This is a genomic window from Enterobacter sichuanensis, from assembly GCF_009036245.1.
Taxonomy (GTDB): Bacteria; Pseudomonadota; Gammaproteobacteria; order Enterobacterales; family Enterobacteriaceae; genus Enterobacter; species Enterobacter sichuanensis.
Map to the genome: position 1 here is coordinate 3,657,567 of NZ_CP027986.1, position 115,343 is coordinate 3,772,909.

The window sequence follows — 115,343 nt, forward strand, 5'->3', positions numbered from 1 at the left end:
AGCGACGTCTCGCGCGCCTCGCTTCAGGCACTTTTTAATGCGGTTAGCTGTCTTTGAAGTAGTCGCTGGGTGAAATGCCCATCACCCGGCGGAACATGGCCGTAAAGGCGCTGTGACTGCCGTACCCCAGCTCCAGCGCCACCCGAAGCACCGGCTGGCCCTGCGCCAGCCGTACCAGCGCCTCCAGCAGGCGCGCCCGTCTCAGCCACTCACCGTAGCTTAATCCCGTCTGCTGCTGAAAATGGCGGTTCATTGTGCGCTCGCTCATGCCTAGCAGGCCCGCGGCTTGTGCACTGCTCCAGCTCTCCCCGGCGGTCTGGCGGATCTGCTGGCAAAGACGGCGTAGCGGTTCACTTTCCGGCTCCGGGAGATGAAACGGCAGTACCGGCATAAGGCGGATTTCATCCAGAATCAGCTCATACACGCGTTCGTCTCGGCTCCCCGGTGCGTAAGACTCGGGAAGCGAGAGCGCAGCGAGGATCAGTTCCCGCAGCAGCGGGGAGATCTGCACGATCTGGCAGGTGGCCGGGAGATCGGCCCGCGCCAGCGGATCGATAAACAGCGTGCGCGCCGCCACATCGCCGGTAATACGCAGCGAGTGACGGGTACCCGCCGGTAGCCAGACGCCGCGGCCCGGAGGGACAACCCAGCAGCCGGATGCGGTATCTACCCGTACCACGCCGCTCAGGGTATGCAGCAGTTGGGCGCAGTCATGCTCATGCCACGGCTCGCTGTCACCATGAACGTAATCATGGGCAAACGGCACAAGGGGACGATGGGTAAAGGAGAAGGTTAAGGTTGTGGTCATGCGATTAAACCACCCTCACCCTACCCTCTCCCGATGGGAGAGGGAAAAGGTGCACTAGATGTGCAATTCCTGCAGTTTTTCTTTTGGCAGGGCCAGCTCTTCGTTGCTGTTTACGCGAACATCACGTTCGATGATGTGACGCGCGATGTCCTGCGCTTCTTCCAGAGAGTGCATCTGGTAAGTCCCACACTGGTAAACGTTCAGCTCAGGGATCTGGCTCTGCTCTTTTACCTTCAGCACGTCCTGCATGGCCGCTTTCCAGGCATCTGCCACACGTTTCTCTTCAGGCTGGCCAATCAGGCTCATGTAGAAGCCGGTACGGCAACCCATCGGAGAGATATCGATGATCTCAACGCCGTTGCCGTTCAGGTGGTCACGCATGAAGCCAGCGAACAGGTGTTCCAGCGTATGAATGCCTTTCTCCGGCATCACTTCTTTGTTTGGCACGCAGAAACGCAGATCGAAGACGGTGATCGTGTCGCCGTGCGGGGTGTGCATGGTCTTCGCCACGCGGACTGCAGGTGCTTCCATACGGGTATGGTCGACAGTAAAGCTATCTAATAACGGCATACGTCACCTCCGGTAGTGATTTTTTTTAAAATAAACTGAACTCTTCTACAGAATGCGCGTCTGAGTATATGAAAGACGCGCATTTGTTATCATCATCCCTGAATTCAGAGATGTATATTTTGGCCACAGCGATGTGGCCTTTTTCTTTTCTGCTTAAGCCTGCTTCGCCAGAAACGCCTCAAACGACTCCGTATCCGCCGCTTCAACCTCTTTCTGACGCACCACGGACGCATCGCGTTCCGCAACGAAATCCGCTTCGCTCAGGACTTCTAATGGCTCTTGCAACAGCATCTCACGGTATTCCGCCGCAAGCGAACGCCCGGTACCGCCAATGCCCTGATCAATCATAGAACGCAGAATGCGTGCTGAGAACGTCAGCTCCGGGTTATCAAAGCATTCCACCAGCTGGTCGCAAATCTGTTGATACGCGTCGCCGCCCTCCATGCTGTCCATCGTCCGGGCAACACGCTTCAGGTCACGGAACAGATCTTTACCGACCTTAGTCAGCGGGAACTGCGCGGTTTCACAGCCGATACCCAGCGTCAGACCCGGTTTACGCCCTTCCAGAATCACGCGGTTCCAGTTTGTACGGGTACAGAGCAGTTCGTCTGAACTCATTTCCGGCGCATCCGCCAGCACGCACCAGACCATAAACAGGTCCAGGAAGCGAACCTGCTGTTCATCAACACCAATCGGTGAGAACGGGTTGATATCCAGCGAGCGCACTTCAATATATTCAATCCCACCGCGCTGCAGCGCATCCGACGGGGTTTCACCGCTGCGCGTCACGCGCTTAGGACGAATTGGCGCATACAGCTCGTTTTCAATCTGCAGGACGTTGCTGTTGATCTGCAGGCGCTTACCGTCTTTTTCGAGGCCGATTTTCTCGTACTCTTCCGACGGGGTTTTGATCGCCCGCTTCAATCCTGCCACATATTCGTGCAATTCGTTAAACGTAATACCGAGATTGCTTTGCGATTTATTGGTATAACCCAGATCGCTCAGGCGCAGAGAAGTGGCATACGGGAGATAGTACATTCCACACTCGGTCTTCTCGAACGGCAGCGTCGTCGGTTTCCCCTGCAGGAACGATGAGCAGATGGCTGGCGACGCCCCGAACAGATAAGGAATAACCCAGCCGAAGCGGTAATAGTTGCGGATCAGGCGGAAATAGCCCGCAGAGATCGCGTCCTTATCCGTTTCACCGCATTTCGCCTGCCAGAAAGCCATTGGCAGCGAGAAATTGTAGTGCACGCCCGAAATTGTCTGCATCAACGCGCCGTAGCGGTTTTTGAGCCCTTCACGGTAGAGCGTTTTCAGCCGGCCGATATTCGATGTGCCGTACTGTGCCAGCTCAATCTCCTGGCCCTGCTCGATATAACACGGCATGCTGAGAGGCCACATACGCTCGTCGCCCAGACTGCGCGCCGTGTAGCGATGGATATCGCGCATGATCGTCAGCATATGATCAATATCGCCTTCTACCGGGGTGATAAACTCCAGTAGTGCTTCAGCGAAATCGGTTGTGATCCATTTATGTGTCAGCGCCGAGCCTAACGCCTTCGGGTGACCCGTCGTCGCTAAACTACCGTCCGCGTTAACGCGCAGCGTTTCACGCTCAAGACCACGCTGAATACCCTTCAATGCCTGAGGGTGGTTTTCCAGCCAGGCCAGCGCCTGAGATACGTCCGGGATCAAATTGACCTCCCGCCTGTCAAAGTAATGTTACTCAGCATAATTGTAATGGTTGACGATTGAAGGTCGCGTATTCATTCCACCAATTAGTGCCACCACGTCATACCCTGCAGCGTTGCCCATGCCACAAGGACATAACGCACCGCTTTGCCAAGGCACAAAAAAAAGAGCACTGGTCCCCAGGAGATGCGCATCCATCCCGCCAGCAGACACAGTAAATCGCCTATTACAGGCATCCAGCTTAATAACAGCGTGGCAGCGCCATAGCGTTTTAGCCAGCCGACTGCCTTTTCCTGCCAGCGCGATGTCTCACGCAGCGGAAAGAAACGCCCAAGAATAACGTTAGTCAGCCCTCCAAGGCTATTACCCATTGTTGCTATTAACACCAGCAGCCAGGGCTGACTCACGCCGGACAACAGCATCGCCACCAGCACCACTTCCGAATTGCCCGGTAACAGCGTGGCGCTTAAGAAACTGCTGGCGAATAATGAGGCAAGTGACAGTGCGTCACTCACAGTAAGCGCACATCCACCGCGGCCATGCCGGCATCACGCGCGGCCTGAATACCGAAATCGGCATCTTCAAACACGACGCATTTTGCCGCCGGGACGCCCATTAATTCTGCGCAAAGCAGGAAGGTGTCCGGTGCGGGCTTGTGGTGTTTAACCTGATCGGCGGCGACCACGGCAGAAAAATAGTGGCGCAGGCCAAGATGATTGAGTAAGGCTTCTGCAATCGCGCTTTCGCTGCCCGTGCCGACCGACATTGGGCGACGTCCGTGCCACGCTTTTACCACGTCAACCAGCGGCAACGGGCGGACAGTATCTAAAAGCATGGCTTTTACCGCATCGGTTTTTTCGCGCGCGAGCAGGTGCGGGTCGAGATCGGCCTGATTCAGTTCAATCACGGCCTGCGCAATACGCCAGGTGGGCGATCCGTTAAGGGCAATCATCGCCTGAAGATCGAAACGCATGCCGTAGCGGCCCAGGACGTCAGTCCAGGCTTGACGATGCGTAGGTTCGGTATCCAGGAGAGTGCCATCCATATCGAAGATCAAACCGTCATACTGTGCGTACATCGTGCTCTCGCTAAACGATTAACAAAGCATTACTTTATCGTAAAAGGTGTTTTTTGTCGCTGACTGAGAGTGTGATTGCTGACGGAACGTCGAAGGAATAAACAAAGAAGGAGAAGATGGTGCATCCGGGAGGATTCGAACCTCCGACCGCTCGGTTCGTAGCCGAGTACTCTATCCAGCTGAGCTACGGATGCATCGGGAAATGCTTTTAGAAACAGTAAATGGTGCATCCGGGAGGATTACTCGGCTGCGCCTCGCCCTTCGGGCCGTTGCTAAAGCAACGTTATCCTCCCTGGTGCTTGCGATTAACTCGCAGACCTTGAAACAACAGCGTGGCTATTATCTCGGAGAATATGGTGCATCCGGGAGGATTCGAACCTCCGACCGCTCGGTTCGTAGCCGAGTACTCTATCCAGCTGAGCTACGGATGCATCAGGGTACTGCTTTCAGAAATAGTAAATGGTGCATCCGGGAGGATTCGAACCTCCGACCGCTCGGTTCGTAGCCGAGTACTCTATCCAGCTGAGCTACGGATGCATCGGGATTTACTACTGTACTGCTCGATATTCATATCACTTCTAAAGCAATATGAAGTAATAGATGGTGCATCCGGGAGGATTCGAACCTCCGACCGCTCGGTTCGTAGCCGAGTACTCTATCCAGCTGAGCTACGGATGCAAAATGGCGGTGAGGCGGGGATTCGAACCCCGGATGCAGCTTTTGACCGCATACTCCCTTAGCAGGGGAGCGCCTTCAGCCTCTCGGCCACCTCACCACACAACGCCTCTTTCGAGTGCTTCGAGTGACTCGTTAAGAGCTTCTCGTCGCTGCGTGGCGCATATATTACTTTCTGGGACTTATAAGTCAAACAATTTTCCAAAAGCTTTTATCGTTTGCACAAATCACACGCAATTCGCATGTAAAAGCCGCAAAGAGGGTGTTTTATAAGCGGATTTTGCAGGCATCTTCACATAAAACTGTGGCAGAAAAGGCAGTGCAGAGACGAGTAAAGGGTAACGGAGTGGTTAAAAAGAGAGCGATTGAAATTAAACGGTAACTTTGAGCAGGAAAAATGACAGGAGGGTTGCGTCTCGCCCGACAGCGAGACGCGACAATATCAGTAACTGGACTGCTGGGATTTTTCAGCCTGGATACGCTGGTAGATCTCTTCACGGTGGACAGATACTTCTTTAGGAGCGTTAACACCAATACGTACCTGGTTACCCTTTACCCCTAAAACTGTCACGGTGACCTCATCCCCAATCATGAGGGTCTCACCAACTCGACGAGTCAGAATCAGCATTCTTTGCTCCTTGAAAGATTAAAAGAGTCGGGTCTCTTGTATCCCGGCATTATCCATCATATAACGCCAAAAAGTAAGCGATGACAAACACGTAAAGTGTAAGCAGTCACGGCATCACATTCTGTTAAACGTAAGTTTAGCCGATATACACAAACTCAACCTGACTTTATCGTTATCGATAGCACAGTGAACAAGACGCCATAACGTTACCGCTATGGCGTCTGCTTGTGCTTTGTAGTTATTACAGTTTCGCGCTTACCCAGCTTTCAACGCTGGCCAAAGCTTGCGGAAGTGCCGCCGCATCCGTACCACCGGCTTGCGCCATGTCCGGACGACCGCCACCTTTGCCGCCCACCTGCTGAGCGACCATACCAATCAGCTCCCCTGCTTTTACGCGGTCGGTCACATCCTTAGAGACGCCCGCAATCAGAGAAACCTTACCTTCTGCCACTGTCGCCAGCACGATAACGGTGGAACCAAGCTGGTTCTTGAGATCGTCGACCATAGTACGCAGCATCTTAGGCTCAACCCCCGCCAGATCGCTGACCAGCAGTTTAACGCCCTTAATGTCTACAGCCTTGCTGGAGAGGTTTGCACTCTCCTGCGCCGCAGCCTGCTCTTTCAGCTGCTGCAGCTCTTTTTCCAGCTGACGCGTGCGATCCAGTGCAACGCGCACTTTCTCGCCCAGGTTCTGGCTATCGCCTTTCAGCAGCTGCGCGATGTCGTGCAGCTGATCGCTCTGCGCATGCAGGCTGGCAATTGCCCCTTCACCGGTCACCGCTTCAATACGACGCACACCTGCCGCCGTCCCCGACTCGGAAACAATGCGGAACAGGCCAATGTCACCGGTGCGGGAGGCGTGAGTACCACCGCACAGCTCGGTAGAGAAGTCGCCCATGCTCAACACGCGAACACGGTCGTCATATTTCTCACCAAACAGCGCCATCGCGCCTTTTTTCTTCGCCGCCTCGAGATCCATGATATGGGTTTCGATAGGCAGGTTACGACGGATCTGCGCGTTCACCAGATCTTCCACCGCACGGATTTCAGACGGTTTCATCGCTTCAAAATGCGAGAAGTCGAAACGCAGCACTTTGTCGTTAACCAGAGAACCTTTTTGTGCAACGTGGGTACCCAGCACCTCGCGCAGTGCAGCGTGCATCAGGTGGGTGGCAGAGTGGTTGAGACGAATGCGCGCGCGGCGAGCTTCATCAACGTTAGCCTGGACGCCCTCGCCCACTTTCAGAGAACCGGAAACCAGTTTGCCCTGGTGACCAATCGCCTGACCGTATTTCTGGGTGTCGCTCACGCTGAAGCTGAAACCGTTGCCTTTCAGTTCGCCTTTATCGCCAACCTGACCGCCGGATTCCGCATAGAACGGGGTTTTGTCCAGAATGACAACCGCATCCTGACCTGCGCTGATGCTGTCTACGGCTTTGCCGTCAACAAACAGGGCGGTCACTTTACCGGTCAGTTCCAGCGCGTCGTAACCTTTGAATTCAGACGCGCTATCAACGCGGATCATTGCGTTGTAGTCTGCACCGAAACCGCTGGACTCACGCGCGCGACGACGCTGCTCTTCCATCGCCGCTTCGAAGCCCGCTTCGTCAACTTTGATGTTGCGCTCGCGGCAAACATCTGCCGTCAGGTCAACCGGGAAGCCATAGGTGTCGTACAGACGGAAAGCGGTTTCGCCATCCAGCGTGTCGCCTTTCAGTTTCGCCAGCTCGTCGTCCAGCAGCGCCAGACCGCGCTCCAGTGTACGCGCAAACTGCTCTTCTTCGGTTTTCAGAACCTGCTCTACCTGTGCCTGCTGGCGTTTCAGCTCATCACCGGCAGCACCCATCACGCCAATCAGTGGCCCAACGAGTTTATAGAAGAAGGTGTCCTTCGCGCCCAGCATGTTGCCGTGACGGATGGCGCGACGAATGATACGACGCAGCACGTAGCCACGGTTTTCATTCGACGGGATAACACCGTCGGCGATCAGGAACGCACAGGAACGGATATGGTCGGCGATAACGCGCAGCGATTTGTTGTTCAGATCGGTCGCGCCGGTGACGTCCGCAACGGCTTTGATCAGAGTGCTGAACAGGTCAATCTCGTAGTTGGAGTTAACGTGCTGCAGAACCGCGGCAATACGCTCCAGGCCCATACCGGTATCAACGGAAGGCTTCGGCAGCGGCTCCATGGTACCGTCGGCCTGACGGTTGAACTGCATGAAGACGATGTTCCAGATCTCAATGTAGCGATCGCCGTCTTCTTCCGGGCTGCCAGGAGGCCCGCCCCAAATGTGGTCGCCGTGATCGTAGAAGATCTCGGTGCACGGACCGCAAGGACCGGTATCACCCATCTGCCAGAAGTTGTCCGACGCGTATGGCGCGCCTTTGTTATCACCAATGCGAATAATACGCTCGCGCGGGATCCCGACTTCTTTTTCCCAGATTTCGTAGGCTTCGTCATCGGTTTCATAGACGGTAACCCACAGACGCTCTTTCGGCAGGTTGAACCAGTTTTCACCGGTCAGCAGTTCCCACGCGTATTGAATGGCATCGTGTTTGAAGTAGTCGCCGAAGCTGAAGTTACCCAGCATTTCGAAGAACGTGTGGTGACGCGCGGTGTAACCGACGTTTTCCAGGTCGTTGTGTTTACCGCCCGCACGCACGCAACGCTGTGAGGTTGTGGCGCGGGAATAATTACGCTTGTCGAGACCAAGGAACACATCCTTGAACTGGTTCATCCCGGCGTTGGTAAACAGCAGAGTCGGATCGTTGTTCGGTACCAGGGAGCTGCTGGCAACAACCTGGTGTCCCTTACTATGGAAAAAATCGAGAAACGCCTGACGGATCTCAGCGGTGCTCTTGCTCATAATTATCCTGAAATCAAGCTAACGAAATGTCGTAGCAGGTCTGTATCGGTAAACCCCTGGACAGGCCAGCTACTGGAAAAAGTGGGAATAAGATAAGTTTTCTTTAGTGGGAAGTAAAATCCCGCATGCGTTCAATCGGCAAAATTACGCCAGATATCCTGAATATCTTCCATCAGGAAGCCGCGGTAGAGCAAAAAGCGCTGGATTTTAACTTTTTCTGAAAATCCGTGCGGCAGGGGTTCACCGTACTTGCGGATCGCCTGCTCTTTTGCCAGCGCACACCAGTCGGTGTCGCATTCACGCATCGCTTTTTCAATGGACTCACGGGAAACGCCTTTCTGGTTTAGCTCCTGGCGAATGCGCGCCGGTCCATATCCTTTGCGGCCTCGGCTGGCGAGAAACCGGGAAGCGAAACGATCATCATCCAGATAATGGTGCTCGTAACACCAGGCAATCACCCGATCATAATCTTCCGCGGTGGCATCAATCTCTTCCGGCCCGTTTTTACCCATCACCGGCGCCGACAGTTTTCGGCGCAGCTCCTGTTCACTGTGGTCACGGACAGCAAGAATGCGTACCGCACGGTCCAGTAAGCGTGTATATGCGGGTCGGCGGGTCGTCGGTTCACTCATAAAAAACCTGCTGATTCAGAAATGCAAAAAGGGCCGCATCAGCAGCCCTTCATTGTTAAACGAAAAAATTAAAAGTCTTCGTTGGTTTCTTCAGCATCCGCGCTATCTACCGCGAAGTCTGGAGTAGCATCCTGATTATTCAGCAGAAGCTCACGCACTTTCTTCTCAATCTCTTTCGCCGCAGCCGGGTTCTCTTTCAGCCAGGCGATCGCATTCGCTTTACCCTGACCAATTTTGTCACCGTTGTAGCTGTACCAGGCACCCGCTTTTTCGATCAGCTTCTCTTTCACACCCAAGTCAACCAGCTCGCCGAAGAAGTTAATCCCTTCGCCGTAGAGGATCTGGAATTCAGCCTGTTTGAACGGCGCTGCAATTTTGTTCTTCACAACCTTCACGCGGGTTTCGCTCCCGACCACGTTCTCGCCCTCTTTCACCGCACCGATACGGCGGATATCCAGACGGACAGAGGCGTAGAATTTCAGGGCGTTACCACCGGTGGTGGTTTCCGGGTTACCGAACATCACACCAATTTTCATACGGATCTGGTTGATGAAGATCAGCAGCGTATTGGACTGCTTCAGGTTACCGGCCAGCTTACGCATCGCCTGGCTCATCATACGTGCCGCGAGGCCCATATGAGAGTCGCCGATTTCGCCTTCGATTTCCGCTTTTGGCGTCAGTGCTGCCACGGAGTCGACCACGATAACGTCAACCGCACCGGAGCGCGCCAGCGCGTCACAAATTTCCAGCGCCTGTTCACCGGTGTCCGGCTGAGAACAGAGCAGGTTGTCGATATCCACGCCCAGCTTACGTGCATAAACCGGATCCAGCGCGTGCTCGGCATCGATGAACGCACAGGTTTTACCTTCGCGCTGAGCGGCGGCAATGACCTGCAGCGTCAGGGTGGTTTTACCGGAGGATTCTGGCCCGTAGATTTCTACGATACGGCCCATTGGCAGGCCGCCCGCGCCCAGCGCGATATCCAGAGAAAGCGAACCGGTGGAGATCGTTTCCACATCCATGGTACGGTCTTCACCCAGGCGCATGATGGAGCCTTTACCGAATTGCTTTTCGATCTGGCCCAGTGCTGCCGCCAACGCTTTCTGTTTGTTTTCGTCGATAGCCATTATTACTCCTGTCATGCCGGGAGAAGCGACTGTGCTTCACCGTGGATTTCTGTTCTGTTGGTGCAATTATACTGTATGGTCATACAGTATCAAGTATTTTGTAGAAATTGTTGCCAGAGCGTTTTTAACGCATAAACGGTGGCCTGACGACGCACGCTTTCGCGATCGCCGCTAAAGCACTCCCGGCGGGTGATCCCTTCGCCTTTGCTGCTGGCAAACCCAAACCAAACGGTGCCGACAGGCTTCACGTCACTGCCGCCGTCCGGACCCGCGATGCCGCTAATGGAGATTGCGTAATCGGCCCGTGCTTCTTTGAGCGCGCCAATGGCCATCTCGATCACCACTGGTTCGCTGACCGCGCCATGCTGTTCAAGGGTGGATTCCCGCACGCCAATCATCTGTGCTTTTGCTTCGTTACTGTAGGTCACAAAGCCACGTTCAAACCAGGCGGAACTGCCGGCAATATCGGTAATCGCTTTGGCAACCCAGCCGCCCGTACAGGACTCAGCGGTGGTGACGGTCGCCCCACGTTGCTTAAGCGCCAGGCCCACTATCTCGCTCAGCTGCATCAATTCATGGTCAGTCATTCTCGCTCCAGGCATCAGAAAAACGTGCTGCACAAGATAGCACTTTCTCGTCAGATATGGGGATGCACTTCCGGTTTTACGAGGGGGCTTCAGAAAATAGCCGGTGCGGGCGCACCGGCAAGCGAAAGATTATTTCATGCTGTTGGCGAGGATATTCACATTGTGGCGAAACGCCTTAACGTAGGTATCCGCCACGCCGCCTTTGGAGGACAGCGCTTCCGGGTAAAGTTCGCCCCCCGGCTGTGCCCCTGTCGCCGATGCAATCTGCTTCACCAGCCGCGGGTCAAGCTGGTTTTCCATAAACCAGGTCTTAACCCCGTCGGCTTTGATCTGGTTGATAATTTCCGCAACCTGCGCCGCGCTCGCTTCACTCTCAGAAGAGAGCCCCTGCGGTGCCATAAACGTCACGCCGTAGGCGCGGCCAAAATAGCCAAAAGCGTCGTGGCTGGTCAGCACCTTACGCTTCGCCTGTGGGATCTGGCTGAACTGCGCTTTGGCCCAGCTGTCCAGCTGGTTAAGCTGCGCGATATACCTTTTTCCGGACGCTTCCAGCGCGGCTTTGTCTTGCGGATCGGCGTTTACCAGCCCGTTCAGAATATTTTGCGCATACAGTGCGCCATTCGCCGCGCTGTTCCACGCATGCGGATCGGTCACGGTTTTGCCCTCTTCTTCCAGGGTGTGTGTTTTGACACCTGCTGACGCCACCACCAGTTGGCCCTTAAATCCGGAGGCCTTCACCAGACGGTCAATCCAGCCCTCCAGACCCAGACCGTTCACCACCACCACATCCGCCTTGCTCAGCGCCGCGCTGTCTTTCGGTGAGGGTTCGAAGGTATGCGGATCGCCGTCCGGCCCAACCAGCGTGGTCACATTCACCCGATCGCCGCCCACCTCCTGCGTGATATCCCCCAGTATCGAAAGGCTGGCGACTACATTCAGGGTTTTCGCCATCACCCCCTGCGACATCATCCCCAGCGCGAGCGCCACCATTAGTCCTGTACGTTTCATCATTTCCCCTTGCGTTAAAAAAGCGTACGCAGGCTGCCCGCGAGCCTGCTTCGCGTACCAAATAAGACAGAAACCAGGAACAGTGCGCTGGCCGTCAGCACGATGGACGGCCCGGCGGGCAGACTCACCGCCCAGGAGAGGCTTAGCCCCAGCCACGCGCAAAAAATGCCGCTAATGCCCGCCATCAGGAGTAGCCCTGGCAACGTGCGCACCCAGCAGCGCGCCGCCACCGCCGGCAGCATCATCAGCCCGACAGCCATCAGCGTGCCAAGCACCTGAAATCCGGCCACCAGGTTAAGCACCAGCAGTGCCAGAAACAGTCCGTGCAGCAGGCCTGGCAGCCAGCGGGCGTTCACCTGCAGCCAGGCGGTATCAAACGCCTCGGACACCAGCCCGCGATAGAAAACCGCCAGCGCCAGCAGCGTGAACATGCAAACGCCTGCCACAAACAGCGCAGCGTCGTTATCCACCGCCAGAATGGAGCCAAACAGCAGGTGCAGCAGATCGACATTCGAGCCTCGCAGCGATACCAACGTCACGCCCAGTGCCAGCGAGCCAAGATAGAACCCGGCAAAGCTGGCATCCTCTTTAAGCGGCGTACGACGGCTGACCAGCCCGGCCACCAGCGCGACGGCAATCCCGGCAATAAATCCGCCGATACTCATTGCCAGCAGTGACATGCCGTTCAGCAGATAGCCCACGGCAACGCCGGGCAATATGGCGTGTGAAAGGGCATCGCCCATCAGGCTCATCCGGCGCAGCTGCAGAAACACGCCGAGCGCGGTGGTACTGACAGAAAGCGCCAGACAAACCACCAGCGCGCGACGCATAAAGCCGTACTCGATAAACGGCTGAAAAAAAAGATGCCAGATCATGCCACCCTCACCCGCTCGGTCTTCCATTGGGGAATGTCAGCGTCCAGCCTTAACGTCTGCGGGAAGTGGCGCGACACGCGCTCGCTGTCGTGCAGTACCGCAAGCAGCGTTTGACCCTGCATATACATCTCCAGCATCAGATCCATCAGTACATTGCAGGTGGCTTCATCGACCCCGGTAAAGGGCTCATCGAGCATCACCAGCGGTGCCTGCTGTACCAGGATGCGGGCAAACAGCATGCGCTGAAACTGACCGCCGGAGAGCTCATCGATAGTGGATAACGCCATGGATTCGAGCCCCACGCGTTCCAGCGCGCGGGCAATACGCAAGCGTTTTTCCCGACGGAGAGCGGAAAATAGCGAAATACCCGGCCAGCAGCCCATGCTGACGACATCCTGTACGGTCACGGGAAATTGCGCCTCCAGCGCGTGACGCTGCGCCAGCCAGCCAATGACCGGGCGCTTTCCCTGCCAGCGGAAGCTGCCGTTTACGGGGGGAATAAACCCGGCGAGCGTTTTCAGCAGCGTGGATTTCCCGCAGCCGTTAGCGCCGATAATGGCGGTCATGCTTCCCCGCTCAATCAAGCCGGAGAGCGCACGCGTGACGGGTATACGATCATAACCCGCAATCAGTTCATCCATCACAATCATGGCAATGCCACCGCCCAGCGCACAGCCAGGCCGATAAAGAGAACAAGCACCAGCGCCAGCAAAAGCCGAACGGGCGCAGAGAGAGAAAAAAGGGACGTTGACATCTCGATACCACAATTAATGTTATAACATAACAATAATCAAAGGTAACTGAGATGTAAATGGCGCGTTTGAAACGGGAGTGTGGCGAAATGTTTCTGCAAAATGCCCCTCTCCCGTGGGAGAGGGTCAGGGTGAGGGCATCAGGTCCCACCGTGCGCGCAACCATGCCGGGTAGCGGCGTTGCCTTACCCGGCCTACCCGTCAGAACGATCTACTGACTAAACGGCGACGCTGCCGGCACGCGGGCCTGCGATACCGCCAGACCCAGCTGCCATACGGCCATCGCATAATGGGTGCTGTGGTTATAACGGGTAATGGTGTAGAAGTTCGGCATGCCGTACCAGTACTGATAGCCCGTTCCCACATCCAGGCGCAGCAGACTCACCTGATCAACATTGCCCAGCGGCTGCGTTGGCGTTAAGCCCGCCGCCGCCAGCTGTGCGACGCTGTATTTGGTTTTGAAGCCGTTTTCCAGACCAAACGCCTCGCCGTTTGCCTGTACGGCAACCTGACCACCCGGCGTCCAGCCATGCGCTTTGAAGTAATTCGCCACGCTGCCGATGGCATCTACCGGATCCCACAGGTTGATATGACCATCCCCGTTAAAGTCGACGGCATACTGTTTATAGGAGGACGGCATAAACTGGCCGTAGCCCATCGCACCGGCAAACGATCCTTTCAGTTCGAGCGGGTCGTCCTGTTCGTTACGCGCCATCAGCAGGAAGGTTTCCAGCTCGGAAGAGAAATACTCCGCACGGCGCGGATAGTTAAAGGAGAGCGTCGCCAGCGCATCCAGAATGCGTGTTTTCCCCATCACGCGACCCCAGCGGGTTTCCACGCCGATAATCCCGACGATGATTTCAGGCGGTACGCCGTACACCTGCCAGGCGCGGTTGAGCGCATCTTCATACTGATTCCAGAACACCACGCCGTTTTGCACGTTGTCCGGGGTAATAAACTGTTTGCGATAGCGCAGCCACGCACCGTTTGGCCCGCTCGGCACCTGGGCCGTCGGCGCCTGCCTGTCCATCAGGCGCAGCACGTAGTCCAGACGCTTGGCCTGCGACAAAATTTCGTGCAGCTGCTGTCTGTCAAAGCCGTGTTTGCTCACCATTTTATCGATGAACTGCTCGGCCGCCGGGTTGTTCGCGAAGTCGCCGCCCATCTGCATCATATTGTGCTGCGGCTCCAGCAGGAATCCTCCGGAAGGCGCGCCCGCCGTTTGCTGAACGGCTTCGGTCTTAGGTTTGCTACTACAGGCAGACAGCAGAATAAGCGCAGGCAACAGCGCTGCATAACGACGCTTGAACATGAGACATCCATTTAACGGGTTCGATAAGAACCCAGTATGGTAAAGCATCCGCAACACCTCAAGGAAGCAGTACACACCTCCCCCACGCAAATCCGCCCTTTTTTCCACCGAAAATCCCTCCCCTCATCGATTAACTTTCAAAATAATCCATTTTTCTTTCATTGTGAGATCTGATTAACACTTTAAAACCTTTCAAAGTGATTATTATTAGTCGCGGTAATACAAAAACAAAAACCCAGAGGAGAGAAGAATGATAGAAACCATCACCCACGGCGCCGAGTGGTTCATCGGGCTGTTTCAGAAAGGCGGAGAAGTGTTCACCGGCATGGTGACCGGGATCCTGCCCCTGCTGATCAGCCTGCTGGTGATCATGAACGCGCTGATAAACTTTATCGGCCAGCAGCGCATTGAACGTTTCGCCCAGCGCTGCGCCGGGAACCCGCTGTCCCGCTACCTGGTGTTACCTTTCATCGGCACTTTCGTGTTCTGCAACCCGATGACCTTAAGCCTCGGTCGCTTTATGCCAGAAAAGTACAAGCCGAGTTATTACGCTGCCGCTTCCTACAGCTGCCATTCCATGAACGGCCTGTTCCCGCACATCAACCCCGGCGAGCTTTTTGTTTATCTCGGGATCGCCAGCGGTCTCACCACCCTTGGCCTGCCGCTCGGCCCGCTGGCGGTGAGCTATCTGCTGGTTGGTCTGGTGACCAACTTCTTCCGCGGCTGGGTGACGGACCTCACCACCGCCATTTTCGAGAAAAAAATGGGCATCCAGCTTGAACAGAAAGTCCAGCTTTCAGGAGCCACAGCATGAACCGGATCCGCATTGAGAAAGGCACAGGCGGCTGGGGCGGCCCGCTGGAGTTCGACGCCACCGAAGGCAAAAAAATCGTCTACATCACCGCGGGCACGCGCCCGGCGATCGTCGACAAGCTGCATGAACTGACCGGCTGGGAAGCGGTCGATGGCTTCAAAGAGGGCGAACCGCCGGAAGCGGAAATCGGCGTGGCGGTGATCGACTGCGGCGGCACGCTGCGCTGCGGCATCTATCCGAAGCGTCGCATTCCAACGGTGAACATTCACTCCACCGGAAAATCAGGCCCACTGGCGCAGTACATCCTTGAAGACATTTATGTGTCGGGTGTGAAGGAGGACAACATCACTCTGGTGAATGGCACTCCCGCGCCGCAAAAAGCGGCCCCGCGCGATTACGACACCAGCAAGAAGATCACCGAGCAGAGCGATGGCCTGCTGGCAAAGGTCGGGATGGGCATGGGGTCCGCCGTGGCGGTGCTGTTCCAGTCCGGGCGCGACACCATCGACACGGTGCTGAAAACCATCCTGCCGTTTATGGCATTCGTCTCGGCGCTGATCGGCATCATCATGGCGTCTGGTCTGGGTGACTGGATTGCCCACGGCCTTGCCCCGCTCGCCAGCCATCCGCTCGGGCTGGTCACGCTGGCGCTGATCTGCTCCTTCCCGCTGCTGTCGCCGTTCCTCGGCCCGGGCGCGGTGATTGCCCAGGTCATCGGCGTGCTGATTGGCGTGCAGATTGGCCTGGGCAATATTCCCCCGCACCTCGCCCTGCCCGCCCTGTTTGCCATTAACGCTCAGGCGGCGTGCGACTTCATCCCCGTTGGGCTGTCGCTGGCCGAAGCGCGCCAGGACACCGTGCGCGTGGGCGTGCCGTCCGTGCTGGTCAGCCGCTTCCTGACGGGCGCTCCGACGGTGCTGATTGCCTGGTTTGTCTCTGGCTTTATTTATCAATAAGAGGTTTTTGCAATGACCGTGATTTACCAGACCACCATTACCCGCATCGGCCAGAGCGCAGCCGATGCATTAAGCGACCAGATGCTGATCACCTTCCGCGAAGGCGCGCCTGCGGATATCGAAGAGTTTTGTTTTATTCACTGCCACGGCGAGCTGAAGGGCGAGCTGAAGGCCGGTAGCCAGCTGGAGCTGGGCGAGGCGCGCTATGCCGTGACCGCCGTCGGCGACGTGGCTGAGCAAAACCTGCGCGAGCTGGGCCACATCACCCTGCGCTTTGATGGTCAGCCGCAGGCGGAATATCCCGGCACGGTTCACGTCGATGGTCCGGTTCCGCAGGCTGTCACCCCAGGCTGCACGTTAAAATTTGTTGCGTAATTAAGGAGATAGACATGAGTCAGGTTGCCGTTGTCATTGGTGGGGGACAAACCTTAGGCGAGTTCCTCTGCCGTGGGCTTGCCGCAGAAGGTTACCGCGTGGCGGTAGTGGACATTCAGAGTGAAAAAGCCGCCCGCGTGGCGGATAGCATCAATACCGAGTTTGGCGAAGGAATGGCGTACGGCTTTGGTGCCGACGCCACCAGCGAGCAGAGCGTGATGGCGCTGGCCCGCGGCGTGGATGAAATTTTTGGTCGTACCGACCTGCTGGTCTACAGCGCGGGAATCGCAAAAGCCGCGTTTATCAGCGATTTCGAACTGGGGGATTTTGACCGCTCGCTGCAGGTCAATCTGGTGGGCTATTTCCTCTGCGCCCGCGAGTTTTCCCGTCTGATGATCCGCGACGGCATTCAGGGGCGCATCATTCAGATCAACTCAAAATCAGGGAAAGTGGGCAGCAAGCACAACTCCGGCTACAGCGCGGCGAAGTTTGGCGGCGTGGGGCTGACGCAGTCCCTGGCGCTGGATCTGGCCGAATACGGGATCACCGTTCACTCACTGATGCTGGGCAACCTGCTTAAATCGCCGATGTTCCAGTCCCTGCTGCCGCAGTACGCCACCAAGCTTGGCATCAAAGAGGAAGAGGTGGAGCAGTATTACATCGATAAAGTGCCGCTGAAGCGCGGGTGCGATTATCAGGACGTGCTGAACATGCTGCTGTTTTACGCCAGCCCGAAAGCCTCGTACTGCACCGGGCAGTCTATTAACGTCACCGGCGGACAGGTGATGTTCTGATCGAGCGGGCGGAAGCCCTCACCCTAACCCTCTCCCACAGGGAGAGGGAATACAACAAGGAGCCGATATGGTCACCGCACTCATTACCGTCGCCGCCCTCGCCTGGATCTGCCAGATGGCGTTTGGCGGCTGGCAAATCCACCAGTTTAACCGCGCGTTTGACGCCCTGTGCCAGAAAGGTCGCGTGGGCGTCGGGCGGTCCGGCGGACGTTTCAAACCGCGGGTCGTCGTCGCGGTTGCGCTGGATGAAAACAATAACGTCTGCGATTCCCTGATCATGCGCGGGATGACCGTCTTCGCGCGGCCGGTGAAAATCCAGGCAATCAACGGCATTTCGTTGCAGGAATTGCGGCCTGATGTGATCTTTCCCCATGATCCACTCTGTCAGAATGCACTATCATTAGCGCTTAATCTGAAACATGGATAATTTCGTTGTGAAAGCTATAGCCTTGCGAAATTATCATTTCGCAACCTAAGGAACGAAGCGCCTATGAAACCTCGTCAGCGGCAGGCGGCCATTCTCGAGTATCTGCAAAAGCAGGGAAAATGCTCGGTAGACGATCTGGCCCACTACTTTGACACCACCGGCACGACAATACGCAAAGACCTGGTATTGCTCGAAAATTCTGGCGCCGTCATTCGAACCTACGGCGGCGTGGTGCTCAATAAAGACGAAGCCGACCCGCCCATCGATCACAAAACGCTGATCAACACCCACCAGAAGGCGCTGATTGCCGAAGCGGCGGTGAAATTTATCCACGATGGCGACTCCATTATCCTCGACGCCGGCAGCACCGTGCTGCAGATGATCCCCCTGCTCAGCCGCTTTAATAACATCACCGTGATGACTAACAGTCTGCACATCGTCAACGCCCTGTCAGAGTTTGACAGCGAGCAGACCATCCTGATGCCCGGTGGCACCTTCCGTAAAAAATCCGCGTCGTTTCACGGGCAACTGGCCGAGAACGCCTTCGACCACTTCAGCTTCGATAAACTGTTTATGGGGACCGACGGCATCGACCTGAACGCGGGCGTCACCACCTTTAACGAGGTGTTCAACGTCAGCAAAGCGATGTGCAACGCAGCGCGGGAAGTGATTTTAATGGCGGACTCGTCGAAGTTTGGCCGTAAAAGCCCCAACATTGTGTGCAGCCTGGAAAGCGTCGACAAACTGATTACCGACGCAGGTATCGACCCGGCGTTCAAAAAAGCGCTGGAAGAGAAAGGCATCGACGTGATCGTAACCGGAGAGAAAGATGAGTGATTTTCTGTTAAACGCAGGCCGCCAGACCCTGATGCTGGAACTGCAGGAAGCCAGCCGCCTGCCGGAGCGTCTGGGCGAGGAGTTTGTGCGCGCGGCCAACACCATTATCCAGTGCGAAGGAAAGGTGATTGTCTCCGGGATCGGTAAATCCGGCCATATCGGCAAGAAAATTGCCGCGACCCTGGCCAGCACCGGGACACCGGCGTTCTTCGTGCATCCGGCAGAAGCGCTGCACGGCGATCTGGGGATGATCGAAAGCCGCGACGTGATGCTGTTTATCTCCTACTCCGGTTCAGCCAAAGAGCTGGATCTCATCATTCCGCGCCTGCAGGAAAAGGCGGTCGCTCTGCTGGCGATGACCGGAAAATCCCGCTCGCCACTGGCGCTGGCCGCCAAAGCGACGCTGGATATTTCCGTGGAGCGCGAAGCCTGTCCGATGCATCTCGCCCCCACCTCCAGCACCGTTAACACGCTGATGATGGGCGACGCGCTGGCCATGGCGGTAATGCAGGCGCGCGGCTTTAACGAAGAAGATTTTGCCCGTTCGCATCCGGCGGGCGCGCTCGGCGCACGACTGCTCAATAAAGTGCACCATCTGATGCGCACCGACGATGCCATTCCGCAGGTTAAGCTCGATACCAGCGTCATGGACGCGATGCTGGAACTCAGCCGCACCGGCCTGGGCCTGGTGGCGGTGTGTGACAACGAGGACTTTGTGAAGGGCGTCTTTACCGACGGCGACCTTAGGCGCTGGCTGGTGGGTGGCGGCAAGCTGGAATCGCAGGTGTCAGAAGCGATGACCCAGGGCGGGCTAACGCTGAACGCTGAGAGCCGCGCTATTGAGGCCAAAGAGAGCCTGATGAAACGCAAAATCACCGCCGCGCCGGTGGTGGATGACGCCGGCAAACTGTGCGGCGCCATCAACCTGCAGGATTTCTACCAGGCCGGGATCATCTAACGCTTCAGTCCGAGGCGCTTCGCCAGCCGGTGTCGGCTGGCGACGTCCATCTCAGGAGCCCGCTTTCTTTTACGCATTTTATTCATGAAGTAAATACATATTAGGTAAATCATTATTAATCCCTTATTTATTCTGTCCATAACGGTTTAAATGCGGAACAGGTGTAAAACATCAACCTGTTTTATTCCCTGATTCCGGCTTAGTCTGATTATTAATTACTCAGCCGGAGACCTCCCATGGCGACTTTCACTAAAGAACTACACTATCTTTCAACCTATTTTAAGCAGGTTAAAAAATCAGAGCATATATTGTTTCGCTGGCTCTACCTGAGCCCGGAGGCGCGCATTGAGCGTCTGCGCGAACTGATGATGCCCGTGAGCGCCCCTAAAAAATGAGTGCGCCCAAAGCTTACAGGCCGGGTATGCCCAGCGCAACCCGGCAAAAAGCGGAACAAATAATTCAATTCATCATTGTTTATTTAAATATAAATTAACTGAACAAATATAATTAAATTAATTTATGCTGCATCACAATTTCATCCATTCTGCTTCCGCATTAAAATAAAAACTGTTATTTTTCGGTGTGAATTAAGTTTTACTGGAACCCACTCTCATGAATGCATTTAGTTATTTACAGCGTCTGGGTAAAGCCCTGATGTTGCCCATCGCCACGCTGCCTGTGGCGGCGATCTTATTACGTCTCGGTCAGCCCGATGTTTTTAATATTCCCTTTATTGCCAGTGCGGGGGGCGGTATTTTCGACAGCTTACCGCTACTTTTTGCCCTTGGCATCGCCATTGGTCTGGCTAAAGACAACGCGGGCGCGGCCGCCCTTGCCGGTGCCGTCGGCTTCCTGGTGCTGACCAAAGCCACGGCGGTCATTAACGCATCCATTAACATGTCCTTTTTCGCAGGGATTATTGCTGGCGTGGTCGCAGGCCACTGCTATAACCGCTTCTCGAATACCAAACTGCCGGACTTCCTCGCCTTCTTTGCGGGCAAGCGGCTGGTCCCGATCGTGACCGGGCTTATCTGCCTGTTCATCGCCTGGGTGTGCGGCTACGTCTGGCCTTCCGTGCAGCACGGGATTGATACCTTCAGCCTGCTCGTTTCCCGCAGCGGCGAACCGGGCTGGTTTATCTATGGGGTGCTCAACCGCGCGTTGATTCCGTTTGGCCTGCACTACATTCTGCACTCCGTCTTCTGGTTTAGCCTCGGCGACTGTCTGAAGGTCACCTATGACGCCGCGAGTGCGGTACATAACATCTGTCTCGCACCGGATGTGGTGAAAGGTCTGGTGGTCGGCGGTGCCGTACCGGGCATCGAGGGGTCCTCTGTCACCCAGATTGCCACCGACCTGACCCGTGGCGACCTTAACCGCTTCTTCGCAGGTGACCCGCATGCCGGCGTTTACATGGCCTGGGCATATCCGATCTTTATGGGCGGTCTGCCGGGTGCTGCGCTGGCGATGTATTTTGCCGCGCCGAAAGCCCGCCGTTCAGCCGTAGGCGGGATGCTGCTCTCTGTGGCGCTGACGGCTTTCCTGACCGGCATCACTGAACCGATTGAGTTCTCCTTCCTGTTCCTCGCACCGGCCCTGTATGCCCTGCATGCAGTCCTTGCGGGTGTCAGCATGGTGGTCGCCAACAGCCTCGGCGTGCTGCATGGCTTTGGTTTCTCAGCCGGGTTGATCGACTTTGTGCTTAACTGGGGACTTGCCACGAAGCCGTGGATCTTAATCCCGCTGATTGTGCTGTTCTTCGCGATCTATTTTGTGGTGTTCACCTTCGCGATCCGCGTCTTTAAGCTGAAAACGCCGGGACGCGAGGAGGAGGACACCATCACGGGTGGGTCTGACGATCAAAGCGAGGCCATTGCCCGGTACATCGTGGCGTTGGGTGGTAAAGAAAACCTGAAGAGTGTCGACGCCTGCATTACCCGCTTACGCCTGACGCTGGTGGATAACAGCGTGCTGGATGAACCGGCGCTGAAAGCGCTGGGTGCCAAAGGTATTCTGAAAATGGGTACCCAGAATGCGCAGGTCATACTCGGCCCTCAGGCTGAAAGCATTGCTCTGAAGATTCGGGCACAGACAGAAGCCTGACGCTGAGCGTTCCTGTTCCCTCTCCACACAGGAGAGGGAATAAAACCGGAACACTTCATCTATCCAGACCTTATTTATTCCGCAAAACACCCTACACTCTCAACATCCCTTATCGTCACCGGAATGTCGCTATGCGCCAGCTTCAGAAAATCCGTCAGTATCAACGGCTTTATCAGCATTATGGTGCTGCGCCAAAGCCGACCACCATCGCGGAAGTGGCGGAGGTGGCAGTGTGCAGCGAACGCCACGCGCGCACCCTGCTGCGCCAGCTCGCGCAGAGCGGCTGGCTAAGCTGGAACGCCCAGCCGGGACGCGGGCATCGGGCCATCCTGCATTGCCTGACGACCACCAGCGAACTGAGTGCGCCGCTGATGCACGCCTGTCTGGAGAAAGGGGATTACCAGAGCGCGCTGCAGCTGGCAGACGGTGATCCGGCCAGCCTGCATCACATCATCACCCCGTTTTTAGGCGGAAAATGGCTAAAACATCAGCCGACGCTGCGCATACCCTGGTACCGCGCCCTCACGTCGCTTGATCCGTCTCTTCAGCGCCGCCGTGCTGAACAGCATATTATCTGCGCGGTTCACGCGGGGCTGACGCGCTACGCGCCCGGCCACCCGCAGCCGGTAGCGGATTTAGCCCACCACTGGGAAATTGATGATGACAAACTGCGCTGGCGCTTCTACCTGCGCAGCGGCGCGCACTGGCATAACGGGCAGGCCATCAGTGATGAAGATATTCTCAGCGCACTGCACCAGCTGCTGGCCGACCCGGCCCGCAGCGCAGGGCTCGCGCACGTTACTCAGGTATCGCTTGTCGCCCCCTGGTGTCTGGAGATCGCACTCACCGCACCCGATGCCTTGCTGGCCCATCGTCTGGCGCATCACGCCTGTCGCCTGCCGCATCCGCAACAGCCGGGTATTGGCGCAGGTCCCTTTGCTATCGCCCATCATCATTCGCACTACCTGCGCCTTGAGCGCCAGCCGTGGTACTTTGCGGCGCACCCGCTGCTGCATGCGATCGAGTTCTGGCGAACCCGCAGCGAGACGGAAAAAACTGCCTGGATCACCGTAGGGAAAGGCGAAAACGCCCGGGAGTCTGTCACCTCCATCAGCAGTGGCTTTGCCTGGCTGATGCTCAACGTCGGGTTGCCGCAGCCGCTGGCGGCCTGGCTGCGTCAGGAAATTCAGCAGATTAATCAGCAGAACATCCACCGGGATGATGTCGACACCCGCACTGAAATTCTTCCCGGCATCACGACCCCCGTATTTCCGGAAGCGTCCGACGTGACGCTTCCCGCCACCCTGTCGCTGGTTTGCTATCACACGCCTGAGCTGTGCGAGCTTGCCAGTATGCTGCAAACACGCCTGAAAAAGCGCGGCTGCGAGCTGATCATCCACAGGAAAGATCGTGAGGCGTGGCATGTCCCCGACGCGCTGACGAAGGCGGATATCTTACTGGGGGATTATCTGGCGGGGGAATTGCCGGTCTTTGCGCTGGCAGAGTGGTTTACTGAAGAGCCTGCCTGGGCCACCGCCCTGGGGCAGGGTCCGTGGCAAAAAGCGAAGCAGACCCTGATGCGCTATTGCGAAAGCGAGGAGAGCCTGCAAACAGCGCTGCCGTCTTTCTTCCAGTCCTTACTTGAAAGCGGCGCCTGCACGCCGCTGTTCCACTACCGCTATCGTCTTAATACCCTGGAAAACGTGCAGGACATTGTGCTGACCGCCAGCGGCTGGCTCGATTTTACCCGCGCCTGGCTGCCGCCAGCTCAGGAACGTACCACCAGCGCGTCGTAGCCGCGCCAGCGGTAGTTGACCATCGAGATCAGCCAGCAGGCGACAAACAACCCGACGACCACAAACCCGGCGTTGCCCAGGTTATCGTTCACCGCGCCAATCACATCCCAGACGCCGCCGCTGAGGGCGAATTTGTCCATCAGCAGACCCAGCGCTTCCAGCCCGCCGATAAACAGCGCCACCACCACGGAGGTGCCGGTGATGGTCATGTTGTAGTAAAGCTTGCGCTGTGGCTTGTTAAACGCCCAGCCGTAAGCCCCCACCATCAGCAAATTGTCGAGAGTATCCACCAGCGCCATGCCGCTGGCGAAGAGTGCCGGGAAGACCATGATGGACCACACCGACATGCCGTTTGAGGCGCTGGCGGCAGAAATACCCAGCACGCCAATCTCGGTGGCGGTATCAAACCCCAGGCCAAACAGAAAACCGACCAGGTACATCTGCCAGCTTTTGTTGACCAGGCGGAACGTCGCGCCGAACAGCCAGTTCATCACCCCGCCCTGCGCCGGAAGCGCAATCTCCCCCTGCACAGGCTTGCCGTTTTTCAGCGCCTGGAAACTGCGCCACACGCCGCGCAGGATCACCATATTCACCAGCGCCATTGCCAGCAGGAAGGTCGCCGACACCGCCGTGCCAATCAGGCTGCCGGTCTCGTGAAACCACGCCATATTCTTCTGAAACGCCGTGGCGGTCGCGGCAATGGCAATCGAGGCCAGCACCACAATGGTAGAGTGCCCCAGCGAGAACCAGGCCCCGACGCCGGACGGGCGTTTCCCCTGCTGCATCATCTTACGCGTCACGGTATCGATGGCCGCAATGTGGTCGGCATCCACCGCATGACGCAGTCCGTAGCACCAGGCCAGCAGGCTTGCCGCCATCAGCGCCGTGCTGTCGCTAAAGGTGTGCCATGCCCATCCCCAGGCCATCAGGTTTGCCATTACCAGAGCCAGCAGCAGAAGCGCGGCGCGAGGTTCATTGCGTAAGAGTCGTAACATTTTAAATCCTTTGTGAACATGACCGGGCAGCGGCGACCACCGCCTGCCCGAAGGAGATCGCTCCGTCACCTGCGGGCAGGCGCGAAGGAAAAAGAAGCGTAAAGTCAGAAAGATAATGACGCAGGCGCGCGCGCAGCAGACGGTTATGCAACACGCCGCCGCTGAAACACACCGTGGTCAGCGACAAGCGTCGGGCATGAAACGCGGCGAGCTCCGCCAGCCCTTTTGCCAGCGCGTCGTGAAACGCCCAGGCGCGCGCGCTGGGTTCCGCCTGCCACGCCAGCCATTGCTGCCAGAAGAGGGAAAGATTATCCACCGATAGCGTAACCGGATGCACAGCGCCTTCGCACTGCGACGCCAGGGCTTCGAGCCGACAGGCGGCTTCCCCTTCCCAGGATTGGGTTTCGATACCCAGCGCACAGGCGATGGCATCAAACAGGCGACCGCACGACGACGCCCGCGGCGCATTGATGCCACGCTGGATAGCCTTCGCCAGCAACGGCCAGTTCTGGCGTTGCACCGCACGCGTTTCCGGGTAGTGCTGCCAGTCAGGGACAAACGCCAGACAGTGGGCGAGGAGATTTCGCCACGGCTGCCGGGCTGCGAGATCGCCCCCCGGTAGCGCCACAGCAGGCAGCCCCCCCAGACGTTCGCAGGTAAGATAGTTCACCCGCAGGCACTCTCCGCCCCACAGCTCACCGTTTTCACCCATGCCGATCCCGTCCAGCGTCAGGGCGATAGCGTCTCCGCCATCGAGCGGCCAGTCGTTTTCGGCCAGGCACGCCGCCGCGTGGGCGTGATGGTGATGCACATTTTCAAGAGGCAATGCCTGCGCTTGCGCCCACTGGCGAGCGCGGTATCCCGGATGGGCATCGCACACGACGCGCTCCGGCTGAAAGGCGTAAATGCCCTGCATCACCGACAGCGCTGAACGCCATTGCGCTTCCACACCGTCGTCACTGAGATCGCCAAAATGCTGACTCAGCACCGCCTGGTTTCCGCGCACCAGGCAGAAGGTGTTTTTCATATCCGCCCCGGTGCATATCATGGCGGGAATATTTTCGAACCCGGCAGGTAGCGTGATGGCATCCGGCACAAAACCACGCGCGCGGCGCAGCATCACACCGTCCCGATCCATCACTGAATCGTCCATCCGTTGCAGGATGTCACGGTTATGCAGCAGGAAGCCGTCCGCGATGTCGCTGAGCTCATCCAGTGCCTGCTGGTTGGTGAGGGCAGGCGGTCTGCCGCTGAGATTGCCGGAGGTCATCACCAGCGGGCGCTGGCAGTCCATCATCAGAAGATGCTGCAGCGGGTTCGCAGGAAGCATGATGCCCACGGTGTCCAGACCCGGCGCGATACCTTCCGGGAAGGCGGGCAGCCATGCTGTTGGCGTGAGCACGATGGGTGCGGCGGGCGAACATAACAACGTCTGAACCGGCTCAGGTAACCCATCCGCGTTCGGGATCATCACTGCCAGCGGTTTTGCTGGCCGCTGTTTGCGTGCCCGCAGCCTCGCCACCGCCCGCGGGTTGAGTGCATCACAGGCGAGGTGAAAGCCCCCCAGACCTTTGATGGCGACAATACCGCCATTTTTCAGCATCTGCACCGCCGCGCGCAGCGCAGCCTCACGGGCAGCAGTAACGTCGCCTGCCCGCCACTCAAGCGCGGGACCACAGTCCGGGCAGGCGACCGGCTGGGCGTGAAAACGTCGGTCCGCGGGATGGCGATACTCCGCCTCACACGGCGGGCAGAGCGGGAATGGCGCCATTGCCGTGGCCGGACGGTCATAGGGCATGGCGCGAATAATGGTGAAACGCGGGCCGCAGTGGGTACAGTTGATAAACGGGTAGCGGTAACGGCGCTCGTGCGGATCGTTCATCTCCGCCAGACAGGCGGGACACGTGGCAGCATCCGGTACAATCTGGGTGTCCATCGTCCCACCCGCGCTGTGGCGGATGGTGAACGCCTCCGGCACATGCGTCCAGGTGAAGGGCTGCGTGTCGATACTGTCGATGCGTGCCAGCGGCGGGCAGTCCTGGCGCAGCCTCGCGGTGAAATGCCCCCCATTACCCGCGAGGCGCACCAGCACGCCCTCTCCGTCGTTACAGACATCGCCGGTCAACTGCAGCGCCTGCGCAAGCTGCCAGACGAAGGGACGGAACCCCACGCCCTGCACCTTGCCACGCACCCGCAGCTGGATGCCGTTACCGCTCATAACGACTCAGAACAACAGCGATGACGACGTGTCGAACGCCGCGCGGCGGCGCTTCTCGGCGCTCATCTGCTCAAGCTTATCGCGATCCACGCAGACCAGCGCGTGGGTCGGGCAGGCTTCCATACAGGCCGGGCCGGCTTCGCGGTGGTAGCAGAGGTCACATTTATTGGCTTCGGCTTTCTCCGCCCGCACGTTCAGTCCCATGCCGCTGTTACGCACGACCGGACGAACCACCACTTCCATCGCGCCATACGGGCAGGCAACGACGCAGGTTTTGCAGCCAATACAGCGCTCCTGCATCACATGCACAAACCCTTTTTCACGCGTGATCGCCCCGTTCGGGCAGACGTTGGCGCACGGCGCATCTTCGCACTGACGGCAGATAGCGGCGGTGGAAATATTCACGCCTTTAATGACGTGGATGCGCGGTAAAAACGTCTCAGGGGTGAGCGACGCGCAATCCTGATCCGCCTGATGGGAAACCACGCACGCCACTTCGCAGGTACGGCAACCAATACACTTACTGGCATCGGCCATAATAAAACGGTTCATCTGCTTCTCCAGCATTACAGTTATGCGCGGAGATATTCATAAACCGTGCCAATTATTAAAGCTTTGATTTATCGCAATTTTATAATCGACACCGGGGCTGTCATCGTCATTTGTGACGATGACAGCTGTCGACATCAGCGGTGCGGGCCGTCAATAACCGAGTCACGCAGGACCAGCTCACCGGAGAAGGTTTGCTGATATTTAAACTCACCGCCGTCGAGCATGAAGATCAGGCGGCTGATGGTCTCTTTAATCATCTCCGTCACCGGGATTCGCACGCTGGAGAGCGACGGCACGATGTAAGGGGCTATCGCCACATCGTCGAAACCGATCACCGACACCGCCTCCGGTGTCGCAACGCCGCTGTCGTGCAACTGCTTCATGGCACCGATTGCCATATCGTCATTACTCGCCACCAGCGCGGTAAAGCGTTCTCCGCGCGCAAGCAGTTCAGCCACCGCCGCCGCGCCGCTGGCCGGGTTCCACTTCCCCTGCGCAATCAGCCCTTCGCGCAGCGGAATGCCGTGCTGCGCCAGGGCGTCCTTATAGCCTGAGAGACGCTCAACCCCGGTGGGGGAGTCCAGCGAGCCGGTGATAAACGCAATCTCCCGGTGCCCTTTCGCAATCAGCTGCGCCACCGCATCCTGGCTCGAGGCTTTATGATCGGACCAGACGCAGTGGCTGCTGTTTTTCCGCAGGCGGCGGTTGAGCACCATAATGGGCTGCTCGCACTTCTCGACGATCTCATCCATCTCTTCCACGCTCAGGAAACGCGGATAGATAATCACCGCGTCGCAGCGCATATCGAGCAGATACTGGATCGCTTCGCGCTCCTCATCAGCGCTGTGCTTGCCGTCGGCGAGGATCAGCTGCCGCCCTTTTTCTTCCGTCATGCGCGCGGCGTGAAACAGCAGTTCGCTGAAGTAGACGCCGTGATACAAGGTGTTGGTCACCACCAGCCCCAGCGTTTGGGTACGTTTGGTCGCCAGGTTGCGCGCCAGTAAATTCGGGCGATAGCCGCTCTCTTCAATGGCCTGAAACACCCGGTCTTTGGTCTCCTGGCTGACGTAGCCATTTCCCGACAGCACCCGGGACACCGTGGCCTTCGAAACGCCTGCCCGCTTCGCCACTTCAAGCATCGTGGTCATGTTGTTATTCCGTCTGAATCTGATGGACCGCAGTGTACTGCACTGCGGAAAAATTGTCGCAGCGGCAAAATCACGCTTTCAGCACGTCATTGGGATCTGCATCACGAAACGAAAATATGGTCAAAAAGCGATCTTGTTTCATCCATAAAAACTCATGATGATTATGTGGAACCGGTTTCCTACATTTCTCACAACGATAACAGGATCTCATCCGATGGCCAAAAATTACGCAGCGCTGGCGAACGACGTGGTCAGCGCGCTGGGCGGCAAAGAGAACATCGTCGCCCTCACCCACTGCATGACGCGTCTGCGTTTCGTCCTGAAAGACGAAAGCCTTATCGACGCGGCGCGCCTGAAAAGCATCAGCGGCGTGCTCGGCGTCGTGCGCAACGACAACCAGTGCCAGGTGATCATTGGCAATACCGTCTCTCAGGCGTATCGCGAGGTGGTGAGCCTGCTGCCGACGAACCTGCAGCCCGAGGTGCCGGAAGGGCCGCAGAAGTTGACGTTGCGCCGCATTGGCGCCGGGATCCTCGACGCGCTGATCGGCACCATGTCCCCACTGATCCCGGCGATCATCGGCGGTTCGATGGTTAAACTGCTGGCGATGATCCTTGAGATGACCGGCGTACTGCCAAAAGGCGCGCCGACGCTCACCATTTTGACCGTCATCGGCGACGGCGCGTTCTTCTTCCTGCCGCTGATGGTGGCGGCCTCGGCGGCGGTGAAATTCAAGACCAACATGTCGCTGGCGATTGCCATTGCCGGCGTGCTGGTCCACCCGAGCTTTATCGAGCTGATGGCCAAAGCCGCGCATGGCGAGCACGTTGAGTTCGCCTTTATTCCGGTCACTGCGGTGAAATACACCTACACCGTTATCCCGGCGCTGGTGATGACCTGGTGCCTGTCGTACATCGAACGCTGGGTGGATCGCATCACCCCGGCGGTAACGAAAAACTTCCTGAAGCCGATGCTGATCGTGCTGATTGCCGCCCCGCTCGCCATCGTGCTGATTGGCCCGCTGGGGATCTGGATCGGTAGCGCCATCTCCGCGCTGGTCTACACCATTCACGGCTACCTGGGCTGGCTCTCCGTGGCGATCATGGGCGCATTGTGGCCGCTGCTGGTAATGACCGGGATGCACCGCGTGTTTACCCCAACCATCATCCAGACCATTGCCGAAACGGGCAAAGAAGGGATGGTCATGCCGTCAGAGATCGGCGCCAATCTGTCGCTCGGTGGTTCGTCGCTGGCAGTGGCGTGGAAAACTAAAAACCCGGAACTGCGCCAGACGGCGCTGGCGGCGGCAGCCTCTGCCATTATGGCGGGATCTCTGAACCGGCCCTGTACGGCGTCGCGATCCGTCTGAAACGCCCGCTGATTGCCAGCCTGATAAGCGGCTTTATCTGCGGCGCGGTGGCCGGTATCGCCGGGCTTGCCAGCCACTCAATGGCCGCGCCGGGGCTGTTTACCAGCGTGCAGTTCTTTGACCCGGCAAACCCGATGACCGTCGTCTGGGTGTTTGGCGTGATGGGTCTGGCAGTGGTCCTGTCGTTTGTTCTGACCCTGCTTTTAGGGTTTGAGGATATCCCGGTCGAAGACGACGCCGAAAAAGCGCGTGCCCTGCAGAGCGCACCGGTACCGAACAACGCAGCAAAAGCATAAATTGAAAGCGAGGTAAGAATGTCTGTTTTTCCACAAGGATTTTTATGGGGCGGCGCGCTTGCCGCCAACCAGAGTGAAGGGGCTTACCGTGAAGGCGGCAAGGGACTGACCACGGTCGATATGATCCCCCACGGCGCGAATCGCCTGGCGGTAAAGCTCGGTAAGGAAAAGCGTTTTTCGCTGCGTGACGACGAGTTCTACCCGAGCCACGAGGCGATTGATTTTTACCATCGCTATAAAGAAGACATCGCCCTGATGGCGGAGATGGGCTTTACGGTGTTCCGCACCTCGATTGCCTGGAGCCGCCTCTACCCGAACGGCGACGAACCGCTGCCCAATAAAGAGGGCATTGCCTTCTACCGCGCGGTGTTTGAAGAGTGCAAAAAGTACAACATCGAGCCGCTGGTGACCCTCTGCCACTTCGACGTGCCGATGCACCTGGTAACGGAGTACGGATCCTGGCGTAACCGCAAAATGGTAGATTTCTTCGCCCGCTACGCCCGCACCTGCTTTGAAGAGTTTAACGGGCTGGTGAAATACTGGCTGACCTTCAACGAAATCAACATTATGCTGCACAGCCCGTTCTCCGGTGCGGGGCTGGTGTTTGAAGAAGGTGAAAACGAAGACCAGGTGAAATACCAGGCCGCGCACCACGAGCTGGTGGCAAGCGCGCTGGCGACCAAAATCGCCCATGAGGTGAACCCGGAAAACCAGGTCGGCTGCATGCTGGCGGGTGGAAACTTCTACCCTTACTCCTGCAAGCCGGAAGACGTGTGGATGGCGCTGGAGAAAGACCGCGAGAACCTGTTCTTTATCGACGTGCAGGCGCGCGGCCGCTATCCGGCCTACTCTGCCCGCGTGTTCCGCGAAAAAGGGGTGGTGATTGTTAAAGATCCGGGCGATGACGAACTGCTGAAAAACACCGTCGATTTTGTCTCGTTCAGCTATTACGCCTCGCGCTGCGCGTCGGCAGACATGAACGCGGGCAACACCAGCGCGGCGAACATCGTGAAATCCCTGCGCAACCCGCACATTGAGGTGAGCGAATGGGGCTGGGGCATCGACCCGCTCGGCCTGCGCATCACCATGAACATGATGTACGACCGCTACCAGAAGCCGCTGTTCCTGGTGGAAAACGGCCTCGGAGCGAAAGACGTCATTGATGAAAACGGCGAGATTAACGACGACTACCGCATCAGCTATCTGCGCGAGCATATCCGCGCGATGGGCGACGCGATTGAGGACGGCGTGCCGCTGATGGGTTACACCACCTGGGGCTGCATTGACCTGGTGTCGGCCTCAACGGGGGAGATGAGCAAGCGCTACGGGTTTGTTTACGTCGACCGCGACGATGCCGGCAACGGCACGCTGGACAGAAAGCGCAAAAAATCGTTCTGGTGGTATAAGAAGGTGATTGCGAGCAACGGGGCGGATCTGGCGTAGCATGTTTTGCCGGGTGGCGGCTTCGCCTTACCCGGCCTACAAAACCGTAGGCCCGGTAAGCGTAGCGCTACCGGGCGCTGTTCAGAGCCGGGAAAATCCTCCGTCCCCCACCCACCCGGCAAGCCGTGAATACACCACGCTCACCGCCTCTTTCACTGGCGGCGTCATCGGGTAATAGAACCCGACAATGTCCGGCTGAATGCCCAGAAATAGTACCTTCCCCACGTCGTCCTTGATCTGATCCACCAGGTAATTCAGCGGCATATTGTGGGTGGTCATCATAAACATCTCTGCGATATCGTCCGGGTCAATCAGGCGGATCTCGCCGGGGTTAAGACCCATATCGGTGGAATCGACGATTAACAGTCTCTCCGGGCGCAGCTCGCGAATGGCGACCACGTCGTTTTCCGGCGCGCTGCCGCCGTCTATCACCACCCAGTTGCCCTGCGGGTTCGCGGCGCACATCTCCGCCAGCAGCGGGCCCGCGCCGTCGTCGCCCATCATGCTGTTGCCGACACACAGTAAAACGTCAGTCACGTAATCTCCTCACCATCAGATAGATGGCGCTCTCCTGATGAATATCATGCAGCATACCGAGCAGCGTTTTGCTCCACGCCTGCTGCTCCGGGGTTTGTCTGCCGAGCGCCGCGTCAAAGGCGTTGGCGAGCATGGCAATGTGGTTAATATCGATCACGATCTCGCCGTACTTCGGCACGCCTTCCATTTTGCGCCGCGCCGTACTGCCCTCCTCCAGCGTGGCAATCCACGCCAGGTATTCCGGCCACGGGCAGCTCAGTGCGGCCTCCAGGCAGTCAATCACCCCGAGGTGATGCCCAATCGCCAGGCTGTAATAGACCACCTGCTGCGCCGCATCCGGCGTGGCATCGTTCTCATCAATAAACTTACGGCTCAGCTGGCTGAACACCACCGTTTCACTCATCGGATACGCGCCTCATCGACGATACTGTTCAGGTTCGCCACAATCTCATTGAGGCGCGGATCGTTTTCCGCCTCCAGCCAGCGTGCGACCTGATGCTCGCCCTGGCTCAGCAGGCGCAGATAATCGTCGGCAATCTGGCGGCCATAGCGATAGCCCGCCAGCCTGCGCGCCGTGCGGTCGACCTTCACCCGCAGCGGCTGCACCATGTCCGGGTGCAGAATGGCCGCAGGCTGGTTGTCGATCTCGCCCGGCTCGCGGGCGTGGATTTTCTGCTCCAGCAGGCCAAGCGCCATCGCAAAGCCATACAGCGTTGCGGCAGGCGTCGGCGGGCAGCCCGGAATGTAGACATCCACCGGCACGATTTTGTCGGTACCGCCCCACACACAGTAGAGGTCATGGAAGATACCGCCGCTGTTGCCGCAGGCCCCGTACGAGATGCAGATTTTCGGATCCGGCGCGGACTGCCAGGCCCGCAGCGCCGGCGAGCGCATGGCGCGGGTCACCGCCCCGGTAAACAGCAGGATGTCCGCATGACGCGGAGAAGGCACCACTTTGATGCCGAAACGCTCGGCGTCAAACAGCGGTGACAGGGTGGCGAAGATCTCAATCTCGCAGCCGTTGCAGCCGCCGCAGTCCACGCGGTAGACGTAGGCCGAGCGTTTGATTTTTTTCAGCAGCGACGCCTTCATCAGGCCGATAGATTCGTCCACCGTCATTGGCACCGGGATGCCGTTCGCGTCGCGCGGGCCGAGTAAATTGTCCATCAGCTGGCCTCTCTCATATGGCGGGTAATATCAATGCGGTCGGACGGCAGCAGGCATTTCTGCCGCTTACAGTCCGGACAGGTTTCAAAGCTTTCCCGATGATGCTCCGCGCGGGCGTCACCGTTGTGCTGCAGCAGCGCGATGGCGTAGTCGATCTCTTTTTGCACGGCGAACGGACGCCTGCAGACGCGGCAGTGGCACAGGTCAAAGCGCGACTGCTGAAGGAAATCTTCTTTCTTCCATACCGCCAGCTCGTATTCCTGCGACAGACGAATGGCGACCGTCGGGCAGACCTCTTCGCAGCGGCCGCAGAAGATGCAGCGCCCGAGGTTGAACTGCCAGGCCAGCTCGCCGGTTTGAAGATCCGTTTCCACCGTTAAGGCATTCGAGGGACAGGCGTTGACGCAGGCCGCACAGCCGATGCACTGCTGCGGGTTATGCTCCGGCTTGCCGCGAAAGTTTTTATCGACCGGCATCGGCTCCAGCGGATAGCGGCTGGTTTGCACACCGGTTTTGATCACTTTTTTGATAAAGGTAAACATGGCGAGTCCTTATTTCAGCGGCGAGTTCTTACGCTCGATGCTGTAGCGCTCAAGCTCTTTGTACGGCACCACCTGGCTTTTCTTCTTGCGCACGTCCACCACGGTCATGCGGTCGGTGCAGGAGTAGCATGGATCGAGGCTGCCGATGATCAGCGGCGCGTCGGAAACGGTGTTGCCGCGCAGCATGTAGCGCAGGGTTGGCCAGTTGGCGTAGGTTGCCGCACGACAGCGCCAGCGGTAGAGCTTCTGGTTGTCGCCGGTCATGCTCCAGTGGATGTCGTCCCCGCGCGGCGCTTCGGCAAAGCCCAACGCGAAGCGGTTCGGAATATAGGTGAACCCCTCCACCATCAGCGGGCCGCCCGGCAGGTTATCGAGCCCAAAGTCGATCATATTCAGCGCGGTAAACACCTCGTTGATACGCACCTTCAGGCGGGAGATGACGTCGCAGCCCTGCTCGCTGTGCACAGTCATCGGCAGCAGACCGTAGCCGACGAACGGGTGATCGGCGCGGGTATCGCGGGCGTGGCCGCTGGCGCGCACCATCGGGCCGACGTTGCTAAAATCGCGGGCAATTTCCGGGTCAAGACGGCCGATACCCACGGTGCGCTGCTCGATATTGGGCGTGCTGAGCAGCATATCCACCAGCTCCTGCACGTCCCGGCGCATCTGCTGCGCCAGCTGGCGGGTCTGGATCATGTCGTTTTTGAGCAGGTCACGACGGATCCCCCGATCAGGTTCAGGCCGTAGGTTTTACGCGCCCCGGTAAGGATCTCCGCCATCTTCATCGACGCTTCACGCACGCGGAAGAACTGCATAAACCCGGAGTCAAAGCCGACGAAGTGACAGGCCAGGCCGAGGTTCAGCAGGTGGGAGTGCAGGCGTTCCACCTCCAGCAGAATGGCGCGGATCATCTGCGCGCGCTCCGGCACCACAATCCCCATGCCGTTCTCCACCGAAGTGGTGTAGGCGGTACTGTGGGCGAAGCCGCAGATGCCGCACACGCGGTCAGAAAGAAACGTGACTTCGTTGTAGCCCATGCGGGTTTCCGCCAGCTTTTCCATACCGCGATGGACGTAGAACAGGCGGTAGTCGGCGTCGATAATGTTTTCGCCGTCAACGAACAGGCGGAAGTGGCCCGGCTCATCGGAGGTGACGTGCAGCGGGCCGATCGGCACCACGTTGTTCTTCTTGCTGCCCAGCTCGTTGATAAACTCGTAGGTTTCGCTGTCGGTGGTCGGCGCCGGGCGCTGACGGTAGTCCATGCTGTCTTTGCGCAGGGGATAAAGTTCATCCGGCCAGTCGTCCGGCAGCACCAGGCGGCGCTCATCCGGCAGGCCGACCGGCACCAGGCCGTACATGTCGCGCACTTCGCGCTCGCCCCAGACGGCGGCAGGTACGCGCGGGGTGACGGACGGGTATTCCGGTTTATTTGGATCGACTTCCACGCGCACGGTGAGCCAGCACTTCTCCCCCTGCTCCATCGACATCACGTAGTACACGGCGTAATTGCCGCACAGCTGACGCTCGTCGTTACCGAACAGCACCGACAGCCAGCCGCCTGCTGGTAATAGAGAAACTCCACCACCTCCGGCAGAGAGTTCACTTTTACGGTGATGGTTATCTGGTCTTTGGTTTGCCAGGACTCCTCCAGCACCACGCCGGGGAAAGCCTGATGCAACGCGGCGAGATACTGCTGACCTTTCTTTTCTTCAGACATAAAAACTCTCTTTAATCACGCCACCAGCAAGGAGACGAACGCTAAAAATGCAAAACCAAAACCGGCCCAGGTGATGCGCGACGTTTCCACAAAACGCAGGCGCGCCATGCTGTTTTCAAACAGGGCAATCACCAGCACGCCGACCAGCAGCTTGAGGGCGGCCACCACCACGGCCAGTACCAGACTGCCCGCGGAGAAATACGTCATCTGTCCCCACGGGAAGAAGACGCCGACAAACATCTGCAGCACCACCAGCTGTTTGAGGCTGATGCCCCACTTCAGCACCGCGAAGCCGTAGCCGCTGTATTCCGTGAGCGGCCCTTCCTGCAGTTCCTGCTCCGCTTCGGCCAGATCGAACGGCAGCTTGCCCATCTCGATAAACGTGGCGAACGCGCAGGCGCAGAGCGCCAGCACCAGCGGAATGGAGCGGGCAAGCGGCCAGTGGTAAACGGTGTGGGTGATAAAGCTGATATGGGTTGAACCCGCGACCTGCGCGGCGACCCACAGTCCCAGCAGCAGGATCGGCTCAACCAGCACGCCGAGCATTGCCTCGCGGCTGGCACCGATGCCGGTAAACGGGCTCCCGGTGTCGAGACCCGCAATCGCGAAGAAGAAGCGGGCGATGGCGAAGAGGTAGATCAGCGTAATCAGATCCCCGAGCGCAGGCAGGAGCGAGCCCACTGTCACCACCGGCAGCGCGGTGGCGATGGTCAGCATCACGCCCACCATCACAAACGGCGTCAGGCGGAAGACCCAGTCTGCGGCATCCGGGGCGACGCTCTGACGCGAGAGCAGTTTGAAGAGATCGCGGTACTCCTGAAGCACGCCAGGCCCGCGACGGTTGTGCATCCGGGCGCGCGCCACGCGGCTCACCCCGGAAAGCAGCGGCGCAGCGGCGAACAGCACCAGCGCCTGAAGAATTGCCAGTAACAGACTCATGTCAGGCTCCTCGTGAAATCACAATCACCACCAGCACCGCCAGCTCGATGACCGCCAGACGGCGGAACAGCACAGGCGCGGCGGCATTCTGCCAGCCCGGCACCCACGCCACCGGGTTCAGCCAGTGGCGCAGCTTCAGCACGGCGGCGAAGTTCTCTTTCACCGGCATGGCGAAACCGTGGGCGGTAATCACCATCGACTGTTCGTGTTCATAGCCGCAGGCCCACGCAGTCCCGCGCGAGCGGGAGACCAGTCGGTCGCGTTTGAAGAACAGCATCAGGATGAGTGGCAGCAGCGGTGCGCCAATCAGCAGCAGCGCAACCATTGGCTGGGAAACGGTGGTATTCGCCACGGTCAGCGGCAGCGGAATGGCATTACCCAGCAGCGGCAGCAGCCACGGCGCGGCCACGCCGCCCGCGATGCAGCACAGCGCCAGCGCAACCACGCTTATCCCATCAGTACCGGTGCGCAGCAGGCATTTTCCGCCTCACGCGTACGCGGCGCGCCGAGGAAGGTGACGCCGTAGACTTTCGCCATGCACATCACTGCCAGCGCCCCGGTAATCGCCAGCCCGACCGCCAGCAGCGGCCCCAGCAGACGGGCGATAAACGCCTCGCTCTGGCCGAGCGCGAAGAAGGACTGGTAGATCACCCACTCCCCGGCAAAGCCGTTCAACGGCGGCAGCGCGGCCATCGCCATCAGCCCGACCAGCATGGCGAGAGATATCACCGGCATTTTTTTGCCAATGCCACCGAGCTTTTCGATGTCGCGATGACCGGTGCGGAACCAGACGCATCCCGCCCCAGGAACAGGGTGCTTTTGAACAGGCTATGGTTGACGAGGTGATACAGACCGCCGATAAACCCGGCGGCAATCAGCGCCGGTTGATTGAGCGCCAGACCGGTCACGCCCGCGCCAAGACCGAGCAGGATGATGCCGATATTTTCAAGGGTGTGATACGCCAGAAGACGCTGAATATTATGCTCCATCAGCGCGTACAGCCCACCGACAAAGGCGGTAACCATACCGGCGAGAAGCAACACCACGCCCCACCACAGCGGCGGCTGGCCACCGGTCAGGGTGATCGTCAGAATGCCGAACAGCCCGACTTTCATCACGACCGTGGAAAAGAGCGCAGCGGCGGGCGCTGAGGCATTCGCGTGCGCCTGCGGCACCCAGCCGTGCAGCGGGATGATCCCGGCCAGCAGGCCAAAGCCCACCACGCCAGCAGCCAGACGTCGCTGCCCAGCGGCTGACCGTTCAGCGCCGCGAAGTCCAGCGTGCCGAAGCGTTGCCACACCCGCCAGCAGGCCAGCGCCAGCAGCAGCGTCCCGAGGCGTCCCAGCGCAAACCACAGTTTGCCGGAGGTGCTGCACCCGTCAGGAAGACGCCGCAGAGCGCCATGATCTCCGCCATCACCACCAGCGCGCCGAGGTTGCTGGCGGTAACGGTGCAGACCGCCGTCGCCATCAGCAGATTAATCAGCAGGCCGTTGGCCCTGGTGTTTTGATGGCGGTGCCAGTCGATATTGAACAGGCTGATAAACAGCCCGCACAGGCCAAACGTCACCAGCCAGATGGCGTTCAGCGGCGTGATCGCAACGGTGTGACGGATGAGCGGCATGAGCGTGTCCACGGTGTGTCCGTCGAGCAGAACCATCCCGCCTGCCACCAGCGTCATCAGGCTGCCGACCGCTCCGCCAATCCCGGCGACCCAGCCGCTCAGGGTTTTATGGAATGACAAAAGCCACGCCAGAACCGCGGTGGCCGCAAAGTACGCTACCGCGCTGGTCATCATCATCGCCGCGTTCATTTCGCCCCTCGTTAAGCGTCTGTAGCAGAGAAAGGTCGCCAACATCGCTGTTGATGGTCAGCTCGCGTTTACGCTTGCGGGTACGGGCGATGTCGCGAATGTTAACCAGAATCAACGCGTTGGTTGGACAGGTGCGCACGCAGGCCGGGCCTTGTTCATCAAAGCTGCACAGGTCGCACTTCACCGCAACGGCGCGGATGCCGGGCACCCAGTCCAGCAGCGTGCTGACGCGTGCCGGAGCAGGCGGCGCGGGCGGGGCTTTTGGCGAGTTAGCATTCGCCGGAATATGCAGCGGGCGGCTGCCGGAAAATTCAATGGCACCGAACGGGCAGGCAATGCCGCACAGCTTGCAGCTTACGCACAGGCTTTCGTTCAACTGGACAGCGCCGTCCACGCGGGTGATGGCATTTACGGGACAGACACCCGCACAAGGGGCATCTTCACAGTGATGGCAGAGCTGCGGGGCAGACTCTTTTTCATTACGCATGACGTGCAGGCGCGGCATGGACTGCAGCCCATGCAGGCGATGCGTTTCCGAACACGCCGCCTCACAGGTTCGACAGCCAATGCAGACCGTCGAGTCAGCAATTACAAAACGGTTCACCGGGTCATCCTCTGGTGATAGTCATTTTTGACGAAAAACTGTCTTGTCGACACTTTTCGACACACAGGGGTCAGGCCACGTTCGCTGAGGCATTTCCGTCCATCAGCTGCTTCAGGTTGACCGGGAGATCGTGTTCAACTGCGGCGTACAGGCTGTTATAAACCGGGGCGATTTTTTCCAGATAGTGCTCCAGCACCTGCTGGCGATCGCGGTTGCTGACGTGGCCGTCCACCATGCCGTCGGCCATCAGCTGTGCTTTCGCAATACACTGTTTTTCGCCGTCTTTTGTCTCAAGGTGGTACTCAATGGTGTGGCTGTTGAAGTTATCCGCCAGGGTGACATTGATGATGAAATGGCCGAAGAGGACAAAGCGCATGTCCCCCTGCGCCGCACAGCTCATCGCATGGTGAAGACGCGCTTTCGAGAGGGTGATGCCCTGAACCAGAGAGTTGCAGTAAAGATGCCACTGGTCCTGTAACTGCTGATGACGCTGCGCGATGTAATCTGCTTTTTCGCTGATTTCCCAAATAGTCATAAAAGGTATCCGTTTAATGGAGATAGCGGCTGTTAAGCAGATTCCATGCCAGTTTTTATCCAACTGATTTTTAATAGTTTTAATTAAAAACTGGCTGTCAATTTTGCGGTGTCGACGTGTCATTTCGACAGCGTTGACATCGACACGCCTTAACAAAAATCAAGATGGCATTGTTATTGCATTCAATGGCGCAATTCATTGAGGAGGCGTCATGCACGAAATTACCCTCTGCCAGCGGGCTCTGGAACTTATCGAACAGCAGGCTGTGCAAAACCACGCAAAACGCGTCACCGGCGTCTGGCTGAAGGTCGGAGCGTTTTCCTGCGTCGAAACCAGCGCCCTGACCTTCTGTTTTGAACTGGTGTGCCGCGGCACGCTGGCGGAAGGCTGCGAACTGCATATTGAAGAGCAGCAGGCGGAGTGCTGGTGCGAGCAGTGTCAGCAGTACGTCACCCTGCTGTCGTCGAAGGTACAGCGCTGTCCGCAGTGTCAGAGCACCTTTCTTCGCATCGTGGCGGATGACGGCATGCAGATCCAACGCCTCGAAATCGAGAAGGAGTAAGTATGTGTAGTACCTGCGGTTGCGCCGAAGGCAACCTGTATATAGAAGGGGATGAACATCACCCCCACTCCGCGTTTCGCTCCGCGCCCTTTGCACCTGCCCACGCCCTTCTGCGGCATTGACAGGGATCGCTTTCTCCCCGCAACGATCCGATGCGGGCGATCTTCACTACGGCCACGGCGAAGCGGGTACCCACGCGCCGGGCATCAGCCAGCGTCAGATGCTGGAGGTGGAAATCAACGTCCTGGACAAGAATAACCAGATCGCCAACCGTAACCGTGCCCGCTTCGCCGCCCGCAGGCAGCTGGTGCTGAACCTGGTCTCCAGCCCCGGCTCCGGCAAAACCACGCTGCTCACGGAAACGCTCAACCGCCTGAACGGGCGCGTCTCCTGTGCGGTGATTGAAGGCGATCAGCAAACCGTTAACGATGCGGCGCGCATTCGCGAAACCGGCACCCCGGCGATCCAGGTGAATACCGGCAAAGGCTGCCATCTCGATGCGCAGATGATCGCCAACGCCGCCCCGCGCCTGCCGCTTGAAGATAACGGCATCCTGTTTATTGAAAACGTCGGTAACCTTGTCTGCCCGGCGAGCTTCGACCTGGGCGAACGGCACAAAGTCGCGGTGCTTTCGGTGACCGAAGGCGAAGACAAGCCGCTGAAGTACCCGCATATGTTTGCCGCCGCCTCCATCATGCTGCTCAACAAAGTCGACCTGCTGCCGTACCTGAACTTCGACGTGGATAAATGCCTGTCCTGGGCCCGCGAGGTGAACCCGGATATTGAGATCCTGCTGGTCTCCGCTACCCGCGGCGACGGCATGGACAGCTGGCTACACTGGCTGGAGAACGAACGATGTGCATAGGCGTACCGGGACAGATTCATGCCATTGACGGTAATCAGGCCAAAGTCGAGGTCTGCGGCATCCTGCGCGACGTCGACCTGACGCTGGTGGGCAGCAGCGATGAAACCGGCGTCTCGCGTCTCGGCCAGTGGGTGCTGGTCCACGTGGGGTTCGCCATGAGCGTGATTAACGAAACGGAAGCCCGCGACACGCTGGAGGCGCTGCAGAACATGTTCGACGTGGAGCCGGACGTGGGGGCGCTGCTGTATGGCGAGGAGCGATAATCATGCGTTACGTGGATGAATACCGCGCACCCGAGCAGGTGCTACAGCTTATCGGGCATCTGAAAACGCGTGCGGCGCTGCTGGACTACACGGCGGAAAACCCGCTGCGGATCATGGAGGTGTGCGGCGGACATACGCACGCCATTTTCAAATTTGGCCTCGACCAGCTGCTGCCGGAGAACATCGAGTTTATCCATGGCCCCGGCTGTCCGGTCTGCGTGCTGCCGATGGGGCGCATCGACAGCTGTATCGAGATTGCCAGCCGGCCCGACGTCATTTTCTGCACCTTTGGCGACGCGATGCGCGTTCCGGGGAAAAACGGCTCGCTGCTGCAGGCAAAAGCACGCGGAGCCGACATCCGGATCGTCTATTCGCCGATGGATGCCCTGATGCTGGCAGCGGATAACCCCACGCGCAAAGTCGTGTTTTTTGGCCTGGGGTTTGAAACCACCATGCCCGCCACCGCCATTACGCTGCAGCAGGCGAAAGTGCGCAGCGTCGATAACTTTTTCTTCTTCTGCCAGCATATTACGCTCATCCCCACGCTACGCAGCCTGCTGGAAGCGCCGGGAAACGGGATTGACGCCTTCCTGGCGCCAGGCCATGTCAGCATGGTGATTGGCACAGATGCCTACGGTTTTATCGCTGAACAGTACAATCGTCCGTTAGTGGTCGCTGGTTTCGAACCTCTTGATCTACTGCAAGGTGTCACCATGCTGGTTGAGCAGAAAATAGCGGCCCTGAGTACCGTGGAAAACCAGTACCGCCGCGTGGTGCCGGATGCAGGAAATGAACGGGCACAGCAGGCAATAGCCGACGTGTTTTGCGTCGAAGGCGACAGCGAATGGCGTGGCCTGGGACTGATTGCCGAATCCGGCGTGCGCCTGACGCCGGCCTATCGCGCGTTCGACGCCGAAGCGCATTTCCGCCCGCAGCCGCAGCAGGTTTGCGACGATCCGCGGGCCCGCTGCGGCGAGGTGCTCACCGGTAAATGCAAGCCTCATCATTGCCCGCTATACGGCAACACCTGTAACCCGCAAACGGCGTTTGGCGCGCTGATGGTCTCCTCCGAAGGGGCGTGTGCCGCGTGGTATCAGTATCGCAACCAGGAGAGTGAAGCATGAAGACGGTTGAAATGGCGCACGGCAGCGGCGGACAGGCGATGCAGCAGCTGATTAACCGGCTGTTTATGGAGGCCTTCAGCAATCCCTGGCTCGCCGAGCAGGAAGACCAGGCGCGCATTGACCTCGCGCCCCTCACCGCGCAGGGCGACAGGCTGGCGTTCTCCACCGACAGCTACGTGATTGACCCGCTGTTCTTCCCGGGCGGCGATATCGGCAAGCTCGCTGTCTGCGGCACGGCGAACGACATTGCCGTCAGCGGTGCCATTCCACGCTACCTCTCCTGCGGGTTTATCCTCGAAGAGGGGTTACCGATGGAGACGCTCACAGCGGTGGTCAACAGTATGGCGCAGACCGCCCGCGAGGCAGGGATAACTATCGTCACCGGCGATACCAAAGTGGTGCAGCGCGGCGCGGCCGACAAGCTGTTTATCAACACCGCCGGCATCGGGGCGATCCCCGCCGATATTCACTGGGGCGCGCAGCGCCTCAGCGCAGGCGACGTGCTGATCGTGACCGGCACGCTGGGCTGCCACGGAGCGACCATCCTCAACCTGCGCGAAGGTCTGGGGCTGGACGGTGAACTGCGCAGCGACTGCGCGGTGTTGACCCCGCTGATCCAGACGCTGCGTGCAGTTCCCGGCGTGAAAGCGCTCCGGGACGCCACGCGCGGCGGCGTGAATGCCGTGGTCCATGAATTTGCGGCAAGCTGCGGATGCGGGATTGAACTCACCGAGCGCAGCCTGCCCGTAACGCCCGCCGTTCGCGGTCTGTGTGAGCTGCTGGGGCTTGACCCGCTCAACTTTGCCAACGAAGGCAAGCTGGTGATTGGCGTTGAACGCGCTTCTGCACCCACCGTTCTGGAACAGCTGCGGGCACATCCGTTTGGACACGAGGCGGCGATAATTGGTGAAGTGGTTGAGCGCAAAGGGGTGCGCCTGACGGGCTGTATGGCGTGAAACGGACGCTGGATTTGCCGCACGCGGAACCCTTACCCCGAATTTGCTAGGCCGCGCCATAAGCGGCCAGCGTGGAATTTTTGCTCGTTTCTACTGGAAAGCACTATGCCATATACACCGATGAGCGATCTTGGACAGCAGGGGCTGTTTGACATCACGCGCACACTTTTACAGCAGCCCGATCTCGGCGCGCTGAGCGATGCCCTGACGCGTCTGGTCAGGCAATCGGCGCTGGCCGACAGCGCCGCGATTGTGCTCTGGCATAGCGGTACGCATCGCGCGAGCTACTACGCAACGCGTGATAATGGCAAAACGTTTGAATACGAGGATGAAACGTATCTGGCCCATGGCCCGGTGCGCCGCATTCTCTCCCGGCCTGAAGCGCTGCACTGCAACTTTGAGGCGTTCCGACAGGCGTGGCCGCGGCTGGCGGAAAGCAATCTGTATCAGCCCTTCGGGCATTACTGCATGTTGCCGCTGGCGGCAGAGGGCCAGATTTTTGGCGGCTGCGAGTTTATCCGCACCACCGACCAGCCGTGGAGCGAGGCGGAATACGAGCGCCTGCATACCTTCACCCAGATTGTGGCCGTCGTCGCGGAGCAGATCCAAAGCCGCGTAAACAATAACGTCGATTACGACCTGCTGAGCCGCGAGCGCGACAACTTTCGTATTCTGGTCGCCATCACCAACGCCGTGCTCTCCAGACTCGATATGGATGAGCTGGTCAGCGAGGTGTCAAAAGAGATCCATCACTATTTCAAAATCGACGCCATCAGTATTGCGCTGCGGGGGCACCGTAAGGGCAAGCTGAACATCTACTCCACCCACTATCTGGATGAGGCTAACCCTGCCCATGAGCAGAGTGAAGTGGACGAAGCCGGTACGCTTTCCGAGCGGGTCTTTAAAAGCAAAGAGATCCTCCTGCTCAACCTGAACGAGCAGGATACGGTGGCACCCTACGAGCGAATGCTGTTTAACACCTGGGGCAACAAAATCCAGACCCTGTGCCTGCTGCCGCTGATGTCCGGCGACACCATGCTCGGCGTGCTAAAGCTGGCCCAGTGTGAGGAGGGAGTATTTACCACCGCCAACCTGAAGCTGCTGCGTCAGATCGCCGAGCGTATTTCCATCGCCCTGGATAACGCCCTCGCCTATCAGGAGATTCATCGCCTGAAAGAGCGGCTGGTGGATGAGAACCTCGCCCTGACCGAACAGCTCAACAACGTGGACAGCGAGTTTGGTGAAATCATCGGGCGCAGCGATGCGATGTACAGCGTGCTCAAGCAGGTGGAGATGGTGGCGCAAAGCGACAGCACGGTGCTGATTCTGGGCGAAACCGGCACGGGTAAAGAGCTGATAGCCCGCGCCATTCACAACCTGAGTAACCGCAACAGCCGACGGATGGTGAAGATGAACTGCGCCGCCATGCCGGCGGGGCTACTGGAAAGCGATCTGTTCGGTCACGAACGCGGCGCGTTCACCGGGGCCAGCAGCCAGCGTCTGGGCCGCTTTGAACTGGCCGACAAGAGCTCGCTGTTCCTCGACGAAGTGGGCGATATGCCGCTGGAGCTACAGCCAAAGCTGCTGCGCGTCCTGCAGGAGCAGGAGTTTGAGCGCCTGGGCAGCAACAAGCTTATCCAGACTGACGTGCGGCTGATTGCCGCCACCAACCGAGACCTGAAAAAAATGGTCGCCGACGCGAGTTTCGCAGCGATCTCTACTATCGCCTGAACGTGTTCCCGATTTGCCTGCCGCCGCTGCGCGAACGTCCGGAAGATATCCCTCTGCTGGTTAAAGCGTTTACCGCGAAGATTGCCCGCCGGATGGGGCGCAACATCGACAGTATTCCTGCAGAGACGTTACGCACCCTCTCCTCGATGGAATGGCCCGGCAACGTGCGCGAGCTGGAAAACGTCATCGAACGTGCGGTGCTGCTGACGCGCGGCAACGTGCTGCAACTCTCACTGCCTGAAGTTACGCTGCCTGACGTAACCGCGCCCGCCGCCGAGACGGCAAAAGAGGGAGAAGATGAATATCAGCTCATTATGCGCGTACTGAAAGAGACCAACGGCGTGGTCGCCGGACCGAAAGGTGCCGCCCAGCGCCTGGGGTTAAAACGCACCACCCTGCTGTCGCGCATGAAGCGTCTTGGGATCGATAAAGAGAGCCTGGTCTAACGCCTTATCCCGGCGGTGTTTTCTGACACCGCCTTTTGTCACCCTGCGCAATTGTCCCTCATTGACACAAAATCGTTTCCTCTGTATAAAATTCCGCCTTAATAATGAGTTTCATTTGCATCAATAACAATATTAATCAAGGGTAGCGTTTCATGAAGAAGGTCATCTGCGCGTTAGGCCTGGCGGTTGCGTCGGTCAGTTCTGCTCTGGCAACCACATATCCTCTGACCATTGAAAATTGTGGCTATAAAGAGACATTCACTAAAGCGCCGGAACGCGTCGTGGCCCTGGGTCAGAATACCGTCGAAATTTTGCTCCTGCTGGGCCTGGAAGACAAAGTGAAGGCCAGCGCCTTCTGGCCGACCAAAGTCCTGCCGCAGCTGGCGGAACAGAACGCGAAAATTAAAACCCTGACGGTAGAAATTCCTACGCTTGAATCTGTTCTCGCACAAAATCCTGACTTTGTCCCCGCGCAGACTCCCCTGCTGCTGGGGCCTGAAAGTAAGGTTGCCAAACGCGACGATCTGATGACCCTGGGCGTGAACAGCTACGTGTCCCCGGGCATGTGCGCGACCAAAAAAGCCACCGGCGATATGTACGGCAGCCGCCAGAAACTGTGGGATATGACCTATCTCTATCAGGAGATTGAGGATTTCGCCAAAATCTTTAACGTGGAAGATCGCGGTCAGGCCGTGATTGCCGATTTCAAAAAACGTGAGGCTGACCTGCGCCAGGAATTCAGTAAAAACAAAAAAGATCTCTCCTTTGTTTTCTGGTTCTCAAGCTCCTCCCGTCTGCGGACGCCTACGTCGGCGGTAAAAATAGCCCTTCCGGATTTATTGCCAGCCTGCTGGGCGGCCATAACGCCATCACCTCCGAGACCGAATGGCCAACCGTGGGCTGGGAAAGCATTATTGCCGCTAATCCGGATGTCATTGTGGTCTCAAGCCTCGACCGCAACCGCTGGGCGCTGGATAACGCGGAAGAAAAAATCAAATTCCTCAAAAGCGATCCGGCAGTCAGCCAGCTGGACGCGGTGAAAAAGGGTCATATCGTGGTGATGGACGGCCAGGCGATGAACCCGACGATCCGCACGATTTACGGGGCTCAGCAGGTTGGCGAACAGCTCAGAAAACTGGGGCTGAACTGATGACCACCGCCGTCCTTCAGGCCAGGCAGAGCCTGGTTCTGACGACCTCGTGTTTGCTTGCCTTTGTCCTGCTATTTCTGGTTATCGCGCTGAGCGTCAGCGTCGGTGAGCTGTCTATTCCGCTGCAGAACGTCTTTTATGCCATCAGCAATAAGATGGGGTTCACCGGGGTTCCGCTCAACCGAATCTATGAGAGCGTCATCTGGGACTTTCGCCTGAGCCGCGCGCTGGTTGCAGCCTGCTGCGGCGCGGGGCTGGCCATCTGCGGCGCCGTATTGCAGAGCCTGCTGAAGAACGCGCTGGCGGAGCCATACGTGCTGGGCGTATCCGCCGGCGCGTCGACTGGCGCGGTCTCCGTGGTGGTGTTGGGGATCGGCACCGGCGCGGTGTCGCTTTCTGCGGGTGCCTTTGCCGGGGCGTTCGCCGCCTTTGCGTTTGTCGCGTTTCTGACCAACGGCGCGCGTGGCGGAAATGAACGAACTATTCTGGCGGGCGTTGCCGCCTCGCAGCTTTTCAACGCCATTACCGCCTACACCATCAGCACTTCCGCCAGCGCCCAGCAGGCGCGTGACGTGATGTTCTGGCTGCTGGGCAGTTTCAGCGGCGTGCGCTGGCCCGAATTCCAGCTTGCCCTGGTGGTGGTGCTGATTGGGTTAGCCGTGTGCCTCTACTATTCCCGGGCGCTGGATGCCTTTACGTTCGGCGATGACGCCGCGGCGTCGCTGGGCATCGCCGTCCCGTGGGTGCGTCTGGCGCTCTTTACCACCACCGCACTGATCACCGCGACCATCGTCAGCATGGCGGGATCAATCGGCTTTGTCGGGCTGGTAGTGCCGCACGTCATGCGTTTCCTGTTCGGGCCGCTGCATCGTACATTGCTGATCGCCAGCGCGCTGGCAGGGGCGATCCTGATGGTGCTGGCGGACATCGCTTCGCGCATGCTGATCGCCCCGCAAAGCCTGCCCGTCGGCGTCGTGACCGCGCTGGTTGGCGTTCCGTTCTTTGCCGTGATTATCTACCGCTCAAGGAATAAGTGATGAGTATCTGCGCTGAACATATTACCTGGAAGGTGGGTAAAAAAGTCATCGTTAATGACGTTTCGCTGACGGTGTCTCGCGGGGAAACGGTCGGCTTGCTTGGCCCCAACGGCTGCGGTAAATCATCGCTTCTGCGCATTCTGGCTGGTCTGCGCCGCCCGGACTGCGGCAGCGTTACCCTGGACGGTCAGGACATCGCCCGCATCGCCAAAAAACAGCTTGCCCGCCGGGTGGCCTTCGTTGAACAGCACGGGATGACCGACGCGAACATGCGCGTGCGCGACGTGGTGAAGCTCGGGCGTATTCCGCACCACTCCGCTTTTTCCAACTGGAGCAGGCATGATGACGAAACCGTCACCGCCGCACTGCAACGGGTGGATATGCTAGATAAAAGCGATCAGGGCTGGCTGAGCCTCTCTGGCGGCGAGCGCCAGCGCGTCCACATTGCCCGCGCCCTGGCCCAGACCCCGACGGAAATCCTGCTCGATGAACCGACCAACCACCTGGACATTCATCATCAGATGCAGCTGATGCAGTTGATCAGCGAATTACCGGTCACCAGCATTGTCGCCATCCACGATCTCAACCACGCCTCGATGTTTTGTGACTCGCTGATTGTGATGCAGAAAGGGCAAATTGTGGCCACGGGAACGCCGCAGGAGATCCTCTCCGAGGCGCTGCTCTGGGATGTATTTCGGGTAAAAACCAAAATTGAGATCTCGCCGTTCCATGGCAAAAAGCATATCCACTTTATCGTTTAGGGACGAGTGAACGACGATGCCCCTTCGCCCTGCCACCGCGCTCTGGCCGCCCGTTTTACTGGGCAGCCAGTTTGTTTTTAACATTGGCTTTTACGCCGTTGTCCCCTTCCTGGCGATATTCCTGCGCGACGATATGCTGCTCTCCGGCGGGCTGATCGGGCTGATCCTGGGGCTGCGCACGTTCTCCCAGCAGGGGATGTTTATCGTCGGGGGCGCGCTCTCGGACCGCTTTGGCGCGAAAGTCGTGATCCTGAGCGGGTGTGTTATCCGCGTCGCGGGCTATCTGCTGCTGGCGTTCGGGGAATCGCTGTGGCCGATTATTCTGGGCGCGTGTCTGACAGGCGTGGGCGGCGCGCTGTTTTCTCCGTCTATTGAGGCATTGCTGGCGAAAGCAGGCACGCACAGCGAGGCGAAAGGTAAACGAAGCCGGGCGGAGTGGTTCGCGCTCTTTGCGGTTTGCGGGGAACTCGGTGCCGTACTGGGCCCGGTTGCCGGTGCCCTGCTAACCGGCCTGGGCTTTCGTCAGGTGGCTCTCGCGGGGGCAGGCGTCTTTATCGTTGCGCTGGTGGTGCTCTATTTTTGCCTGCCCGCGTCACGCCACGCCGCGCAGACGCTAAAGCTCGTTCCCTGGTGGACGACGTTCCGCAAGCCCCGCTTTGTCGCCTTTATCATTGCCTACAGTTCGTGGCTTTTAAGCTATAACCAGCTCTATCTGGCGCTGCCGGTAGAGATCCAGCGCTCTGGCGGTAACGAGAAAGATCTCGGCCCGCTTTTTATGCTGGCCTCCGTTCTGATCATCACCTTACAGCTGCCGCTGGCGCGTTTCGCCCGGCGTGTGGGCGCTGTGAGGATCCTGCCGGTGGGCTTTTTGCTGCTCTCCGCCGCCTTTGCAAGCGTGGCAATGTTTGCGTCGACGGCACCGCCAGAGGGCTGGCTGCGCCTGCTGCCGTCGGTCTGTTTTGTGACGCTGCTGACGCTGGACAGATGCTGCTGGTGCCATCGGCTAAGGATCTGGTCCCGCGCTTTGCCGAGGAGTCCACGCTGGGGGCACATTATGGCGCACTCGCCACCGCTGGCGGCATTGCGGTACTGGCAGGAAACTTGTTGTTTGGTAGCCTGCTGGATCGCGCGCTGGTGCCCTCAACGCAGGCAATGTATCCCTGGCTGCTGCTGGCCCTTTTCCCACTCTGCAGCGCGCTGGCCCTGAACGTGATTTGCCGCCCGCTGAGACGCTGAACCGGTCACTTTTTCGGGCGATACTTTTCAGGCAGCTCCGGCACGGGACGACGGTCATCAATCAGATGACGAACGGTCAGGATCGGGTGACGCCATAACATACGCGGGCCAGCCCAGCGCATAATCTGCTTCATCTCTTCTCGTCTGGCAGGCTGGTAGCAGTGCACCGGACACTGTTTGCAGGCAGGCTTTTCTTCACCAAATACGCATTTATCCAGACGCTTATCGGCATAGGCATTCAGCGCCTGATAATGCCCTTCGTCCTGAGACGCGTCAGGACAGTGCTTTTCATACAGGGCGATCATTCTGGCGATCGTCTTTTTTTCGCGAGAAATTCGTTTACCAGACATAGCGGCTCACTGGTCAATAACATGCATTCATAATACCTCTTAATGCCTCTTTTTTCAGTTGTTGCATGTCATTTTCTGAACCCGCCTTCCACTTTTAAGCCTCCATCAGCCACGCTTTACTGGTATTTTATACAGGTATTAAGAGCCCTGCTGCCGTCGTTATGGAGGATGTATGCAAGAGATCGCCAGCACTAAACACTATCGCCGCTTAAAAGTCGGTTATTTCAGAAAACGTCACGAAGACCGGAAAACTAAAATTCCGACACGTTACAGCGTACATGCGGTGTTGAGCTTAAAAGGCGACTGGCTTGAACAGGCTGGTTTTACCACCCACTCGCAGGTGCGTGTGGGGGTCGAACAGGGGAAAATCGTTATTGAGTTACTGAACCCTGGCGAAGCATAGCGTCACACGTAGGCCAACGTAACCTCCTGATGATACCAAAGCGGTATCATCAGCGAGAGCAGAAGAAAATAGGACGCTTTCCTACGGTAAATAAAAAACCTCTGGGCCCTTGCTTCAGGATTGAATAGTTTAATTTATGGTTCGGGTAAATAAAGAAATCAGGCAACACGTCGCCGAGAACGTTATCTGGCAGCGATTCTTCATTCACATCATGGATCTTTACCGAAGTAAAATGGAAGGAATCTTTGTTTTCCGTCCAGACATAGGACACATCTCTTCGGATAACTGCCGTCGGCTTATCATTTTTAAAATACGTACCGCTGACCGCTACCACACCGGTCTGCTGCTGCATGGTATACATAAAGTCCAGGGTAAGGTTTGCACGAACATCTTCATGAAAAACAACGATAGAGACGGAACAGGCTTCCGTATTATGCTTTTTTTCTACGTGATAATGGTAAAGCCATGACGCCAGCGCGCCAACGGCAAACAGTAAGAGACACATTATCGCAGTTGACCTTTTAGTCACTGATTGTACCCCCTGAAATAAAGCGTAACGCAACCAGCATCTTCTTCTTGTTCATAAGGTTTTCTGCAAATAAGTACCGACAGTGCCGGAGCGGTACTGGATGAGGAGAAGTAGACCCACGGATATTTTTTACAATCGAGCCCCGTTTGCAGGATAATTTTTTTATAACGCGTAAAGTTTCCGATACTTTTAATGTCATCGTTTCGTGAGAAAAAATGACACCCGTTTTCGGTGCTGTTTATTGTGTAATCTTTAAAAAAATCTTTCTTTGAATAGTCATGCACGGCCAGATGGAGAATAAAATACCCCACCCCAAAAGAGAGGGCCATAAGTAATAGCGAAACATAGCGACGATATTGATAACGCGGCGCCTTAGCACTCACCTGTGCGACAGCGGTTTCAGCGATGCTCTCTTTCGACACGGTGACAGGAGGCGCTTCTGATGCCACGCTCTCAGGCGCGTTTACTGATTCGGCCACGTCGTTTTCAATGCGGGCAACGCTGACGCCTTTTTCAATCTGGAAACCTTTTCTCGGGACCGTGGCCACCAGCGTATCGTCTGTTTCTCCCGTTGAGCGTAGCCCGCGCCGGATAATGGAGATATTCTGATAAAGCGTATTGGCAGGAACTAACATCCCGTCCTCACCCCAGACTTTATCAAAGAACGTCTTTTGGTGGACCACTTCCGGGGAAGATTCAAGCAGAAGAACCAGACACCGACTGGCTGGCGTTGTGAGAATTACGCTTAACTCAGGGCGGGTCAAAGAGACAAGTAAGTTTTTCTCTGGACAGAATTTAATATTATCGTTAATTATCCAGAACATAGAATACTCACTATACAGTAAACAGATTCAAAAACTGTTGATATAGATGGCAATTATACTCTGTGAATAATCCTTGTCAAAGCAGCCAGTTAGCGCATTAGTACCGGTACTTCATTAAAATAAAAAGGATTATCTCAGGAAAAAAGACCGGCCAGTCATCCTGCACGATTACGCTTCTTAAACGGAAACAGAAATTTACCCGAGTATCTTCGGTGAATTTCATCGTGTTCCCTGTTTTTGGTTTTTATCGCGTCTCAGGCCATGCTGCGCTCCACAACCCAGAACGGCTGACAATAATGTCTGATTGATTGCGTCTATGTTACACCTTCTCTGTTAGCTGCCCGAGTAAATTTGTGGCGCTTTACTCGCAACGATAATACTCGCGCAATACTCTGATATTTTTTTGGGGGTACGCCCGTCAAAGGCGGCATTATTCATATGGATTACAACGTTGAAGGATTTTACGTTGGCTACCGTTGGCACGCCCGTACTCAGCAGCCGCCATTGTCTCCATTCAGTCACGGACTAAGTTTCACAACCTTCAGTTACGGGGATCTGCAGGTAGCATCAGACGGGAAAACACTCACTGCATCATTCAGGGTTACAAATACAGTAAATTGCGCGGGCGCAGACGTGCCGCTGCTCTTTGTCGAGCCGGCTGACCATCGGTACCCGTGCGTCACACGCCCGGAAGCGATGCTATGTGCGAACTGCGTGAAATGCATTTAAGGTCAAGTAGTGATGCAAAATGAAGAAATATAAAATAGCCTATGAGCACAGCAGCAACGGTGAAAAACAGAACGATGAAACCCTGATGGATTCTGATCACGAACCCACCAGGGAAGAGCTGGAGCATGCGTTCAGCCGGGACACGCTGAGATTTCATCACCAAGGGCTGTCCACCAGGATGATCATTTCGGTGGTTACAGTGAAGTGATATGTGTGGCACCTTTGTTCAGACATACAGGCGCAACCGATAAAACAATCGTATCGTTAAGCTTTATTATCGAAAAGCTTCAAAACTCAATGAAGGCATCATTATCGAAGTAATATTTGAACGCTTGAAAAAGCTGCTCTTCGCTTGGAGTACCTAACTGTTCCTGGGCGCTATCAACAATATCTTCAATAGTGGCATTGTCCAACGTTTCAAGCCAACCATCTTGCTTCGCTTGTACTGGAAGATGATTGTCAGAACCCGGTTCGTTATCACTCCCATCTGTAGAAAAAATTCCTTCAGTGTCTAACGACCAGTTTTCGCTATCAGGTGGCAGGAAAAGCCAGCCTTCCGGATTTGCTTGCGGATTCGTGAGTAACTCTCTAATCGTGATTAACGGCATATATCCTCCTGAATTTAACTACAGTTTGTACCAGACTGAAGCTTTTTAAAACCGCCTTGCCCACTCGGGTGCAGGCTCTGCTGCACAGGCCCGCCAGCCTTATGTTGTGGCCTGGGAACTAATTCAATTTTGCTTGGATCTTGTGCATTATGATGCCAAGTATGTTTCGGTGGACTTGTATCTTTAAATGCCCCCTTGGCACCAGGTTGTACATGCGACACTACCTCAGGAGGCAACTTACTACCCAGCTCAGGATGTTCCTTAATAGTATTATAAAGTTGTTCATTAGCATTTTGAAAATGTACACGACGAGAAGCATCATGTAGATCTTCCGGGATATTAGTTTGGTACCAGACGCTGTAATTCGGGCTGCTTAATGGACGACCACTCAAGTCATTCCCAGAGAGATCTACTCCTGCCAGCCCCCATGGATCAACCCACCCAAGTGGGTTCGGCGCATACTGGTACAGGTTCCACCCACCACTTAACCCAATCGGGTCCTGAACGATGAACCGTCCGATCTGTGGGTCGTAGTAACGGAACAGATTGTAGTGCAGCCCTGTTTCGCTGTCTGCATACTGCCCGGCATAACGCAGGGGCTGGTGCGCCAGGGCTATGTTCTTAGCTACCCGCGTGAAGCCATCTGTCTGGTAGCGCACCTCACCGAAGCTGCCGTACTGCCCGCTCCAGCGGATGCTGCCGTTTTCGTCCGTCACTTCGAGCGGCGCGCCGTTGAGGTCGGTGCTGAACCAGTAGATCTCCCCGTCCGTATCGTCCTGCAGGTGGTCAACCCGCGCCAGCGGGCTCCAGGCCTCGTTCGGGTCATAGATATACGTGCTGCACTGCCCGCCGTCATGCTGCTCCTGCAACAGGCGGTAACTCTGCCAGAGAAAACGCATTTCACTGATGCCGTGCCCGGTGGTGACTGTCTTGCGGATGCGCCTGCCGAGCGCGTCATAATGGTAGTGCGCTTCAAAGCGTCCCTGCGGCCCCGTTCCGCGCGCGGACAGAAGCCGGTTTTCCGCATCATAGGTATAGTGCTGTTCATACAACCCGCTGCGCCTGCGCGTCAGGTTGCCCCAGGCATCGTACTGCATAAACAGGTTCTGCCAGTGCTGCAGGCGGTTATCGGTAACCGGCTCGTCGTTCGCGGCCAGGTTATCAGCGGCGTCATAGGCAAAGAGCGCACTGCTGTTGCCCTGCCGGGACTCATAATGCTTCAGCAGGCGGCTTTCAGCGTCGTAGCCGTAATTCACCTCCCCGCGCAGGGTATCGCTGACGCCCGCCAGTTCGCCGCGCCCGGTATAGCGGTACAGGCGATCCAGTATAGCCTGCTCCGGCAGGGCCACCTCTGTGATAAATGTGCTGCGCTGCGCGGTACGTCTGCCGAGGCTGTCATAGCTGCGGGACTGTTCGCGCGCGCCCTGGGTACGACTCACTTCCCGGTGCAGACGGTCGCGGGTGAATTCGGTGACAAGCTGCGACCCGAAGCGGATGGCGCTGACGTGACCGGAGCCGTAGTGCAGCCAGGAGAGCTGCTGCCCGCCGGGGAGGGTCAGATTTGTCAGATTGCCCAGTGCATCCCATTCGTAGCTGAGTTCGCCGTTAACACCAGACTCATTTACCAGGCGACCTGACGCATCGCGGGTAAAGTCGATTTCATCACCCTCAATGCCCAGCGCAACACCTTCGGCAGTCGGGGTGCGCCGGATACGGGTGAGCTGACCGTTCAGGTCGTGGTCATAACGGTATTCCGCATTGCGCGTAGTACGCCCGGTAAGCAGGCCACTTTCATCGTAACTGAAGGTTCGTATACGCCGGGCGATGCCGCCATCACCGGCAGGCCTGCCGTTTTCATGCAGTTCGCAGAGGAATCCACGGCTGTCCCATATCATCTGGCGCGACGTGTCGTCCGGGCGGGTTTCGCTGAGCGGACGGCCTGCGGCGTCGTATGTAAAGCGGTATTCTCCGCGATTGCCGTTTTCGAGTCTGAGCAGGTTGCCGCGCGGGTCGTAATGCCAGCGCCGGGTGCGCCCGATGCGGTCGGTGACACTCACCGGCAGGCCGAGCGGGTTATAGTCCCAGCGCACCTCGCTCTCCAGCGGGTCGCGCCAGGCGGCAAGCTGACCGCGTGCATTCCAGTGTAATGTTTCGCGGCTGCCGTCCGGGCGGATAACAGCAGAAAGTTGCCCGGCGCTGTTCCATACACGGCGGGTGACATTACCCTCTGCATCTTCACTCGACAGAAGTTGCCCGAGGCGGTCGTATGTATAGCAAGAGACACTGCCGGAACAGTCGGTGCGGCTTGTCAGCAGTCCCTGACCGTTCCATGCCAGACGCACCACCCCGCCTGTCGCATCGGTGATACTGTCCGGTAAAGGTTCTTCATCGTCCGGGTAGTGGTAAGTGGTGCGGTTGCCTTCGGTGTTGGTTTCAGAAAGCAGTCGTCCCTGCAGGTCATACAGGCTCTGCTCTGACGTGCCGTCCGGCCAGACCGTGCGGGTGAGGCGATCGGTGAGGCGGTACCAGTAATATTCCGTCCGCCGTCCTGCCGGGTCCGTCTCCTGGATCATGCGCCCGTACCTGTCCCACCGGCTCTGGCGCATGGCACCGCCCGGCAGAATGACGTCACACAGCTCGCCGTCGCGGTAAATAAAGGCTGTCTTGCGGCCATCGAAGTCGGTGAAGGCGGCGACGTTGTCATCGTCATCAATCAGCCAGTGCGCCTGCGCCCCGTCGTCACGGATGGCCCGGCGGGTGCCGTTGTCAAAATCATACTCAAAAGTCAGCTGCTCGCCGCCGCTGTGGCGGAAAGCCGTCACGCGCGGCAGACCGGCAATCTCCTGCCAGCGGTATTCGCTCACCAGGCCGTTTGCATCCTCGTGGGCACGCATCAGGCCATCCTGCCAGCGGAAACGCCTGCGCACGCTGCCGCCCCGGCCGGTCACTGAGACCAGCTGGCGCTGTTCGTCATAAGCATAACTGGCCAGGCAGATGTCATCATCCAGCCAGGCACCGGTGAGCCTGTCGTCGTCATAGCGGCAGACCACGCGCTGCCCGGCGCTGTCCGTCAGGGCATGCAGGGTGAGGTTATCGTTCCACTCGAAGAGGATATCGTTGCCGCAGGGTCCGGAGATGCGCTGCAGCAGGGAGGGTTTATCGAACTCAAGCGGGGCGTAGTGCCAGCGTTCGCCGCTGATATCATACACAGACCAGGTATCGTCCTGATGGTGCTCAAGCCAGCGCTTTTCGGCTTCGCAGTAGGTCCGGTAACCCTTCGGCACCTTCGGAAAGGAGACATAATCCCCGGTCGGGGCCCGCCACACCAGGCCCTCCTGGTAACGCTCCAGACGGGTCTCCCAGAAGAGATTCCAGCCGCGACCGAGCACGCTGTCGCCCGGGTTACCGCTGCGCCAGTAACGCTGCCAGCGCACCGGCAGACGCGACGGCAGGACGAAGTCCAGCTCGTCGTCGCCGCTGAGAAACTTCTGCCCACTGATGATATCCACCGGGCGGGCAATAATTCCTCCCGCCGCGATGGCGGTCAGCATCGCGCCGAAGCGGCAGGCGATGCGGCCGATTTTGCTGATACCCGGCAGTTTCGACAACAGCTTACCCACCGCGCCGACCTTTCCGGCCGCGCCACCCCAGCCGCCAGCCAGCCCGGCAAACAGCAGGGTCAGGTCTGATATTTTGTAGAGCACTTCGGGGACTTCCGGGGTTATCGACAGAGTCTGTTCCGGGTCGCCACCAATACGAACGTTGCCGGAGCCGGTCATCACCTTCGCATCGCAAGTGGTGCGGTCCCCGATACGGGCAGCAGGCAGGCCATTAATGTAAACACGTGAGGAGCCTTCCGCCATCTGCTGCGAACCGTCGTCGTCGCACGCCACCATGCTGTCCGTGGCAATAGCGGCGGGCTTACCGTTGATAAAGACGTCAGGAGAGCCTGTGGTGATGACGCCTTTCTTCGTCATGTTCGCTGCCATACCTTCGGCAATGCCGTCGCGCACGCCGGTCGCCACCTCCCCGGCGAGAAAACCGACTGCGAGGCTGGCACCGATAAGCAGCACACCGATGCCAAAACAGGAGGCACCGATGCCTGCGACCATCAGCGCACCGGCCGCGATGCCGCCGAGTGCCGCAATCGCGCCGCCGACAAGGGTACCAAGGATCATCCCGGCCAGCGCGCCGGAATGGCCTATATCATCACCGACACGCGCGGCTTCAAACATAACAATATTCCTTATCGTTAAGCGTGGGGACGAAAGCTTCTGAGCAGGTCATCAAACAGGCAGCTATCCCTTTCGGTAAGCTTTTCTGCTGACGACATGGTAAAAACAAGAATATGCGCACCCTGCGTATTGAAAACGGCCTGCTGCTGCCAGATGCGCTTACCCTCGCGCAGAAAAGTGGCGTGCACACTTTCACCCAGTAAAAGATTATCGCCCAGCATCACGGCACTGCGTTCACTCTGCTTCCAGCCTTTCAGGTGCTTTTGCATCAGAGCCAGCTGGCGATCCGTGTATGCCGTCAGGTTCTCGCCCTGGTCGAGCGTATCGCGGGCAATATTGAAGGAGGGCACCTGAGTGTCCCGGCAGGTAAAAACGTTGACCGTACGGTCCAGATAGCCTTCAGGGAGCCTGACCTGCCCCTCACTGAAGTGAGTAATTTCATTTTGATCTGACATTAAGCGGATCCCACCACAAGTTTCAGAAATATGACTATCGTATACTCCGAACACACTCCTCAAAAGAAACAACTTGTGAGAATGAGCAAGTATATTTGATGGAGTGTTTACCCCCGAGACGATGAATTCTATCTTTTCTTCACGGGCTGACAACTCCTGCATCTGAGGGGCGTGTGCAGCGCCATGGCGGTCCCTGTTGATGCGGTGCCGAAGGTTGTCGCAATGGCTAGCGCAGCGGTTGGGACGAATGCCTCCATGCCCTCACCTGTGGCAACTCCTGCCGCAGCGGTGCCTTTACCCACATGGGATACACGGTACTCGCTTCAAGTTTTTAAACCACATCGTCAATCTCGGCTTTCAGTTCGCTCCACTGACCTGCCCCCGCTAATTAATACAGCGCTCAGTTAGTAATGGAGTGCCCCCGAGCCCGTAGACAAATCTGCCCTATAGTTTGAGCATAGGAGGAGTCTATGGGCACACCACGTTTTACCCCTGAATTTAAGGAAGAGGCTGTCCGCCAAATCACCGAGCGGGGCTATTCCATCGCTGAAGTATCTGAACGACTCGGCGTTTCGGCGCACAGTCTTTATAAATGGCTCCGCGCTGTTAAGCCTGACAACAATGGGCAACAGGCACAGGACTTACTGGATGCCAGAACAGAAATTCTCAGGCTGAAAGCGCAGCTTAAACGCACTGAGGAAGAACGGGATATTCTGAAAAAGGCAGCGCGGTACTTTGCAAGGGAGCCCGACTGAAGTACCGCTTTATCAACGATCACCGTGAAATCTGGTCGATCGTTACAATGTGTCGGGTTCTCAAGGTTGCCCGTGCCGGATTTTATGTCTGGCTCCATAACCCTGTATCTGCCGGAGAAAAGGATAACCAGCGACTGCTGGCGCTCATCCGCGACTCCTATACGCTGAGTGGTGGGGTTTATGGTTATCGCCGAATTCACGGCGATCTTCGTGAAATTGGTGAAGTGTGCAGCAGAAACCGGGTCGCCAAAATCATGAGGAAAAACAGGATACAGGCCATACATGGTTATAAAGTGCCACGCGGGACCCGGGGACGGCCGTCATTGATAGCGCCTAACCGCGTACAGCGTGAATTTACTGTAGTGAAGCCCAATCAGGTCTGGGTTACAGATATTACCTATATCCGCACCTGGCAAGGCTGGCTGTATCTGGCAGTGGTCATCGATCTCTTCGCCCGTAATGTGGTGGGCTGGTCGATGAAACCAACACTGTCGCGCGAGCTGGCACTGGATGCGTTGTTGATGGCGGTCTGGCGGCGTAAGCCTTCAGAAAACGTCATTGTGCACAGCGATCAGGGTAGTCAGTATGGCAGTGATGACTGGCAGCGGTTCTGCCGGGCCAACAATCTGGCGCCAAGCATGAGCCGTCGCGGAAACTGCTGGGATAATGCAGTGGCAGAATCGTTCTTCAGTTCACTCAAAAAAGAGCGCATCAGGAAGCGGATATATAAAACCCGGGAAATGGCCCGGGCGGATATCTTCGATTACATTGAAGTGTTCTACAACCGTAACCGACGCCACAGCCATCTCGGTGGCGTCAGCCCGGAAGCCTTCGAAAAGGCCTCGCCGAGAGGACAGAAACTGTCTACCGGAGCGTGGTCACTCCAATTTTTACCTGAGCAAGTTTTCCAGTCACAGGGCTCGTGTAACGGTAGAAAAAAGACTTAACCCTAGTTGCACCGCAGGAGACGCGTAAACCACGATTTTCGCCAATATCAGCTTTATCTTTGTCACCTGGCTTCATCATTTCTATCGCTTTAAACGACAGTGGCTTTGCCTCTTGTTTTCCTGCCATAAAGACTCCGTTATCATGCTCCCTACGCATTTATGAAACAAAATGTAGGTTGTGCTGTAAGTAGCCACATTTTACCAGGCCATAGGTTGGCAAACTACACTTTAACCTACATTTAAATGTAGGATTTCCTGAGATCCAATGAGACAAAGTGAAACTCAATGAGAACAAAAAACATCACTAACTCATTAAAATTTAAGAAAATGGACATCATAAACTGATGAGTACACTAGAGAATTTCGACGCCCATACCCCCATGATGCAGCAGTACCTGAAGCTGAAAGCACAGCATCCGGAAATCCTGCTGTTTTACCGTATGGGCGATTTTTACGAGCTGTTTTATGACGATGCTAAGCGTGCATCGCAGTTGCTCGACATCTCGCTGACCAAACGTGGTGCATCGGCGGGTGAGCCCATTCCTATGGCAGGTATCCCCCATCACGCGGTAGAAAATTACCTGGCGAAGCTGGTGAATCAGGGGGAGTCCGTCGCCATTTGCGAACAGATCGGCGATCCCGCGACGTCCAAAGGTCCGGTGGAACGCAAAGTCGTACGTATCGTCACGCCAGGCACCATCAGTGATGAAGCTCTGCTGCAGGAGCGTCAGGATAACCTGCTGGCCGCACTGTGGCAGGACGGAAAAGGCTTTGGCTACGCGACGCTCGACATCAGCTCCGGACGTTTTCGTCTGAGTGAACCGGCTGACCGTGAAACGATGGCTGCCGAACTGCAGCGCACCAATCCGGCAGAATTGCTCTATGCCGAAGATTTTGCCGAAATGGCGCTCATTGAAGGCCGTCGCGGGTTACGCCGTCGTCCGCTGTGGGAGTTTGAAATTGATACCGCGCGCCAGCAGCTGAATCTGCAGTTTGGCACCCGCGATCTGATTGGCTTTGGTGTCGAAAATGCCCCACGCGGACTGTGTGCGGCAGGTTGCCTTCTGCAGTACGTGAAAGATACCCAGCGCACCGCCCTGCCGCATATCCGCTCGATCACCATGGAGCGCCAGCAGGACAGCATCATCATGGATGCCGCCACGCGCCGTAATCTGGAGATCACCCAGAACCTGGCGGGGGGCGTCGAAAATACGCTTGCCTCAGTCCTCGACAGTACGGTGACCCCCATGGGCAGCCGCATGCTGAAACGCTGGCTGCACATGCCGATTCGCGATACCGGGACGCTTGTTTGCCGTCAGCAGACGATTGCCGCGTTGCAGGATCGCTATACCGAGATACAGCCCGTCCTGCGCCAGGTGGGCGACCTGGAGCGTATCCTGGCCCGTCTGGCTCTGCGGACCGCGCGTCCACGCGATCTCGCACGGATGCGCCACGCGTTCCAGCAACTGCCAGAGCTGCGTGCTCAGTTGAGTGACGTTGACAGCGCACCGGTACAGAAACTCCGCGACACCATGGGCGAATTTACCGAGCTTCGCGAGCTGCTCGAACGCGCCATTATCGATGCGCCGCCGGTACTTGTTCGTGATGGCGGCGTGATTGCCCCTGGCTACAATGCGGAGCTGGACGAATGGCGCGCGCTGGCCGACGGCGCGACGGACTATCTTGATAAACTGGAAATCCGCGAGCGCGAACGTCTTGGACTCGACACCCTGAAGGTCGGCTATAACGCGGTACACGGTTACTATATTCAGATCAGCCGCGGGCAGAGCCATCTGGCACCGATTCATTACGTGCGTCGCCAGACGCTCAAAAACGCTGAACGCTATATTATTCCTGAGCTGAAAGAGTACGAAGACAAAGTCCTCACCTCCAAAGGCAAAGCGCTGGCGCTGGAAAAACAGCTGTATGACGAGCTGTTCGACATGCTGATGCCGCATCTGGCCGACCTGCAGTTAAGCGCCAGTGCGCTGGCAGAGCTGGACGTGCTGGTGAACCTGGCTGAGCGCGCTGAAACGCTGAACTATACCTGCCCAACCTTTACCGACAAACCCGGCATTCGGATTACCGAAGGCCGTCACCCGGTGGTTGAGCGAGTGCTGAATGAACCGTTCATCGCCAACCCGCTGAGCCTGTCACCGCAGCGAAGAATGCTGATCATTACCGGTCCGAACATGGGCGGTAAGAGTACCTATATGCGCCAGACGGCACTGATTGCCCTGCTCGCCTATATTGGTAGCTACGTTCCGGCGCAAAAAGTGGAGATTGGCCCCATCGACCGGATCTTTACCCGCGTGGGTGCAGCGGACGATCTGGCGAGCGGTCGCTCAACCTTTATGGTCGAGATGACCGAAACGGCTAACATTCTGCATAACGCGACGGAGCACAGCCTGGTGCTGATGGACGAAGTGGGACGCGGAACATCCACCTATGATGGTCTGTCGCTGGCCTGGGCCTGCGCGGAAAGTCTCGCGAATAAAATCAAAGCCATGACGCTGTTCGCTACCCACTATTTCGAGCTGACGCAGCTGCCGGAAAAAATGGAAGGGGTGGCTAACGTTCACCTTGATGCGCTGGAGCATGGCGACACCATTGCCTTCATGCACACAGTGCAGGATGGCGCAGCGAGCAAGAGCTATGGCCTGGCCGTCGCGGCGCTGGCAGGGGTACCGAAAGAGGTGATCAAGCGCGCGCGTCAGAAGCTGCGTGAGCTGGAAAGCTTGTCCCCCAACGCGGCGGCGACGCAAATTGATGGGACGCAGATGTCGCTGCTGGCGCCTGCGGAAGAGACATCACCGGCGGTGGAAGCGCTGGAGAATCTCGACCCGGATTCCCTGACGCCGCGCCAGGCGCTGGAGTGGATTTATCGGTTGAAGAGTCTGGTTTAGTTTTCTGCGGTCTTTTGCCCGGTGGGGCTGCGCTTACCGGGTCTACGGTTTTTGTAGGCCGGGTAAGGCGAAGCTGCCACCCGGCACGACCGGCAAGCACCGGTTTTTTTTTACAACAACGGCGGGATCGTTGGCACCTGCGGTGCCTCATCAATATCCTTCTGCGTCATACGAAACGCTTCCGGATAGTGCTCGCGGCTGGTACGACGCAGCGGTTCGGTATCGCGCCAGGTATACAGACAATGCTGGCACTGATAAACCGTCCAGACCCCTTTCACCGGTGAGGTTGCCATCACTTCAATATTTTCATCGGCACAACGTGGACAAATCATCTTTTCCTCCTTATTGACGTGCTGCCAGCATGGCGGTCAGTTTTTCAGCCCAGGCTTTGGTTTCAGGAAGATCCTGTACCGGCTGGCTATAATGGCCACGGTTGTCCGGTGCCACAGGCGTGGTGGCATCGATAATCAGTTTGTCGGTAATGCCTGCCGGGCTGGAGCCCGGATCGAGTTCAAGTACCGACATATTCGGCAGTTGCACCAGATCCCCTGCCGGGTTTACTTTCGACGACAGCGCCCACATCACCTGTGGGAGGTTGAACGGATCGACATCCTCATCCACCATAATCACCATTTTCACGTAGCCCAGACCGTGCGGCGTGGTCATGGCGCGTAAACCCACCGCGCGGGCAAAGCCGCCGTAACGTTTTTTGGTGGAGATAATCGCCAGCAGACCGTGGGTGTACATCGCGTTCACCGCCTGCACTTCCGGGAATTCTGCTTTCAGCTGCTGGTAGAGCGGCACACAGGTAGCCGGCCCCATCAGATAGTCAATCTCGGTCCACGGCATGCCAAGGTAGAGAGATTCGAAAATCGGTTTGGTGCGGTAAGAGACCTTATCAATTCGCACTACCGTCATGTTACGCCCGCCGGAATAGTGCCCGGTAAACTCACCGAACGGCCCTTCGATTTCACGTTTACGGCCCTCAATCACCCCTTCCAGGATCACTTCAGAGCCCCACGGCACATCAAAGCCGGTCAGCGGCGCGGTGGCTATCGGGTACGGGCTTTCACGCAGCGCACCCGCCATTTCATACTCGGATTGATCGTATTTCAGCGGCGTCGCGCCCATCAGAGTGATAATGGGATCGTTGCCGAGCGTAATCGCCACCGGCAGATCTTCACCGCGCTCTTCCGCTTTGTGCAAATGCAGGGCGATATCGTGCATCGGTACCGGCTGCAGGCCGAGCTTGCGCTTGCCCTTCACTTCCATGCGGTAGATCCCGACGTTCTGCTTGCCGAAGTGATCCGGGTCAAGCGGATCGCGCGAGACGACGCACGCTTTATCGAGATAGAAACCACCGTCACCGTCGTTCAGACGGAACAGCGGCAGAATATCGAACAGGTTAATGTCCTCACCGTCGACCGTATTCTGCGCCCAGGCCGGATTAGCCCGCCGTTCAGGCGTGACGGGGAATTTATCCCAGCGACGAATAAACTCGTCGATCTGTTTTTTCACCGGCGTATTGGCCGGAAGCCCCATTGAGATGGCATGGTTCTGCCAGGAGCCTATCGTGTTCATCACCACCCGGGCATCGGTGAAGCCGCGAATGTTATCGAACCACAACGCCGGCGCGCCGTCACCGATGCGTCCCGTCGCGTTGGCTGCCGCCGCCAGATCTGGCTCGGCGTTCACCTCTTCCTCAATTTTCAGCAGTTGCCCTTGCTCATCGAGCGCCTGCAGGAAGCTTCTCAAATCATCAAATGCCATCTTTATTCTCCTGTGAAAAATGTTTCGCTTCGCGTAACCCGTTCCAGCGGCGCGCCTTTTTATGCTCCAGACCAAACTGGTCAAGCACGCGCGTCACGATATGCCAGGTGATGTCTTCGGCGGTTTGCGGATGGTTGTAATACGCAGGCATAGGCGGCACCATCGCCACACCCATGCGGGAAAGTGCGAGCATGTTCTCCAGATGAATGGTGCTGAGCGGCGTTTCACGGGGAACCAGCACCAGCTTGCGCCCCTCTTTCAGCACCACATCGGCCGCACGGCCTACCAGCCCTTCGGCGTAACCGGCACGGATACCCGCCAGCGTTTTCATGCTGCAGGGAATGACGATCATGCCGTCGGTGCGAAACGAACCGGAGGAGATGGTCGCGGCCTGGTCCGCCGGGCTGTGGACCACGTCAGCCAGAGCAGCGACGTCCTGCGCGGTGCAGGACGTTTCCAGCTCAATGGTGGTTTTTGCCCACTTCGACATCACCAGGTGGGTCTCCACCTCCGGCATTTCCCGCAGCGCCTGCAGCAGCGCCACGCCCAGCGGAGCCCCCGTTGCCCCCGTCATTCCCACGATCAATCTCATTCAGCACCTCAATATTTTGTTCGTATACGAACATTATAGATAAGCTACTCCCGGCTCGTTTTTCTGACAAGATCGTTCGTACACGATCACACGAATTGCTAAAAGTTGCTGCGTTAAAATCCAGAGCAATAGCGGCTATGATAGAGGGAGATTTTTTCCGTCGGAGTGTTCATGGAACTAAGACAAGAAGCGTTCCACCTGTTACGTCAGCTTTTTCAACAGCATACCGCGCAGTGGCAACATGCCTTACCGGAACTGACCAAGCCGCAATATGCGGTGATGCGCTCAATTGCTGAGCATCCGGGTATTGAACAGGTGGCATTGACTGAAGTGGCGGTCAGCACGAAAGCGACCCTGGCGGAAATGCTGAGCCGCATGGAGGCGCGCGGGCTGGTCAAACGCGAGCACGACCCGGCAGATAAGCGCCGCCGCTTTGTCTTCCTGACACCAGAAGGTGAAGCCCTGCTTGCAGGCTGTAAACCGGTGGGCAACGCGGTGGATGAGGCGTTTTTAGGACGTTTAACCGAGAATGAGCGCAAGCAGTTCACGGCGATGATCAGCAAAATGATGGCTAAGGAAAAGCCATGACCCCATGAAAACGCACACCGGTCAACCGCGGTGCTCAATCAACCAGAAAAGAAAAAGGCCCGTCTCACGACGGGCCTTTTTTGACGAAAGGTTGCTTATTCGCGGAACAGCGCTTCGATATTCAGACCTTGCCCCTGCAGGATTTCACGCAGACGGCGCAGACCTTCAACCTGAATCTGACGAACACGTTCACGGGTCAGGCCAATTTCACGGCCGACATCTTCCAGTGTCGCAGCTTCATACCCCAGCAAACCGAAACGACGTGCCAGCACTTCACGCTGTTTGGCGTTCAGTTCGAACAGCCATTTGACGATGCTCTGCTTCATGTCATCGTCCTGCGTGGTGTCTTCCGGGCCGTTGTCTTTTTCATCAGCCAGGATGTCCAGCAGCGCTTTTTCGGAGTCGCCACCCAGCGGGGTGTCAACGGAGGTAATGCGCTCGTTGAGACGCAGCATACGGCTTACGTCATCAACCGGTTTATCGAGTTGTTCGGCAATTTCTTCTGCGCTTGGCTCGTGGTCCAGTTTATGGGACAACTCGCGCGCGGTGCGCAGATACACGTTCAACTCTTTGACGATGTGAATCGGCAGGCGGATCGTACGGGTCTGGTTCATAATAGCCCGTTCGATGGTCTGACGAATCCACCAGGTCGCGTAGGTTGAGAAACGGAACCCGCGTTCCGGGTCAAACTTCTCAACTGCGCGGATGAGACCTAAGTTGCCCTCTTCAATCAGATCCAGCAGAGCCAGACCACGATTGCCGTAACGGCGGGCAATTTTCACGACCAGTCGCAGGTTACTTTCAATCATGCGACGACGCGAGGCCACATCACCACGCAAAGCACGACGTGCGAAATAGACTTCTTCTTCGGCCGTTAGCAGTGGGGAGTAACCAATCTCCCCAAGGTAAAGCTGAGTCGCGTCCAGTACACGCTGTGTGGCGCCCTGCGATAACAGCTCTTCTTCAGCCAAATCGTTATCACTGGGTTCCTCTTCTACTAAGGCTTTTTCGTCAAAAGCCTCTACTCCGTTCTCATCAAATTCCGCGTCTTCATTTAAATCATGAACTTTCAGCGTATTCTGACTCATAAGGTGGCTCCTACCCGTGATCCCTGGACGAGACACCCTGGCTGGCATGCCCCGTCAAATTATCGCTGCGGCAAGTACTGCAGCGGGTTTACGGATTTCCCCTTGTAACGAATTTCAAAATGCAAGCGTGTAGAACTGGTTCCGGTGCTACCCATGGTAGCGATTTTTTGCCCCGCCTTAACTTCTTGTTGTTCCCGGACCAGCATTGTGTCGTTATGGGCGTAGGCACTCAGGTAATCATCGTTGTGTTTGATGATGATAAGATTACCGTAACCGCGCAGAGCGTTACCGGCATACACAACGCGTCCGTCTGCGGTCGCGATGATAGCCTGTCCTTTACTCCCTGCGATATCGATCCCTTTATTTCCCCCTTCGGAGGAAGAGAAGTTTTCGATAACCTTGCCGTCAGTTGGCCAGCGCCATGCAGAGATTGGCGAACTGGATGTCATACTGCTGGCAGTCGGTTCAGTAGAGCTAACCACAGGTGCCGTTACCGGTGCTGTGACAACAGTCGCAGTCCCTTTATTATTCGGCAACATTTTGTTAGCAGTCTGATCACCTGAATCCTCAGAATACGTAATTACAGGTTGTGAAGCAACCACCGTGGTGGATTTTTGTGCAGGCTTAACGCTGTTATTTTGCGCGGTCACGTCGGCTGCGGAAACGGTGTTGCCAGGCGTAAGCGGCGTACCCGTTGCGTTGCCAACCTGCAGCGTTTGCCCGACTTCCAGACCGTATGGGGCCTGCACGTTATTGCGCTGGGCGAGGTCACGGAAATCGTTCCCGGTGATCCAGGCTATATAGAACAACGTGTCGCCACGCTTCACGGTATAGGTGCTGCCACCGGTATAACTGCCTTTCGGAATGTTCCCATACTGGCGGTTATAGACTATGCGGCCATTTTGGGTCTGAACAGGTTGTTCAACTGGCTGAACCTGCATTGGCTGTGTAACAGGATTTTGCACAGGCTGAATTTGTGGTGTTTGCTGCGGTGCAGCAGTGCCCATTTTAGGCGGCGGCGTGATTAACATTCCGCTGGACGTGTTACCGGAGCCGCTGTTTCCGCCGACGGAACTGACGGGCGCAGGCGCGTTATTAGAACTTGTGCAACCTGCCAGCCAGAGCGAAACCAGTGATAATGCCGCAACACGGCTGATGGTGAATTTAGGGCTTCCCGCGCTCATTTATCCCCCAGGAATGTGTTAACTACCAGTGACTTAAAATTTACCGTGATGGCACGAATCTTTCGCGCCACACCATACGCTGAATTTGCCTTAATAACCCTGGATAATTCCGAGTCTCAGGCTAACTCCCCCTTTACCAGAGGCACAAAGCGCACGGCTTCCACGGTATCGATAATAAACTCGCCGCCGCGGCGACGAACGCGCTTCAGAAGCTGCTGCTCGTCCCCGACGGGCAGAACAAGAATGCCCCCCTCATCCAGCTGCGACAACAGTGCCACAGGTATTTCAGGTGGGGCCGCCGTCACGATGATAGCGTCAAACGGGGCGCGAGCCTGCCAACCCTGCCATCCATCACCGTGTCGTGTCGAAACATTATGTAAATCAAGTTGTTTCAGGCGGCGACGCGCCTGCCACTGTAAACCTTTAATCCGCTCAACGGAGCAGACATGATGTACCAGATGCGCCAGGATCGCGGTCTGATACCCCGACCCGGTACCGATCTCCAGCACGCGGGAGTTGGGCGTGAGCTCCAGCAGCTCGGTCATGCGCGCCACCATGTAGGGCTGCGAAATCGTCTGGCCTTGTCCGATAGGTAGCGCCACGTTTTCCCACGCTTTGTGTTCAAACGCCTCGTCGACAAATTTCTCACGCGGAACCCGGGCGAGCGCGTCAAGCACGTGCTCGTCGCGGATCCCCTGCGCGCGGAGTTGCTCCAGAAGAGTTTGTACACGTTTGTTTACCATTGCGCGTTCACTCCTGCGCGATCCAGCCAGCCCGACACCACATCATGCGCGCTATACGCGGTTAAATCTACGTGCAACGGCGTCACCGAAACATAGCCTTCATCCACGGCGGCAAAGTCGGTATCCGGGCCCGCATCGCACTTCTCGCCGGGAGGACCAATCCAGTAAAGCGTGTTGCCGCGCGGATCCTGCTGCGGGATCACCTGATCGGCCGGATGCCGGCTTCCGCACCGGGTGACGCGAATGCCTTTAATCTCACTCAGGGGCAGATCAGGCACGTTGATATTGAGGATGCGTCCGGTGCGCAGCGGCTCGCGGCTGAGGGCCCGCAGGATCGAACAGGTCACCACGGCGGCGGTATCGTAATGGGTGTGGCCGTTTAACGAGACCGCCAGCGCCGGAAACCCGAGGTGACGCCCTTCCATCGCAGCCGCCACGGTACCGGAGTAAATCACGTCATCGCCAAGGTTGGGCCCGGCATTAATGCCGGAGACGACAATATCCGGACGCGGCCGCATCAGCGCGTTCACGCCCAGAAAAACGCAGTCGGTTGGCGTGCCCATCTGCACGGCAATATCGCCATTTTCAAAACTAAAGGTGCGAAGCGACGACTCCAGCGTCAGCGAGTTAGACGCTCCACTGCGGTTACGATCGGGAGCCACGACCTGCACATCCGCGAATTCGCGGAGGTGTTTCGCCAGCGTCTGAATGCCTGGCGCGTGGATCCCGTCATCGTTACTCAGCAATATTCGCATAATCACCCGACGTGTTGATAAGTTCCCTGACAACACTGGTGGCAAAGCTACCTGCCGGCAGCCAGAAACGTAACTCGACGGTCACGTCATCCCACCAGTTCCAGCTTAACTGCTGCGGATAAAGCAGCATCGCGCGGCGTGCTGCGTCGACTTTTTCCCGCACCAGCAAGGATTGTAATGCCTGCGCATCCGCAACGGCAGACTGCTCCGCCGCCAGGGCTTCGCCCTGGGTTCCCCAGTCGCCTGTACCGGGCAACGCGGCGGTAATCATCAGCGCTTTGGCGTCCACGCGCGACTGTACATCGGCCATCTCTTCGGCCGTTGCCACAAACCAGCTTCCGCGTCCCGCTAATTGTAGCGCATCGCCAACAACAACTTGATTCGCGTCCGGTTTTTTCAGCCTTTCGCTCACAATCTGATTAAACAACGCACTGCGGGCCGCCGACAACCAAAAACTGCGTTTATTCCTGTCACGAACCGGCGCATCGCTTTGCGCCCAGCGCAATGCGCCCTGCAGGTTACTGCCGCCGATCCCAAAACGCTGCGCGCCAAAGTAGTTCGGCACGCCCTGCGCGCTGATGGCATTCAGGCGTTTCTCCACGTCATCGCGGTCGGTCACTTCACGCAACACCAGCGTAAAGTCATTACCTTTCAACGCCCCCAGACGCAGTTTGCGCTTGTGGCGGGCATATTCCAGTACCTTACAGCCCTCAAGTTCAAATTTGCTTAAATCAGGCATCGCATTGCCGGGCACGCGGGCGCAGAGCCACTGTTCCGTGACGGCGTGTTTATCTTTCTGACCAGCAAAGCTCACTTCGCGGGCATGCATTTTGAGGAATTTTGCCAGAGCGTCGGCCACAAAACGGGTATTGCAGCCATTTTTAAGAATGCGCACCAGGATATGTTCGCCTTCGCCATCCGGCTCAAAGCCCAGATCCTCCACCACGAGGAAGTCTTCAGGGCTGGCTTTCAGCACCCCGTGCCCCTGCGGTTTACCGTGCAGGTAGGTCAGGTTGTCGAAATCTGTCATTTGCTCGCCTTCACCAGCAGCGCCACGGCTTCACAGGCAATGCCTTCACCGCGGCCAGTAAAGCCCAGCTTCTCGGTGGTCGTCGCTTTGACGTTGACGTCGTCCATATGGCAGCCCAGATCTTCAGCAATAAATACGCGCATCTGCGGAATATGCGGCAGCATTTTCGGTGCCTGAGCAATAATCGTGACGTCAACGTTGCCGAGGGTGTAGCCTTTCGCCTGAATGCGGCGCCACGCTTCGCGCAGCAGCTCGCGGCTGTCCGCCCCTTTAAAGGCCGGGTCGGTGTCCGGGAACAGTTTGCCAATATCGCCCAGCGCCGCAGCGCCCAGTAAGGCGTCGGTAAGCGCATGCAGCGCCACGTCGCCATCAGAATGCGCCAGCAGCCCTTTTTCATAAGGAATGCGCACGCCGCCAATGATAATTGGGCCTTCTCCGCCAAAGGCGTGTACATCAAAACCGTGTCCAATTCGCATTATGCCTTCTCCTGATGGGTCGAACGGGTAAGATAGAATTCCGCGAGTTGTAAATCTTCCGGACGTGTCACTTTTATATTATCAGCACGTCCTTCAACCAGCGTTGGGTGGAAACCGCAATACTCCAGCGCCGAGGCCTCGTCCGTAATGGTCGCCCCTTCATTCAGCGCTCGCGTTAAGCAGTCATGGAGTAATTCGCGGGGGAAAAATTGTGGCGTCAGCGCGTGCCATAAATCGACGCGCTCAACGGTGTGGGCGATAGCCGCTTTGCCCGGCTCGGCACGCTTCATGGTGTCACGCACAGGGGCAGCCAGAATGCCACCCACCCGACTGGTTTCACTCAACGCCAGCAGGCGAGCGAGATCGTCCTGATGCAGACACGGACGCGCCGCGTCATGCACCAGCACCCATGGCGCGTTTCCGGCAGCCTGAATGCCTGCCAGCACGGAATCGGCGCGCTCGGCACCGCCATCGACAACGGTAATCTGTGGGTGGTTGGCCAGCGGTAACTGCGCGAAGCGTGCATCGCCCGGGCTGATGGCGATGATCACCCGCGTCACCCGTGGGTGTGCCAGCAGCGCCGCCACAGCGTGCTCGAGGATCGTTTTATCGCCAATAGAGAGGTATTGCTTGGGACATTCTGTCTGCATGCGCCGGCCAAAACCTGCGGCCGGCACCACGGCGCATACGTCCGAAAAAGTTACTGCCATGTCGTAATCCTGGGCCTGATTATCGATTGTTTTGTGCTGAGCCCTGATTGCGTTTAGACGCATCCGGAACCAGACGATAAAAGGTTTCGCCCGGCTTAGTCATACTGAGTTCATTGCGTGCGCGTTCTTCAATCGCCTCTTGCCCGCCATTGAGGTCATCAATTTCGGCGAAGAGTTGATCGTTTCGCGCCTTAAGTTTGGCGTTTGTTGCCTGCTGAGCCGCGACGTCATCACTCACCCGGCTATAGTCGTGCAGTCCGTTCTTACCGAACCACAGCGAATATTGCAGCCAGATTAGCAAAGCCAGCAACAGCAGCGTTAGTTTACCCATCCTGCCCCCTGAAAAACGGCATCCTCATCCCAAGACTTCCCCAGAGCACAACGCCGGGGTAACAGAGATGCCGCAACATCGCGGGCAAATGTACCACATTTTTTCCGCAGAATCGTCCTGCACAATATCGCCACACAGTTGGTTACGGTTTGAATTATGGCTGAAGTTAGCCCATGAGCCACAAAAATAACAGGCCAAACATCAGAACCACCGTCACAATCGTGATCGCGGTACTGTACAGGAGGCGGCCATTGAGCAGCGAGTGCAGCGCAATGCCGACAACCACCGCCACGGGCATTAACGCCAGGAAGAAAGGCCAGGTGTAGAGAAAGAAGAACAGCGTGTTACCGCCATAGATGAGAAACGGAATGCCAAGCGCCAGCAACCATGAGACGAAGCCAATGATGGCCCCAGGAAATGACCAGGTCGTCTCGTCGTCGGTCGCAAGCGGCTCCGACCCGGTGGTGATGATGTAATTTTCACTGTTGCGCATAGCTAATCCTGTGACCGTGACTCATCGTTCGGGAAGACAGCTCCCGAACGATACCGTCTCAGGATCTGATAATATCGTCCCGTCTGAGCAGGTCTAATAATTGGCTTACTAAATTTGTTACCAATTGTTGACCTTCCAGGTGAATCTCAGGCGATTCAGGCGCTTCGTAGACCGCGTCAATGCCGGTGAAGTTGCGCAGTTCACCGGCACGGGCTTTTTTGTACAGCCCTTTCGGATCGCGCGCTTCGCAAACCTCCAGCGGGGTGTCGACAAACACTTCGATAAAGCGTTCCTGACCCACACGTTCGCGCACCATCTGGCGCTCGGCGCGGTGCGGTGAGATAAACGCCGTCAGCACCACCAGCCCGGCGTCCGCCATCAGGCTGGCGACCTCCCCGACCCGGCGGATGTTCTCTTTACGATCGTCATCGCTGAACCCCAAATCGCTGCACAGGCCGTGACGCACGTTGTCGCCATCCAGCAGGTAGGTGCTTACTCCCTGCTGATGCAACGCCTCTTCCAGCGCCCCGGCGACTGTGGATTTACCGGAGCCAGAGAGCCCGGTAAACCACAGCACAACCCCACGGTGGCCGTGGAGCTGTTCGCGCTGGGCGACGGTGACCGGATGAGGATGCCAGACGACGTTCTCATCATGAGCGGCCATTACTTACCTCCCAGCAGATCGCGTGCGCCCCAGTGCGGGAAGTGCTTACGCACCAGTGCGTTCAGTTCCAGCTCAAAGGCGCTGAATTCCGAGGCCACGCTCGCCTGCTCGTTTGGCTCGCGCACCATACCCGCGCCGACGGTAACGTTCGTCAAGCGGTCGATAAAGATCAGCCCGCCCGTCACCGGGTTCTGCTGATACGGATCCAGCACCAGCGGTTCGTCGAAGGTCAGATCGACCAGACCAATGCCGTTCAGCGGCAGCTCGGTGACCTCGCGCTGGGTCAGGTTGTTGATGTCCACCTGGAACTGAATGCCGTCCACGCGGGCACGGGTTTTCTTGCCGGCAATTTTGATGTCATAGCTCTGACCCGCGGTCAGCGGCTGCTCCGCCATCCATACCACGTCCACGGAAGCACCCTGCACGGCCGCCAGCGTTTCCTGGGCATCCACCAGCAGGTCTCCACGACTGATATCAATCTCGTCTTTCAGCACCAGCGTTACCGCTTCACCAGCACCCGCTTCCTGCAGGTCACCGTCAAAGGTAACGATACGGGCAATGGTTGATTCCACACCGGATGGCAGCACCTTGACGCGTTGCCCCACCTTCACGACACCCGAAGCGAGGGTACCGGAGAACCCGCGGAAATCGAGGTTCGGACGGTTGACGTACTGCACCGGGAAGCGCATCGGCTGGGTGTCGACCACGCGCTGGATCTCAACGGTCTCCAGCACTTCCAGCAACGTCGGGCCGCTGTACCACGGCATGTTCGCGCTCTGGGAGGCGACATTGTCCCCTTCCAGCGCCGAGAGCGGCACAAAGCGAATGTCGAGGTTGCCCGGCAGCTGTTCAGCAAAGGTCAGGTAGCTCTGGCGGATCGCGTCGAACGTCTCTTCGCTGAAGCTCACCAGATCCATCTTATTGATGGCCACCACCAGGTGTTTGATCCCCAGCAGCGTGGAGATAAAGCTGTGGCGACGGGTCTGATCCAGCACGCCTTTACGGGCGTCGATCAGCAGGATCGCCAGGTCACAGGTCGACGCACCGGTCGCCATATTGCGGGTGTACTGCTCGTGCCCTGGGGTGTCGGCGATAATAAATTTGCGCTTCTCGGTGGAGAAATAACGATAGGCCACGTCGATGGTGATGCCCTGCTCGCGTTCCGCCTGCAGGCCATCCACCAGCAGCGCCAGGTCGAGTTTTTCGCCCTGGGTACCGTGACGCTTACTGTCGTTATGCAGGGAAGAGAGCTGATCTTCATAAATCTGGCGCGTATCGTGCAGCAGGCGGCCAATAAGGGTACTTTTCCCGTCATCCACGCTGCCGCAGGTCAGAAAACGCAGCAGGCTTTTATGTTGTTGCGCGTGCAGATACGCTTCCACGCCGCCTTCTTTGGCAATTTGTTGAGCAATAGTGGTGTTCATGGCGGCTCCTTAGAAATAACCCTGACGTTTCTTCAGCTCCATCGAGCCTGCCTGGTCGCGGTCGATCACGCGCCCCTGTCGCTCGCTGGTGGTCGACACCAGCATCTCTTCGATGATCTCCGGCAGCGTCTGCGCGCTGGATTCCACCGCGCCGGTCAGCGGCCAGCAACCCAGGGTACGGAAACGCACCATCTGTTTTTTGATCACTTCCCCCGGCTGCAGGTCGATACGATCGTCGTCGATCATCATCAGCATGCCGTCGCGCTCCAGCACCGGGCGTTCAGCCGCCAGATACAGCGGAACGATCTCGATATTTTCCAGATAGATGTACTGCCAGATATCCAGCTCGGTCCAGTTGGAGAGCGGGAAGACGCGAATGCTTTCGCCTTTGTTGATCTGACCGTTGTAGTTGTGCCACAACTCCGGACGCTGGTTTTTAGGGTCCCAGCGGTGGAAGCGGTCGCGGAAGGAGTAGATGCGCTCTTTGGCGCGGGATTTCTCTTCGTCACGGCGCGCGCCGCCGAAGGCCGCATCAAAACCGTATTTATTCAGCGCCTGCTTCAGCCCCTCGGTTTTCATGATATCGGTGTGTTTGGCGCTGCCGTGCACGAACGGGTTAATGCCCATCGCCACCCCTTCCGGGTTTTTATGCACCAGCAGCTCACAGCCGTAGGCTTTCGCGGTACGGTCGCGGAACTCATACATCTCGCGGAATTTCCAGCCAGTATCCACGTGCAGGAGCGGGAACGGCAGCGTACCCGGATAAAACGCTTTACGCGCCAGATGCAGCATGACGCTGGAATCTTTACCGATGGAGTACATCATCACCGGGTTAGAAAACTCGGCGGCCACTTCGCGGATAATATGGATACTTTCCGCTTCAAGCTGTCGCAGATGAGTAAGACGTTTTTGGTCCATAACCGTTCCTTAAGCCAAATTTATGACAGAAGCGCCGAAGCCTTCTGTGTCGGTTGTGTGCTGAAACCAGGCGAGCGTGCTGTGCAGTTGCACCACTTCCCCAACCACGATCAGGGCGGGCATCGGGGCGTCTTTCGCCAGGGTTGCAAGTTCCTGAAGTGTGCCGACAGCAACGTGCTGATCGACGCGCGTACCGCGGGAAATCACGGCGACTGGCGTCGTCGCCTCACGGCCGTGCTGAATAAGCTGTTCGCTGATGTCCGCCGCCTTCATGGTGCCCATGTAAATAGCCAGCGTCTGTCGGCTCTGGGCGAGGTGCGACCAGTCAAACGGCGTGCTGTCCGCCTTGTAGTGGCCGGTCACAAAGGTCACGCTCTGGGCGTAATCGCGATGCGTGAGCGGAATACCGGCGTAGGCCGTTACCGCAGAGGCCGCCGTGATGCCTGGCACCACCTGGAACGGCACGCCCGCTTCGGCTGCCGCCTGCAGCTCTTCACCGCCGCGACCAAAAATAAACGGATCGCCGCCTTTCAGGCGCACCACGGTTTTGCCCGCTCTGGCGGCCGCAATCAGCATCTGGTTGGTGTCATGCTGGGGGACAGAGTGCTCGCCTGCCCGTTTGCCGACGCAGATTTGCTCCGCATCACGACGGATCAGTTCGCGCACGCCGTCGGTGACCAGATGGTCATAGAACACCACGTCCGCATCCTGCAGTACCTGCAGGCCACGCAGCGTCAGGAGTCCGGCATCACCTGGCCCGGCCCCCACCAGAATGATTTCCCCGCCCGTGCTGCCGGGGTTATCCAGTTCGTCTTCAAGAATTTTTTGTGCCGCCGTCTCATTACCGGCATGCATCAGGCTGGCAAAGCGGCCGCGAAACACGCGCTCCCAGAAGCGACGGCGTTCCGTCACGCTGGTCAGGCGGGTTTTCAGATGGTTGCGCCAGTAGCTGGCTTTCTCCGCCATTCGTCCAAGGCTGGTTGGCAGCAGCGCTTCGATTTTTTCACGCAGCACGCGCGCCAGCACCGGTGCGGTGCCGCCGGAAGAGATAGCCACCAGCAGCGGCGATCGGTCGACGATTGAGGGAAAGATAAACGAGCATAAAGGCTGGTCGTCGACCACGTTCACCAGGCGGTAACGCGCCTGCGCGGCCTCGGAGATCCGCCGGTTGAGTTCGCGATTTTCCGTTGCCGCAATCACCAGCACCACGCTGTCGATCTGTGATTCGTCAAAATCTGCCTCTGCGACGGTCTGCACCTGCGCGCCCGCACGCTGCAGAAACGCGATTTTGCGATCGGCAATATCACCGGTACCAACAACCAGCACCGGTTTCTCTTTAATCGCGGCAAATAAGGGCAGATAGTCCACAAGCAACAACTCACTAACAACAAGGAATAGAGGGACTATAGGGGGCGGCTTAGACCGAATGAAATTACGAATTGGAATGAGTAGTTACTCAATGGAATAACGCAATGAAAAAGCAAATATCAAAAAGTGCTTAACACGCGAAATTTCGGGCATTTAAGAGCAATTCAAATTGTGTATGGGCGATCACAGTTTCATACTAGGCGGGTTAAAATTTTGCTCTGTTTTTTAAGGACTCCCTATGTTTTCCGCAACGCGCCACCGTATCGCTGCCCTGGCGCTCGGCGTTTGCTTTATCCTTCCGGCTCAGGCAAAAAATCAACCGTATGGTGAAATCGCCAATATGCAGGCGCGGCATATTGCTACCGTCTTTCCCGGACGCATGACCGGCTCTCCGGCGGAAATGCTCTCCGCCGACTATATTCGTCAGCAGTTTGCCGATATGGGTTACCAGAGCGATATCCGTTCGTTTCACAGCCGCTACGTTTATACCTCCAGAAATAAAACCAAAAACTGGCATAACGTGACCGGCAGTACGGTTATCGCGGCGCATGAAGGTCGCGCGGCTGAGCAGATCATTATTATGGCGCACCTTGATACCTACGCCCCGCTGAGTGACGCGGATTCGGATAACAACCTCGGTGGGCTGACGCTGCAGGGCATGGACGATAACGCCGCAGGCCTGGGCGTGATGCTTGAACTGGCCGAGCGGATGAAAGACATCCCGACAAAATATGGGATTCGCTTTGTGGCGACCAGCGGCGAAGAGGAAGGCAAGCTTGGCGCTGAGAATCTCCTTAAGCGCATGAGTGCAGAAGAGAAGAAAAATACGCTGCTGGTGATTAACCTCGATAATTTAATCGTCGGCGATAAGCTCTATTTCAATAGCGGACAGAGTACGCCAGGTACCGTGCGGAAACTGACCCGTGACCGGGCGCTGGCGATTGCCCGCAGCCATGGCGTTTATGCCACGACCAATCCTGGCGGGAACGCCAGCTATCCGCGAGGAACGGGCTGCTGTAACGACGGCGAAGTGTTCGATAAGGCCGGCATTCCGGTACTGTATGTGGAAGCGACAAACTGGTCGCTGGGCAAGAAAGATGGCTATCAGCAGCGGACTAAATCGAAAGCCTTCCCGGACGGGACAAGCTGGCATAACGTGATGCTGGATAATCAGCAGCACATTGATAGCGCCCTGCCGCAGCGCATAGAGCACCGCAGCCGGGATGTGGTGAAAGTGATGCTGCCGCTGGTGAAGGAGCTGGCGAAAGCGGGGAAAACCTGAGGTTTTTGAACGCCGTGCGGCCTGATGCCCTCACCCCAACCCTCTCCCACAGGGAGAGGGAGTCAATGAAATTACCCTTCGTGCAGCCCGCACTCGCGCTTCAGACCAAAGAATCGCGTCTCTTCTTCCGCCATTCCTGGTTCCCATTTGCGCGTGGTGTGGGTATCTCCCACTGACAGGTAGCCCTGATCCCACAGCGGATGGTACTTCAGCCCGTGTTTTTGCAGGTACTGGTACACCGTCCGGTTATCCCAGTCGATGATCGGCAGCACTTTAAACACCCCGCGCTGAACCGCCAGCACCGGCAGCGTGGCGCGGCTGCCGGACTGCTCACGGCGCAGCCCCGCAAACCACGTCTGCGCGTTCAGCTCTTTCAGCGCCCGGTTCATCGGCTCAACCTTGTTGATCTCATTGTATTTCTCAATGCCCTCAACGCCCTGCTCCCACAGCTTGCCGTAGCGCGCCTCCTGCCAGGCCGCGCTTTCAGCCGCGCGGTAGACTTTCAGGTTCAGCCTGAGCTTGTCCGTCAGCTCGTCAATAAACTGGTAGGTTTCCGGGAACAGGTAGCCGGTATCGGTGAGGATCACCGGAATGTCCGGGCGGATCTGATTCACCAGATGCAAACTAACCGCCGCCTGAATACCAAAGCTCGACGACAGCACATAGTCTCCCGGCAGGTTTTCCAGCGCCCACTCCACACGCCCTTCGGCGTCGAGCTTCTCCAGCTGAGCGTTGGTTTCAGCGAGTGCCAGAATGCGTTCGACTTTTGGCAATGCGTTAAGCGCGTTTAGATCGAGTACGGACATAAGAACCTCGTTTGCCTGTTTTGCCGGGCGGCACTGCGTTTGCCCGGCCTACAAAACCCGTAGGCCCGGTAAGCGAAGCGCCACCGGGCAAAGGATGGGTTACTCCCAGAAATCCCTGGCGGGATCGAGCACCGGGCGAATGATGCCCGCACGCACCGTAAAGTCGCCGAAGCCTTCACCCGCTTCGCGCTCTTTCGCCCAGCGCCCGACAAGCTCGTCGATGGAATCAAGAATTTCCGGCTCGGTGATGTTCTCGCGGAACATACGCGGAATACGCGTGCCGATACGGTTACCGCCCAGGTGCAGGTTGTAGCGCCCCGGCGCTTTCCCCACCAGGCCCAGCTCGGCGAGCATCGCACGACCGCAGCCATTCGGGCAGCCGGTGACGCGCATAACTATATGCTCGTCCGGAATGCCGTGTTTTTCCAGAATCGCTTCCACTTTGTCAGTGAAGGACGGCAGGAAACGCTCCGCTTCAGCCATCGCCAGCGGGCAGGTCGGGAATGACACGCAGGCCATCGAGTTTTCACGCTGCGGCTTCACCGCATCCATCAAGGCGTGTTCGCGCGCCAGCTTCTCGATCTTCGCTTTCTGGCTTTCCGGCACGCCGGCAATGATCAGGTTCTGGTTAGCCGTAATGCGGAACTCACCTTTATGGATCTTCGCGATTTCCAGCAGACCGGTTTTCAGCGGACGCCCCGGATAGTCCAGGATACGGCCGTTTTCGATAAACAGCGTCAGATGCCATTTATTGTCGATGCCTTTAACCCAGCCAATACGATCGCCGCGGCTGGTGAATTCGTAAGGGCGAATCGGCTCAAATTTGATGCCCGCACGACGCTCCACTTCCGCTTTGAACGTCTCCACGCCCACGCGCTCCAGGGTATATTTGGTTTTCGCGTTTTTACGGTCGGTACGGTTACCCCAGTCGCGCTGGGTTGTGACCACCGCTTCCGCCACGGCCAGCGTATGCTCGAGCGGCAGGAAGCCGAACTCGCTCGCAGTGCGGGCGTAGGTTTTCTTGTTACCGTGTTCGATGGACAGACCGCCACCCACCAGCAGGTTAAAGCCCACCAGCTTGCCGTTTTCGGCAATCGCCACGAAGTTCATGTCGTTGGCGTGCAGATCAATATCGTTCTGCGGCGGGATCACTACCGTGGTTTTGAACTTACGCGGCAGGTAAGTCTGGCCGAGGATCGGCTCTTCGTCCGTGGTCGCGACTTTTTCCTGATCGAGCCAGATCTCTGCATACGCGCGGGTACGCGGCAGCAGGTGCTCGGAGATTTTCTTCGCCCACTCGTACGCTTCGGCATGCAGCTCGGACTCATACGGGTTAGAGGTGCAGAGCACGTTACGGTTCATGTCGTTAGCGGTCGCCAGCGCGTCCAGCCCGACGGAGTGCAGCATCTGGTGCACCGGCTTCACGTTCTTCTTCAGAATGCCGTGGAACTGGAAGGTCTGACGGTTGGTCAGACGGATGCTGCCGTAGATCGTGTTTTCACCGGCAAACTTGTCGATGGCCTGCCACTGTTTGGTGGTGATTACCCCACCCGGCAGACGGCAGCGCAGCAGCATCGCATGACGCGGCTCCAGCTTCTGTTCCGCACGTTCGGCACGAATATCACGGTCATCCTGCTGGTACATGCCGTGGAAACGGATCAGCAGGAAGTTGTCGCCTTTGAAACCGCCGGTGAGACCGTCATTCAGATCTTCAGCAATGGTGCCGCGCAGGTAGTTGCTTTCCAGCTTCATGCGCTCGGCGTCTGTCAGTTTACCTTCGACCACCAGTGGCCCTGGATGTTTTTCGCTCATTAGTAGACATCTCGCTGATAACGGCGCTCAACGCGCAGCTCACTTAAAAATTCATCCGCCGCTTCGGCATCCATACCGCCGAATTCGGCAATCACTTCCAGCAATGTCTGCTCAACGTCTTTCGCCATGCGATTGGCATCGCCGCAGACATAAATGTGGGCACCGTCATTGATCCAGCGCCACAGCTCTGCGCCCTGTTCGCGCAGTTTATCTTGTACGTATACTTTTTCTTTCTGATCGCGAGACCAGGCCAGATCGATGCGGGTCAGTACGCCTTCTTTGACATAGCGCTGCCACTCCACCTGGTAGAGGAAATCTTCCGTAAAGTGCGGGTTACCGAAGAACAGCCAGTTTTTACCCGGCGCACCGTCTGCCGCACGCTGCTGCATAAAGGCGCGGAACGGTGCGATACCGGTGCCCGGGCCAATCATGATGACCGGCGTTTCCGGGTTCGCCGGCAGGCGGAAGTTGTCGTTGTGCTCGATAAAGACGCGCACTTCGCCCTCTTCTTCTACGCGGTCAGCCAGGAAGCCCGATGCTCCACCCGTACGGGCGCGGCCTTCGATGTCATAGCGCACTACGCCCACGGTGATATGCACTTCGCTCTCCACCTCGGCCTGAGACGAGGCAATGGAGTACAGGCGTGGGGTCAGCGGACGCAGCAGGCCGACCAGCGCACCGGCATCCAGCTGCGCCGGAGAGAAGCGCACCATATCGACAATCGGCGTCGTCGCCGCGTAATGCTGCAGCTTCGCTTTGTCGCCCACCAGCGGCAGCAGGGATTCACTGCGGGTTAAGGTGGCGTAATTTTCGACGATGTTCGGCGTGTTGACCGTCAGCTCGAAATGCCATTGCAATGCTTCAGAGAGGGGCAGCGTTTTGCCTTCCACGGTGACCGGCTCGTCGCCTTTCAACCACAGCAGCTCAACCAGCTCTTTCACCAGCGCCGGATCGTTCTGATACCAGACCCCCAGCGCATCGCCAGGCTGGTAGCGCAGGCCAGAGTCACCGAGATCGATTTCGATATGGCGCACGTCTTTTTCAGAATCGCGGCCGGTAATTTTCTGGTTCACCGACAGGCTCGCGGTCAGCGGCGCCTCTTTGGTGTAGGGACTGGTGTGGATGTCGTTGACCGCCCCCGTCGCGGCGAACGCCGCCTGCGCCGACGTCGCTTTTGGCACGCGGGCTTTCAGCACCTCAACGATACGGGCACGCCATTCCGCTGCGGCGGTCTGGTATTCGACATCTGCGTCAACGCGGTCCAGCAGGCGCTCCGCGCCGAGCTCCGCCAGCTTACTGTCGAAATCTTTCCCGGACTGGCAGAAGAATTCATAGGAGGTATCGCCCAGGCCAAATACGGCAAACGCCGTGCCATCCAGTTTTGGGGCTTTTTTCGAGAACAGGAACTTATGCAGCGCCACCGCTTCTTCAGCGGGTTCACCTTCACCCTGGGTAGAGGCGACAACCACCAGCAGTTTTTCCGACGCGATTTGCTTAAATTTATAATCCCCGGCGTTGACCAGGTTCACGTTCAGTTTGGCGGCCAGCAGGTCGTCACGCAGTGCTTCAGCCACGCGGCGGGCATTGCCTGTTTGCGAAGCGGAAATCAGGGTAATGGCCGGAATTTCAACGGCCGTTGCCGGTGCCCCCGCCACAGCGCCAGGCTGCTGATTGAGCATTCCCCAGAAATAACCGGAGACCCAGGCAAGCTGAGTGGGAGAAAAGTCAGAGGTGGCAGCCTGAAGACGCGCCAGTTGCTCCGGGTTCAGGGGAAGCAAATTTGAAGGTGGGGCCTGTGTTGTCATGCGTCGTTATGTTCCAGTAGCAAAGCGGAATTTATGCAAAAAGACCAAACTAGAGATAAGGTTAACGGCGAGGATAATAACAATTAAAGAAGGGATGGAAATAATAAATAACCAAATGGACTAACCTGTTTTAGTTATCATTCTTAGCGATAAAACCGATTAAGTAACTTTTTGAAATTGTTAAATAAAAACCATATAAAACCGCTGTTAATGCAAGCTCAGGCTTCAGAGCCGTTTTAGTTAATGCGAAAAATTGTGCTTTCCGGTACTATGCGGCGGTTTTTTCCGCATTACTGAGAGCGATCATGTCCACCACACTGTTTAAAGATTTCACCTTCGAAGCTGCCCACCACCTCCCGCATGTTCCTGCAGGACACAAATGCGGCCGACTGCACGGGCATTCGTTTATGGTGCGTCTTGAGATCACCGGTGAAGTTGATCCGCATACCGGTTGGATCATGGATTTTGCCGAGCTGAAGGCTGCATTCAAACCGACTTACGATCGTCTGGATCACTACTACCTGAACGATATCCCGGGTCTTGAAAACCCGACCAGCGAAGTGCTGGCGAAATGGATTTGGGATCAGATGAAACCGCTGGTTCCGCTGCTGAGCGCGGTGATGATCAAAGAGACCTGTACGGCAGGCTGCGTGTATCGCGGCGAGTGATGCTTGCCGGGTGGCGGCTTCGCCTTACCCGGCCTACAAAAGCCTCGAAACCCAGGCCCGGAAAGCGCTAACGCCACCGGGCTTTTTTTCAGGCGATATTCAGATATTTGTGCGTCTGCATCGACAGGCGCCAGTTGCGCGCAATGCAGGTTTCAATGCACAGGCGCGTCGCGTCCTCTTTCTGGCTGATAGGCTGCAGGGCAATCACCCGCTGCTTTTCGTCCGTCAGCGTCGCCAGCAGTTCATCCAGCGCTTCGATATCACGCACGCGTCCCACCGGATGCTTAATCTCATCCGCGCGCTCCAGCGCCTGAGACAGCACATCGTATCCGCCGCGCATATTCACTTTCGGCGAGACCGTCACCCAGGTGGTATGCGAGCAACGCACTTCATGGGTGCCGCTGGTTTCAATCTGGCAGCTGTAGCCGTTCTTTTCGAGCAGCTCGGTCAGTGGGGTCAGATCGTGAATGCAGGGTTCGCCGCCGGTGATCACCACGTGGCGCGCTGTCCAGCCCTGACGACCAATGATGGCCAGCAGATCTTCTGAACTGCCCGCGCCCCACTTATCGCTCTCTTTGGTTTTCGCCAGAATGCTAAACAGCGACACTTCCCGATCAGCGAGCTTATCCCACGTATGTTTGGTATCACACCAGGCACAGCCAACCGGGCATCCCTGTAAACGGATAAAGATAGCGGGAACGCCGGTAAAGTAACCCTCGCCTTGCAGGGTCTGGAACATCTCGTTAATCGGGTACTGCATAGTCATCTCAGTAAAGGGGATAAACGATAAGTATCGCAGATCCCCGCTGGATGGTCATGCTCCATCGGTGCTTTGCGCGTCAATCGCCGCCATAAACCGTTCGGTAATTTGCTGTGGACGGGTGATCGCGCCGCCGACGACAACCGTATGCGCGCCCAGCGCCAGACACCTGGCCGCACGCTCGGGCGTATCCACGTTGCCTTCAGCCACCACGGGAATCGTGACGGCCGCCAGCACCGCCTTGAGGAACGTACAGTCATTTTCCGGCAGAGCATGGCCCGCGGTGTCCGCCGTATAGCCATAAAGCGTGGTGCCGACGCAATCAAAACCTAACGCCTGCGCCGTTACGGCTTCCTCTGTTGAGGAAATATCCGCCATCAGCAATACCGTGGGGTAGCGTGCGCGGATACGCGTGACCAGGGCTTCCAGCGATTCACCGCCGGGGCGTGCCCGCGCCGTCGCATCAAGCGCGATGATCTCCGGAGAGACGGTCATAAGCTCATCCACCTCTTTCATCGTCGCGGTGATAAACACCTCGCTGTTGGCATAATCCCGCTTGATGATGCCGATAACCGGCAACGACACCTGCTGCTTAATGGCCACGATATCCACTACGCTGTTGGCGCGTATGGCGGCGGCTCCGCCCTGCGCCGCTGCCAGCGCCATTCGCGACATAATAAACGGGCTATGCAGGGGTTCGTTTTCCAGCGCCTGACAGGAGACGACCAGTTTTCCCTTCAGGGTATCCAGTACAGTTTTCATTACGATAAGATCTCTTCCACTTCGTTTTTGATAATCGTGACGTGCGGGCCATAGATGACCTGAACACCGTTTCCGCGCACGATAACGCCGCGCGCGCCGGTGGCTTTCAGCGCCGCGTCATTCACTTTGCTGCCGTCTTTTACCGTGACGCGAAGACGCGTGGCACAGCAGTCCACCTCTTCCAGATTCTCTTTTCCGCCTAATCCGGCAATCACCGCCGCGGCGCGATCGCTTTGCGGAAGAGTCACCTCGTCAGACATCGTCTCCTTTTCACGGCCCGGCGTGGCAAAATCAAAGCGGTTAATCAGGTAGCGGAAGGTAAAGTAGTAGAGGAAGAACCACGGCACGCCGACCAGCGGAACGAACATCCAGTGGGTTTTGGCCTCCCCCTGCAAAATGCCGAACAGCACGAAGTCGATAAAACCGCCGGAGAAGGTTTGCCCGATGGTGATATGCAGCATGTGCGCCAGCATGAATGCCAGCCCGTCAAACAGGGCATGGATGACGTACAACACCGGCGCAATAAACAGGAAGGAGAACTCAATGGGCTCGGTGATCCCGGTCAGGAACGAGGTCAACGCCGCTGAAAGTAACAGCCCGGCAACGCGTTTTTTGTTCTCGGGTTTTGCCGTGTGGTACATCGCCAGACACGCTCCGAGCAGGCCAAACATCATCGTAATAAAGCGCCCGGACATGAAGCGTGACGTACCTTCATAGAACTGACGCGTCGCAGGGTCAGCCAGCTGGGCGAAGAAAATTCGCTGTGTGCCTTCAACAAGGTGACCGTTGACCATCTCACTGCCGCCGAGCGCGGTGGTCCAGAACGGCAGATAGAAGATGTGGTGCAGCCCAAACGGGCCCAGCATGCGTAGAATAAAGCCGTACAGCAGCGTCCCCAGATAACCGGTGGCATCCACCAGCCCGCCCAGATCAAAAATCAGTTTCTGAAAATGCGGCCAGACCACGGTCATTGCAGCCCCGACGAGGATCGCCGCCAGGGAGCTGATAATGGGAACAAAACGTGAGCCACCAAAGAACCCGAGAAATTGCGGAAGCGCAATCTTATTAAACCGATGATGAAGCGCGCAGGTTACCAGGCCAATCACCACGCCGCCAAACACGCCAGTTTCCAGTGTCTGAATGCCCAGCGTCATGCCCTGTCCTACTGCTCCCGGGTTCTCGTGCGCCAGCTTGCCGGTGAGGATCAGCAGCGCGTTGATGGTGGCATTCATTACCAGAAATGCGAGTAACGCCGCCAGCCCAGCCGTACCCTTATCACTTTTGGCCAGCCCGACGGCCACTCCAACGGCAAACAGCACCGGGAGGTTCGCAAAGACGATTGAACCTGCGCTGCTCATGATGGTGAAAATCGCCTGTAGCCAGCCCACATCTAAAAACGGATAAGCCGTCAGCGTATTAGGATTCGATAGCGCGCCACCTATTCCCAGCAGCAGACCCGCCGCAGGCAACACGGCGATGGGCAACATGAAAGATTTGCCAAAGCGCTGCGCTTTTTCAAACCATCCGCCCGAAGAAGCCCCACTGAACATTTGCATCATTTTTTCATCCCCCTTTTATGGATGAAAATTTTTACCACATTAATATTTACTAGTGAAAATTATCATCATAAACCAGGAGCCCGATCATACTTTTTCGAAATGACTGGCATCTTTCCCCCGCTTTCCGCCACACTAGGCGCAGAGAAACGCATTAAGGACGTGGCATGTCGGATCATGAAAACCTGCTGCTGAAGCTCCGCCAGGAGGCTTCCGGGTACAGCCCAACACAACAAAAACTCGGTGAGTTTGTCCTCAGCGATCCTGCCCGGGTGCTCTACCTGACGATCACCGAGCTGGCCCGCGAAAGCCATACCAGCGAGGCCAGCGTCACGCGTCTTTGCCGCACGCTGGGCTGCAAGGGCTATAACGAATTTAAGATGGCGCTTGCGCTGGATATTCAGCAGTGCCAGCCCGCGCGTCAGGCCGGGGACGAAATTGATAACGTCGTGGAGGAATCGGTGCAGGCTTTGCAGGATACCGCCCGACTCCTCGACCGCGCGCTGCTGGAAAAGGCCGCGCTGGCGCTGCATCAGGCACAGTCCGTGCAGATTTACGGCGTTGCGGCCAGCGCCATACTCGGGGAGTATCTGCACTATAAGCTGCTGCGGCTGGGCAAACCGGCGCAGCTGTTTAGCGATATGCACCGCGCGGCCATGAATGCGACCACGCTTTCAAAAGAGACCCTGGTGGTGGCCATCTCCAGCTCCGGTTCAACGCGGGATTTGCTTCACGTGGTGAAACTGGCCCGCAAGCGCGGCGTTACGGTGCTGGCGCTCAGCAATACGCCACGTAGCCCGCTGGCATCACTGAGCGATATGCAGCTGGTGGCCGCCAAACCGGAGGGACCACTGAGCGCAGGCGCGCTCAATGCTAAGGTTGGGGTTATGCTGCTGGTTGAGCTGCTGACCACATCCATGATTGCGCTGGACAGTCATTACGGGGACGTTAGCCAGCAAACCGCCAGCGCCACGCTTCCTCTGTTACTCTGAAAACCCTTCGCAGGCTAAATAAAATAGCCTGCGGTTAATATCATCTGATTTGCGTTAAGCTCTATTTAAATGATTTATCCGGTAAATGTTTGGTGTAACAAAATATTATATTAATTACATTTTGAATTATGCTTAACACGCTGACACAACCATTTAAATCACCTTAAAATCAAATAATTAAAATATAATCATTAATAAATTGAATTTTTATCCCAGCCGCAATGTCAAATATCTCCACCTGATTTCCTTTCCTTAAAATAAGCTTAAGAGGCCGTCGGTTTCGGCGTTTTATTATTTAAATGCCGTTTACTTTTGCACGCCTACAATCCGCCTCATCAATCATAATGAGACGGTATTAATGAAGATGTTAATGATTACAGGCGTGACGGGGTTTCTGGGTGGTGCAGTACTGGAGAAAGTTCTGGCCAGCGATCAAGCTGTAAAACTCCTTTTGCTCGCGCGAGCCGGCGATGCGCAGAGCGGGCTGGAGCGGGTGCTGGAGAACATGCGCAAGTTTAACGTTCCTGAGGACAAACTGGCCTCCCTGAGTATAGAGAATATCCTTATTGGCGATCTCAGCCAGCCGGAAGCCTTCCTGAACGATCCGCGTCTGGATCAGGTCACACATGTCGTTAACTGTGCGGCCGTTGCCTCATTCGGAAATAACCCGCTGATCTGGAAGGTCAACGTAGAAGGTACTCTGGCGCTGGCGCGCCGCATGGAGCAGGTTTCAACGCTACAGCGTTTCCTCCACGTCGGCACGGCTATGTCATGCACGCCTGAGCAGGATTCCCTGGTCGCCGAAAGCGCTGAATTCAGAGAGAATGCTGAACATCTGGTGGAATACACCTGGTCGAAGTCAACCATCGAACAGCTGATGCGCCAGGCATGTCCAGACCTGCCGCTGCTGATTGCCCGTCCGTCCATCGTTGTCGGCCATACCCGCCACGGCTGCACGCCATCGAGCAGCATTTTCTGGGTCTTTAGCATGGGTCTGATGCTGCAGAAGTTTATGTGCTCCATGGAAGACCGAATCGACGTTGTTCCGGTGGACTACTGTGCCGATGCGCTGTTGATGCTGCTTCACAGCAATGCTCGTCCGGGAGAAGTCGTGCATATTTCGGCGGGTGAAGAGAACAGCGTTCGCTTTGCGGATATTGATAATGCGATGGCGCAGGCGCTGGAGAAAGCCCCCGTGGGTGATAAATATGCGCAGGTCAGCTACGAAACGCTGGTCAGAATGCGCCGCGAGCTGAAGGACATTTTTGGCCCGTGCAATGAACGTCTGATGCTTAAAGCCATGCGGTTATACGGTGCGTTCGCCACGCTTAACGTGCGCTTTAGCAACGACAAGCTGCTGAGCATGGGGATGCCGAAGCCACCCCGGTTTACGGATTATATCGCCCGCTGCGTGCAAACCACCCGGGGGCTGAGCATACCGGAACAAATGGCGGTCGACTTCAAATAGACAAAAAAAATGCCAGTCATTCGACTGGCATTTTCATATTAAGGCTTAAGCAATTATGCCTGGCCTTTGATCTCTTTACGGCCGTTGTATGGTGCTTTTTCGCCCAGCGCTTCTTCGATACGAATCAGCTGGTTGTATTTAGCAACACGGTCAGAACGGCTCATAGAACCGGTTTTGATCTGGCCTGCAGCGGTACCCACAGCCAGGTCGGCAATGGTAGCGTCTTCAGTTTCGCCAGAACGGTGAGAGATAACAGCGGTGTAGCCAGCGTCTTTCGCCATTTTGATCGCAGCCAGAGTTTCGGTCAGAGAACCGATCTGGTTGAATTTGATCAGGATGGAGTTAACGATGCCTTTCTCGATGCCTTCTTTCAGGATCTTGGTGTTGGTTACGAACAGGTCGTCACCAACCAGCTGGATTTTGTCGCCCAGTACTTTGGTCTGGTATGCGAAACCAGTCCAGTCAGACTCGTCCAGACCGTCTTCGATAGACACGATTGGGTACTGTTTGGTCAGGTCTTCCAGGAAGTGAGTGAACTCTTCGGAGGTGAACGCTTTGTTACCTTCGCCAGCCAGAACGTATTTACCGTCTTTGTAGAATTCAGATGCTGCACAGTCCATCGCCAGGGTGATGTCTTTGCCCAGCTCGTAGCCAGCCGCTTTTACCGCTTCAGCGATAACAGCCAGGGCTTCTGCGTTAGAACCCAGGTTTGGCGCATAGCCACCTTCGTCACCCACAGCGGTGTTCATGCCTTTCGCTTTCAGCACTTTCGCCAGGTTGTGGAATACTTCAGAACCCATACGAACCGCTTCTTTCAGGGATTTCGCGCCAACTGGCTGAATCATGAATTCCTGAATATCAACGTTGTTGTCTGCGTGCTCGCCACCGTTGATGATGTTCATCATTGGTACTGGCATGGAGTATTTGCCTGGGGTGCCGTTCAGTTCAGCGATGTGCTCGAACAGTGGCATACCTTTCGCTGCTGCAGCCGCTTTGGCGTTCGCCAGGGAAACCGCCAGAATGGCGTTTGCACCGAAGTTAGATTTGTTTTCAGTACCGTCCAGATCGATCATGATCTTGTCGATGCCAGCCTGGTCTTTGGCGTCTTTGCCAATGATTGCCTGAGCAATCGGACCGTTTACAGCGCCAACCGCTTTCAGTACGCCTTTACCCAGGAAGCGAGATTTGTCGCCATCGCGCAGTTCCAGCGCTTCGCGGGAACCGGTAGAAGCACCTGATGGAGCAGCGGCCATACCAACGAAACCACCTTCCAGGTGAACTTCGGCTTCAACGGTCGGGTTACCACGGGAGTCGATGATTTCACGACCGATGACTTTAACGATTTTGGACATTAGATTTTCCTCAGTACAAGTTAAACTAAAACTCCAGACAAACAACGCGTACCAAAGGTACGCGTTGCCGTTCTAACTTTTTTTACTTCGCCTGACGCTTCTGGTAGTCGCTGGCGGCTTTCACGAAGCCTGCAAACAGCGGATGCCCGTCGCGTGGCGTTGAAGTAAATTCCGGGTGGAACTGGCAGGCAACAAACCATGGATGATTTGGCACTTCGATGATCTCGACTAACTGATCATCCCCGGAGCGGCCCGCAACACGCAGACCCGCAGCTTCAATTTGTTTCAACAACATGTTGTTGACTTCATAGCGGTGACGATGGCGCTCGGTGATGACCGGCTCGCCATACAGCTTGCGAACCACGCTATCGTCAGTCAGCTGGCACGCCTGTGCGCCAAGACGCATGGTGCCACCCAGATCGCTCTTCTCGGTACGGACTTCGACGTTACCTTCTTCGTCACGCCATTCAGTGATAAGCGCCACCACAGGGTACTTACAGTCTGGCACAAATTCCGTAGAGTTCGCGTTTTCCATTCCCGCTACGTTGCGCGCAAATTCGATCAGCGCAACCTGCATACCCAGACAGATGCCGAGGTATGGAATATTGTTTTCACGCGCATAGCGCGCGGTAGCGATCTTGCCTTCTACACCACGGTAGCCGAAGCCGCCAGGGATAAGGATAGCATCCAGATCTTTCAGGATTTCAACGCCACGCGTTTCAACATCCTGTGAATCAATCAGCTTGATGTTCACGGAGACACGGTTCTTCAAACCACCGTGCTTCAGCGCTTCAATCACTGACTTATAGGCATCCGGCAGCTCGATGTACTTGCCGACCATACCGATAGTCACTTCGCCTGCCGGATTGGCTTCTTCGTAAATAACCTGTTCCCATTCAGACAGATTAGCTTCCGGACAGTTCAAGCTGAATCGTTTACAAATATAATCGTCCAGGCCCTGCGATTTCAACAGGCCCGGGATTTTATAAATGGAATCGACATCTTTCATTGAAATAACGGCTTTTTCTGGCACGTTACAGAACAATGCAATTTTCGCACGTTCGTTCGCCGGAACCGCACGGTCAGAACGGCAAACCAGGATGTCTGGCTGAATACCAATGGAGAGCAGTTCTTTTACAGAGTGCTGCGTCGGCTTGGTTTTCACTTCACCTGCAGCGGCCATGTAAGGCACCAGGGTCAGGTGCATGAACAGCGCGTGTTCACGGCCAATGTCTACCGCCAGCTGACGAATCGCTTCCAGGAACGGCAGGGATTCGATGTCACCCACGGTCCCGCCGATTTCAACCAGCACCACGTCGTGGCCTTCGCCACCCGCCACAATGCGTTCTTTGATAGCGTTAGTGATGTGCGGAATAACCTGAACGGTGGCACCCAGGTAGTCACCACGGCGCTCTTTACGCAGAACGTCGGAGTAAATACGGCCCGTCGTGAAGTTGTTACGACGGGTCATTTTGGTGCGGATGAAACGCTCGTAGTGGCCAAGATCCAGATCGGTTTCAGCGCCGTCTTCAGTAACGAACACTTCCCCGTGTTGGATTGGGCTCATGGTGCCCGGATCGACGTTGATGTACGGATCCAGTTTCATCATGGTCACATTGAGGCCACGGGCTTCAAGAATGGCTGCGAGGGAGGCTGCGGCAATGCCTTTACCCAGAGAGGATACGACCCCGCCGGTCACAAAAATATAGTTCGTTGTCATGCTGAACCTGAGAAGTTAGGGTGAAACGATGGAATAACCAGGACGGGAAAGTAGTATACCCGAACACGGCGAGCGCCACAAACTTTCATTCTCCGTCTCCATTCCAGGCCATGACAAACATAAGGAGTGAGAAAATAGCCCCTTTTGGGTAAATGTTTTTGACGCAAATCAAGCGCTTGTCATTTAAAAAATCACACAAATTGCGCTTGATCGCAAAATTCCGTTAGAGATCAGATTCCTGGCGTTTTACTTCCTGCCAGACTTCTTCCATGGCTTCGAGGTCAATTCCGCTCATTTCCAGGCCCCGCGAGGCCACAATCCGCTCGACTTCGCGAAAGCGTCGTTCGAATTTTATGTTCGCTTTTTGCAGGGCGGTTTCCGCTTTTACACCCAGGTGGCGCGAAAGGTTGACGGTCGCAAACAGCAGATCGCCCATCTCCTCTTCGAGCTTCGCTTCATCCACTACCGCCTGCTGCGCTTCGTGCATCACTTCGTCAATCTCTTCGTGCACTTTGTCCAGCACCGGGCCAAGCGAGGTCCAGTCAAAACCGACAGCGGAGCAGCGTTTCTGAATTTTATGCGCGCGCATCAGCGCGGGCAGGCTCATCGGGATGTCATCCAGCGCAGAGTGCTGGGATTTTTCTGCCCGTTCGGCGCTTTTGATTTGCTCCCAGCGGGCCAGCACTTCGGTGCTGTTTCCTGCCGTGGCGTCACCGAAAATATGGGGATGACGGCGCTCCAGCTTGTCGCTGATGGCGGCACAGATATCGTCAAAGTTAAAGCGCCCTTCTTCCTGCGCCATTTGCGCATAGAACACTACCTGGAACAGCAGATCGCCCAGCTCGCCGCGCAGGTCGTCAAAATCTTCACGGGAAATGGCGTCCAGTACCTCGTAGGTCTCTTCAAGGGTGTACGGAGCGATGGTGGCGAAAGTCTGCTCTTTGTCCCACGGGCAGCCGTTTTCCGGGTCACGCAGGCGTTTCATGATGCCGAGCAGGCGGTCGATTTGAGTCATAATCTGTTCCATTAAAAAACAAGCCGGGTGGCGGCAAAGCCTTACCCGGCCTACATAAGAAAGTGCAGTTAACCGCCGTGCAGACGACGCGCGTCAATCACATCCGGCACCTGGTTCAGTTTACCGAGCACGCGGCCCAGCACCTGCAGGTTATAGATTTCGATGGTCATATCGATGGTGGCAAGCTGCTCGCGGGTATCGCTGCGGCTGGCAACACCCAGCACGTTGACCTTCTCGTTGGCAAGAATGGTGGTAATGTCGCGCAACAGACCGCTTCTGTCGTTCGCAGTGACGCGAACCACCAGCGAGTAACCGGCGGAATAGCTCTCGCCCCAGACCGCTTCCACAATGCGCTCCGGTGCGTGAGACTGCAGCTCGGCAAGCTGATCACAGTCGGAACGGTGAATCGAGATCCCGCGCCCCTGAGTGATAAAGCCGACGATGTCGTCACCCGGAATAGGCTGGCAGCAGCGGGCAATGTGGTGCATCAGATTGCCCACGCCCTCGACCACCACGCGACCGTTGTCTTTGCTGCGCTGCTGCGGCGCATAGGTTTTCTGCTGCAGCTGCTTCAGCGCCGCCGCGTCCTGCTCTTCCGCGCTTGGCTTATTAAACTGCGCCTGCAGGAAGTTCACCATCTGATTCAGACGGATATCACCGCCGCCAATGGCCGCTAACAGCTCATCAAGCTCGTTGAAGTTGTAGCGCGGCAGCAGGAATTTCTCCGCCTCTTTCAGGCTTATCCCGATGTGCTCCAGCTCGTCGTCAAGGATCTGGCGACCGGCAAGGATATTCTTGTCACGATCCTGTTTACGGAACCAGGCGTGAATCTTCGAACGCCCGCGGCTGGTGGTGACATACCCCAGGTTTGGGTTAAGCCAGTCCCGGCTCGGGTTGGGCTGCTTCTGGGTAATGATTTCAATCTGGTCGCCCATCTGCAGCTGATAGGTGAACGGTACGATACGTCCGCCAATTTTGGCCCCGATGCAGCGGTGCCCCACATCGCTGTGGATGTGGTAGGCAAAATCGAGCGGCGTAGAGCCGGCCGGCAGGTCGACAACGTCCCCTTTCGGGGTAAAGACATACACCCGGTCGTCAAAGACCTGGCTGCGCACTTCGTCGAGCATCTCGCCGGAGTCGGCCATCTCTTCCTGCCACGCAATCAGCTTACGCAACCAGGCAATACGGTCTTCGTGACCAGAACGCGCTCCACCGGAAGTGCCTTCTTTGTACTTCCAGTGCGCGGCGACGCCCAGCTCAGCGTCTTCGTGCATCTGTTTGGTGCGGATCTGAATCTCGACCGTTTTCCCACCCGGACCAAGCACAACAGTATGGATAGACTGGTAACCGTTCGGTTTGGGGTTAGCGACATAGTCATCGAACTCGTCCGGCAGATGGCGGAAGTGAGTGTGCACTATCCCCAGCGCGGCGTAGCAGTCCTGCAGACGCTCCGCCACGATACGTACGGCGCGCACGTCAAACAGCTCGTCAAAGGCGAGGTGTTTCTTCTGCATTTTGCGCCAGATGCTGTAGATGTGCTTAGGACGGCCGTAGACTTCGGCGCGCACGTTCTCTTCTTTCATCGCCTGGCGTAAACCGCCGACAAAATCCTCAATATAGTGCTCGCGGTCGATACGGCGCTCGTGCAGGAGTTTGGCAATGCGTTTGTATTCCGCCGGGTGCAGGTAACGGAAGCAGTAATCTTCCAGCTCCCATTTGAGCTGACCAATCCCTAAGCGGTTCGCCAGCGGAGCATAGATGTTGGTACACTCTTTGGCCGCCAGCACGCGCTCGTCTTCCGGCGCATCCTTGACCTCGCGCAGGTGGGCAATACGCTCGGCGAGCTTGATGACCACGCAGCGGAAATCATCCACCATGGCCAGCAGCATCCGGCGGACGTTATCGACCTGTTCTGAGGAGACGGCATCAGTATGCGCGGCTTTGAGCTGGCGGATGGCCGCCATATCGCGCACGCCGTGGATCAGCGCGACAACGGATTTTCCGACGCTGTCGCGCAGTACCTCTTCGGTGACCACGTCCGCATCGGCAAGGGGGAAGAGCAGCGCGGCCTGCAGCGTTTCGATGTCCATGTTCAACATGGACAAAATTTCAACCATTTCCACGCCGCGCCACAGCAGAAGATCGGCGTCAGGATGCCCCTGCGTGGTGCGCAGACAATAGGCCCAGGTTTCGGTTAAGCGTTCACACGACTGCTGGCTGGAAATACCCAGACTTGCGATCCATTTTTGTGGGTCAAATTCCCCAGCTTTATTGAGATGTGCACTTCTTACCGCAACCATTGTCCTCTCCTTTAGGGACCTGGGCCTGTCGAAGTCGACAAGCCAAACTCATTATATATGCTCGAACAACACCATGGATTCCAGATGCCCAGTGTGCGGGAACATGTCCATCATTGCCAGACGCTGAATCTGGTAACCCGCGCTGACTAATGCCTCGCTATCTCGGGCAAGCGTTGCCGGGTTACAGGAAACATAGACCACACGCTTTGGCGCGAGTTTAATAATATGCTGCATTACGCCCGGCGCACCTGCACGCGCCGGGTCGAGAAGAATTTTATCAAAGCCCTGCTTAGCCCACGGCTGTTGAGTGACATCTTCCTCAAGATTTTGATGAAAGAATGTCACATTTTGCAAGCCGTTCTGTTGTGCGTTCTCCCGCCCTTTCGCCACCAGCGCCTCGACACCTTCGACGCCCACGACGCTGGCCGCGTTGCGGGCCAGCGGCAGGGTGAAGTTGCCCATTCCGCAGAACAGGTCAAGCACCCGATCGCTTTTCTGAACATCCAGCCACGCCAGCGCTTTCTCGACCATCAGCTGGTTAACGCCATCATTCACCTGAATGAAATCCCGTGGACTGAACGTTAAGCGTAGCCCGTTTGACGCATACCAGGGTGCATCACCGGTAACCTGCTCAAGTATCTCGCTTTGTGGTGCAAGGAAAAGCGCCAGGTCGTGGGAATGCGAAAAGCGTTCCAGTTTTTCGCGGTCTTTTTTCGACAACGGCGCCGTATGGCGCAGCACCATCAGCGGGCCATTGTTTGCCATAACCAGTTCGACATGCCCGAGGTGACGAACGCCGTCCAGCCCGGAGAGGCAGGTGCGCACTTCTGGCAGCAATGCCTCAAGTTGGGGCACCAAAATGGGGCACAGCTTCACGTCAACGATGTCGCTGGATCCGGCCTTGCGAAACCCCATCTCCAGATGCGCCGTTTTTGGCTGATAGCTCAGACTCAGACGTGCACGGCGGCGGTAGCCCCATGGCTCACCGGCAATGACCTCGTTCACTTCATGTTTAAGCAGACGCGCCAGGGCGTTGCTTTTACTTTTTTGCTGTAATTCTGTGCTCGCATGCTGTTGCTGGCAGCCGCCACAGACGCCAAAATGCGCACAGCGAGGCTTCACACGCTCCGGGCTGTCGTTGAGACGACGCTTAACCTGCCCCCGTGCGAACTGACGTTTATCTTCCGTCAGCGTAATTTCTGCTCGTTCTGTTGGCAGTAAACCTGTTATAAACAGAGCCTTACCATTGTGACGCGCCACACCCTGGCCAAACGGATCCAGGTCCGTGGCTTCAACGGTTATGATTTGACGCGTCGTCACGCGTCGCTTTGCAGAGTAGAATTGCGCCATCGCCGGGAATTTTCTCAAATAAACATAATGACCTTAATTGTCCCATAACGGAACGCCATGACCAACTACAGCCTGCGCGCGCGCATGATGATTTTGATCCTCGCCCCCACCGTTCTCATCGGTTTGCTGCTGAGTATCTTTTTTGTGGTGCACCGCTATAACGATTTGCAGCGACAACTGGAAGATGCGGGCGCCAGCATTATCGAACCGCTTGCCGTCTCCAGCGAGTACGGCATGAACCTGCAAAACCGCGAATCCATTGGTCAGTTAATCAGCGTACTCCATCGCCGGCATTCGGACATCGTACGCGCCATTTCCGTTTACGACGAACACAACCGGCTGTTTGTCACCTCGAATTTTCATCTTGACCCGGCGGCGCTGAAGATCCCGGACGGCACGCCCTTCCCGCGCCATCTCACCGTATTGCGGCGCGGCGATATCATGATCCTGCGAACGCCCATCGTGTCGGAAAGCTATTCCCCGGATGAGTCCGCGCAATCCGACGCCAAATCCAGCGATAACATGCTGGGATATGTGGCGCTGGAGCTGGATCTCAAGTCGGTCCGGCTACAGCAGTACAAAGAAATTTTTATCTCTGGCGTGATGATGCTGTTCTGCATCGGCATTGCGCTGATCTTCGGCTGGCGCCTGATGCGCGATGTGACGGGGCCTATCCGTAACATGGTCAACACGGTTGACCGCATCCGCCGGGGACAGCTCGACAGCCGGGTGGAAGGCTTTATGCTGGGCGAGTTGGATATGCTGAAAAACGGCATCAACTCGATGGCGATGTCGCTGGCGGCGTATCACGAAGAGATGCAGCATAACGTGGATCAGGCCACGTCCGACCTGCGCGAAACGCTGGAGCAGATGGAGATCCAGAACGTTGAGCTGGATCTGGCGAAAAAGCGAGCTCAGGAAGCGGCACGTATTAAATCAGAATTCCTTGCCAATATGTCGCACGAACTGCGAACGCCGCTCAATGGCGTGATTGGCTTTACCCGCCTGACCCTGAAAAGCGAGCTGAATCCGACTCAGCGCGATCACCTGCACACCATTGAACGCTCGGCCAACAACCTGCTGGCAATCATCAACGACGTGCTGGACTTCTCCAAGCTGGAAGCGGGCAAGCTTATCCTGGAGAGTATTCCGTTCCCGCTGCGCAGTACGCTTGATGAAGTGGTGACGCTGCTCGCGCACTCATCCCACGATAAAGGCCTTGAGCTGACGCTGAACATTAAAAATGACGTGCCGGATAACGTCATTGGCGATCCGCTGCGCCTGCAGCAGGTCATTACCAACCTCGTCGGGAATGCCATTAAGTTCACTGAAAGCGGCAACATCGACATCCTGGTCGAAAAGCGCTCTATTAGCAGCAACAAGGTGCAGATTGAAGTTCAGATCCGCGATACGGGTATCGGTATTCCGGAGCGGGATCAGTCGCGTCTGTTCCAGGCGTTCCGACAGGCGGATGCCAGTATCTCCCGCCGTCATGGCGGTACTGGCCTGGGTCTGGTGATCACGCAACGACTGGTGAACGAGATGGGGGGCGATATCTCTTTCCACAGCCAGCCGAACCGCGGCTCAACCTTCTGGTTCCATATCAATCTGGATCTCAACCCGAATGTGCTGACCGATGGCCCGGTGACGGACTGCCTGAACGGGAAGCGTCTGGCCTACGTTGAGCCGAACGCGGCGGCAGCGCAGTGTGCGCTCGATATTTTAAGCACCACGCCGCTGGAGGTGATCTACAGCCCCACCTTCTCCGCCCTTGCCGTTGAGCACTACGACATTCTGCTGATGGGCATCCCGGTCACCTTTACCGGCGAACTGACCATGCAGCAGGAGCGGCTGGCGAAAGCCGCGTCGATGACTGACTATCTGCTGCTGGCGCTGCCTTGCCATGCCCAGCTTAATGCCGAAGAGTTGAAAAATGACGGCGCTGCCGCGTGTCTGCTTAAGCCGCTCACCTCGACCCGCCTGCTGCCCGCGCTTACGGAGTATTGCCGTCTTAGCCAGCATGCCCTTCCGCTGATTGACGAAGAGCAAAAACTGCCGATGAGCGTGATGGCGGTAGATGATAATCCGGCCAACCTGAAGCTCATTGGCGCACTGCTTGAAGACCAGGTACAGCATGTTGAACTGTGTACGAGCGGCGCGCAGGCGGTTGAACAGGCTAAGCAGATGCAGTTTGATTTAATCCTGATGGATATTCAGATGCCGGGCATGGATGGCATTCGTGCCTGCGAGCTGATCCACCAGCTGCCGCACCAGCAGCAAACCCCGGTGATTGCGGTCACCGCCCATGCGATGGCTGGCCAGAAAGAGAAGCTGCTGAGCGCCGGGATGAACGATTATCTGGCGAAGCCAATCGATGAAGAGAAACTTCACAACCTGCTGTTACGCTATCAGCCGGGTCATATTGGCGGAACGTACACGGTGTCCAGTGAGCCGGTTGAGCTCAGCGTCAATCAGAACGCGACGTTTGACTGGCAGCTTGCGCTGCGCCAGGCGGCAGGGAAACCCGATTTAGCCCGCGAAATGCTGCAAATGCTGGTCGCGTTTCTGCCGGAAATTCGCAACAAGGTTGAAGAACAACTGGTGGGTGAAAACCCGGAAGAGCTGCTGGAAGCGATCCACAAGCTGCACGGCAGCTGCGGCTACAGTGGTGTGCCGCGGCTGAAAAACCTCTGCCAGTTGCTGGAGCAGCAGTTGCGTGCAGGGACCCCGGAATCAGAGCTTGAACCGGAGTTTCTGGAGTTACTGGATGAAATGGATAATGTGACGCGGGAAGCGATGAAGGTGTTAGGGAACTGAGGTGGGTGCGGCTTGATTTTCCCCTCACCCCGGCCCTCTCCCCAAAGGGGCGAGGGTGTATAAAGTCCCCTCTCCCCTTTGGGGAGAGGGTTAGGGTGAGGGGGGAAACTACATCCCCTGCCCCACTTTCAGCACCGCCGCGATATTCCTTGCGGCCATTCTGACGTTCTCGCTGGCATTTTCCAGCGCGTCTTCCAGCGAGCAGATGCTGTAGATCACGCTGAACACCGCATCAATGCCGTGATCGTGTACTACGCCAACGTCCGCCGTCAGGCTCCCTGCGATGCCGATGACGGGTTTGCTAAAGCGTTTCGCCACTTTCGCCACGCCCACCGGGACTTTGCCGTGGATCGTCTGGCTGTCAATACGCCCTTCCCCCGTGATCACCAGATCCGCATCGGCCACCTGATCGGCCAGATGTAGCGCATCGGTCACAATCTCAATACCCTGGCGCAACTGCGCGCCGCAAAAGGCGTACAGTGCGGCGCCCATGCCACCCGCCGCGCCACCACCTGCCAGGTTCAGCACGTCGATATCCAGATCCCGGGCAATGACTCGCGCATACTGAGCAAGCGCGTTGTCCAGGGTGACAATCATTTCGGGTGTGGCCCCCTTTTGCGGACCAAATATGGCTGACGCCCCCTCCTTTCCGGTCAGGGGATTGGTGACATCGCAGGCGACCTCAATCCGGCACTCCGCCAGACGTTGATCCAGACCACTCAGGTCGATTCGCGCGAGTTTTCCCAGCTCGCGCCCGCCCAGGCCAAGGGACTCTCCACTGGCGTCCAGCAGTTTTGCGCCCAGCGCCTGCACCATTCCGGCTCCGCCGTCATTGGTCGCGCTTCCCCCGATCCCGATGATGATATGCTTAACGCCCGCATCCAGAGCGTGGCGGATAAGTTCCCCCGTGCCCCAGGAGGTCGTTTTCAACGGATCGCGCTGTGCAGGCGCAACCAGCTCCAGACCGCTTGCCGCCGCCATTTCAATAAAGGCGCTTTGCTCGTCACCGGAGATCCCGTAAAACCCTTCCACACGCTCGCCCAGGGGACCGGTCACCGGAACATGCACCATTCGCCCCTGCGTTGCCGCGATCATCGCCTCAACCGTGCCTTCGCCACCGTCCGCAACCGGCAGCTTGACGTAAACCGCCTCGGGAAAGATCTCGCGGAAACCACGCTCTATCGCTGTCGCGACCTCGAGCGCACTTAAGCTTTCCTTATACGAGTCCGGTGCGATAACAATTTTCATAAGCCATCCTTACGCATAGTCGTTACGTTAAGCATACACCACGTAAAGAACCGCCAATGGGAGCGGTCCCAGTACGTTTATCGTACCATGCACGGACGTTTATTGTCGAATGCCCAGTCTGGGATCAGGTACTGCATCGCCATCGCGTCGTCGCGGGCGCCCAGGCCGTGTTTCTGATACAGCTCGTGGGCCTTCATGACCTGGTCCATATCCAGCTCAACGCCTAACCCCGGCGTCGAAGGCACCTGCACCATGCCACCTTTGATCTCAAACGGTGCTTTGGTCAGGCGCTGATTCCCTTCCTGCCAGATCCAGTGCGTATCGATAGCGGTGATCGTACCCGGAGCGGCAGCGGCAACGTGGGTGAACATCGCCAGCGACACATCGAAGTGATTGTTGGAGTGCGAGCCCCAGGTCAGGCCAAACTCATGGCACATCTGCGCCACGCGTACCGACCCCTGCATTGTCCAGAAGTGCGGGTCCGCCAGTGGAATGTCGACAGACTGCAGTGACAGGGTGTGTCCCATCTGACGCCAGTCGGTGGCAATCATATTGGTCGCGGTCGGCAGCCCCGTGGCACGACGGAACTCGGCCATCACTTCCCGGCCAGAGAAACCCTGTTCAGCCCCGCACGGATCCTCCGCATAGGCCAGCACGCCCTTCAGCTGCTTGCCGATGGCGATCGCTTCATTAAGCGACCAGGCACCATTCGGATCCAGCGTCACGCGCGCCTGCGGGAAACGTTTTGCCAGAGCAGTGATGGCTTGCGCCTCTTCCTCCCCGGCCAGCACGCCGCCCTTCAGTTTGAAATCGTTGAAGCCGTATTTTTCGTACGCGGCTTCCGCCAGACGCACTATCGCGTCCGGGGTCATCGCCTCGTCGTGGCGGAGCCGGTACCAGTCGCATTTATCATCCGGCTGGCTCTGATAGGGCAGAGGCGTCAGCTTGCGGTCGCCGACAAAGAACAGATAGCCCAGCATTTCCACTTCGCTGCGCTGCTGACCCTCGCCCAACAGCGAGGCAACGTTAACCCCCAGATGCTGGCCCAGCAGATCCAGCATCGCGGCTTCAATGCCGGTCACCACGTGAATGGTGGTGCGCAGATCGAACGTCTGCAGACCACGACCACCGGCATCGCGGTCGGCAAAGGTGTTGCGCACGGTATTGAGAACATTTTTGTACTCACCCAGTGTTTTGCCCACCACCAGCGGAATGGCCTCTTCCAGCGTTTTGCGGATCTTCTCCCCGCCCGGAATTTCCCCCACGCCGGTATGGCCGGCATTGTCTTTGATAATCACAATATTGCGGGTAAAGAATGGCGCATGCGCGCCACTCAGGTTCATCAACATGCTGTCATGGCCCGCAACCGGTACGATCTGCATGGCGGTGACGACAGGGGTAGAAAAAGTACTCATCGTTCAATCCTTTTATCAGTGACGTCCGAAAACAGGGCGCTTACGGTCAAATGTCCAGCCGGGAATAAGGTACTGCATTGGGCCCGCGTCGTTACGCGCGCCGCCCGGCAATTTTTTATACGCCTCATGAGCTTTGTGGATCTGATCCCAGTCAGGCTCCACGCCCAGACCCGGCGCATCCGGTACGGCAATCTTACCCTGTTTGATTTCCAGCGGATTTTTTGTCAGGCGGGCTTCTCCCTCCTGCCAAATCCAGTGGGTGTCGATGGCGGTCGGGTTACCCGGCGCTGCCGCGCCAACATGGGTAAACATCGCCAGCGAAATATCGAAGTGGTTGTTCGAGTGACAGCCCCAGGTCAGGCCCCACTCATCGCACAGCTGCGCCACGCGCACCGCGCCTGAAAGCGTCCAGAAGTGGGGGTCCGCCAGCGGAATATCGACGGCGTTCAGCATCACCGCATGCCCCATTTCACGCCAGTTGGTGGCGATCATATTGGTCGCCACCGGCAGCCCGGTGGCACGACGAAACTCGGCCATCACTTCACGGCCCGAGAAGCCCTGCTCCGCTCCGCAAGGATCTTCCGCATAGGTCAGGACATCCTGCAGCCCTTTGCACAGACTAATCGCTTCCTCCAGCAGCCATGCGCCGTTCGGGTCAACGGTGATGCGAGCCTCCGGAAAGCGCTTTTTCAGCGTCCGGGCCGTTTCAATCTCCTGCTCGCCGGGCAGCACGCCGCCCTTCAGTTTGAAATCCTTAAAGCCGTAGCGATCTTGCGCGGCCTCGGCCAGACGCACCACGGCCTCCCCGGAGAGCGCCTCCTGGTGGCGCAGGTGATACCAGTCATGGTCGCCCGTGGATCGCGCCAGGTAAGGGAGATCGGTTTTATTGCGATCGCCTACGTAGAACAGATAACCCAGCACCGTCACCGCATCCCGCTGTTTACCCGGCCCCAGCAGCTCGCAAACCGGGACATTCAGCGCCTGGCCCAGCAGATCGAGCAGGGCGGCCTCCAGTGCGGCAACCGCGTTGACGCGCAGTTCGAACGTCCACGCGCCTTTTCCGAATGTGTCAAAGTCTGCCGACTGATTGCCCTTATGCACCCGCTGAACCAGCTTATTCAGACGGCCTACCTGCTGGCCCACCACCTGCGGGATGGCATCGACCAGCGTCTGGTAAATGACCTCACCGCCAGGGGCTTCACCCACGCCGGTATGCCCTGCGCTGTCTTTCAGCACCACGATATTACGGGTAAACCAGGCGTTATGGGCGCCGCCAATATTGAGCAGCATGCTGTCCTGGCCAGCCACCGGGATAACCTTCATCTCCGTGACGATGGGGCTCGATTGCGTTGTCATCAGCCACGCTCCGCAACAGGTTTAAGCTCGACGCGTTTGATATCGCCCACCAGCACCAGATAGCTCAGCACCGCGACCAGCGCATGCACCCCCACATAAATCAGCGCACCGTTGAAAGATCCGGTCGTGCCGACGATGTAACCGATAGCAATTGGCGTAACAATCCCGGAGATATTGCCGAACATATTGAACAGACCGCCGCTCAGGCCGCTGATCTCCTTCGGTGCCGTATCCGCCATCACTGCCCAGCCGAGCGCGCCGATGCCTTTGCCGAAGAAGGCCATCGCCATAAAGCCGATAATCATCCATTCCGCATTCACGTAGTTACAGAACACCATGGTCATGGAGAGCAGCATACCGAGCACAATCGGGGTTTTACGCGCGATGTTCAGTGACCCCGTGCGGCGCATCAGCCAGTCAGAGATCACCCCGCCGAGCACGCCCCCTACGAAGCCGCAGATTGCCGGGACCGAGGCAACAAATCCCGCCTTCAGAATCGACATGCCGCGGGCCTGCACCAGATACACCGGGAACCAGGTGATGAAGAAGTAGGTTAAGGCGTTAATGCAGTACTGACCCAGATAGATCCCGATCATCATCCTGGAGCCAACGAGCTGTTTGATCTGCGCCCATTTCTGGCTGAACGGGACTTTCGCCGTCGCGGCTTTTTGATCCATATTGATCAGCGCGCCACCTTCTGCGATGTACTCCAGCTCTTTTTTATTCACGCCAGGGTGCTGGTTGGGTTCGTGGATCACTTTCAGCCAGACAAAGCTGATGATGATCCCCAGTCCGCCCATAAAGAAGAACACGTGCGACCAGCCCACCTCATGCGTCAGCCAGCCCATAATGGGGGCAAAGATCACCGTGGCGAAGTACTGTGCAGAGTTGAAAATCGCTACCGCCGTTCCCCTCTCCTGCGCCGGGAACCAGGCGGCCACAATGCGGCTGTTGCCGGGGAAAGAAGGAGCTTCCGCTAAGCCCACCAGGAAGCGCAGCGTGAAGAGTGCGACGATGATGCCAAAACCGCTGAACACATCGACGAATCCCTGTAACAGGGTGAAGGCAGACCAGATGAAGATGGACCAGAAATAGACCCGTTTCGAGCCAAAACGGTCCAGCAGCCAGCCGCCTGGAATCTGCCCGATGACGTAGGCCCATGAGAACGCAGAGAAAACGTAACCCATGCCCACGGGATCAAGACCGATGTCTTTCGCCATTTCCGAGCCGGCAATCGACAGCGTGGCGCGGTCACCATAGTTAAAGGATGTGACGATAAACAGCATCACCACTATCCAGTAGCGGGCATTGGTGCGCTTTTCAGCGCGGCTCGCTGCGTGGCTTAATGTACTCATTGTTGCACTCCTGAAACATAGCTTTCGCCAGGTTCATTCTGTACAGCACCGGTAGGGTAATCAGAATGAGATTTATGTTTTGTCGTTTTGGTACGGCCTGCAGCCGTTTTATTGTGACCGGAAAAGTATATGAAGGAGTGACACATTCTCTCACCGTGCAAAAACACAGTATTAAAGGGTGCGAGGGAGGTTGTTTAGGGCATAAGCCCAGAGGAGTGGAAGGTGGTTCACGGAAATGGCGTTTGGTGCGGGGTGTAATGCCGGGTGGCGGCTACGCCTGACCCGGCCAGGAAAACCCGTAGGCCCGCGCAAGCGAAGCGCCGCCTGGCAGAGTGTTATTTGAGAAGTGAGGCCCAGTTCTCCACCCACGGGTTTGATTCACTCTCGGGTTCTGGGTGTTCACCGGCGTCTATCATCAGCATCTCGCCAACGCGCTGGGCGCTCTGCTCCTGGAGGAGCGCATCGAACTGCTTGCCGCCGCCGCAGAAGTTGGCGTACGAGCTGTCGCCGAGGGCAATGATGCCGTAGTGAACGTCAGGCTGATAGCCCAGCTGGTCTTTAATGCCCTGGAACAGCGGCACGATACTGTCCGGCAGATCACCCTGCCCGGTGGTGGAGGTCACCACCAGAATGTATTTATCTTTATATTTTTCCCAGTCCGCCAGCGCCGGGTCTTCATAGACCGTGGCTTTATGGCCCTTGCCTGTCAGGATCGCCTCAGCCTCTTCCGCGACCAGCAGCGAGTTGCCGTACATTGTGCCGACAAAAATGCCTACTTCAGCCATGATATTTTCCCTTTTTGAATACGCTTATTGTTCATCCTGAACGTTGCCTGATACAAACTCAACCCTTTCATTTTCGGGGAGTTGTCCCAGCCAGCCAAACTGTGACAGCGCCTGCATCCAGACGTCATCCAGCCCCGCGCGGATAGTCAGCGGTTCGCCGGTAAACGGGTGCGTCAGGCTGAGCTCGCTGGCGTGTAACATCAGACGGTTGCAGCCAAAATGTTCGGCCGCGCTGCGGTTCTGGCGCAGATCACCGTGTTTGCTGTCGCCAATAATCGGATGACGCAGATGCTTCAGGTGTCGGCGAAGCTGGTGTTTACGCCCGGTTTTCGGCAAAAGCTCCACCAGACTGTAACGCGTGGTGGGAAATTTGCCGGTGGCGACCGGCATGTCGGTGGTCGCCATACCCCGATAATCCGTCACGGCAGGCTGCGGGCCCTTATCATCGCGGGCAAATTTATCGGCGATTTTGTCCAGTTCCTCCACCAGCGGATAGTCCAGGGTGGCGGAGTCGGTCAGCCAGCCACGTACGATGGCGTGGTAGCGTTTCTGGATCTGGTGCTGTTCGAACTGCTGCGCCAGCAGACGCCCTGCTTCGCTGGAAAGCCCCATCAGCAGCACGCCGGAGGTCGGCCTGTCGAGACGATGGGCAGTAAACACATGCTGACCAATCTGGTCGCGCACGGTTTGCATCACCACCACTTTCTCGTCGCGATCCAGCCAGCTTCGGTGCACCAGCCAGCCTGACGGCTTATTCACCGCCACCAGCCATTCATCCTGATAGAGGATCTCAAGCGTCATGCATCTTCACCGGCAAACAGGGCATCCAGTTTTTCCAGTTCGACCAGCATTACGTCGCGCGCAGGGTGCGTCGCCTCCAGCGCCATTTCATAATAGGGAGAAACAGCAAACGCCTGCGGCAACGGGTGTCCGCCTTCAAGCAACGCGTGCATCCGCGGAAGCAAAACCCACTGGAGCCACTCGAAAGGTGCCAGCGTATCCAGGCAGAAGGGCTGGGTGCTCGCGAACGCTTCTGGCTGCGGCGCGGTCTCCTGCCACAGCTGATGTTGGCGCAAAAGGGCTTCGATGGCGTGCAACTGAGCACGAACGCTATCGTGATGCGTCATAGTAACCTCAACTGAAAAAGTGAACGGCGCGCAGCATAGCATTGCGGAAGGCAGAAATAAAAAAAGGGAGCACTGTAAAAACAGTGCTCCCGGTTCGTTTCGCAGCATTCCAGCTACAATTCGTGCTCCCTGCTCATCCGTGACAACTTTTCCTGAAGCCCGAAGGCCTGGTCATCCGTAAACCGATGCATCCTGCACACATCTTCCTGACGTGTCTGTTTCATCCTGAAACGTCCTGGCCTTCCTGACCCACCGACCATCCTGACCGGTTCTCGTTCTCCTTCCTGGAGGTGTCCCTTACGCTTCCTGCGTTATCCACTTGCTTCATCCTGAAGCCTTCCTGCAGCGCCATCCTGACGTGTCCTGTGTAAGAAACGTCATCATCCTGATGTTCGTTTCTTGTGTCGGCGTCCTGTCGACGGAGATAGAATCCGCTATTCCGCTTCGTCTTACAACCCACCCTGTCAGGCGTGTAAGCCGTAAGAAACCGCGAAATCCGAAGCGATGATCCAGTAATTCGTTGAAATACAGCGTAATATTAATCTTAATCGAATAAGGTAATACTGAATGATCCAGCGATCTCTCACAAACCTTGTAAGAGATCTCTCACACGCGGTGTAGCATCATGGATTACAGAAGCGGCTCAAGTCGGGTAAGGAAATCCGCAAGAGAGGGGGCGAGAGTCTCGCGATTGCGGGTGCCGATGGTCTCTTTAACCACTTCTCCGGACAGGTTACAGACGGAGATAACATCCAGTTCGCTGTCGAGTGTGGCGATAAAGAGCGTCGGAGAAAGCTTAAGGCGTTTTTGCGTGACCAGATGACCAATCAGGTTTTCCTGAACACGCTGCAGATCGTCTTCGCTCCAGGTCTGCAACAGCGTCAGCGTCATGTCCGCAAAGCGCGCAGGCATATCCCCTGCAAACTGCGTGGCATAAAACGCATGAACCGCTGGTTGTACCACAATGTCCATTGCCCGTTCAACCGCATTTACATTTTGCTCGCCGGTATTGGGCTTCGGCTGCCAGATCACGTAATCGTCGGGCGAAGAGATAATGCATGGTGAAGGTACACCATATAAATCAGCACTTTGCGGCCACGTACCGTGCTTTTCATGCCAGGCATCGCAATAGCGGGTTGTGAAGGTAGTCAGGGCATTTGCAGTTTCGATGTCCACCGATTTCTCTCTTCTTGTCAGACAGGATAAACTCAGGGCATAAGTGTACCTGTAAAGTGGCTATGAAACATGTCTTACGAAAATCATCAGGCGTTAACCGGCTTAACGCTGGGTAAATCGACCGACTACCGCGATACCTACGATGCCAGCCTGCTGCAGGGCGTACCGCGCAGCCTGAATCGCGATCCGCTGGGTCTGCATGCGGACGCGCTGCCGTTTGTCGGCGGGGATATCTGGACGCTGTACGAACTCTCATGGCTCAACGCCCGTGGGCTACCGCAGGTGGCGGTGGGCCACGTTGAGCTGGATCACGCCAGCCAGAATCTGGTGGAATCCAAAAGCTTCAAGCTCTATCTCAACAGTTTTAACCAGACCAGATTCAACAGCTGGGACGACGTTCAGCACACGCTGGAACGTGATTTAAGCGCCTGTGCGCAGGGCAAGGTAAGCGTTTCACTGTATCGCCTGCACGAGCTGGAAGGGCAGCCGATTGCCCACTTCAACGGGACCTGCATCGACGATCAGGACATCGAGGTGGATAACTATGAATTCAGCGCCGATTACCTCGAAAACGCGGCAAGCGGAAAGGTGGTCGACGAGACGCTGGTCAGCCATCTGCTGAAATCCAACTGCCTGATTACCCACCAGCCTGACTGGGGCTCGGTGCAGATCCAGTATCGCGGCCCGAAAATCGACCGGGAAAAGCTGCTGCGCTATCTGGTGTCGTTCCGCCATCACAACGAATTCCACGAGCAGTGCGTGGAGCGCATCTTCAGCGACATCCAGCGTTTCTGCCAGCCAGAAAAACTGAGCGTGTATGCGCGCTACACCCGCCGTGGTGGTCTGGACATTAACCCGTGGCGGACCAATACCGATTTTGTGCCTGCGACGGGCCGGCTGGTGCGTCAGTAAGATAATTATTTTCACAATATGCGCGGTTTGTTCCGCGCTTTAGGTTGTGAAACGTCACGCGCCAGGGCTATTGTAATCAACAGGGAAAGACGATAATCGTCCCGTAAGGAGCTCACTTGATTACACATATTAGCCCACTTGGCTCAATGGATATGTTGTCGCAGCTGGAAGTGGACATGCTTAAACGCACGGCCAGCAGCGATCTTTATCAACTGTTTCGTAACTGTTCACTTGCCGTACTGAACTCCGGAAGCCTGACAGATAACAGTAAAGAACTGCTGTCCCGCTTCGAAAGCTTTGATATCAACGTGCTGCGCCGCGAGCGTGGTGTGAAGCTTGAAGTCATCAATCCACCGGAAGAGGCCTTCGTCGACGGACGTATCATTCGTTCACTTCAGGCTAACCTGTTTGCCGTGCTGCGCGACATCCTGTTTGTTAACGGGCAGATCCACAACGCCGGCCGCTTCCAGCATCTCGACCTGGAAAGCTCAGTCCATATCACCAACCTGGTGTTCTCCATTTTGCGCAACGCCCGTGCCCTGCACGTTGGCGAAGCACCCAATATGGTCGTCTGCTGGGGCGGCCACTCCATTAACGAAACCGAATATCTCTACGCCCGTCGGGTGGGAACGCAACTCGGCCTGCGTGAACTGAATATCTGTACCGGTTGCGGCCCGGGCGCCATGGAGGCGCCAATGAAAGGTGCCGCGGTGGGGCATGCTCAGCAGCGTTACAAAGAGGGACGCTTTATCGGCATGACCGAGCCGTCCATCATCGCCGCTGAACCACCTAACCCACTGGTTAACGAGCTGATTATCATGCCGGATATCGAGAAACGTCTTGAGGCGTTTGTCCGTATCGCCCACGGCATTATCATCTTCCCGGGCGGCGTAGGAACGGCGGAAGAGCTGCTCTATCTGCTGGGGATCCTGATGAACCCGGCTAACAAAGATCAGGTGCTGCCGCTGATCCTGACCGGGCCAAAAGAGAGCGCCGACTACTTCCGCGTGCTGGACGAGTTTATCGTGCATACGCTGGGCGAAACCGCGCGCCGCCACTATCGCATCATCATTGATGATGCTGCGGAAGTGGCGCGTCAGATGAAAAAAGCGATGCCGCTGGTGAAAGAAAACCGCCGTGATACCGGGGATGCCTACAGCTTTAACTGGTCAATCCGCATTGCGCCGGACCTGCAGATCCCGTTCGAGCCAACGCATGAGAATATGGCAAATCTGAAACTGTATCCGGATCAGCCGGTGGAAGTGCTGGCGGCCGACCTGCGTCGCGCCTTCTCCGGCATTGTGGCGGGTAACGTTAAAGAGGTAGGTATCCGCGCTATCGAGCAGCATGGTCCGTACAAGATCCACGGCGATCCGGAAATGATGCGCCGCATGGACGACATGCTGCAGGGCTTTGTTGCGCAACACCGCATGAAGCTGCCGGGCTCTGCCTATATTCCTTGCTACGAAATCTGCACATAACGCTTAGCAGCGTCTCACCAAAGCCGGGTCGCCCTGTCGCGTATCCCGGCTTTTTTATTACCAAAGCAATTCATATATATCCCTTATGTGATTTACAAAGTTTTCACATACGCAAACGATTACTTCGTTTTTGCGACCGTAAATTATCAGCCTTAATCAAAATTACCTGCCAGAAAATCCTAAAAACCTGCTTCTTTACAGCTAAAGACACCTATATCACGGACCAGTCTTTCAGCCCACATGTCGTTGGTGGTAGCCTTCGCGCCCGTAAATTCTCTTTGATGTTTTTTTAACAGATAAATGGTCTAAAGATGCCCACATCATAAGTGGATTATTGCATTTGGGATCAGGATCACTGATAGATTCATAACTAGAATGTATCTTTCCGCCCGCCAATAGTTACGGGTGAAAATTATTAAAAAACCGTCACTGAACGAATTTCATATTACCGTCAGGCACTTTTTCATCGGATTTGACTAAAAACCTGACAATTCGCTTCCTCCAGGAGATACAGATGGAAACCACTCAAACCAGCACCGTTGCTTCGATTGAATCCCGAAGTGGTTGGCGCAAAACGGATACCATGTGGATGCTTGGCCTTTACGGCACAGCAATCGGCGCTGGTGTACTGTTCCTTCCTATCAACGCAGGCGTCGGCGGTCTGATCCCGCTGATCATTATGGCAATCATTGCTTTTCCGATGACCTTCTTCGCACACCGCGGACTGACCCGCTTCGTGCTGTCCGGTAAAAATCCGGGTGAAGACATCACTGAAGTGGTTGAAGAACATTTCGGCGTGGGTGCAGGTAAACTGATTACCCTGCTCTACTTCTTCGCGATTTACCCTATCCTGCTGGTCTACAGCGTGGCGATCACCAACACCGTTGAAAGCTTCATGACGCACCAGCTGCACATGACGCCACCACCACGTGCGATTCTGTCTCTGATCCTGATTGTGGGCATGATGACCATTGTGCGCTTTGGTGAGCAGATGATTGTTAAAGCGATGAGCGTGCTGGTGTTCCCGTTTGTGGCTGCGCTGATGTTACTGGCCTGCTACCTGATCCCACAGTGGAACGGTGCCGCGCTGGAAACCCTGTCCCTGAGCAGCGCATCTGCAACCGGAAACGGTCTGCTGATGACCCTGTGGCTGGCAATCCCGGTCATGGTCTTCTCCTTCAACCACTCTCCAATCATCTCTTCTTTCGCTGTGGCGAAACGTGAAGAGTACGGTAATGGTGCTGAGAAGAAGTGCTCCAGCATTCTGGCACGCGCTCACATCATGATGGTGCTGACCGTTATGTTCTTCGTATTCAGCTGCGTACTGAGCCTCTCCCCGGCGGATCTGGCGGCAGCGAAAGAGCAGAACATCTCTATTCTGTCTTACCTGGCAAACCACTTTAACGCACCGCTGATTGCGTGGATGGCACCGATCATCGCGATGATCGCCATCACCAAATCCTTCCTCGGCCACTACCTGGGCGCACGTGAAGGCTTCAACGGTATGGTGATTAAATCTCTGCGCGGTAAAGGCAAGAGCATTGAAATCAGCAAGCTGAACAAAATCACTGCGCTGTTCATGCTGGTGACCACCTGGGCTGTTGCCACCCTGAACCCAAGCATCCTGGGCATGATTGAAACCCTGGGCGGCCCGGTTATCGCGATGATTCTGTTCCTGATGCCGATGTACGCGATTCAGAAAGTCCCTGCTATGCGTAAATACAGCGGTCATGTGAGCAACGTCTTTGTGGTTATCATGGGGCTTATCGCTATCTCTGCGATCTTCTACTCCCTGTACACCATGTTCTGATTATCACCCGCGCCGTCCCTGGACGGCGCACTCCTTCCTCTCTGACTGAAAGCAATGGACGCATCATGATTAGCGTATTCGATATCTTCAAAATCGGTATTGGTCCTTCCAGCTCTCACACCGTCGGACCGATGAAAGCCGGTAAGCAGTTCACGGATGACTTGATTGCACGCGGCATTCTGCACGACGTCACCCGCGTGGTTGTCGATGTGTACGGCTCGCTTTCCCTGACCGGGAAAGGTCACCATACCGATATCGCCATTATCATGGGCCTGGCGGGAAACCTGCCGGATACCGTTGATATTGATGCGATCCCTGGCTTCATCCAGGACGTTAACACCCACGGTCGCCTGCTGCTGGCAAACGGCGAACACGAAGTGGAATTCCCGGTTGATCGCTGCATGAATTTCCATGCCGACAACCTGTCGCTGCACGAAAACGGTATGCGTATTACCGCGCTGGCAGGCGATAACGCGGTATACAGCCAGACTTACTACTCTATCGGCGGCGGTTTTATCGTCGACGAAGACCACTTTGGTCAAACCAGCACCTCCTCTGTCGAGGTGCCGTATCCGTACAAAACGGCGGCGGATCTCCAGCGTCACTGCCAGGAGACGGGACTTTCCCTCTCCGGTCTGATGATGAAAAACGAGCTGGCCCTGCACAGTAAAGAAGAGCTGGAACAGCACTTTGCAAACGTCTGGGAAGTGATGCGCGGCGGTATTGAGCGCGGGATCACCACCGAAGGCGTCCTGCCGGGCAAACTTCGCGTACCGCGTCGTGCCGCCGCGCTGCGTCGTATGCTGGTGAGCACCGACAAAACGACAACGGACCCGATGGCCGTCGTGGACTGGATCAACATGTTCGCTCTGGCGGTAAACGAAGAGAACGCTGCCGGGGGCCGGGTGGTCACTGCGCCGACCAACGGTGCCTGCGGCATTGTTCCGGCGGTGCTGGCGTACTACGACAAGTTTATCCGTGAAGTGAACGCGAACTCTCTGGCGCGCTACCTGCTGGTCGCCAGTGCGATTGGTTCCCTGTACAAGATGAACGCCTCGATTTCCGGCGCGGAAGTGGGCTGCCAGGGTGAAGTTGGCGTGGCGTGCTCCATGGCTGCGGCAGGTCTGGCAGAGCTGCTGGGCGCAAGCCCGGCGCAGGTGTGCATTGCGGCCGAAATCGGTATGGAACACAACCTGGGGCTGACCTGTGACCCGGTTGCCGGACAGGTACAGGTTCCATGCATCGAGCGTAACGCGATCGCCTCCGTGAAGGCGGTTAACGCGGCGCGTATGGCGCTGCGCCGCACCAGCGAGCCGCGTGTCTGTCTCGATAAGGTTATCGAAACCATGTATGAAACCGGTAAAGATATGAACGCCAAATACCGCGAAACCTCGCGCGGGGGCCTGGCGATGAAGATCGTGACCTGCGATTAAGCCTCTCAGGAAGCCTCGTTTTGCGAGGCTTCTTCCTGTTTTCCCCGCCATTCATAGTTTCATGCTGCTGACAGTGTTACCCTTCTTGCATTAGATAGAAGGGAGATTATCTGTGGCTGTTCATTTGCTCATCGTCGACGCGCTCAACCTGATTCGCCGGATCCACGCGGTGCAAGGCACGCCCTGTAAGGACACCTGTCTGCATGCGCTGGAGCAACTCATTCGCCACAGCGAACCGACGCATGTCGTGGCGGTGTTTGATGACGAAGCACGCAACAGCGGCTGGCGACACCAGCGTTTACCGGACTATAAAGCCGGACGCGCCCCCATGCCGGACGATTTGCATGCAGAAATGCCAATGATCCGCTCGGCATTCGAGCGGCGTGGCGTGCCCTGCTGGGGGGCTCAGGGCAATGAAGCTGACGATCTGGCGGCCACGCTGGCGGTGAAGGTTGCCAGCGCCGGGCATCAGGCGACGATCGTCTCAACCGATAAAGGCTACTGCCAGCTGCTCTCTCCCACTATCCGTATCCGCGATTACTTCCAGAAACGCTGGCTCGACGCCCCGTTTATTGCCGGTGAATTTGGCGTCTCGCCAGAACAGTTGCCTGACTACTGGGGTCTGGCAGGGATAAGTAGCTCGAAGGTTCCGGGTGTGGCGGGCATAGGGCCGAAGAGTGCCGCCCAGCTGCTGACGGATTTTCAGAGTCTGGAAGGTATTTACGCCCGTCTGGACGAGGTGCCAGAAAAATGGCGCAAGAAGCTGGAAGCGCACAAAGAGATGGCGTTTATCTGCCGGGAAGTGGCAACGCTACAGACGGATTTGCAGCTGGACGGGAATTTGCAGCAGTTGAGGTTAGAGCGTTAACGCCCCCTCACCCTAACCCTCTCCCAATAGGGGAGAGGGGATCGCTCGGTGCTGTCTTTTCTCCCTCGCCCCTTTGGGGTGTACGGTCCGGGGACATAGTGAACGCTTGTTCGGGGACATGGTAGACACTTACAACTAAGGCATAAGAACCCGTTTATGGAGTCGCTTATGCCCTGGGATGCGAGAGATACCATGTCATTACGTACCGAGTTTGTTTTGTTCGCCTCGCAGGACGGGGCGAACATCCGTTCCCTCTGCCGTCGCTTTGGCATTTCACCTGCCACCGGCTACAAGTGGCTTCGTCGCTGGGCGGAGGAAGGGGCCTCCGGCCTTCAGGACCGCCCGCGCATACCGCACCATTCCCCGAACCGCTCATCTGACGACATCACTGCCCTGCTGCGCATGGCCCATGACCGTCATCAACGCTGGGGAGCCCGCAAGATTAAACGCTGGCTGGAAGACCAGGGGCACACCATGCCCGCCTTCAGCACCGTTCATACCCTGATGGCCCGTCACGGCCTGCTGCCGGGCACTTCACCGGGCATTCCCGCCACGGGACGGTTCGAACATGACGCGCCCAACCGGCTCTGGCAGATGGATTTTAAGGGCCACTTTCCCTTTGGCGGTGGCCGCTGCCATCCGCTCACCCTGCTGGACGACCACTCCCGTTTTTCCCTGTGCCTGGTGCACTGTAACGATGAACGTCGAGAGACCGTGCAGCAGCAGCTGGTCAGCGTGTTTGAACGCTACGGCCTGCCGGACAGGATGACGATGGATAACGGCTCACCGTGGGGAGACACCACCGGCACCTGGACGGCACTGGAGCTGTGGCTGATGCGCCAGGGTATCCGGGTGGGGCACTCCCGGCCGTATCATCCGCAGACGCAGGGCAAGCTGGAGCGTTTTCACCGCAGCCTGAAGGCGGAAGTGCTGCAGGGGAAGTGGTTCGCGGACAGCGGTGAACTGCAGCGCGCCTTCGACCACTGGCGGACGGTCTATAACCTTGAACGCCCGCATGAGGCGCTGGATATGGCGGTACCGGGCTCGCGGTATCAGCCGTCATCGCGACGGTACAGCGGCAACACAACGCCCCCGGAATACGACGAGGGCGTGATGGTCAGGAAAGTGGATATCAGCGGAAAGCTGAGCGTGAAAGGGGTAAGTCTGAGCGCGGGTAAATCGTTCAGGGGAGAGCGGGTCGGACTGAAGGAGACGCAGGAGGATGGCTGCTATGAAGTGTGGTGGTACAGCACGAAAGTGGGGGTGATCGACCTGAAGAAAAAGTCGATCACCATGGGTAAAGGATGTTAAAAAGTGTTCACCATGTCCCCGAACACCTGTCTACCATGTCCCCGG

General features: G+C 57.0%; 97 protein-coding genes, 5 tRNA genes and 11 pseudogenes (1 of these 113 only partly in view). 39 read left to right on the forward strand and 74 right to left on the reverse strand.

What is annotated here, in order from left to right; translation table 11 throughout:
- Positions 1-57, forward strand: the end of a protein-coding gene (gene leuA / locus C1N69_RS17655; protein ID WP_095452134.1) for a 2-isopropylmalate synthase. 1,599 nt of this gene lie to the left of the window's left edge; the window shows 57 of its 1,656 coding nt (coding positions 1,600-1,656); its start codon lies beyond the left edge, outside the window; the stop codon is at positions 55-57.
- On the opposite strand, the gene C1N69_RS17660 is transcribed toward leuA, so the two are convergent.
- From C1N69_RS17660 to mltB, 19 genes are all read right to left on the reverse strand, one after another.
- Positions 44-808 (reverse strand): AraC family transcriptional regulator, encoded by a 765-nt coding sequence (locus tag C1N69_RS17660; RefSeq protein ID WP_155031622.1) that lies wholly within the window; start codon positions 806-808, stop codon positions 44-46. The genes leuA and C1N69_RS17660 overlap by 14 nt on opposite strands.
- A gap of 54 nt (positions 809-862) precedes the next feature.
- Entirely contained in the window at positions 863-1,378 is a 516-nt protein-coding gene (gene luxS / locus C1N69_RS17665) for an S-ribosylhomocysteine lyase (RefSeq protein WP_094918859.1), read from the reverse strand.
- Between the two features lie 153 nt (positions 1,379-1,531).
- On the reverse strand, positions 1,532-3,076 hold the full coding sequence (gene gshA / locus C1N69_RS17670; RefSeq protein WP_155031623.1) for a glutamate--cysteine ligase: 1,545 nt from the start codon (positions 3,074-3,076) through the stop codon (positions 1,532-1,534).
- Between the two features lie 83 nt (positions 3,077-3,159).
- Positions 3,160-3,588, reverse strand: coding sequence for a YqaA family protein (locus C1N69_RS17675; protein WP_025757127.1), 429 nt, complete (start codon positions 3,586-3,588; stop codon positions 3,160-3,162).
- On the reverse strand, positions 3,585-4,151 hold the full coding sequence (gene yqaB, locus C1N69_RS17680; protein ID WP_155031624.1) for a fructose-1-phosphate/6-phosphogluconate phosphatase: 567 nt from the start codon (positions 4,149-4,151) through the stop codon (positions 3,585-3,587). Before yqaB ends, C1N69_RS17675 begins: the two co-directional genes overlap by 4 nt.
- A gap of 117 nt (positions 4,152-4,268) precedes the next feature.
- A tRNA-Arg gene (locus C1N69_RS17685) sits at positions 4,269-4,345 on the reverse strand.
- A gap of 160 nt (positions 4,346-4,505) precedes the next feature.
- Positions 4,506-4,582: transfer RNA gene (locus tag C1N69_RS17690), tRNA-Arg, on the reverse strand.
- Positions 4,583-4,611: 29 nt separating this feature from the next.
- A tRNA-Arg gene (locus tag C1N69_RS17695) sits at positions 4,612-4,688 on the reverse strand.
- 64 nt (positions 4,689-4,752) lie between these two features.
- Positions 4,753-4,829, reverse strand: a tRNA-Arg gene (locus C1N69_RS17700).
- A gap of 4 nt (positions 4,830-4,833) precedes the next feature.
- A tRNA-Ser gene (locus C1N69_RS17705) sits at positions 4,834-4,926 on the reverse strand.
- A gap of 342 nt (positions 4,927-5,268) precedes the next feature.
- On the reverse strand, positions 5,269-5,454 hold the full coding sequence (csrA, locus tag C1N69_RS17710) for a carbon storage regulator CsrA (protein ID WP_000906486.1): 186 nt from the start codon (positions 5,452-5,454) through the stop codon (positions 5,269-5,271).
- 241 nt (positions 5,455-5,695) lie between these two features.
- Positions 5,696-8,323: an alanine--tRNA ligase gene (gene alaS, locus C1N69_RS17715; RefSeq protein ID WP_045286060.1), complete on the reverse strand. Its 2,628-nt coding sequence runs from the start codon at positions 8,321-8,323 to the stop codon at positions 5,696-5,698.
- 131 nt (positions 8,324-8,454) lie between these two features.
- Entirely contained in the window at positions 8,455-8,955 is a 501-nt protein-coding gene (gene recX / locus C1N69_RS17720) for a recombination regulator RecX (protein ID WP_155031625.1), read from the reverse strand.
- 68 nt (positions 8,956-9,023) lie between these two features.
- On the reverse strand, positions 9,024-10,082 hold the full coding sequence (recA, locus tag C1N69_RS17725) for a recombinase RecA (RefSeq protein ID WP_025757123.1): 1,059 nt from the start codon (positions 10,080-10,082) through the stop codon (positions 9,024-9,026).
- 89 nt (positions 10,083-10,171) lie between these two features.
- A complete protein-coding gene (pncC, locus tag C1N69_RS17730; protein ID WP_155031626.1) occupies positions 10,172-10,669 on the reverse strand; it encodes a nicotinamide-nucleotide amidase in 498 nt (165 codons plus the stop codon).
- A gap of 129 nt (positions 10,670-10,798) precedes the next feature.
- Entirely contained in the window at positions 10,799-11,677 is an 879-nt protein-coding gene (locus C1N69_RS17735) for a metal ABC transporter substrate-binding protein (protein ID WP_155031943.1), read from the reverse strand.
- A gap of 14 nt (positions 11,678-11,691) precedes the next feature.
- Positions 11,692-12,552, reverse strand: a complete 861-nt coding sequence (locus C1N69_RS17740; protein ID WP_155031627.1) for a metal ABC transporter permease — start codon at positions 12,550-12,552, stop codon at positions 11,692-11,694.
- A complete protein-coding gene (locus C1N69_RS17745) occupies positions 12,549-13,202 on the reverse strand; it encodes a metal ABC transporter ATP-binding protein (protein WP_047959319.1) in 654 nt (217 codons plus the stop codon). The genes C1N69_RS17740 and C1N69_RS17745 overlap by 4 nt, the downstream gene beginning before the upstream one ends.
- Before the next feature lie 313 nt (positions 13,203-13,515).
- Positions 13,516-14,616: a lytic murein transglycosylase B gene (gene mltB, locus C1N69_RS17750; RefSeq protein ID WP_025757118.1), complete on the reverse strand. Its 1,101-nt coding sequence runs from the start codon at positions 14,614-14,616 to the stop codon at positions 13,516-13,518.
- Positions 14,617-14,866: 250 nt separating this feature from the next.
- Here mltB and srlA point away from each other — a divergent pair, with 250 nt between their 5' ends.
- The 10 genes from srlA to C1N69_RS17795 all read left to right on the forward strand — a co-directional run bounded on the left by srlA (position 14,867) and on the right by C1N69_RS17795 (position 23,676).
- Positions 14,867-15,430 (forward strand): PTS glucitol/sorbitol transporter subunit IIC, encoded by a 564-nt coding sequence (srlA, locus tag C1N69_RS17755; protein WP_025757117.1) that lies wholly within the window; start codon positions 14,867-14,869, stop codon positions 15,428-15,430.
- Complete coding sequence (srlE, locus tag C1N69_RS17760) at positions 15,427-16,386, forward strand: PTS glucitol/sorbitol transporter subunit IIB (protein WP_059386981.1); 960 nt, start codon at positions 15,427-15,429, stop codon at positions 16,384-16,386. The genes srlA and srlE overlap by 4 nt, the downstream gene beginning before the upstream one ends.
- A 12-nt stretch (positions 16,387-16,398) precedes the next feature.
- Complete coding sequence (gene srlB, locus C1N69_RS17765) at positions 16,399-16,761, forward strand: PTS glucitol/sorbitol transporter subunit IIA (RefSeq protein WP_024907705.1); 363 nt, start codon at positions 16,399-16,401, stop codon at positions 16,759-16,761.
- Between the two features lie 14 nt (positions 16,762-16,775).
- Positions 16,776-17,555 (forward strand): sorbitol-6-phosphate dehydrogenase, encoded by a 780-nt coding sequence (gene srlD / locus C1N69_RS17770; RefSeq protein WP_047959322.1) that lies wholly within the window; start codon positions 16,776-16,778, stop codon positions 17,553-17,555.
- Between the two features lie 67 nt (positions 17,556-17,622).
- Positions 17,623-17,982 (forward strand): transcriptional regulator GutM, encoded by a 360-nt coding sequence (gene gutM, locus C1N69_RS17775; RefSeq protein ID WP_045286053.1) that lies wholly within the window; start codon positions 17,623-17,625, stop codon positions 17,980-17,982.
- Between the two features lie 63 nt (positions 17,983-18,045).
- Complete coding sequence (srlR, locus tag C1N69_RS17780; RefSeq protein ID WP_059386982.1) at positions 18,046-18,819, forward strand: glucitol operon DNA-binding transcriptional repressor SrlR; 774 nt, start codon at positions 18,046-18,048, stop codon at positions 18,817-18,819.
- Entirely contained in the window at positions 18,812-19,777 is a 966-nt protein-coding gene (gutQ, locus tag C1N69_RS17785) for an arabinose-5-phosphate isomerase GutQ (RefSeq protein WP_155031628.1), read from the forward strand. Before srlR ends, gutQ begins: the two co-directional genes overlap by 8 nt.
- A gap of 236 nt (positions 19,778-20,013) precedes the next feature.
- Entirely contained in the window at positions 20,014-20,172 is a 159-nt protein-coding gene (locus C1N69_RS22815) for a hypothetical protein (RefSeq protein WP_164881264.1), read from the forward strand.
- 217 nt (positions 20,173-20,389) lie between these two features.
- Positions 20,390-21,880, forward strand: a complete 1,491-nt coding sequence (nagE, locus tag C1N69_RS17790) for an N-acetylglucosamine-specific PTS transporter subunit IIBC (RefSeq protein ID WP_095441283.1) — start codon at positions 20,390-20,392, stop codon at positions 21,878-21,880.
- A 131-nt stretch (positions 21,881-22,011) separates the two neighbouring features.
- The gene (locus C1N69_RS17795; RefSeq protein ID WP_155031629.1) at positions 22,012-23,676 is read left to right on the forward strand and encodes an SgrR family transcriptional regulator; all 1,665 of its coding nucleotides are present in this window, start codon (positions 22,012-22,014) and stop codon (positions 23,674-23,676) included.
- Here C1N69_RS17795 and C1N69_RS17800 read toward each other — a convergent pair.
- From C1N69_RS17800 to C1N69_RS17815, 4 genes are all read right to left on the reverse strand, one after another.
- Positions 23,649-24,671: a HoxN/HupN/NixA family nickel/cobalt transporter gene (locus C1N69_RS17800; RefSeq protein ID WP_155031630.1), complete on the reverse strand. Its 1,023-nt coding sequence runs from the start codon at positions 24,669-24,671 to the stop codon at positions 23,649-23,651. The genes C1N69_RS17795 and C1N69_RS17800 overlap by 28 nt on opposite strands.
- A gap of 1 nt (position 24,672) precedes the next feature.
- Positions 24,673-26,889 (reverse strand): carbamoyltransferase HypF, encoded by a 2,217-nt coding sequence (gene hypF, locus C1N69_RS17805; RefSeq protein WP_155031631.1) that lies wholly within the window; start codon positions 26,887-26,889, stop codon positions 24,673-24,675.
- Between the two features lie 6 nt (positions 26,890-26,895).
- Positions 26,896-27,441: an electron transport protein HydN gene (hydN, locus tag C1N69_RS17810; RefSeq protein ID WP_047959330.1), complete on the reverse strand. Its 546-nt coding sequence runs from the start codon at positions 27,439-27,441 to the stop codon at positions 26,896-26,898.
- A 134-nt stretch (positions 27,442-27,575) separates the two neighbouring features.
- Positions 27,576-28,589, reverse strand: coding sequence for a LacI family DNA-binding transcriptional regulator (locus tag C1N69_RS17815; RefSeq protein ID WP_045286048.1), 1,014 nt, complete (start codon positions 28,587-28,589; stop codon positions 27,576-27,578).
- A gap of 214 nt (positions 28,590-28,803) precedes the next feature.
- On the opposite strand from C1N69_RS17815, the pseudogene ascF reads away from it, so the two are divergent.
- Together ascF and C1N69_RS17825 are read left to right on the forward strand one after the other, a co-directional pair.
- Positions 28,804-30,254 (forward strand): annotated as a pseudogene (gene ascF, locus C1N69_RS17820) (PTS cellobiose/arbutin/salicin transporter subunit IIBC).
- 18 nt (positions 30,255-30,272) lie between these two features.
- Complete coding sequence (locus C1N69_RS17825) at positions 30,273-31,697, forward strand: 6-phospho-beta-glucosidase (protein WP_047959333.1); 1,425 nt, start codon at positions 30,273-30,275, stop codon at positions 31,695-31,697.
- An 81-nt stretch (positions 31,698-31,778) separates the two neighbouring features.
- On the opposite strand, the gene hycI is transcribed toward C1N69_RS17825, so the two are convergent.
- From hycI to hycA, 9 genes and pseudogenes are all read right to left on the reverse strand, one after another.
- On the reverse strand, positions 31,779-32,234 hold the full coding sequence (hycI, locus tag C1N69_RS17830) for a hydrogenase maturation peptidase HycI (RefSeq protein WP_155031632.1): 456 nt from the start codon (positions 32,232-32,234) through the stop codon (positions 31,779-31,781).
- A complete protein-coding gene (locus C1N69_RS17835; RefSeq protein WP_095441277.1) occupies positions 32,227-32,637 on the reverse strand; it encodes a formate hydrogenlyase maturation HycH family protein in 411 nt (136 codons plus the stop codon). The genes hycI and C1N69_RS17835 overlap by 8 nt, the downstream gene beginning before the upstream one ends.
- On the reverse strand, positions 32,634-33,401 hold the full coding sequence (locus tag C1N69_RS17840) for an NADH-quinone oxidoreductase subunit B family protein (protein ID WP_095441276.1): 768 nt from the start codon (positions 33,399-33,401) through the stop codon (positions 32,634-32,636). The genes C1N69_RS17835 and C1N69_RS17840 overlap by 4 nt, the downstream gene beginning before the upstream one ends.
- On the reverse strand, positions 33,401-33,943 hold the full coding sequence (locus C1N69_RS17845) for a formate hydrogenlyase complex iron-sulfur subunit (protein ID WP_126800626.1): 543 nt from the start codon (positions 33,941-33,943) through the stop codon (positions 33,401-33,403). The genes C1N69_RS17840 and C1N69_RS17845 overlap by 1 nt, the downstream gene beginning before the upstream one ends.
- A gap of 9 nt (positions 33,944-33,952) precedes the next feature.
- Positions 33,953-35,660: pseudogene (locus tag C1N69_RS17850) on the reverse strand (hydrogenase large subunit).
- A gap of 15 nt (positions 35,661-35,675) precedes the next feature.
- Positions 35,676-36,599, reverse strand: a complete 924-nt coding sequence (locus C1N69_RS17855) for a respiratory chain complex I subunit 1 family protein (RefSeq protein ID WP_155031633.1) — start codon at positions 36,597-36,599, stop codon at positions 35,676-35,678.
- A 1-nt stretch (position 36,600) separates the two neighbouring features.
- Positions 36,601-38,411 (reverse strand): annotated as a pseudogene (gene hycC / locus C1N69_RS23080) (formate hydrogenlyase subunit 3).
- 4 nt (positions 38,412-38,415) lie between these two features.
- Positions 38,416-39,015 (reverse strand): annotated as a pseudogene (locus C1N69_RS17865) (4Fe-4S dicluster domain-containing protein); the annotation flags it as partial.
- Between the two features lie 70 nt (positions 39,016-39,085).
- Positions 39,086-39,550 carry a formate hydrogenlyase regulator HycA gene (gene hycA / locus C1N69_RS17870; protein WP_025757092.1) on the reverse strand — a complete coding sequence of 155 codons (465 nt, stop codon included), beginning with the start codon at positions 39,548-39,550 and terminating at the stop codon, positions 39,086-39,088.
- 211 nt (positions 39,551-39,761) lie between these two features.
- Here hycA and hypA point away from each other — a divergent pair, with 211 nt between their 5' ends.
- From hypA to C1N69_RS17920, 10 genes and pseudogenes are all read left to right on the forward strand, one after another.
- Complete coding sequence (gene hypA / locus C1N69_RS17875; RefSeq protein ID WP_025757091.1) at positions 39,762-40,112, forward strand: hydrogenase maturation nickel metallochaperone HypA; 351 nt, start codon at positions 39,762-39,764, stop codon at positions 40,110-40,112.
- A gap of 2 nt (positions 40,113-40,114) precedes the next feature.
- Positions 40,115-40,977, forward strand: a pseudogene (gene hypB, locus C1N69_RS17880) (hydrogenase nickel incorporation protein HypB).
- A complete protein-coding gene (locus C1N69_RS17885) occupies positions 40,968-41,240 on the forward strand; it encodes a HypC/HybG/HupF family hydrogenase formation chaperone (protein WP_025757089.1) in 273 nt (90 codons plus the stop codon). Before hypB ends, C1N69_RS17885 begins: the two are co-directional and overlap by 10 nt.
- A 2-nt stretch (positions 41,241-41,242) precedes the next feature.
- Positions 41,243-42,364: a hydrogenase formation protein HypD gene (gene hypD / locus C1N69_RS17890; RefSeq protein ID WP_155031634.1), complete on the forward strand. Its 1,122-nt coding sequence runs from the start codon at positions 41,243-41,245 to the stop codon at positions 42,362-42,364.
- Positions 42,361-43,370, forward strand: a pseudogene (gene hypE, locus C1N69_RS17895) (hydrogenase expression/formation protein HypE). The gene hypD and the pseudogene hypE overlap by 4 nt, the downstream one beginning before the upstream one ends.
- 55 nt (positions 43,371-43,425) lie before the next feature.
- Positions 43,426-45,497 (forward strand): annotated as a pseudogene (gene flhA, locus C1N69_RS17900) (formate hydrogenlyase transcriptional activator FlhA).
- A gap of 152 nt (positions 45,498-45,649) precedes the next feature.
- Positions 45,650-46,647, forward strand: a pseudogene (gene eitA / locus C1N69_RS17905) (siderophore ABC transporter substrate-binding protein EitA).
- Positions 46,647-47,684, forward strand: a complete 1,038-nt coding sequence (locus C1N69_RS17910) for a FecCD family ABC transporter permease (RefSeq protein ID WP_094918884.1) — start codon at positions 46,647-46,649, stop codon at positions 47,682-47,684. The pseudogene eitA and the gene C1N69_RS17910 overlap by 1 nt, the downstream one beginning before the upstream one ends.
- Positions 47,684-48,445 carry a siderophore ABC transporter ATP-binding protein EitC gene (eitC, locus tag C1N69_RS17915; protein WP_045286032.1) on the forward strand — a complete coding sequence of 254 codons (762 nt, stop codon included), beginning with the start codon at positions 47,684-47,686 and terminating at the stop codon, positions 48,443-48,445. The genes C1N69_RS17910 and eitC overlap by 1 nt, the downstream gene beginning before the upstream one ends.
- 16 nt (positions 48,446-48,461) lie before the next feature.
- Positions 48,462-49,681 (forward strand): annotated as a pseudogene (locus tag C1N69_RS17920) (MDR family MFS transporter).
- A gap of 5 nt (positions 49,682-49,686) precedes the next feature.
- Here the strand turns inward: C1N69_RS17920 and C1N69_RS17925 are convergent.
- Positions 49,687-50,031 (reverse strand): nitrous oxide-stimulated promoter family protein, encoded by a 345-nt coding sequence (locus C1N69_RS17925; protein ID WP_155031635.1) that lies wholly within the window; start codon positions 50,029-50,031, stop codon positions 49,687-49,689.
- 172 nt (positions 50,032-50,203) lie between these two features.
- Here C1N69_RS17925 and C1N69_RS17930 point away from each other — a divergent pair, with 172 nt between their 5' ends.
- A complete protein-coding gene (locus C1N69_RS17930) occupies positions 50,204-50,434 on the forward strand; it encodes a SymE family type I addiction module toxin (RefSeq protein ID WP_155031636.1) in 231 nt (76 codons plus the stop codon).
- Positions 50,435-50,483: 49 nt separating this feature from the next.
- On the opposite strand, the gene C1N69_RS17935 is transcribed toward C1N69_RS17930, so the two are convergent.
- Positions 50,484-50,939, reverse strand: coding sequence for a hypothetical protein (locus tag C1N69_RS17935; RefSeq protein ID WP_155031637.1), 456 nt, complete (start codon positions 50,937-50,939; stop codon positions 50,484-50,486).
- Positions 50,940-50,959: 20 nt separating this feature from the next.
- Positions 50,960-51,787 carry a winged helix-turn-helix domain-containing protein gene (locus tag C1N69_RS17940; RefSeq protein WP_095441271.1) on the reverse strand — a complete coding sequence of 276 codons (828 nt, stop codon included), beginning with the start codon at positions 51,785-51,787 and terminating at the stop codon, positions 50,960-50,962.
- A 748-nt stretch (positions 51,788-52,535) separates the two neighbouring features.
- Here C1N69_RS17940 and C1N69_RS17945 point away from each other — a divergent pair.
- On the forward strand, positions 52,536-52,724 hold the full coding sequence (locus C1N69_RS17945) for a hypothetical protein (protein ID WP_047959352.1): 189 nt from the start codon (positions 52,536-52,538) through the stop codon (positions 52,722-52,724).
- Positions 52,725-52,803: 79 nt separating this feature from the next.
- On the opposite strand, the gene C1N69_RS17950 is transcribed toward C1N69_RS17945, so the two are convergent.
- From C1N69_RS17950 to C1N69_RS17960, 3 genes are read right to left on the reverse strand one after another with little or no spacing between them, the layout of a single operon-like run.
- The gene (locus tag C1N69_RS17950) at positions 52,804-53,124 is read right to left on the reverse strand and encodes a DUF7716 domain-containing protein (protein WP_047959353.1); all 321 of its coding nucleotides are present in this window, start codon (positions 53,122-53,124) and stop codon (positions 52,804-52,806) included.
- Between the two features lie 14 nt (positions 53,125-53,138).
- A complete protein-coding gene (locus C1N69_RS17955) occupies positions 53,139-57,359 on the reverse strand; it encodes an RHS repeat-associated core domain-containing protein (RefSeq protein ID WP_155031638.1) in 4,221 nt (1,406 codons plus the stop codon).
- 17 nt (positions 57,360-57,376) lie between these two features.
- On the reverse strand, positions 57,377-57,814 hold the full coding sequence (locus C1N69_RS17960) for a DcrB-related protein (RefSeq protein WP_047959354.1): 438 nt from the start codon (positions 57,812-57,814) through the stop codon (positions 57,377-57,379).
- Positions 57,815-58,284: 470 nt separating this feature from the next.
- Here C1N69_RS17960 and C1N69_RS17970 point away from each other — a divergent pair.
- Positions 58,285-59,414: pseudogene (locus tag C1N69_RS17970) on the forward strand (IS3 family transposase); the annotation flags it as partial.
- Positions 59,415-59,451: 37 nt separating this feature from the next.
- On the opposite strand, the pseudogene C1N69_RS23025 reads toward C1N69_RS17970, so the two are convergent.
- A pseudogene (locus C1N69_RS23025) lies at positions 59,452-59,643 on the reverse strand (tyrosine-type recombinase/integrase); the annotation flags it as partial.
- Positions 59,644-59,860: 217 nt separating this feature from the next.
- Between C1N69_RS23025 and mutS the strand changes: the two are divergent.
- Positions 59,861-62,422, forward strand: coding sequence for a DNA mismatch repair protein MutS (gene mutS / locus C1N69_RS17980; protein WP_155031639.1), 2,562 nt, complete (start codon positions 59,861-59,863; stop codon positions 62,420-62,422).
- Between the two features lie 110 nt (positions 62,423-62,532).
- On the opposite strand, the gene C1N69_RS17985 is transcribed toward mutS, so the two are convergent.
- From C1N69_RS17985 to C1N69_RS17995, 3 genes are read right to left on the reverse strand one after another with little or no spacing between them, the layout of a single operon-like run.
- Positions 62,533-62,754, reverse strand: coding sequence for a non-oxidative hydroxyarylic acid decarboxylases subunit D (locus C1N69_RS17985; protein WP_059384998.1), 222 nt, complete (start codon positions 62,752-62,754; stop codon positions 62,533-62,535).
- 10 nt (positions 62,755-62,764) lie between these two features.
- The gene (locus C1N69_RS17990; RefSeq protein ID WP_155031640.1) at positions 62,765-64,192 is read right to left on the reverse strand and encodes a non-oxidative hydroxyarylic acid decarboxylases subunit C; all 1,428 of its coding nucleotides are present in this window, start codon (positions 64,190-64,192) and stop codon (positions 62,765-62,767) included.
- Complete coding sequence (locus C1N69_RS17995) at positions 64,182-64,784, reverse strand: non-oxidative hydroxyarylic acid decarboxylases subunit B (protein ID WP_155031641.1); 603 nt, start codon at positions 64,782-64,784, stop codon at positions 64,182-64,184. Before C1N69_RS17995 ends, C1N69_RS17990 begins: the two co-directional genes overlap by 11 nt.
- Before the next feature lie 171 nt (positions 64,785-64,955).
- On the opposite strand from C1N69_RS17995, the gene C1N69_RS18000 reads away from it, so the two are divergent.
- Positions 64,956-65,372, forward strand: a complete 417-nt coding sequence (locus C1N69_RS18000; protein ID WP_025757077.1) for a MarR family winged helix-turn-helix transcriptional regulator — start codon at positions 64,956-64,958, stop codon at positions 65,370-65,372.
- A 95-nt stretch (positions 65,373-65,467) separates the two neighbouring features.
- On the opposite strand, the gene rpoS is transcribed toward C1N69_RS18000, so the two are convergent.
- The 13 genes from rpoS to cysG all read right to left on the reverse strand — a co-directional run bounded on the left by rpoS (position 65,468) and on the right by cysG (position 76,556).
- Complete coding sequence (gene rpoS / locus C1N69_RS18005; RefSeq protein WP_008499600.1) at positions 65,468-66,460, reverse strand: RNA polymerase sigma factor RpoS; 993 nt, start codon at positions 66,458-66,460, stop codon at positions 65,468-65,470.
- A 59-nt stretch (positions 66,461-66,519) separates the two neighbouring features.
- The gene (nlpD, locus tag C1N69_RS18010) at positions 66,520-67,644 is read right to left on the reverse strand and encodes a murein hydrolase activator NlpD (protein ID WP_155031642.1); all 1,125 of its coding nucleotides are present in this window, start codon (positions 67,642-67,644) and stop codon (positions 66,520-66,522) included.
- Positions 67,645-67,760: 116 nt separating this feature from the next.
- Positions 67,761-68,387, reverse strand: a complete 627-nt coding sequence (locus C1N69_RS18015; RefSeq protein WP_025757075.1) for a protein-L-isoaspartate(D-aspartate) O-methyltransferase — start codon at positions 68,385-68,387, stop codon at positions 67,761-67,763.
- Positions 68,381-69,142, reverse strand: a complete 762-nt coding sequence (surE, locus tag C1N69_RS18020) for a 5'/3'-nucleotidase SurE (protein WP_025757074.1) — start codon at positions 69,140-69,142, stop codon at positions 68,381-68,383. Before surE ends, C1N69_RS18015 begins: the two co-directional genes overlap by 7 nt.
- Positions 69,123-70,172 (reverse strand): tRNA pseudouridine(13) synthase TruD, encoded by a 1,050-nt coding sequence (gene truD / locus C1N69_RS18025; protein WP_155031643.1) that lies wholly within the window; start codon positions 70,170-70,172, stop codon positions 69,123-69,125. Before truD ends, surE begins: the two co-directional genes overlap by 20 nt.
- Entirely contained in the window at positions 70,169-70,648 is a 480-nt protein-coding gene (ispF, locus tag C1N69_RS18030) for a 2-C-methyl-D-erythritol 2,4-cyclodiphosphate synthase (protein ID WP_008499607.1), read from the reverse strand. The genes truD and ispF overlap by 4 nt, the downstream gene beginning before the upstream one ends.
- Positions 70,648-71,358, reverse strand: coding sequence for a 2-C-methyl-D-erythritol 4-phosphate cytidylyltransferase (gene ispD / locus C1N69_RS18035; RefSeq protein WP_025757072.1), 711 nt, complete (start codon positions 71,356-71,358; stop codon positions 70,648-70,650). Before ispD ends, ispF begins: the two co-directional genes overlap by 1 nt.
- A 19-nt stretch (positions 71,359-71,377) precedes the next feature.
- Complete coding sequence (ftsB, locus tag C1N69_RS18040) at positions 71,378-71,689, reverse strand: cell division protein FtsB (RefSeq protein ID WP_008499609.1); 312 nt, start codon at positions 71,687-71,689, stop codon at positions 71,378-71,380.
- A gap of 166 nt (positions 71,690-71,855) precedes the next feature.
- Complete coding sequence (locus C1N69_RS18045) at positions 71,856-72,182, reverse strand: DUF3561 family protein (protein ID WP_045286500.1); 327 nt, start codon at positions 72,180-72,182, stop codon at positions 71,856-71,858.
- A gap of 58 nt (positions 72,183-72,240) precedes the next feature.
- Complete coding sequence (cysC, locus tag C1N69_RS18050; protein WP_094918893.1) at positions 72,241-72,846, reverse strand: adenylyl-sulfate kinase; 606 nt, start codon at positions 72,844-72,846, stop codon at positions 72,241-72,243.
- Positions 72,846-74,270: a sulfate adenylyltransferase subunit CysN gene (gene cysN, locus C1N69_RS18055; RefSeq protein ID WP_025757070.1), complete on the reverse strand. Its 1,425-nt coding sequence runs from the start codon at positions 74,268-74,270 to the stop codon at positions 72,846-72,848. Before cysN ends, cysC begins: the two co-directional genes overlap by 1 nt.
- Before the next feature lie 9 nt (positions 74,271-74,279).
- Positions 74,280-75,188: a sulfate adenylyltransferase subunit CysD gene (gene cysD, locus C1N69_RS18060; RefSeq protein ID WP_006811770.1), complete on the reverse strand. Its 909-nt coding sequence runs from the start codon at positions 75,186-75,188 to the stop codon at positions 74,280-74,282.
- Between the two features lie 9 nt (positions 75,189-75,197).
- Entirely contained in the window at positions 75,198-76,556 is a 1,359-nt protein-coding gene (gene cysG / locus C1N69_RS18065) for a siroheme synthase CysG (protein ID WP_095441262.1), read from the reverse strand.
- A gap of 238 nt (positions 76,557-76,794) precedes the next feature.
- Between cysG and C1N69_RS18070 the strand changes: the two genes are divergently transcribed.
- Positions 76,795-77,838, forward strand: coding sequence for an aminopeptidase (locus tag C1N69_RS18070; RefSeq protein WP_155031644.1), 1,044 nt, complete (start codon positions 76,795-76,797; stop codon positions 77,836-77,838).
- A 71-nt stretch (positions 77,839-77,909) separates the two neighbouring features.
- On the opposite strand, the gene cysH is transcribed toward C1N69_RS18070, so the two are convergent.
- The 3 genes from cysH to cysJ form a co-directional block, all read right to left on the reverse strand.
- The gene (gene cysH, locus C1N69_RS18075; RefSeq protein ID WP_155031645.1) at positions 77,910-78,644 is read right to left on the reverse strand and encodes a phosphoadenosine phosphosulfate reductase; all 735 of its coding nucleotides are present in this window, start codon (positions 78,642-78,644) and stop codon (positions 77,910-77,912) included.
- A gap of 99 nt (positions 78,645-78,743) precedes the next feature.
- Positions 78,744-80,456: an assimilatory sulfite reductase (NADPH) hemoprotein subunit gene (cysI, locus tag C1N69_RS18080; RefSeq protein ID WP_059384993.1), complete on the reverse strand. Its 1,713-nt coding sequence runs from the start codon at positions 80,454-80,456 to the stop codon at positions 78,744-78,746.
- Complete coding sequence (cysJ, locus tag C1N69_RS18085) at positions 80,456-82,261, reverse strand: NADPH-dependent assimilatory sulfite reductase flavoprotein subunit (RefSeq protein WP_059384992.1); 1,806 nt, start codon at positions 82,259-82,261, stop codon at positions 80,456-80,458. Before cysJ ends, cysI begins: the two co-directional genes overlap by 1 nt.
- Before the next feature lie 305 nt (positions 82,262-82,566).
- Here cysJ and queD point away from each other — a divergent pair, with 305 nt between their 5' ends.
- The gene (gene queD, locus C1N69_RS18090) at positions 82,567-82,929 is read left to right on the forward strand and encodes a 6-carboxytetrahydropterin synthase QueD (RefSeq protein ID WP_003862700.1); all 363 of its coding nucleotides are present in this window, start codon (positions 82,567-82,569) and stop codon (positions 82,927-82,929) included.
- 88 nt (positions 82,930-83,017) lie between these two features.
- Here queD and queE read toward each other — a convergent pair whose 3' ends face one another.
- The 3 genes from queE to C1N69_RS18105 are packed head-to-tail and all read right to left on the reverse strand — an operon-like array spanning position 83,018 to position 86,010.
- Entirely contained in the window at positions 83,018-83,689 is a 672-nt protein-coding gene (gene queE, locus C1N69_RS18095) for a 7-carboxy-7-deazaguanine synthase QueE (RefSeq protein ID WP_023309006.1), read from the reverse strand.
- A 54-nt stretch (positions 83,690-83,743) separates the two neighbouring features.
- A complete protein-coding gene (locus C1N69_RS18100; RefSeq protein WP_155031646.1) occupies positions 83,744-84,451 on the reverse strand; it encodes an N-acetylmannosamine-6-phosphate 2-epimerase in 708 nt (235 codons plus the stop codon).
- Complete coding sequence (locus C1N69_RS18105) at positions 84,451-86,010, reverse strand: maltose/glucose-specific PTS transporter subunit IIC (RefSeq protein ID WP_155031647.1); 1,560 nt, start codon at positions 86,008-86,010, stop codon at positions 84,451-84,453. Before C1N69_RS18105 ends, C1N69_RS18100 begins: the two co-directional genes overlap by 1 nt.
- Positions 86,011-86,174: 164 nt before the next feature.
- Between C1N69_RS18105 and C1N69_RS18110 the strand changes: the two genes are divergently transcribed.
- Together C1N69_RS18110 and C1N69_RS18115 are read left to right on the forward strand one after the other, a co-directional pair.
- Positions 86,175-86,999, forward strand: a complete 825-nt coding sequence (locus C1N69_RS18110; RefSeq protein WP_155031648.1) for a MurR/RpiR family transcriptional regulator — start codon at positions 86,175-86,177, stop codon at positions 86,997-86,999.
- Positions 87,000-87,357: 358 nt separating this feature from the next.
- Positions 87,358-88,467 carry an SDR family oxidoreductase gene (locus C1N69_RS18115; RefSeq protein ID WP_155031649.1) on the forward strand — a complete coding sequence of 370 codons (1,110 nt, stop codon included), beginning with the start codon at positions 87,358-87,360 and terminating at the stop codon, positions 88,465-88,467.
- A 53-nt stretch (positions 88,468-88,520) separates the two neighbouring features.
- Here C1N69_RS18115 and eno read toward each other — a convergent pair whose 3' ends face one another.
- The 5 genes from eno to rlmD all read right to left on the reverse strand — a co-directional run bounded on the left by eno (position 88,521) and on the right by rlmD (position 96,204).
- Positions 88,521-89,819 (reverse strand): phosphopyruvate hydratase, encoded by a 1,299-nt coding sequence (gene eno / locus C1N69_RS18120; protein ID WP_025757059.1) that lies wholly within the window; start codon positions 89,817-89,819, stop codon positions 88,521-88,523.
- An 82-nt stretch (positions 89,820-89,901) separates the two neighbouring features.
- The gene (gene pyrG / locus C1N69_RS18125) at positions 89,902-91,539 is read right to left on the reverse strand and encodes a glutamine hydrolyzing CTP synthase (RefSeq protein ID WP_025757058.1); all 1,638 of its coding nucleotides are present in this window, start codon (positions 91,537-91,539) and stop codon (positions 89,902-89,904) included.
- 223 nt (positions 91,540-91,762) lie between these two features.
- Positions 91,763-92,554 carry a nucleoside triphosphate pyrophosphohydrolase gene (gene mazG, locus C1N69_RS18130; RefSeq protein WP_155031650.1) on the reverse strand — a complete coding sequence of 264 codons (792 nt, stop codon included), beginning with the start codon at positions 92,552-92,554 and terminating at the stop codon, positions 91,763-91,765.
- 68 nt (positions 92,555-92,622) lie between these two features.
- Positions 92,623-94,854, reverse strand: coding sequence for a GTP diphosphokinase (relA, locus tag C1N69_RS18135; protein WP_155031651.1), 2,232 nt, complete (start codon positions 94,852-94,854; stop codon positions 92,623-92,625).
- A 51-nt stretch (positions 94,855-94,905) separates the two neighbouring features.
- On the reverse strand, positions 94,906-96,204 hold the full coding sequence (rlmD, locus tag C1N69_RS18140; RefSeq protein WP_155031652.1) for a 23S rRNA (uracil(1939)-C(5))-methyltransferase RlmD: 1,299 nt from the start codon (positions 96,202-96,204) through the stop codon (positions 94,906-94,908).
- 57 nt (positions 96,205-96,261) lie between these two features.
- Between rlmD and barA the strand changes: the two genes are divergently transcribed.
- Positions 96,262-99,021, forward strand: coding sequence for a two-component sensor histidine kinase BarA (gene barA, locus C1N69_RS18145; protein WP_155031653.1), 2,760 nt, complete (start codon positions 96,262-96,264; stop codon positions 99,019-99,021).
- 108 nt (positions 99,022-99,129) lie between these two features.
- On the opposite strand, the gene C1N69_RS18150 is transcribed toward barA, so the two are convergent.
- The 8 genes from C1N69_RS18150 to syd form a co-directional block, all read right to left on the reverse strand.
- Positions 99,130-100,269 carry a glycerate kinase gene (locus C1N69_RS18150; RefSeq protein WP_155031654.1) on the reverse strand — a complete coding sequence of 380 codons (1,140 nt, stop codon included), beginning with the start codon at positions 100,267-100,269 and terminating at the stop codon, positions 99,130-99,132.
- Positions 100,270-100,346: 77 nt separating this feature from the next.
- A complete protein-coding gene (gene gudD / locus C1N69_RS18155; protein ID WP_155031655.1) occupies positions 100,347-101,684 on the reverse strand; it encodes a glucarate dehydratase in 1,338 nt (445 codons plus the stop codon).
- Positions 101,685-101,699: 15 nt separating this feature from the next.
- A complete protein-coding gene (locus C1N69_RS18160; protein ID WP_155031656.1) occupies positions 101,700-103,040 on the reverse strand; it encodes an enolase C-terminal domain-like protein in 1,341 nt (446 codons plus the stop codon).
- Complete coding sequence (locus tag C1N69_RS18165) at positions 103,040-104,395, reverse strand: MFS transporter (protein ID WP_155031657.1); 1,356 nt, start codon at positions 104,393-104,395, stop codon at positions 103,040-103,042. The genes C1N69_RS18160 and C1N69_RS18165 overlap by 1 nt, the downstream gene beginning before the upstream one ends.
- 335 nt (positions 104,396-104,730) lie before the next feature.
- Positions 104,731-105,180, reverse strand: a complete 450-nt coding sequence (locus C1N69_RS18175) for a flavodoxin (RefSeq protein ID WP_155031658.1) — start codon at positions 105,178-105,180, stop codon at positions 104,731-104,733.
- A gap of 24 nt (positions 105,181-105,204) precedes the next feature.
- Complete coding sequence (gene truC / locus C1N69_RS18180) at positions 105,205-105,981, reverse strand: tRNA pseudouridine(65) synthase TruC (protein ID WP_059384984.1); 777 nt, start codon at positions 105,979-105,981, stop codon at positions 105,205-105,207.
- Positions 105,978-106,307: a YqcC family protein gene (locus tag C1N69_RS18185; protein WP_094918907.1), complete on the reverse strand. Its 330-nt coding sequence runs from the start codon at positions 106,305-106,307 to the stop codon at positions 105,978-105,980. Before C1N69_RS18185 ends, truC begins: the two co-directional genes overlap by 4 nt.
- A 630-nt stretch (positions 106,308-106,937) precedes the next feature.
- Positions 106,938-107,483, reverse strand: a complete 546-nt coding sequence (syd, locus tag C1N69_RS18190; RefSeq protein WP_047959380.1) for a SecY-interacting protein — start codon at positions 107,481-107,483, stop codon at positions 106,938-106,940.
- Positions 107,484-107,552: 69 nt separating this feature from the next.
- On the opposite strand from syd, the gene queF reads away from it, so the two are divergent.
- From queF to C1N69_RS18220, 6 genes are all read left to right on the forward strand, one after another.
- Positions 107,553-108,395 (forward strand): NADPH-dependent 7-cyano-7-deazaguanine reductase QueF, encoded by an 843-nt coding sequence (gene queF, locus C1N69_RS18195; RefSeq protein ID WP_095441249.1) that lies wholly within the window; start codon positions 107,553-107,555, stop codon positions 108,393-108,395.
- Between the two features lie 116 nt (positions 108,396-108,511).
- Complete coding sequence (gene ppnN, locus C1N69_RS18200; protein ID WP_025757045.1) at positions 108,512-109,876, forward strand: nucleotide 5'-monophosphate nucleosidase PpnN; 1,365 nt, start codon at positions 108,512-108,514, stop codon at positions 109,874-109,876.
- A gap of 514 nt (positions 109,877-110,390) precedes the next feature.
- A complete protein-coding gene (locus C1N69_RS18205) occupies positions 110,391-111,686 on the forward strand; it encodes an HAAAP family serine/threonine permease (protein WP_025757044.1) in 1,296 nt (431 codons plus the stop codon).
- Between the two features lie 65 nt (positions 111,687-111,751).
- Complete coding sequence (gene sdaB, locus C1N69_RS18210; RefSeq protein WP_025757043.1) at positions 111,752-113,119, forward strand: L-serine ammonia-lyase II; 1,368 nt, start codon at positions 111,752-111,754, stop codon at positions 113,117-113,119.
- A 112-nt stretch (positions 113,120-113,231) separates the two neighbouring features.
- On the forward strand, positions 113,232-113,987 hold the full coding sequence (gene xni, locus C1N69_RS18215) for a flap endonuclease Xni (protein ID WP_155031659.1): 756 nt from the start codon (positions 113,232-113,234) through the stop codon (positions 113,985-113,987).
- A 168-nt stretch (positions 113,988-114,155) separates the two neighbouring features.
- Positions 114,156-115,298, forward strand: a complete 1,143-nt coding sequence (locus C1N69_RS18220; RefSeq protein ID WP_420841794.1) for an IS481 family transposase — start codon at positions 114,156-114,158, stop codon at positions 115,296-115,298.
- The last annotated feature ends 45 nt before the right edge of the window (positions 115,299-115,343 follow it).

Bases quoted from the DNA above. Each gene is read 5' to 3' on its own strand.
- C1N69_RS17660 (WP_155031622.1), bottom strand. From the start codon at position 808: ATGACCACAACCTTAACCTTCTCCTTTACCCATCGTCCCCTTGTGCCG.
- luxS (WP_094918859.1), bottom strand. From the start codon at position 1,378: ATGCCGTTATTAGATAGCTTTACTGTCGACCATACCCGTATGGAAGCA.
- yqaB (WP_155031624.1), bottom strand. From the start codon at position 4,151: ATGTACGCACAGTATGACGGTTTGATCTTCGATATGGATGGCACTCTC.
- csrA (WP_000906486.1), bottom strand. From the start codon at position 5,454: ATGCTGATTCTGACTCGTCGAGTTGGTGAGACCCTCATGATTGGGGAT.
- alaS (WP_045286060.1), bottom strand. From the start codon at position 8,323: ATGAGCAAGAGCACCGCTGAGATCCGTCAGGCGTTTCTCGATTTTTTC.
- recX (WP_155031625.1), bottom strand. From the start codon at position 8,955: ATGAGTGAACCGACGACCCGCCGACCCGCATATACACGCTTACTGGAC.
- recA (WP_025757123.1), bottom strand. From the start codon at position 10,082: ATGGCTATCGACGAAAACAAACAGAAAGCGTTGGCGGCAGCACTGGGC.
- pncC (WP_155031626.1), bottom strand. From the start codon at position 10,669: ATGACTGACCATGAATTGATGCAGCTGAGCGAGATAGTGGGCCTGGCG.
- C1N69_RS17735 (WP_155031943.1), bottom strand. From the start codon at position 11,677: ATGAAACGTACAGGACTAATGGTGGCGCTCGCGCTGGGGATGATGTCG.
- C1N69_RS17740 (WP_155031627.1), bottom strand. From the start codon at position 12,552: ATGATCTGGCATCTTTTTTTTCAGCCGTTTATCGAGTACGGCTTTATG.
- C1N69_RS17745 (WP_047959319.1), bottom strand. From the start codon at position 13,202: ATGATTGTGATGGATGAACTGATTGCGGGTTATGATCGTATACCCGTC.
- mltB (WP_025757118.1), bottom strand. From the start codon at position 14,616: ATGTTCAAGCGTCGTTATGCAGCGCTGTTGCCTGCGCTTATTCTGCTG.
- srlA (WP_025757117.1), top strand. From the start codon at position 14,867: ATGATAGAAACCATCACCCACGGCGCCGAGTGGTTCATCGGGCTGTTT.
- srlE (WP_059386981.1), top strand. From the start codon at position 15,427: ATGAACCGGATCCGCATTGAGAAAGGCACAGGCGGCTGGGGCGGCCCG.
- srlB (WP_024907705.1), top strand. From the start codon at position 16,399: ATGACCGTGATTTACCAGACCACCATTACCCGCATCGGCCAGAGCGCA.
- srlD (WP_047959322.1), top strand. From the start codon at position 16,776: ATGAGTCAGGTTGCCGTTGTCATTGGTGGGGGACAAACCTTAGGCGAG.
- gutM (WP_045286053.1), top strand. From the start codon at position 17,623: ATGGTCACCGCACTCATTACCGTCGCCGCCCTCGCCTGGATCTGCCAG.
- srlR (WP_059386982.1), top strand. From the start codon at position 18,046: ATGAAACCTCGTCAGCGGCAGGCGGCCATTCTCGAGTATCTGCAAAAG.
- gutQ (WP_155031628.1), top strand. From the start codon at position 18,812: ATGAGTGATTTTCTGTTAAACGCAGGCCGCCAGACCCTGATGCTGGAA.
- C1N69_RS22815 (WP_164881264.1), top strand. From the start codon at position 20,014: ATGGCGACTTTCACTAAAGAACTACACTATCTTTCAACCTATTTTAAG.
- nagE (WP_095441283.1), top strand. From the start codon at position 20,390: ATGAATGCATTTAGTTATTTACAGCGTCTGGGTAAAGCCCTGATGTTG.
- C1N69_RS17795 (WP_155031629.1), top strand. From the start codon at position 22,012: ATGCGCCAGCTTCAGAAAATCCGTCAGTATCAACGGCTTTATCAGCAT.
- C1N69_RS17800 (WP_155031630.1), bottom strand. From the start codon at position 24,671: ATGTTACGACTCTTACGCAATGAACCTCGCGCCGCGCTTCTGCTGCTG.
- hypF (WP_155031631.1), bottom strand. From the start codon at position 26,889: ATGAGCGGTAACGGCATCCAGCTGCGGGTGCGTGGCAAGGTGCAGGGC.
- hydN (WP_047959330.1), bottom strand. From the start codon at position 27,441: ATGAACCGTTTTATTATGGCCGATGCCAGTAAGTGTATTGGTTGCCGT.
- C1N69_RS17815 (WP_045286048.1), bottom strand. From the start codon at position 28,589: ATGACCACGATGCTTGAAGTGGCGAAGCGGGCAGGCGTTTCGAAGGCC.
- C1N69_RS17825 (WP_047959333.1), top strand. From the start codon at position 30,273: ATGTCTGTTTTTCCACAAGGATTTTTATGGGGCGGCGCGCTTGCCGCC.
- C1N69_RS17835 (WP_095441277.1), bottom strand. From the start codon at position 32,637: ATGAGTGAAACGGTGGTGTTCAGCCAGCTGAGCCGTAAGTTTATTGAT.
- C1N69_RS17840 (WP_095441276.1), bottom strand. From the start codon at position 33,401: ATGGACAATTTACTCGGCCCGCGCGACGCGAACGGCATCCCGGTGCCA.
- C1N69_RS17845 (WP_126800626.1), bottom strand. From the start codon at position 33,943: ATGTTTACCTTTATCAAAAAAGTGATCAAAACCGGTGTGCAAACCAGC.
- C1N69_RS17855 (WP_155031633.1), bottom strand. From the start codon at position 36,599: ATGAGTCTGTTACTGGCAATTCTTCAGGCGCTGGTGCTGTTCGCCGCT.
- hycA (WP_025757092.1), bottom strand. From the start codon at position 39,550: ATGACTATTTGGGAAATCAGCGAAAAAGCAGATTACATCGCGCAGCGT.
- hypA (WP_025757091.1), top strand. From the start codon at position 39,762: ATGCACGAAATTACCCTCTGCCAGCGGGCTCTGGAACTTATCGAACAG.
- C1N69_RS17885 (WP_025757089.1), top strand. From the start codon at position 40,968: ATGTGCATAGGCGTACCGGGACAGATTCATGCCATTGACGGTAATCAG.
- hypD (WP_155031634.1), top strand. From the start codon at position 41,243: ATGCGTTACGTGGATGAATACCGCGCACCCGAGCAGGTGCTACAGCTT.
- C1N69_RS17910 (WP_094918884.1), top strand. From the start codon at position 46,647: ATGACCACCGCCGTCCTTCAGGCCAGGCAGAGCCTGGTTCTGACGACC.
- eitC (WP_045286032.1), top strand. From the start codon at position 47,684: ATGAGTATCTGCGCTGAACATATTACCTGGAAGGTGGGTAAAAAAGTC.
- C1N69_RS17925 (WP_155031635.1), bottom strand. From the start codon at position 50,031: ATGTCTGGTAAACGAATTTCTCGCGAAAAAAAGACGATCGCCAGAATG.
- C1N69_RS17930 (WP_155031636.1), top strand. From the start codon at position 50,204: ATGCAAGAGATCGCCAGCACTAAACACTATCGCCGCTTAAAAGTCGGT.
- C1N69_RS17935 (WP_155031637.1), bottom strand. From the start codon at position 50,939: ATGTGTCTCTTACTGTTTGCCGTTGGCGCGCTGGCGTCATGGCTTTAC.
- C1N69_RS17940 (WP_095441271.1), bottom strand. From the start codon at position 51,787: ATGTTCTGGATAATTAACGATAATATTAAATTCTGTCCAGAGAAAAAC.
- C1N69_RS17945 (WP_047959352.1), top strand. From the start codon at position 52,536: ATGAAGAAATATAAAATAGCCTATGAGCACAGCAGCAACGGTGAAAAA.
- C1N69_RS17950 (WP_047959353.1), bottom strand. From the start codon at position 53,124: ATGCCGTTAATCACGATTAGAGAGTTACTCACGAATCCGCAAGCAAAT.
- C1N69_RS17955 (WP_155031638.1), bottom strand. From the start codon at position 57,359: ATGTTTGAAGCCGCGCGTGTCGGTGATGATATAGGCCATTCCGGCGCG.
- C1N69_RS17960 (WP_047959354.1), bottom strand. From the start codon at position 57,814: ATGTCAGATCAAAATGAAATTACTCACTTCAGTGAGGGGCAGGTCAGG.
- mutS (WP_155031639.1), top strand. From the start codon at position 59,861: ATGAGTACACTAGAGAATTTCGACGCCCATACCCCCATGATGCAGCAG.
- C1N69_RS17985 (WP_059384998.1), bottom strand. From the start codon at position 62,754: ATGATTTGTCCACGTTGTGCCGATGAAAATATTGAAGTGATGGCAACC.
- C1N69_RS17990 (WP_155031640.1), bottom strand. From the start codon at position 64,192: ATGGCATTTGATGATTTGAGAAGCTTCCTGCAGGCGCTCGATGAGCAA.
- C1N69_RS17995 (WP_155031641.1), bottom strand. From the start codon at position 64,784: ATGAGATTGATCGTGGGAATGACGGGGGCAACGGGGGCTCCGCTGGGC.
- C1N69_RS18000 (WP_025757077.1), top strand. From the start codon at position 64,956: ATGGAACTAAGACAAGAAGCGTTCCACCTGTTACGTCAGCTTTTTCAA.
- rpoS (WP_008499600.1), bottom strand. From the start codon at position 66,460: ATGAGTCAGAATACGCTGAAAGTTCATGATTTAAATGAAGACGCGGAA.
- nlpD (WP_155031642.1), bottom strand. From the start codon at position 67,644: ATGAGCGCGGGAAGCCCTAAATTCACCATCAGCCGTGTTGCGGCATTA.
- C1N69_RS18015 (WP_025757075.1), bottom strand. From the start codon at position 68,387: ATGGTAAACAAACGTGTACAAACTCTTCTGGAGCAACTCCGCGCGCAG.
- surE (WP_025757074.1), bottom strand. From the start codon at position 69,142: ATGCGAATATTGCTGAGTAACGATGACGGGATCCACGCGCCAGGCATT.
- truD (WP_155031643.1), bottom strand. From the start codon at position 70,172: ATGACAGATTTCGACAACCTGACCTACCTGCACGGTAAACCGCAGGGG.
- ispF (WP_008499607.1), bottom strand. From the start codon at position 70,648: ATGCGAATTGGACACGGTTTTGATGTACACGCCTTTGGCGGAGAAGGC.
- ispD (WP_025757072.1), bottom strand. From the start codon at position 71,358: ATGGCAGTAACTTTTTCGGACGTATGCGCCGTGGTGCCGGCCGCAGGT.
- ftsB (WP_008499609.1), bottom strand. From the start codon at position 71,689: ATGGGTAAACTAACGCTGCTGTTGCTGGCTTTGCTAATCTGGCTGCAA.
- C1N69_RS18045 (WP_045286500.1), bottom strand. From the start codon at position 72,182: ATGCGCAACAGTGAAAATTACATCATCACCACCGGGTCGGAGCCGCTT.
- cysC (WP_094918893.1), bottom strand. From the start codon at position 72,846: ATGGCCGCTCATGATGAGAACGTCGTCTGGCATCCTCATCCGGTCACC.
- cysN (WP_025757070.1), bottom strand. From the start codon at position 74,270: ATGAACACCACTATTGCTCAACAAATTGCCAAAGAAGGCGGCGTGGAA.
- cysD (WP_006811770.1), bottom strand. From the start codon at position 75,188: ATGGACCAAAAACGTCTTACTCATCTGCGACAGCTTGAAGCGGAAAGT.
- C1N69_RS18070 (WP_155031644.1), top strand. From the start codon at position 76,795: ATGTTTTCCGCAACGCGCCACCGTATCGCTGCCCTGGCGCTCGGCGTT.
- cysH (WP_155031645.1), bottom strand. From the start codon at position 78,644: ATGTCCGTACTCGATCTAAACGCGCTTAACGCATTGCCAAAAGTCGAA.
- cysI (WP_059384993.1), bottom strand. From the start codon at position 80,456: ATGAGCGAAAAACATCCAGGGCCACTGGTGGTCGAAGGTAAACTGACA.
- cysJ (WP_059384992.1), bottom strand. From the start codon at position 82,261: ATGACAACACAGGCCCCACCTTCAAATTTGCTTCCCCTGAACCCGGAG.
- queD (WP_003862700.1), top strand. From the start codon at position 82,567: ATGTCCACCACACTGTTTAAAGATTTCACCTTCGAAGCTGCCCACCAC.
- queE (WP_023309006.1), bottom strand. From the start codon at position 83,689: ATGCAGTACCCGATTAACGAGATGTTCCAGACCCTGCAAGGCGAGGGT.
- C1N69_RS18100 (WP_155031646.1), bottom strand. From the start codon at position 84,451: ATGAAAACTGTACTGGATACCCTGAAGGGAAAACTGGTCGTCTCCTGT.
- C1N69_RS18105 (WP_155031647.1), bottom strand. From the start codon at position 86,010: ATGATGCAAATGTTCAGTGGGGCTTCTTCGGGCGGATGGTTTGAAAAA.
- C1N69_RS18110 (WP_155031648.1), top strand. From the start codon at position 86,175: ATGTCGGATCATGAAAACCTGCTGCTGAAGCTCCGCCAGGAGGCTTCC.
- C1N69_RS18115 (WP_155031649.1), top strand. From the start codon at position 87,358: ATGAAGATGTTAATGATTACAGGCGTGACGGGGTTTCTGGGTGGTGCA.
- eno (WP_025757059.1), bottom strand. From the start codon at position 89,819: ATGTCCAAAATCGTTAAAGTCATCGGTCGTGAAATCATCGACTCCCGT.
- pyrG (WP_025757058.1), bottom strand. From the start codon at position 91,539: ATGACAACGAACTATATTTTTGTGACCGGCGGGGTCGTATCCTCTCTG.
- mazG (WP_155031650.1), bottom strand. From the start codon at position 92,554: ATGACTCAAATCGACCGCCTGCTCGGCATCATGAAACGCCTGCGTGAC.
- relA (WP_155031651.1), bottom strand. From the start codon at position 94,854: ATGGTTGCGGTAAGAAGTGCACATCTCAATAAAGCTGGGGAATTTGAC.
- rlmD (WP_155031652.1), bottom strand. From the start codon at position 96,204: ATGGCGCAATTCTACTCTGCAAAGCGACGCGTGACGACGCGTCAAATC.
- barA (WP_155031653.1), top strand. From the start codon at position 96,262: ATGACCAACTACAGCCTGCGCGCGCGCATGATGATTTTGATCCTCGCC.
- C1N69_RS18150 (WP_155031654.1), bottom strand. From the start codon at position 100,269: ATGAAAATTGTTATCGCACCGGACTCGTATAAGGAAAGCTTAAGTGCG.
- gudD (WP_155031655.1), bottom strand. From the start codon at position 101,684: ATGAGTACTTTTTCTACCCCTGTCGTCACCGCCATGCAGATCGTACCG.
- C1N69_RS18160 (WP_155031656.1), bottom strand. From the start codon at position 103,040: ATGACAACGCAATCGAGCCCCATCGTCACGGAGATGAAGGTTATCCCG.
- C1N69_RS18165 (WP_155031657.1), bottom strand. From the start codon at position 104,395: ATGAGTACATTAAGCCACGCAGCGAGCCGCGCTGAAAAGCGCACCAAT.
- C1N69_RS18175 (WP_155031658.1), bottom strand. From the start codon at position 105,180: ATGGCTGAAGTAGGCATTTTTGTCGGCACAATGTACGGCAACTCGCTG.
- truC (WP_059384984.1), bottom strand. From the start codon at position 105,981: ATGACGCTTGAGATCCTCTATCAGGATGAATGGCTGGTGGCGGTGAAT.
- C1N69_RS18185 (WP_094918907.1), bottom strand. From the start codon at position 106,307: ATGACGCATCACGATAGCGTTCGTGCTCAGTTGCACGCCATCGAAGCC.
- queF (WP_095441249.1), top strand. From the start codon at position 107,553: ATGTCTTACGAAAATCATCAGGCGTTAACCGGCTTAACGCTGGGTAAA.
- C1N69_RS18205 (WP_025757044.1), top strand. From the start codon at position 110,391: ATGGAAACCACTCAAACCAGCACCGTTGCTTCGATTGAATCCCGAAGT.
- sdaB (WP_025757043.1), top strand. From the start codon at position 111,752: ATGATTAGCGTATTCGATATCTTCAAAATCGGTATTGGTCCTTCCAGC.
- C1N69_RS18220 (WP_420841794.1), top strand. From the start codon at position 114,156: ATGCCCTGGGATGCGAGAGATACCATGTCATTACGTACCGAGTTTGTT.